Below are 115,343 nucleotides of genomic sequence, written 5' to 3' on the forward strand. Positions count from 1 at the left end.
TACCCCGAACTGCTGGCGATGGCCGGAATACAGATCAGGCAACCCGGACGCTGCTGACCGGTCCTGCCCACCTGACCGGCAAGGCAATTGAAATCCTCGCCGCCGGATCGATACCGCCACGGGCGTCCACGCCCATCCTGGCTCAAACACGAAATACCCTCGCCTGAACGCTGCAGCCGAAAACAAACCCGTTTCCCTTAAATGCACGGACTGCATAATGGCTCAGCCGCCGCGCCATCACAAAAACAGAGCCACGGAGCCGGTGCTGAGCAGTCAACGCAAGCCTTCTGGATTTCGATTTTTTCAAGTTATTTCCACAGGTGCCGATATAATCTTCGATTTATTATACCCTGAGGAAAAAATGGAAACTGCCCACATCTACCATCGACTGCTCGATTCGTCGCTTTTGGCCAAATTTTATAAAAACAGCGCCACGGCCGAGGATCGCTTCCTGCGTCTCGTGTTCACCCTTTTTTTGCTGCCGGGCATACTTCTCCTGACCCTGTTTGGCTGTCTTAACGCCCTGAACGGCGCCACCGTGGAAAGCGGCCTCAACTTCGGCGCCGCCCTGTTTTTTTCCGGCCTGCTCTATTCCCAGCGATACGTCCAGCGCGCCGTCCACCTGTGCCGGATCAGCCTTCTGGCGCTGGCTGTGCTGTTTTACTACATATCCATGGTGGGCGGAGCATCCGGCTTCAAGGTCCTGTGGATATATCTGTTCCCCCTGGCCGTATTTTTCATACTGGGAAACCGGGAAGGACTGGCATGGTCCCTGTCCTTTTTCGCGGGGTTGGTTTTCCTGTTGTCCGATCTGAATACCCAGATCCCGGCGTACCGGTATCCCGATGATTTTCGTCTGCGCATCCACTGGGTGTACCTGACCATCGTCGTCATGATGTTCATGTACGAGAATGTACGGCGGTTTTATCAGGAAGGCCTGCATCAAAAACAGCGCCAGCTGATCGATGAGAAGCAAAAGCTGGCGGAAGCCAATGCCACCATCATGGCGACAACCCATCACATCCGCGAACGCGAGGCCACGCTCAACAGCATTTTCCGGGCTGCTCCGGCAGGCATCTGCCTGGTTAAAAACGGGGTTATCGAAAAGGTGAACGCCCAATTGTCCCGTATGCTCGGATATCGGGAAGAAGCGATGGTATCCCGGTCCATGGCAACCCTGTTTACGGATGCCGATGCACATGCCCGGTTCGAGCGAGACCTGCATCCAATGGACCACCGAAGCGGAATCGCGCGCATCGAATGCGCCTGGCAGCACAGCAGCGGCAAGGCGCTGACCGTTCTTGCCTGCGCCACGCGGGTGGATGCCTCCCGACCGGAAGACGGGATGATCATCGTTTCCCTGGATATGACGGAACGTAAAAATGCGGAACGGGAATTGCGCCGGTCCGAAGAAAAATACCGTCTGCTGGTAGACAATGCCCACGACGGCATCTTCATTGTCCAGGATGAACAGATCCGTTTTGCCAACCCCAGGGCGCAAACCTATTTTGGCTTCGACGACAATGCATCCCTCAACGCACCGCTCATCGATTTCATCCACCCCCAGGATCGTGACATGGTCATGACCCGCCACCGAAAACGGATTGCCGGTCAGGACGCCCCAAACCAGTATGCCTTCAGGATCGTCAATACCCACGCCCAAACCCTCTGGCTGGAACTGAATGCGGTCCACATCGACTGGAACGACCGGCCGGCCGTCATCTGCTTCTGCCACGACCTCACCCAGACCAAAAGCCTGGAAAACCAGCTGATGCAGGCGCAGAAAATGCAAGCCATCGGCACCCTGGCCGGCGGGATCGCCCACGACTTCAACAATATGTTGCAGGCGATTATCGGCTATACGGAGATCTCCATGAAAGCCGCACCGGACGATGAGATGCTCTGCCGTCGACTCAGCCGGGTACTGGAAGCCGGCAACCGTGCACGCGAACTCATCGGTCAGATTCTGACCTTCAGCCGACAGCAGAAAGAAGAACAGCGGCCGGTGACCATCAGTTCCATCGTCAAAGAGGTGCTGAAACTGATACGGGTTTCCACCCCATCTACCATTGTGTTCGTCGAGGCCATCGACGATGATGCCGGAACCGTAATGGCGGACCCCACCCGGATCCACCAGTTGGTAATGAACCTGTGCACCAACGCCGCCCAGGCGATGAAAGCCACCGGCGGCAAGCTGGCCGTAACCTTGAAGCCCTTCCAGGTGGACGATTCGTTGAAACGAAAAGATATCGATCTTCTGCCGGGGGCCTACGTGCAATTGAAGATCAGCGATACCGGCTGTGGTATGGACTCCCGGACAGTAGCGCGGATCTTCGAACCCTATTTCAGCACCAAGAAACGCGGAGAGGGTACCGGTCTCGGGTTGGCTGTGGTACACGGCATCGTCAAGAATCTGAACGGCTCCATCGTGGTCTATAGCGAGCCGAATGAAGGATCCACGTTCAATGTGTTCATCCCCCGTGTCGATGCCGGGACCGTTGACATGCTTTCGCAGGCCACGGCATGCCCCGGTGGTTCCGAAACCATCCTGCTGGTGGATGATGAGGAAATCGTCATGGATATCAGTCGGGAGATTCTGGAAAGCCTGGGTTATACGGTCGTTGGGCGGGTCAGCAGCATTGAGGCCTATAACGCCTTTTGCGCATCTCCTGAAAGGTTCGACGCGGTGGTGACCGATTACACCATGCCGGAGATGACAGGTGTGGCGCTGGCGAAAGCAATCAATGCGCTGCGCAGCGACATTCCCATTGTAATGTGTACGGGGTTCAGTGCAGCATTGACCGGATCGAAGCTCCAGGGTGCCGGTATAGACACCCTGCTCAACAAGCCGGTCCTGACGCATGAACTGGCCGCGGCCCTGAGATCGCTTCTGGATCGTCAGAAAGAATGGTCTTTTTAACCCTTCCTGCATTGCCGAGGAAGTCAAAAACAGAGCAACCCCTTGACAAGAATAGGAATCTCTGCAAACGTGTAAAAGTCTTAGCGTCCACCCAATCCCCCAGCGACCAGAGGAGTCAGCAACCATGAAAGTGATCGTCTATCTGCTTGGCTTCGGGCATATCGCCATCTGTTCTTTCTTGATCCTCTATACCCGGGAAACCGTCGATGCGATCAAAGGCTGGTTTCATACTTACCCACTAAAATACCTGTCAGCACTCCCGGCAGTGTTTGGGATCCTGTTCCTGATATCTGCATCTGCAACCACTCATCCCTGGGTATTCCGGATAATCGCCCTGCTTGCCCTTGGCGAAGCCGTCGTGGCCTTCACCGACCCGCAAAAAGTCTATAGCCGGCTGCTGGACTGGTATTTTGGGAACGTATCGGATCAGACGAACCGACTGTTCGGAATCATCGGCATCGTCTTTGGAACCGTAATTCTGACGTGGATATAACCGAATGGAGATCAATTCATGGCACTGACAAAAAAAGACATCGTAGATCGGATGCAGGCCGAACTCGGCTTTCTCAGGAACAAATCCGTCGAAATCACAGAATCCCTTCTTGAACTCATCAAGGCCTCCCTGGAATCCGGTGATGATGTCCTTGTTTCAGGCTTCGGAAAATTCTGCGTGAAAGAAAAAAAAGAGCGGAAAGGTCGGAATCCGGCCACCGGTGAAGATCTGATGCTGAAACCAAGGCGGGTGGTGACCTTCAAGTGGTCGGGAAAGTTGCGGGAAAAGGTGGACGGGAAATGAATACCGTACCCAATAACCGTCGATATCCCCGCCACATGGCTCTATTCAGCTCCAAATATACAGTTAAAGAAGGAACATTTCGGGATTTGATCAAAGATATTGGTGCCGGCGGTGTCTTTGTCAGCACCAGGCGGAAGATCAATCAGGGACGGCCCATTAACCTGCAATTCCCGATTTTTGCGTTCAAAAAAAGGTTCAGCCTGATGGGTAAAGTGGTGCGCTGCAATACTACGGGCTTTGCGGTGATGTTCAATGAACCCATTGACGAGAAGCTTTTCAACAAAGATGACCGGGGGCCGAAATGTGCGGAAGATTCGTTGGTTTCCGAAGACTTGAAGAATTGATTAAATACTTCCCCATCGACGTGGCCAACGTCGATGTTACGCCCAACTACAACGTCGCTCCCACCCAAGAAATCCTTGCCATGACCCGGCATGACGAACAGAACCACCTGGAGAAACTTCATTGGGGCCTGGTCCCGTTCTGGGCCAACGATGCGACCCATGGCAGCAGGATGATTAACGCACGGTCTGAAACCCTGTCAACCAAACCCAGCTTTCGCACGGCATTCAAGTGGCGAAGGTGCTTGATCCTCGCCGATGGCTTTTACGAGTGGAAGAGGGAAAAGGGACAAAATCAGCCAATGTTCCTTTCGTTGCCCGATGGTCGCCCATTCGCATTTGCAGGCCTGTGGGAAACCTGGAATGACAGGGGAAAAGAGACAACCCCCTATCGCTCCGGCACGATCCTTACCCGAGAAGCCAGTAGATCTGTCATGCCGATACACAACCGGATGCCGGTCATCCTCAAACCGGAAGCCTTCGGTCCTTGGCTCGATCGGAACAACCAGGATATCCGGTTACTCCAGGATATCATCAAGAACCGAGTCTATACCAAACTCAAAAGCGTTCCCGTGTCCAAACAGGTCAATTCGATAAAAAACAATAGACCAGGCAACATACGGCCCTTGGAACCAGGCGCCAAAGCATAGGATGGTTTATCGCAACATTGGGGTTCGGCCCCTTTTATCTCAATGCCGACGATTTGACTTGAGTTATTCGCTTACGGGCTGCATTCGCATCTGCATTGGGCAATCGCCGAAGTGCCCCTGTTCGTAAATACGGTGACGCACCGAGATTGCCGAGACGCCCGGATCGCAGGGCGAAAGAAGCGACAATAGCTGAAAACAGGTGGCCGATATGACAGGCATTATTATACGATATCTGATCTTTGTTCCTATCCTGTTGTTCTACGGGGAGCAGGTCTGACCCGTCCATAAGGGCCTCGGGAATCTAAAGGTCCTTTGCCTGATGAGTGTCGCCATGGCGATCACCCTGCCATTTCGAATTTATCTGTTTCGCCGACATTGCCGGTCATTAAGAACCTCCTCTGCCAATACCGAAAGCAGCGTCCTTTCGATTCCGCTTTACGAATTTTATTCCGATGTCGCCATTTGGGCTGTCAACACAACCATCGTGCTGAGCTATCTTGGATATAAGGCCGTCAACTTTCAAATCCATTTGGTAGACGCCCTGAAATATGGTTTCGCTGTTTTTTTTGGATTCATGGTAACGGGTCTGATTGTCGGAATGATCAGCTTTCTGGAAATGGAAAAAGAGTTGATCGAATTACTCGTCCGACAACCGATGCCCATCAAAAAACAGCCGGCTCAAGGCTCATCGATGTTTAAAAAATTCAATCTCCTGCTTATTTCGATCATTGTGATCTTGTCGGTAGTCACCGCCTATGTACTGTTTAATAACCTGGTCGCTTTAACAGAAAAGAATCGTCCATTTTCCTTGACCGATATCTACTATCTGTTCTCAAAAATGCTGGCCATCAGCATCGTTCTCCTGGGGTCCGGGGTCTCGATCGTCAATCGTATCGCCCGAAACACCAAACTGCTTTTTAATCTTCAACTCAATGTCCTCAAGAAAGTGCAGCATGGCGACTATGCCTCGCGAATTCCCATCGTGAGCAGCGATGAATTCAGCGTTATTGCCTACCAGACCAATCAAATGATCGAAGGTTTAAAGGAACGGGAATTCATTCGTGATACGTTCGGACGATATGTAACCGAGGAAGTCAGAGATCTGATTTTGTCTCGAAAAATCCCCTTAAACGGTGAAGTGAGGACCGTCACCATTTTGTTTAGCGATATTCGCAACTTTTCGACCTATTCGGAATCCAGACACCCTCGGGAGGTGATCGCTAAAATCAACGCGTACTTTGCAGAAATGACCGAAGTCATTCATAAAAACGGTGGCATTGTGCTCGAATACCTCGGTGATGGGATTGAAGCCGTATTTGGTGCCCCATCAACGGTCCAGAATCATAGTGAACGTGCCATTCAATCCGCTTTGGAAATGAGAATCAAATTAATGTCGTTAAATCAATATTGGGAAGAAAAAAACGATACCCCCTTGAAGCACGGAATCGGAATCCATACCGGAGAGGTGGTTGCAGGCATTGTCGGCCCGCCGTCGAGGCTCTCCTATAAAATGATTGGGGATACGGTCAATCTTGCCGCAAGAATACAGGAATTAACCAAAACATTTGACTCAGACATACTAATCAGCGGAAATACATATCAATCGCTGAACAATCAGTTTAATACCCGATGTTTCGGAACGGTAACCGTCAGAGGGAAGAAGATTGAAACAGATATCTATGGGGTCTTGTAGAAAAACCGTTTTATCATTCCATCTATACCCTTATCCGTCCTGACCTATGCTTGACAATATGGTATCATCACCTTTCAGAATCCTGCCATATTTTTGATGAGTTGTAGCATCAACGGAACCTGTGCAACCTTTTTCCGTGTGATAGCAAATTGAAAGTCAATAAATCCTCGAAAAAGGCCAACCACCCGATATAGTGGTCGGCCATTATTTTTGCCCATGCGGTATATAATAGCAGCTATTCCAAGTTTGAATGTTTGTGGGATCTCCCATATGTCAAAAAAAAACCGACCGTGACATAGTAAAAACCTATTCCTTGAAGCAGACCGTGGCCAAGCTGCGACGCTTGGCCAGTTGCCTGGAGCCGGACAAACCGTTTACGATCCAGGTGGCCGGCGAACGGATTCGCGCACCGCCCAAGGCGGTCTTCAATGTCGAGCACGAACGGGAAGGTCGGGAAGAAGAACTCGAGTTTCAGTCCAAATGGACCAACTGACCTCCAGCACGAATCATTGTGTGAACGCTGACCCCGGACGATTACGCATCGAGCCAACCGTCCCCATGGCATTCAAACACAACGTAGGTTGACTACCCTAATAATCGAGGGGCGATTTTGGGGCTCCCGAAATAGGGAATCGTCGACACGCCGTTATCCCAAGCAGGTTGGGACAAGAGAAGATGCGCCCCCAGATAGCAGGTCTTCATGTAGACTTTCAAACCATGTTTTTGGCAAGGCCAGAGGGAGGAATCTGTATGATCCATACCGCGACGACCGATAACGCAGTCCAAAATCATTGTCTGGAAGTCTACAATACTTTGCGGATGCCCCTCACCGCTTGATTGATGCGCATATTGTTTTCGATAAGGGCGAAACGAACAAAATCGTCACCGTATTCACCGAAGCCAAGACCCGGAGACACGGCCACCTGGGCCTCGCGGATCAGAAACTTGGAAAACTCAACGGATCCCATCTTGCGGTACTGCTCGGGGATCCTGGCCCAGACGAACATGGTGCCCTTGGGGCTTTCTATCTCCCAACCGACCCGGGACAGGCCCGATATCAGGGCGTCGCGTCGGGATTGATAGGTATCGCGAATTTCGGCCACGCAGTCCTGCGGGCCATTTAGGGCAATGATGGATGCAATCTGGATAGGCTGAAAAATACCGTAATCCAGGTAGCTCTTGATCCGTTTCAATGCGAAGATGGTTTCTGGGTTTCCCACGCAAAAGCCCACCCGCCATCCGGCCATGGAGTAGCTTTTGGACATGGAAAAAAATTCCACGCCCACATCCTTGGCTCCCTTGGCCTGAAGAAAACTGGGGGCCTGGTATCCGTCATAGGTCAGATCGGCATATGCAAAATCATGGATTACCATGATGTCGTTGGCCTTGGCGAAATCCACCACCCGCTGGAAGAAATCCAGGTCCACCACCTCGGTGGTGGGGTTGTGGGGATAGCTGAGCACCAGCACCTTGGGCCGGGGCCAGGTCTGCTTGGTGGCCTGGATCAGGTTTTCAAAAAAATCCTGATCGGGCCCTGCCGGGATTCCCCGAACGTCGCCGCCGGAGATAATGGAAGAGTAGGGATGGATGGGATAGGTGGGGTTAGGGGCAAACACCACATCGCCAGGCCGGATGGTCACCAGGATCAGGTGGGACATCCCCTCCTTCACACCGATGGTGACAATAGCCTCATTATCCGGATCGATGTCCACATCATAGCGGCGCTTGTACCAGTCGCTGATGGCCATGCGCAGCTTGGTAATGCCCATGGATGCCGAATAACGATGGTTCCGGGGATTCTGGGACGCTTCGGTGAGTTTGTCCACAATGTGCTGAGGCGTACCGATATCCGGATTGCCCATGCCCAGGTCGATGATGTCTTCTCCGGCGCGCCGAGCTTCCATCTTGATCTGGTTGACGGTGGCAAACACATAGGGTGGCAAACGGTCCAACCGGGCAAATCGGGTCATGATTCATTCCTTTTTTTTCAACTGCCTGTTAGAAAGTACCTGAATTTAGAGGATAAGTATAATAGTCGGCCGAAATTGTCAAAAAATTATTGGCGGTATCGGCAGGGGTTCGGCAGAGAAGGCCATGCGCCTTTCGCACCCTAATGGACCTGGAACCCGTTGTGCCGGTTTCCAGGGACTTTACCCCGTTGGCATCTTCTGATTGGGTTTGACTTTTCGGCGGGTTCAGATTAGCTTTACGGGTGTTTTTCAACCAGCCGAATATACGCCAGGAGTGCTTGAATGAAGAAAAAGCTGACCTACGCCGATGCCGGCGTCGACATCGACAAGGCGGACCGCCTCGTCGATACGATAAAAAAAATTGCCAGGAAAACCCGAAGAACCGGTGTCATGGGTGAGATCGGCGGATTCGGCGGTTTGTTCTCTCTGAATACCGCCAACATGGAAAACCCCGTACTGGTCAGTTCCACGGACGGGGTGGGCACCAAACTGAAGATCGCATTCCTCATGAACCGCCACGACACAGTGGGCATCGACCTGGTGGCCATGTGCGTGAACGATATTGCTGTGCAGGGTGCAAGACCCCTGTTTTTCCTGGACTACCTGGCCACGGGAAAGCTGAAGACCGGGACAGTCACCGACATTATCAAGGGCGTCGGCGAGGGTTGCATCCAGGCCAATTGCGCACTCATCGGCGGAGAAACCGCCGAAATGCCTGGTTTTTACCAAGACAACGAATACGATCTGGCCGGTTTTGCGGTAGGTATCGTAGACAACAGCAAAATCGTCGACGGCTCTGAAATCCGACCCGGCCACCAGATCGTCGGCATCGCCTCAAACGGGCTGCACAGCAATGGCTATTCGCTGGTACGCAAAATCTGCTTCGACGTGCTGGGACTGAAGGTGGACAGCCATGTTCCGGAACTGGGTGAAACCTTGGGAGAAGCGTTGATCACCCCGACCCGGATTTACTCGGAAACCATCCAGTCGCTGGTCAGGGATCTGCCCATCCAGGGGCTGGCGCACATCACCGGCGGCGGTATCATGGACAATATCATCCGGGTCATTCCCCAGGCCTGCGGCATCGCCATAAAAAAAGGCTCCTGGGACATCCCGCCCATCTTTCCGTTTTTGCAGGAAGCGGGCAATGTGGATGAAAAGGAGATGATGCGCACCTTCAATAACGGGGTCGGGCTGGTAGCGGTGGTTCCCGAAGAAAACGTTCAGGAGGTTCTCAACCGCCTGACCGGCAGCGGTGAAACAGCCTGGGCCATCGGCGAAGTGACCAAAACCCGTAAGAACGCCCGGACCCGGGTGCAGTTGGTATAAAGCCCGAGGACGGAAGCCGGAAATCGGGTTTCCGACATCAGACCGCATTTGATGGGAGTATCCATGTTAAAAAAAATCATAGCGTCCATCTCCCGTCTGTTCGAATGGATCGCCGAGGGCCAGAAAAAGCATCCGGTCTGCAATACCTGAGCACCCGGCGCGCGACGCTCCGGTTCGGAGCAATACAGGCGGAAGAAAGATCAGCGATAGCCCATCAACGACTGACATAACCGCTTAAGCCGGAACAGCCGGTCCAGATGGCCGCCGTTTCGGTTTTTTTATTGAAAGCCGGCTATCGGCAACGATGAATCGATCAGGAAAACGACCATGATTGTGCTTGGCATAGAATCATCCTGCGACGAAACGGCAGCCGCCCTAGTGCGCGACGGACACCAGGTACTCTCTTCGGTTGTTGCCTCCCAGGTGGCCGTCCACCACCCATACGGCGGCGTGGTGCCGGAATTGGCCTCCCGAAAACACATCGAAGCCATCGTTCCCGTTGTCACCGGCGCCGTTGCCAAGGCAGGCCTCACGGCAGACCAAATCGACGGCGTGGCTGTCACCCAGGGCCCCGGTCTGGTCGGGTCGCTGCTGGTCGGTTTCTCCTTTGCCAAGGGCTTTGCCTACGGACATGGAATCCCATGGATCGGCGTAGATCATCTGGAGGGACATATCAATTCCGTGTTCCTTGAACCGGAGCCGCCCCCCTTCCCCTTCGTGGCGCTGCTGGTCTCCGGGGGTCACACCAGCATCTACCATGTCACCTCCCACCGAAAGTTTCACCCCATGGGGCAGACCCGGGATGACGCGGCCGGTGAAGCCTACGACAAAGTGGCCAAGATGCTGGAATTGGGCTATCCCGGGGGGGGGGTGATCGATCGACTGGCAGCCCAGGGCGATCCGGACAAGGTTTTTTTCACCCGGCCGTTTCTCGACAAAGACCGGTTCGATTTTTCCTTCAGTGGCATCAAGTCTGCGGTCAGCCGGTATATCCAGACCCACCCGGAAACTTACCGGGATGATCAGGCCCACATCGCCGCGGGCTTTCAGGCCGCAGTGGTCGAGGTGCTGTCATACAAGATCATCCAGGCGGCAAGGGAAAAAGGCTGCCGCCATCTGGCCGTGGTGGGAGGTGTGGCGGCCAACCGGGGGCTGCGGCAAACCGTCACCCGGGATGCGGACGAAGCCGGCATGACCGTTCACATCCCGTCCATCGACCTGTGCGGCGACAACGCCGCCATGGTCGCTGCGGTAGGCTATTACCGGCTTAATGCCGGCGAACGTTCCGTCATGGAGGACGATGTCTACTCGCGGGCGAAATTCAGACCGATCAGCGGATAGAGGAAAATGTTGAATTCGTTGAACCTGTCGACCATCGGTATCTACTAAAAAAATCCTCTGTCCGGCTTCAGGCATCCGTCCCTTGTCTTCGAGCCTCGACATCCCGATCCCCTACCCTTAAAATATCGACTCCCAGGCCCCGCTCAGGTATCCCCGTTTCAACCGCAGAATCCGTTCCACCGACTGCCGTCCCCTCTGCCGGAGATCCTTGTTGTCGGTGAGGGACTTGCGAATTTTCTCGCAGGCCGTTTGGATATCCGGGCCTTTGTGGCAGATCAGGGCGATGTCAACATCGGCGCTCAGGATCTGGCTGATGGCGGTGTCGATATCGTGGCTGGGTTTAATGGCTCCCATGTCCAGGTCATCGGTCATCACGACCCCGTTGTATCCCATCTTTCGCCGCAGCAGGTCTGCCGTAATGGCCGGGCTCAGGCTGGCCGGCCACACCGGATCGATGCCGGTGTAACGGATATGCGAGAGCATAATGCCGGCTACGTTTCCCCGGATGGCGGATTCGAAAGGGATCAGATCGAAATCGGTCAGCATCTTTGGATCGATCTCAAGGTCCGGCAGGGCCAGGTGACTGTCCAGGACGGTGCGTCCGATGCCGGGAAAATGCTTGGCCACCGCCATGATCCCGCGCCGTTGGAGATGGTCGATCACCGTCATTCCCATTTTTGCGACCCAATCCGGATCACCGCCGAAGACGCGGCCGGCCATGATGCTGTTGCCCCCTTCCGGGGCGACGTCCAATACCGGCGCCATATTCATGTTGATCCCCAAAGGTTTGAGTTCCATGGCCGTTATCCGGGCAAAGTGGGCCGCGTCCTCGGGATGCCGCATGGCCGGATTTCCCGGAAACTGGGTAAAGGGCGGTTTGAGCCGGGCCACCGCCCCCCCCTCCTGATCGATGGCAATGAACAGCGGCGGCAATCCATACCTGCCGGCGCATTCCTGGCAGTCACGGCACAACTGTCGGATCTGCTCCGGGGTGTCCAGGTTGCGGGAAAAAAGAATCAGGCCTCCCACCTTCAGGGTACCAATGAGGACTTCCAAGTCATCGTTAAAGTCGGTTCCGTCGAAGCCCACCATCAGGCGCTGGCCGGCCATAAATTCATTTTCGGATGGATGCATGGTTCTCTTTTCCAGAATCCTTGGCTTCTTTAAAAAAGCCAGTAATAAACCACCCCGACCACCACCAGGCTGACTACACGCAGCCCCTGGCCGAGAAGCAGCAGCTGGAAACCCATGGCCGGTGAGAAGATTCCCATGTACCGGGGCAGCTGGTGGCGCAACGCGCGGATGGGAAAAGCCACGATGTTTCCCGCCAGCAGGGCGATCACGGTTTGCTTGATGGTCAATACACCGGCTTCCATCAGGGCACCGGCAGCAGCGAAACCGGAAGTGAATTCAGCGGCAAAGCTTAAGATAATCACCGACAGCGATTCCACCGGCAGCACGCGGGTGACCACGAAACGGGCTATCCACTGCCGGGCCGCATCAAACCCACCCATAGCGTTGATCATGAAAACCAGGGTATAGATAGGCACTACATATACGGCGATACGGACTATCCGTCCGGGCAGACGTTTTTTTATCACCTGAAAAACATCCTTTTCCGCCCGCCCCGTTTCCAGTGGTTTGTGCGTCCGGCTACCCGTATCTTGCGAGACGCTATCCGATTGGCAGAACGAGCGTCCGTATAGCATCACCAGCACAGTCCTGACCACCAGGGCGATAAAGGTAAGTAAAAAGTAAAGCGCCCCGGCCCACCCGGTAAGGGGAATGACAATAAAAAAGGTAGTCGGCAGGTGGAGGAAATAGGCCGGAATTTGGTTCATGAGGTTGCCCAAAAACAATTGCCGGCGGGTAATCCTCTCATCCTTGAAAAACTCCCACAGCATGGCGTTGGCAGCCACACCGGAAAAGAAAGATGTCGTGAAAGCAGCCGAACAGCGATCCCCCAGATTGCTGAAACGGAACAGCGGAGCCGCCACCACGGCCAGTTTCCGGGTCCACCCGGTGGCCTCGATGGTCTGCCCCACCACCAGCCCCAGGGTAATAAAAACGAGCAGGCGCCCCAGGGGCCATAGCAACCGTACAGCCAGCCGCCCGATGGTCAGCGTCTCCAGGTTCAGCCATCCCCAGCCGACGACCAGAATGGATAGAGCCGCGGAAACTGCCAGGGCCTTATAGGGCAGCCGGGACTCATTATTCTTCATGGTCGTGGTTTTTCTTGGCAAGGATCAGGGTCCAGTATCCCGGCTTGCGCTGCTTCAATGTTTTGATATCTTCAATCACTTCTTCGTTGGTCAGGCAGCAGTTGGCCACCGCCACACTGTTTTCAAGCATGTGCTTTTCTTCCAGAGCATCCGTGATATCTCCGGCGTTGCGATAGGCCTTCATAAAAACCACGTTATCCACAATTTCAGAGAACTGGCGCAGGCGTTGCCCTCCCTCCACGCCGGACAACACCAGCAGAGACTCCTCACCCTCCACCAGGGGGCGGTTCACCCGGGCGGCGGCAGCCTGATAGGCAGTAATGCCGGGAACGGTGACCACCGGCGCTCCGGGCGCCAGTGCCATCACATGCTTCAGCACATATCCGTAAGTGGCGTAGGTCAGCGAGTCTCCCAAGGTGAGAAACGCCACATCGCGGCCCCTTTCCAGTTCGTTGATGATGGTACGCGCATGAGCTTGCCAGCAGGCCTCTTTTTCGGCCTGATCCTTGGTCATGGGAAAGGGCAGCAAACGAACGTCGCTGTTTTCGGGGAGATGCGGAGCGGCAATCGTGACCGCCTGGCTGTGGGCATTTTTCGTGGAGGATGCCGCGAAGACTACATCAACCCGCTTGAGGATCTTGACTGATTTGAGGGGGATCAGATCCGGATCACCGGGCCCCACGCCGATGCCGTAAAGCGTTCCGTATGTCAACGTATTCATGGTGTCGCCTGTTCTAAAAAGGTTGTCAGACTGAAGTCGTTCAGCGCTGGTATGGGGTGCAATGGCTGCATCGCCGGTTTGAGAAAACCAGTTCCGGCCTATTGCTCCTCACCGGCCAGGACGATCAGCGCATTGACCACGGCTGCAGCCACATTGGAGCCGCCTTTGCGACCCACATTGGTAATATAGGGAACATCGCAATCCAGCAGCAGGGCTTTGGATTCGGCGGCATTGACGAACCCCACCGGCAGCCCCACCACCAGGGCTGGCCGCACCTTACCCTGGTCCATGAGCTCGATCAGCCGCAGCAGGGCCGTGGGAGCGTTGCCCACCACGCAGATGCCGCCGTCAAGATCCGGTGCGGCTATGTCTACGGCCGTCCTGGCCCTTGTCATTCCTTTCCTCTCGGCCATCTCGGCCACCCGTTCATCAGTCATATAGCAAGCGACCGTGGCGCCGAACGGCGTCAGGTCCCGCTGGCGGATACCTGCCCGCGCCATATTGGTATCGGTGATGATAGGGCATCCTTGACGAATCGCAGCCACGCCGGAGGAAATGGCCTGCGGATGCAGGCGGATCATCTCCTGCCATTCAAAATCAGCGCTGGTATGGATCACCCGGCGTACCACCGACCACTGATCGGGTGAGAAGTCGTGGACGCCGGCTTCGCTGTCGATGATCTGAAAACTCAATCGTTCGATCTCATGCGGTTTCATGAACGGTTCCTTTATCTTTTTTTATTTTCGGCAGCCCACCGGCCGCATGCGAACACGAAATGCCTGGCTGCTTGCGGGCAGCTTCCGAAATGCAGGTGTACATAACTGCCTAGGGTCTGGTGGGCCACAAAACCTTCGGCTGCCTTGTCCATACCGGCCCGGTCAGTCATCCGATAGGCCCCGGTCCCATCCACAGTTCCACCGGTGATGGTGGAATAGTGAAATTCATGTCCCCGCATGATCTGTCCGACCGGTCCCAGCACCGTTGCCTGCGTCTGAGCGATTTCCCGGTATCCCAAGGCCTTGAGCCGACCGAGCATACGGGTGGCAAAGGGCAGGCAACCGGTCATGGAAAAGGCGTTGCCCGCGGTGTCACCCATCTCCCGGCACAGGTACATGAATCCGCCACACTCGCCGTATATGGGCATATTCATCCGGCTCAAGTGCCGGATTTCCTGCCGCAACGAACGGTTATCGGCCAGGGTTCCTGCGTGCAGCTCCGGATAACCTCCGCCGAAATAAAGCCCATCCAGGCCTTCCGGCAGCCGGCTGTCCGACAGGGGTGAAAAATAAACCAGACGGGCACCATTCGCTTCCATCAACTCGAGGTTGTCCGGATAATAGAAGCAGAAGGCGGCATCCCGGGCCACGCCGATGCGCACATCAGTCAATTTCACCGCGTTTGAGGGTATAGCCGCCCTCCCCTGACAATCAATCTCCGGGAGTATCCGAATCAATTGATCGAGATTTATCTGACTCTCAATCACCCCGGCCAGACGACTGCGAGGTTCATCAGAAAGATCGTGATCCTCACGGGTTACCAGCCCCAAATGCCGCTCGGGAATGGCGATGGCCGCATCGCGCATCAGGCCGCCCAGCACCGGCATGCGCACGTGGCCGTCCATGGCCTCTTTCAGGTAACCCAGATGGCGGTCGCTGCCCAGGTGATTGAACATCACTCCGGCAAAGGACAGCGCATCATCAAAGCCTTCAAATCCCTGCACCAGGGCGGCGGCGCTGCGGGCCATGGAACGCGCGCCCACCACCAGCACCACCGGCAGGCCCAGCCATTTGGCCATCTGGGCGGTGGATCCGGCTTCGCTGCGCCCGTCGTAGCCGTCATACAGACCCATCACTCCCTCCACCACGGCGATATCGGCGTCGAGGGTGTGCCTGGCAAAGGTCTCCAGGTTGTAGGCCTTGGAGAGCATCCAGCCGTCCAGATTGCGACTGACCCGTCCGGCAACCCGGCTGTGGTGACCGGGATCGATGAAATCCGGCCCCACCTTGAAAGGCGCAACGGTGTATCCCCTGGCGGCGAGCGCAGCCATCAAACCGAGGGTAATGGTGGTTTTGCCTGACCCGCTGTGGGTACCGGCGATGACGATACCTTTAATAACAGCCTCCCTTTCGATCCTCATTAATAGGCTTCAGCCGCCCATGCCGGCAGAGGCCAGTATGTTCCGCCCCGCCGAACAATATACACCCGGATAGAGCAGACAGCCGATTCGGTAAATCCCTTTCAACAGTCCCAGGGTAGGGCGAGAAACGATCATTTCGTCCACCTGGAACACCTGCCCTGTTTTGATGGCCTTGATGGCGCCAAATCCCGGCTCAGCCATAATGGTCTCCACGGAGGTCTGGTTCATGGCACCTTGCTGGGAGAGGAAAACATCAATATCGGCGGCATGGGAGAGCAGCCGCTCCTTTCCATATACGGCAATGTTGTTGTTTGTCCGCACCGGCGCGTCGGCGGCCACATTGATGCCGCCCGCGGTTTCCAGGGCAAAAATGGCCATGGCCCGGGGCGTAAACGTTTTCATTTTGCGGTGGATGGCCTCGAAGTAGACCCGCTGGTGGTTTTCCACCTGCGCGGACAACCGTTTGAAGTCAAGCACCGCCATCTTAAAAGAACGATGCATGCCGTCGGCTTGCGCTTCTCTTCCGCTGAGCTGTCCCAACAGGCGCCAGTAATCTTCCAGCTGTTCCACGGTGGTGGGCTGCACAGACACCACCTGTATCCCGCTTTGCTTCAGACGTTCCACCAACCGAGGGTACCCGCGGTCGATCATGGGACGGATCAGCACCAGGTCCGGACGGGCAGCCAGAAACCGCTCCGGGTCGTCATGATAGGAAAAAATCGGCTTTCCCTCGGCTCCGGGCAGGTGGGCCGACTGACCATCGATGCCAAGAAGCTGGGCGGCCGCACCCATCGCCAGCAAGTTTTCCGTATGCGCACCGTAAAGGGAAATGATGCGCCCATAGGGGGCGTTTTGCCGCACGTCTTCATCCATCTGGAAATCAGCGGCAAGGCCTGCGCTCCCCCAAAACAGGCATGCGATCAACACGCTGCAAATGAAGGTTTTCCCTTTCAATGCTTCCATTCCTAAATCCATGAAATCCCCAATCAGAATCTTTTATATCGGACTTGCAGCCGTCCGGTAAAATCGTCAACCGCCACCCGGGCATGAACGTCAAATACCTCTTTCAGATTCTGCGGGGTAAACACCTCTGCCGTAGGGCCGGCAGCCACCACCCGGCCCGCTTTAACCATGACGATGTCCTGGCTGTAGGCCGATGCCAGATTCAGATCCTGAAACACGGCAATCACCGTCCGCTGTTCCATCTGGACCAGACCGGCCACATGATCCAGCAGCGTCAGGGTATGGCGGACGTCCAGGTTGGCCGTAGCTTCGTCCAGGACCAGCACCGGGGTATCCTGGGCCAGTGCCCGGGCAAAAATCACCCGCTGGCGCTCGCCCCCGCTCAGCGACGTGATAGGGCGATCTTTTAATGAAACCACATCGCAATCAGCCATGGTCCGGGCCACCCGATCCACATCTTCCGAGGAGGGCGAGCCGAATCGGGACGTATGGGGGTATCGCCCCATAAAAACCACCTCTTCGACGGTAAAGGGGAAATTGATGCCGTAATCCTGGGGCACCAGCGCGATCTGCCTGGCCAGTGCCCGTTTGCCGTATTCGTCCAGAGGCCTGTCCGCATATTGGATGTAGCCTTGATGGGGCTTGATATGCCGGCAGATCAGGTCCAGCAGTGTGGTCTTGCCGCAGCCGTTGGGGCCGATGATTCCGGTGAAACGGCTGGTAGGCAGGTCCAGGTCCAAACCCTCGAAAATGATTTTGCCCGGATGGGCGAAACCGATGCCGCAAAGTGAAAACCCCACGGTTAGAACCCCTTTCCACCGGTCTGGCGTTTGCGAAACAGGTAGCAGAAAAAGGGACCGCCGATCAGCGCCGTAAGCACGCCGATGGGTATTTCATGGGGCAGTACGGCCCGGGTTACCGTATCGGCGCACAGGAGCAGGATCGCCCCACTGAAAAGGGACAGGGGCAGCAGGCGACGGTTGTCCGGCCCGACCAGGGCACGCATCATGTGAGGAACCAGCAGCCCCACAAAACCGATGATTCCCGAAACGGACACGCAGGCCGCCGCCACCAGCGAGGCCGTAACGAGCAGGATCCATGGGACCCGGCGGGCGTCCACACCCAGCGATGCGGCCGCCCGTCGCCCCAGACACAACAGGTTCAGATCGCGGGCGTAAAAGACGAAAACCAATAGTCCGATAAAAAGAAAGGCGCTGGACAGGCCCGCATCGGTCCAGGTTTTCGAAGCAAAACTACCCATGAGCCAGAAGATGATCACCGACACCTGTTCATCGGCCACGAATTTCAGGAAGCTGATGCCGGCGGAAAGGATGGCCGCCACGATGATGCCCGAAAGGATCAGGTTGTTGGCATTGGCGCCGCCTGCAGACGAGGAGAGGTAGACGACCAGCATCAACGTGGTGGTCGCACCGATAAACGCGCACACCGGCACACTGTAGATACCTGCCGCGGTCACGTTCAGCAGCAGGGCCAGGGCGGCACCAAAGGCGGCACCGGCAGAGACCCCTAAAGTGTATGGATCTGCCAGGGGATTGAGCAGGATGCCCTGAAAAACCACGCCGCACATGGCCAGCCCGCCGCCTACGGCGGCGGCAGTGAGGATGCGCGGCAGACGAACCTCCATGACAATGACCCGGGTCAATTCGTCCACGTCGGCGATCAGTCCCGCGTTTCCCGTCAGGCTGCCGCTCACCACCCGCAGCACATCCGCCCAGGCGATCTTCATATATCCCATACCGGCCGACAGGCTGACGGTCATCAGCAATGCCAGGACCAACAAGCCGGCAATGAGAAAGCTGTGGTCCTGCAAGCGATGGGGAGAAGTATTGGACGAGACAGTAAACATGGTCGTTTTAGCTTTTATCGGATTCTTTCCCCCAGCGCCCGGTTCATAGAACGCAATGGGATGGTCTTTTTTTTACATTGGTCCTATTTCAACGCGATGCCGGCATCACTGGCCGCATCCTTGATATGGGACACGAAGATGTCCGCAAAGGCATCGTTGGATCCTAATCCTTCGAGCACCGGCATCACTTCGAAACCCGCCTGGGCGAGCACACTTTTCCAGGAGTCCGCCTCATTGCCAGCCATATCGTTCATGGCATGGTCGCCGGCGACAATCATAAAGGGCTTAAGGACCACTTTCCCCTTTTTGAAAGCATTCAGGCAGACGGACACCTGATCGACCCCCGGGAATCCCTCCACCACACCCACACAGGTGACGACATCCGGATACATCTGTTGCATCTGATGGGCGAATTCTGCATAGATGCCCGTGGACCAATGTTCATTGCCGTGGCCCATGTAGACCAGCATGGCGCCTTCCTCTCGCGCCAGACGCACGTCACCCTCCAGAAGGGTAACGGCTTTTTCCAGATCGCGATGATAATCGTAATCGGCCCCCGGCCGCCCCAGGGCCGGACGTCCCATCACCAGTCTGCCGAAAGGCTGCCACTTGGCCTTCATGGTGCGGATGCCGCTCAACGCATTGACATACTGTTCTAAATCATAGGACTGTTCCATGTAAAACATATGGGTGGGCTGGACGATGATGTCCTTATAGCCCGACTCCAGGAGGTCGCCGATGGTGGCGACGACGTTTTTCACATAAAGCACCTCTTTGGGGATGCCCTGCTCCAGCCATTTTTGCGCGTCCACCTGTCGTTTCTGCCACACCGAACGGATAATGTTGGAGGTAAAGGTTATTTTTACAGGCGTGTCGGGAAAGGCATGTTCCACCCGTTTTTTAATATTGATGATCGATCCGACAGCCTCGGGTACGGTGGTCCCGAAACTGGCCAGGACAATGGCCGCACCCTCCCGGGCAGCGGCGCCACCGCCACCGGCCCAAACCGGAAAGGGCGCCCAGTGGACAGCCAGCATATTGATCAGCACAACGAAGACAACACGCTTGAACATTATCTTTCTCCTTTCAACCCTTTATCTTTCATGACGGTCCAACCAAGGGTCCGCTGCCTGTGAGCTGAACGTGCGCTACCTGCCGGCCTACAGGCAACCGCCGGCCAAATCGAGTTCCAAAACAAAAACCCTTCAAACCTGTCCGTCGGTTTGAAGGGTTGCACCCAGTTTACTTGGCCCTCAATATGTGAATGGCCGAGAACGCTTTTCCAAGAAGAGTTCTCCGGCACCCGTGCAAGGCAGGTCTTCTGGCTTCCCTGATCCGTTGAGCGCCTTCCCACACCGGGGTCCCGGAACAGTGGCTTATGGCTCAGCAGACTCCCTTCGATCAGTTGAAAGGGACAGGGGTTACAGCGGCGGGACCGCTCCCGGTTTTCACGGGATTCCCTATTAAGCGAAACGCACCTTTACCTCCGCTTGTAGGTTAAATGCTTTGCCCTGTCAATGCCCAAAACCTTCACCATCAAAAGGCCCCTTTGCTGCAAAGCAATGCGGCATGCCCGGCCAGGGTTGCCCGTGGATCGGATTGCGTGGAGGCCGAGTTGGAAAAAGGTCATCCCGTGGTTGAAAACAGCACAATAATAATGGTATGTCTTACGGTTAGAAATTCAGTCAAACGGAAGGTACCCCTGAATGGGAATTTTAAAAAAAAATCATGTGGCCTCCGGCTCTTTCAAGGTCGGCAACACGCAGCTTCAGCTGCTTCAGGCGTTTTTAGGTACCTGCGTCGGTGTGGCCGTGTTCGATGCGAATGCCGGTGTCGGGGGACTGATCCACCTGCTGCTGCCGGAACCGGTCAGTTCCTGGAGCGTGGATCAGCCTGAAAAATATGCCACCACCAGTATGCCCTTGTTTTTGAAGCAGTTGTTCGATCAGGGCGCCACCCGTGAGAACATGCAGGCGGTTATTGCCGGCGGCGCCCTGGTGGGCCCATTGACCCCCCGGGACATGAGCCTGGATATCGGTGGCAGAACCGCGGAGAAAGCGTTGGAGGCACTGGAGGCAGAGGGCATTGCCGTGGTGCGGTCGGAAACCGGCGGTTTTTTTACCTGCTGCATTGAACTGGACATGCAGCGCTGGCAATGCCGCATCCGGCCGGCAGGATTCGACGCGGCAGATAGGAATGCCGACGAATCACCACCGGCACGTCCAGACGTCCAACAAGCCATCGAATCCATACGGCCCATTCCCCAGGTGGCCCTGAAGGTACTGCGGATCATTAAGGACGGATCTTACCCTATCGATAAATTGGCCGAAGAGGTGAAAAAAGACCAGGTCATCAGCGCCAGGACCCTTCAGTTGTGCAATTCGGCAATGTTCACTAAACGCCGCGACGTGGTATCCCTGGATCATGCGCTGGTGTTCCTCGGCCAGGAACTGTTCATCAGGCTGGTCATCTCCGCAGCCGTGCAAAGCTACTACAGCCAGAGCGGCAATGGTTATAGCCTGTGCAAGGGAGGCCTGTACCACCATGCCATCGGGACGGCCATGATCGCGGAAAAGATTGCCGGCATGACGAACAAGGCCATCCCAGGCGTCGCATACACGGCGGGGCTTCTTCACGATATCGGCAAGGTGGTGCTGGACCAGTATATCGCCGGTGTCTACCCGATGCTCTATCGCGAATTTCAGGACCGTCAGTCCGAAATCATCGAGGTGGAGACCCGGGTTCTGGGCATGGATCACACCCGTGCTGGCGAATTACTGGCAAGAAAATGGTCACTGCCCGCCCCCCTTACCGATGCGATCCGATTCCACCACCGGCCAGAGGAGAGCAGAAACAACAACCCCCTGACCACCATCGTCTATCTGGCGGATCTACTCATGTCCAGATTCCACCCGGGCCTCGAACTGGAACGCATGGGCACAGACCACCTGACCGACCAAATGGCGAAATTAGATCTGTCCCCCGGTCAGTTCTGTGATCTCGTAGACCTGATTCCGGGAAAAGTCTTCGAACCGGCCATGGAAACGACGGAAACCCCTATCGATGGATGAAACCAAACAGGCCCAGTTGAAACAGCTCCCCGGCGTTGACCGCATTCTCGAATATGGAGCGGAGGGAGGGCATTTCGACCCGATCCCCAAATCGGTATTGATTCCGGCCATCCGCGCTTCCATCGATGCCCTGCGGACCCAGATTCTAAAATCGGAAATTCCGCCGGACAGCAGTTGTTTTTCACGCAGCGTCCTAGTACGAGAGGTAAAGATGCGGGCCGGTCGTATCATGGCCCTGAAGTTGAAACGCACCGTCAACGCCACCGGCGTCGTGGTTCACACCAACCTGGGCCGCTCCCTGCTTTCCCCGGCGGTGATGGCGCACTTGACCGCCATCTCCAGTCGCTATTCCAATTTGGAATTTGACCTCGAAGCCGGGCGACGCGGCTCCCGCTACAGCGCCGTGGAAGATATCCTCTGCGAGTTGAGCGGAGCCCGCGCAGCCATGGTCGTTAACAACAATGCCGCAGCCGTTCTCTTATGCCTGGATACCCTGGCCACCGGCCGCGAAGTGATTGTTTCCCGCGGAGAACTGGTGGAAATCGGCGGGGCATTCCGAATTCCGGAGGTCATGGCCAAAAGCGGCGCCATTTTAAAAGAGGTCGGGGCTACCAACCGAACCCATCCCCGGGACTACGAGAACGCCATCGGCGAACAGACGGGTTTGCTGCTCAAGGCCCACACCAGCAACTATAGCATCGTGGGATTCACTGCCGCCGTCTCCCTGCCCGACCTGGTGTCGATCGGTAGACGCCATGGTATCCCTGTCATGGAAGACCTGGGAAGCGGCACCTTGGTGGACCTTTCCAAATACGGCCTGACCAGGGAACCCACCGTCCAGGAATCCCTGGCCGCCGGTGTGGATGTAGTCACCTTCAGCGGGGATAAGCTGCTGGGCGGCCCCCAGGCAGGTGTCATCCTGGGCGGCAAGCCGCACATCGATCGGATCAAAGCCAACCCGCTGACCCGGGCCTTGCGCATCGACAAAATGACCCTCGCCGCGCTTGAAGCCACCTTGCAGCTCTATCGCGACGAGCAGCAGGCAGTCCACCAGATCCCCACCCTGAGAATGCTCACCTTGCCGCTGACCGTCATCCAGGGACGGGCTGCAGAATTAAAATCCCGTCTTGAGCGGGTGTCCGACGCACGGCTCACGGTGGAACTGCTTGATTTTTCCTCAAAGGCCGGAGGCGGTTCGCTGCCGATGCTGGACCTGCCCAGTCGCTGCCTGGGTATTGCCGTAGACGGAATTTCCGCCAATGCCATTGAACGGTGGATGCGCAACAGCCATCCACCCATTATCGGCAGAATCGAAAATGGCCGGTTCATCATGGACCCTCGGACCCTGCAGGAAGAAGAGCTGGATATTATTGAAAAGGCATTTGCAGACATGCTGGCCGACGGCACCCAGGGAAGGTGAATGGATGGCAAGACACTCCTCGGATCTGTTTAAAAATAGAAGCACGACACAAGAATTCCTCTTTTCCCCTTCCGATGGCATCATTGATGTCGGCGATACACAAAATGCATTGACCAGCCGCGACAACGCCGCTGCCCCCCACCCCAATGCCCACTTTTCCGACATGCTGGACCGGCAGGGGTTGATTCATGCCATCGATACCCACATGGCATCCGCTTCCTCGCTGTGCGCTATCGCCGTCAGAATTGACTGGGCGGCCGGGGTAAAAGTGGACAACGCAAAAGAAACAGGCATTCCGGAAGATGGAGTGATATCCATTGCCACACTCTGCCGGGCGCATAAGGGAACCTGGGCAAGGATCGCTTCTGATCGATTCACCTGCGTGTTTCCTCATCACACGGCTGGTGACGGTCAAGTGATGGCCCGAGAGCTGTTAGACGCTTTCCCCGACGCGAAAATCCCGCCATTTACCATCGGCGTCGCCGCTTACCCAACCCTGAACTACACTCGCACTCAAATTGTCGAAAATGCGGAAAAAGCACTCGAACATGCCGGTTTTTTCGGCCCCGGCACCATTACCGTCTTCGATGCGGTGAGCCTGAACATCAGCGGGGACCGCCACTATCAGGCAGGAGACATCGCCGGTGCCATGGAAGAATACAAAAACGGATTGCTGCTCGATCCGGCAGACGTTAACCTGCATAACAGCCTGGGGGTATGCCATGGCGTATTAAAGGACTACAACCATGCCTTGTCCGCTTTTGAATATGCGATATGGCTGGCCCCGGAAGAAGTGATGCCCATCTACAACAAAGGCTATATCCTTCTGCTCACAGGAAAACGGAAAGAGGCGCTGACATGCTTCATAGAAGCCGATGCCTGCGAGCCCAACGTTTTCGAAGTGATCTTTCACATCGGTCAGACATATATTGAAATGGGTGCAACCGATAAAGCCAGACCTTACCTGGAGGCCGCCACCCTTGCCAACAGCCGATCCGGCCCTGCATTTAAAAGCCTCGGGGCCTGTCTGGACAAACTGGGGTTGACCAAAGAAGCCATCCAGGCATACAAAAGCGCTGTAAAAATTAACCCGGGCGATGCGGAATCGCTCTCGCTTCTGGGTCGGCTCTATACCGAGCGGCGGGAAAGCCTGGATGTGGCTTCGGTGCTGTGCGAACAAAGTGTCCGACTATCCCCGGACAACGGGCTATTCAGGCACCGTCTGGGCCACATTTATTTGAACCAGGGAAGGTTGGACCATGCGCTGGCCGAGTTTGAACTGGCCGCAGCCTTAGGCCATGAGAGCCAGCCGCAGATCGAAGAGACCCAGGACCGCATGATGGCATCCAAGGCCTCCTGAGAGGATCGTCGAAACACCGCCTCTGCGGAATGCCTGATGATTTTATCAAACTTGACTGCTGGCGGTTGTTAAGGGAACTTCTATGCTTATTTTAAATGGTCTTCAGGATCAACGGGATGCAATAGCAGGCGCATTGCCCGCTACCCGAAATTGAGAAAAGCGTATGGGCAAGCCAAGCCATGCGGTTCAATCAAAGCGCTTACGATCCTAAGCGCTTTACGGGTAGGATTAACCGTGGTTTTTTGCCGATAGACTTCAATGAAAATTCTTCACAATCATGAACAAGGAGTAAACGTTCCATGCCCATCTATGAGTACCACTGCAACGGATGCGGTCACAATTTCGAGTACCTGGTGCTGGGCGGCAGTGAGCCGGACCGGTGCCCCGCCTGTAATACCGGCGAGGTCTGCCGCCTCATGTCCACCTGCGGATTCGTCAGCAAAGGCAGCGGCGGCCAGACCGTGAGCACGTCGGCCTCATCCTCGTCATGCACCGGGTGCAGCGCATCCAGCTGTGCCGGCTGCGGCCACTGATGGCCGGCAGCACCATCGTCATCGGCACCCGGGGCAGCCAGTTGGCCCTGTGGCAGGCCAACTGGGTCAAAGATGCCATCCGCAGCTGCCAGCCGGATCTCACCGTCGAACTGACCGTCATCAAAACCAAGGGAGACAAAATCCTCGACGTCCCGTTGGCAAAAGTGGGCGGGAAGGGATTGTTCGTCAAGGAAATTGAAGAGGCCCTGCTGGAGGGGCGCATCGATCTGGCGGTACACAGCATGAAAGACATGCCCGCCGATATCCCCGACGGTCTGTGTATCGGTGCGATCCCCCAGCGGGAAGAACCCCGCGACGTCCTGATCACCCGAAACCGGTTGCCCCTGGAACAGCTGAAGCTCGGAGCCCGGGTGGGTACCAGCAGCCTGCGCCGTTCCGCCCAGTTGCTTCACGCGCGCCCAGACATTTCCATCGTGCCCTTACGGGGAAACCTGGATACCCGCCTGAAAAAGCTGGAAAGCGAGTCGCTGGATGCCATCGTGCTGGCGGCTGCCGGTGTTCGCCGTCTGGGACTGGCCGATCGTATCACCCAGATCCTGGATGAATCGGTCATGCTGCCCGCAGTCGGCCAGGGGGCCCTGTGCATCGAGATCAGGAAAAATGACTCGCGCATTGCACCGGTGGTGGCGCTCCTGGACGATGTGCCTACCCGTCAGGTGGTAATGGGTGAGCGGGCGTTTTTAAAGCGGCTGGAAGGTGGCTGCCAGGTTCCCATCGCCGGCCACGGACATATCGACGAAAAAGGATACACCCTCACCGGCCTGGTCTGCGATGTGGATGGATCCCATCAAATTAAACAGTCACGAACCGGCCCCGAAAACCGAAGCGAACAGATCGGCCTGGAGCTGGCCGGAACGCTGCTGGCTATGGGTGCCGGAGAAATTCTGGAAAGACTGAACGCCGATGCGCAGTAATAACAAAACCGGAAAAGTGTTTCTGGTGGGGGCAGGCCCCGGCGACCCGGGTTTGATCACGGTCAAGGGGGTCAATTGCATTGCCAAGGCAAATGTGGTGGTCTACGACTATCTGGCATCGCCGGCCCTGCTGGCCCATGCCAACCCCGATGCGGAAATGATCTACGTGGGGAAAAAAGGAGGCGATCACACCCTGCCCCAGGATGGCATCAACGCCCTGATCGTGGAGAAGGCCAAACAGGGAAGCGTGGTAGCCCGACTCAAAGGGGGTGACCCTTTTATTTTCGGCCGTGGCGGTGAAGAGGTGGAAGTCCTCATCGCCGCAGGCATCCCGTTTGAGGTCGTTCCGGGCGTCACGGCCGCCATCGGCGCATCAGCCTATGCAGGCATTCCGCTGACCCACCGGGACTACACATCCGATGTGGCTTTCGTCACCGGCCACGAGGACCCCACCAAAGCCGAATCCAGTGTCGACTGGAAGGCGCTGGCCACCGGCATCGGCACGCTGGTTTTCTTCATGGGAGTCAAAAACCTGCCGACCATCGCCGCCAAGCTGATGGGCAACGGCCGATCGGTAGACACGCCGGTGGCGGTAATCCGCTGGGGGACCACACCCAAACAGAAAACCGTTACCGGAACCTTGGGCACGATCGTGGATGAGACCCAAAAAGCCGGCATCAAAGCCCCGGCCATCATCATCGTCGGCGGTGTGGTTAACCTGCGAAAAACCATGCAATGGTTTGAAAACCGACCGCTGATGGGCCGACGCATCGTGGTCACCCGAGCCCGGGAGCAAGCCAGCGAACTGGTTCACCAGTTGACGGAATATGGTGCCGAATGCATCCAGTGCCCAACCATTCAGGTGGTGCCACCACCGGAATGGGCAGAGATGGACAGGGCTATCGAAACGTTAGGCCGGTATAACTGGATTGTATTCACCAGCGTCAACGGTGTGGATTATTTTTTCCGGCGCCTGTTTGAAAATGGGCTGGACGTGCGGGCCCTGGGACACATTAAAACTGCCACCATCGGCCCTGCCACGGCGGACCGGCTCAGAACCTGGGGATTGAATAGCGACATCATCCCGGAAAGCTACCGTGCCGAATCCGTAGTGGAGGCATTTTCCGCAACGCCGATAACGGGCAGCACGATTCTGCTGCCACGTGCCAGGGAAGCGCGCAGCGTACTTCCCGTGGAGTTGCGCCGCATGGGCGCAACGGTGGATGAAGTGACGGCCTATGAAACCATACACGTGGAAAACGGCGCAACCGAATTGATCGCCCGCCTGGAGGCCGGAACCATCGACATGGTTACCTTTACCAGTTCGTCTACCGTGAAGAACTTCTGCCGGTTGCTGCCATCGGACCAAGCCCGCCGGCTGATGGCGGATGTCACGGTGGCCAGCATCGGTCCCATCACCTCCCAGACGGCCCGGGATATGGGTCTTTCGGTAAACCTGGAAGCGACAATGTACACGATTGACGGCCTGATACAGGCCATTTTGGAAAACTATTGATTGTGCACTGCGCGCCCCCCGGCCGGCAGCCAGTGGGGTCGGAAAACGGTAACGGGAAATAACATGGATAAATGCATACCCCTTGTCGACGAGCTGGTCGATCGTGAAAAACGCCATTTGAACTACCTTCGGATTTCCATCACCGACCGTTGCAACCTCAGGTGCCTGTACTGTGTGCCTGAGGGCCGCATCCCCAAATTGGGCCATGAGGACATTCTCAGCTATGAAGAAATCCTGCGTCTGGTAAGGATCGGCATCAAACTCGGTATCCGCAAAGTGCGTATCACCGGGGGAGAGCCCCTGGTCAGAAAAGGAGTGCTTGATTTATTGGGCGAGCTGACCCGCATCAGGGAATTAGAAGATGTTTCGATGACCACCAACGGAGTTCTCTTGGCAGCCAACGCCCAGCGCATATTCGATGCCGGCATTCACCGCATCAACGTCAGCCTGGATTCACTGAATCCGGAAAAGTATGCCCAGATCACCGGCTACCACCAGTTCGATCGGGTCTGGGAGGCAATCCAGCTGGTCCGGGAAATTGGATTTTCCCCCATCAAGATCAATGTTGTGGCCATGCGGGGCATCAATGATGACGAAATCCTCGACTTTGGAAGACTTTCTCTGGACTATCCGTTCCACATCCGGTTTATCGAATACATGCCCATCGGCAACAGCCGGACCAGTAGCCGGGAACAGATTATGACACCGGAAATTCAGGAAACCATTACCGCGCTGGGAACGCTGATCCCCGTGGACAGCGGCAACAATGATGGACCTGCCCGGCGCTACCGCATAGCGGGAGCACAGGGAGAAATCGGATTCATCAGCGCCCTGAGCCACCATTTCTGTAGCCGCTGCAACCGCCTGCGGCTCACGGCTGACGGGAAGCTCCGCGCCTGCCTGCTGTCCGATCGCCACGAATCCCTCAAGGATCTGTTAAGAATGGGTGGATCGGATAAGCAGCTGGCTGAAATTTTCCGGACCGCGGTACGACATAAAGCGGCAAAACACCAGCTTTGCCCGAATGGTGTAACAACCGTCAAAGGCCAGATGCAGGGTATCGGTGGCTGACCGGCCACAACCCCTTGATGGTTTCCCACTCTTTTTCATTCCCTCGTCCACCTAACGCCAATCCCTATATAACCCCTTGCATCAAAAGGGAATTTATGATAGTCGTTTCTGTGGATGAGTGCAGGAAAATGCAACCTGCCCACCCAGGCACCTTGGTTCTGAACAGTAATTCATCTGTTTTTCTTGCACTGATCTGGTACGTCGATACTGAGGCTCAACCATGGAACGGGCAAAACTTCACACGGATGTTGAACAAACAGACACAGCAGTCAGTTCCAACGAAAAACGCCTCATATCAGCCAACCCCGCCCCAACGCCTAAGGAAGAAGCCGTTTGCTCGTCCAAAAAGATCAGCATGGGCCACCTGATCAACAAGCTGAACTATCTAAACTTTCTCGACAAACCCCTTTACGTTAATTATCGCCACAAGCACTACCACCGAATCCTGTCCATCAAGGCCAAACCGCAACCCTGCCAGGACAACCGGCTGACCTGCCTGTGGCAGCAGGAGGCCGGAACCATTGTCGACCAACCGGATTGTTTTTGTTTCCAAAACATTCTCATACCCGACGGCAATCGGTTTCTGGTGGCTGAACCGGACGTAGTGGAAATAAACAGACAAGCCATCCGTTTCATTTTGCCGGAAACCTGTAGCGCTGAAGATGCCAGAAGCACCAGGCGCCATTCGTGCCGAAGCATTAACGTATACGTGACCCAGAACGGAGCCCTGTTTTACGGATCGATGATCGATTTTTCCGCCTTCTCCTTCCGCGTCAAGGTCCAGACCACATCCCCTCAGACCTTCGACTGGATGAATACCGACATGGCCGTGAATGTCATCATCTTCGACGGCAGCAAAACACTCTATTCCGGGGAATGCCGAATCGGCAAACAAACCCACGGCCATAAAAATCAAGACTGGATCTTAACACCAGTTAGAAGGCATATCCGGCGATTTAGGCCAAAGGAGTTTAGAAGCACCCGTCAGCAAATGGTCCCCCTACCCACAATCAGTTTCGTTCATCCCTTCTCTAAAAAACGCGTCCAACTGGAGGTGCGTGATCTGTCCGGATCAGGCCTGGCTGTCCGGGAAGAAGTAAAGCATGCGGTGTTGCTGCCGGGGTTGATCATCCCGAACCTTCAAATTTGCTTTGGTGACGGAGCCCATGTGACTTGCGCCGCCCAGGTGGTTTATAGCCAACAGATTGAAGATAGGGGAGAAACAGGGCTGCTTCGCTGTGGGATTGCCATTCTAGATATGCCCGCAGATGAGCATATCAAAGTGCTTTCTCTCATTCAACAGACCAGTGACAAGAATGCCTACATCTGCCGTAGAGTCAACCTGGATGACCTGTGGAATTTTTTCTTTGAAACCGGATTCATTTACCCCCAAAAATATGAATTTATCGAGAAAAACAAAGCCCGTATCAAAGAAACCTATAAAAAGCTGTACACTGAAAGTCCAAATATCGCCAGGCACTTCATCCATCAGCGCAACGGATTGATTTTAGCACACATGTCCATGGTTCGCTTTTACGAAAAATCGTGGCTGATGCATCACCTCGCAGCCATTCGATCATCAAACCACCGCGGTGGCCTGGCAGTATTTAACCAAATCGGCAGTTTCATCAATGACTCACACCGGCTCAACTCCATAAAAATGAGTTATGCATTCTGCTACTACCGGCCGGAAAACAAATTTCCTAATCATGTGTTTGGTGGTGCGGCAAAAAACATTCTGAATCCAAAAAAATGCTCCATTGACCAATTTGCCTACTTCCATTTTCGGAGAAATGGACAAGGTGACTGCCCGTTGCCCGGAGGTTGGCACATCGAATCCGCTACAGACAACGACCTTCGTGATCTTGAGTGCCATTATGAGGAACAATCCGGTGGCTTGATGATTGATGCCTTGGACTTAGGTGCCAACAATCATGATATGACGGCAACGGAAGCAGAGTTTTCGAAAATCGGGCTGCTCCGATCCCGCCACCTTTTTTCGCTCAAAATGTTAGACGAGCTAAAGGCATTGATAATAATCAACATTGCAGATATCGGTCTGAATATGTCCGATCTAACCAACTCCGTAAAAATCATCATCCTGAAACACGAGAACCTGAAATATCAAATCATTCGGTCCAGTTTGTTAAATCTATTCGGCGGACTTCAGATAGACGAAATGCCAGTCCTTATTTACCCTGAGCAAAGTGCAGCGGCAATGGAAATCCCCACTGAAAAGAAATACAATCTGTGGATTTTTGACCTCAATCATACAGATGATTATTTCAGATATTTAAAACGTTTATTGAAATTTTATAAGCATTAAAGGGTGAATATGCGATCATCGCCGAACCCCAATAAAGCAAATTTCACTGAAGATAGCGCCTTGTATAACAGCAGGGGACTTAATGTCTGGATAAGGCTGTTGAAGGAGAAATATAGCTATGTGAATACCGACGAGGTATTGCAGTATGCAGGAATGGAACCGTACGAAATTGCCGACCAAGGTCACTGGTTTACGCAGTCTCAGATTGATCGTTTTTATGAAAAGGTAGCACAACTTACCGGAAATAAAAATATTGCAAGAGAAGCAGGTCGGTTTGCGGCATCGCCCTCATTAGTCCCGGCACTAGGTCAATTTATTTTTGGTCAATTAGGACCGGGAAAAGTCTACCAGATCATCGGCCATGCATCAGAAAATTATGCGAGATCATCTAATTATCAAACGACAAGTATTTCATCCAATAAGGTAGAAATAACGGTAACGCCAAAACCAGGGGTAACCGAAAAACCATATCAATGTGAGAATAGGACGGGTCTATTCGAAGCAATTGCAATGGGTTTTACCAATAAACTTCCTAAAATTGAACATCCCCAATGCATTTTTAAAGGCGATTCCGCTTGTAAATATATAATATCATGGGAGATGTCCAGATCCGAAGTCTTCCGGGCCTTTCGGAATTACCTCACCTTGTTTCTGATTTCTGTTTGCATTCTATTGGCTTTTTTCAAACCTGAGGAGACCATTTCCTTTTTTCTTCCCTTTTCCCTATTTACAATTTTGATTTTAGGAAGCGTCCACCTGCTGATTGAGAAAAGAGAGCTTAAAACAAGTTTAAACATCCTCAGCGATTCAGCCGACCGGCTAATTGAGGAAACACAAATCAACTACAATAACACTCTATTAACCAACGAAATTGGACAGATCATTAGTAAATATACCAACATCAAAGATGTGATGGAAACAGTAGTCCGTCTGTTTGAAAAGCGCTTGGACTATGACCGTGGATTCATTCTGCTTGCCAATGAGAACAAGTCACTCTTAGAATTTCGTGCGGGATTCGGATATGACCAAAAAAAACTTGATTTCATAAAAAAATCCGCATTCCATTTGAATAAAGCGGGATCAAAAGGTGTTTTTGTCGTTTCTTTTCACGAGCAAAAACCCTTTCTAATTAACGATATCGAAGAAATCAGCCCGAACCTCTCTAGAAGAAGTCTGGCGTTTGCCCATCAGATGGGCACCCAATCTTTTATCTGTTGCCCCATTATCTGCGATGGGCAGTCTATCGGCATACTTGCCGTGGACAATTTGCGGACCAAACGGCCGCTTGTTCAAAGCGATCTAAGCCTTCTCATGGGCATTGCGTCAGTGATCGGCATCAGCATACGCAACGCGGATCTGTTGGAAGCCCGACAACGACAGTTTGGTTCCATTCTCCAGGTGCTGGCGGCAAGCATCGACGCCCGAGATCCCCTAACCGCCGGCCATTCAGCCAAGGTCACCGAATATGCGCTGGGGATTTGTGACGAACTGAACTTATCAAACAATTACAGAGAGATGATACGTGTTGCGTCCCTCCTTCATGATTACGGTAAAATCGGCGTCCCCGATTCAATATTGAAAAAACCGGGGCGTCTGACCAAAGAAGAGTACGAAAAGGTAAAGACGCACGCCCAGAAAACGCAAAGCATATTAGAGCAAATCAACTTCGAAGGCATATTCAGTCAGGTTCCGGAAATTGCCGGCTCCCATCATGAGAAGATGGACGGAAGTGGGTATCCCAATGGCCTTATCGGAGAAGAAATTCCACTGGGGGCGAGAATCATTGCCGTAGCAGATTTTTTCGAGGCTGTCACCGCTAAACGCCATTACCGGGATCCGCTTCCCATGAGCTATGCGTTTCGCTTATTGGAAAAGGGACGCGGCGTTCACTTCGACGAAAAGGTCGTCGATGCCTTTGTCCAGTACTATGAGAGGGAAGTACTTCAAACCGAATCAATTGAGGATGGAAAAATAATTCGAATGAAATGGGTTTCCTGAAACGACGTTCATATCCAATCAGAACCTATCTGCGTTAAGCTGCGAAGAAAATTATCACGGCAATGATGTTATCAATTTAAAACCGGGTTTCGACCCCATCCGCAAGCAGCAGGAAGTACACTCACCGTTAGCCATCACACAGTTCGAACACCTCGACAGCAGATTACCGGTGTATAGATGAACCTTCGCGGATCGGCAAATGACGATTTAAATTCTGCATAGAATCCGTCATACCCATCTTCGTATTCTTCAAATCCATACCCGCAATTTTTGGCAGCCACTTCCACCTTCTTTGTCCAATCGTAATCCTGAACATGATCCAATTCACCAAATATAAGGTGGTGTGCATTCATAGTGACGTCGATGAATTGATAATCCAGGTCGTAAAGCATGGAGTAAAGCTTGATACCCATATGGGGATCAAAATCAGCATCACTTCCCAGTTTGGCCATGATCGAATTAATGACCTTTTTTAATCTGGATGGAATGCCATATTGATTCAAGCAGTTATGGTCTAAATCAATCAGGCACAGGATACCCCCGGGTTTGACGATGCGGGTTATATTGCTGACGATATCGAATGACCGCGACCGATAATATTCGAGAACAAAACGAATCAGAACAAAATCAAATGTACCAAGGTCATCCAGTGGATCCAAAATATTCCTGCATTTAAAGGATATACCTGAACCACCATAATGATCTGCGGCATGTTGAATACGATCTGAAGAGTTATCGATGCCCACAACGGTTCCGTTCGGGCTAGCCATACGATGGAGCAGCGCCGTGATCATCCCGGGGCCACATCCCACATCCGCTACCCGCATACCAGGCTTTATACCGGCCCAACGAGCCTGAGCGGTTATGCTGTCAGGATCTGTCTTCATCTCAAGGCGATGGGTTTCATCACCATTTTCCATGAGATATTTGAATACATTATCACCGCTTCCCACATTTCCTGTCGAATCCATGGCGACTTTTATTCCCGAGAAAGAATCGAAACCGAAAAAAAGGCAATTTGAAATGCCAAATCGATGCGATTTCATGCATTACAAAGTGTTAAGAGCAATTAACCCCACCCCCACAGCAAGCTATGGCGGAACTTTTCTGAAAGGATCTTATTAATCAACGATTGACTCATTGCAGCCACCTCATGCAACGGTGAATAGGCTCACTGTCGCGGTTCATCTAACACCACCCTATAAAATAGTCAACGTGGCGATGGTTCGGCAAATTCGCTGTTTCATTGAAACCTTTTCAGGATCGCAACGTTGCCGTCAGCCGTAAGGGATGCATCAGTAATTCAAGTGCAGAAACGATATCCGCACAGACGATGTCTGCCGCATTCAGACTTGCCATGGAAGCCCCTTCCCCTAAAATAACGGCGATACCCAGGGCGGATGCCGCCAGCATCAGCGCATCGTTGCGGCCGTTGCCGATGCTGGCCGTCCGATCCCCCCCCAACCGGTTGACGAAGTTGGCTTTGGCCTGGTCCTGACGCCCGGCTTCCAACACGGTCAGACGGCAGTTGACACCGTCAAGACCGTCGGCTGCCTTGCCGAAGGTATCGGCAGTGACCACATGAATCACCAACTCCGCGGCAAGGGCATTGAGAGCACTTTTGACACCGGGAAGCAGCAGACCGTCCACGGCCAGGGTGCCGTTATAGTCCAACACCAGATGATCGAGGGTCAGTGTTCCAAAACCGGGAATCTGTGTGGATAGCATGTCGTTCTCCTATTTTTAACAGGGTCATCGCAATTGCCTGAAAAGGCCTGTCGGCCTATTTGATAAAATATGGCTGACCGGCATCGAAAATCGCTTTTGATTGATGATCATTGGTTAACCCATCTTTATTGAAGCCTTCCTGCGGCAGGCGGGGGGAAATGTGATCGCTGTCGCGGTTCAAGGCCGCACCTGTGATTTGGACAAGTGCAAACCCGAAACCGGAAGGTGGTTCAAGGTGACGCCGGCGATCACCAGGATGGCACCCACCAGAAGCGAGACTGTCAACGGCTCCTTTAGGATAATGTGGGCCAGACATATGGCGCTGATGGGCACAAAATTGATAAACAGGCTGGCCCGGGACGGTCCGATCACCCGGATACCCTCATAGTACCAAACAAACCCCAGCACCGTGCCAAACAATCCGAGATAGGCCAAATTGCCCCAATCCGCCAGGGAATAGCCCGGCGCCGCCGCAGGCATTCCTTCCATGCAGGCTGGAATCAGCAGCGCCAGCACCCCAACAGCCGCTGAATGCGATACCGATGCTAAAGGGGAGAGGTCTCGCATCACACGCTTTCCAATCAGCGAATAGGCCGACCAACTGAGCACGCACCCAAAAATAAGCAGGTCTCCTATCCCGATTCCGCCTGCAAACAGAGCCAACGGGTATCCGCCGGAGATGGCGACAACTGCCCCGGTAATGGAAATCAGAATACCGAGAACCTTGATCGGGGAAAGGTGTTCTCTAAAAAAAAGGGCCGCGAAAACAGAAATAATAATCGGGTTGTTGGCAATAATGATGGATGCCCGACCGGCGGTTATAAATTTCAATCCATTGAAGAAAAGAACATTATAGGCAAACACGCCGGTCAATCCCAGCAGCGCCACGGGCAGAATCTGTTGCCTTTCCAGCCTGGGGATTTTTCCTTCCCGGCGCACAACAAGGACATAGAGACACACTGCAGCAAAAAGAAATCGAAAAAAGGCGGCGGAAAATGGAGGTACGGAATCGGCCAGCATTCTGCCTGAAATAAAGGTTCCCCCCCAGAAAATGGCAGTCAACAGCAATTTAAAGTAGGTCATCAACATCCGGTTTGGGCTCATATTTTTCAAGACTTGACATTCAGGCTGAAAAAGGGTTTTGAATTCTTGGACTAAAGTCCCCATTTTCAGGTGCCGATAGAAATTTTACCAAGAGATTGTTGTATCTGTTTTCAGGTCAAATCACCAGAAATTTGTGCCCTCACAGCTGATGTTTCATGAGATGCTGGGGTGAAATCAGACGACCGATAGGAAAAAGATGATGAGCGAAAAACCATTGGAACCGAACGGGTCGGACAAAGACGAGGACCTGGTTGATTTTATCCTCAACCTGCCGCTATTTGAATTCCTGGAAAGAGAAGAACTCCATGAGGTAGCTGCACGGATGGATTTTAAGGACCTTGATCCCGGGGAAGTCCTGTTCAATGAATGGGACAAAGCGGATTTCGTCTGTTTCGTAGAAAGCGGCGAACTGGATGTGACCAAAAAAACCGGCCCCCACAGCAGCGACGTGATGGCCACGCTGAGACGTGGCCGATCCATCGGGGAGATGTCCATCATTAACAATTTTCCGAGGTCGTCGACAGTTATCGCCCGATCAAAGGTCAGGCTGGCGGTTTTTCAACGTGCTGCCTTCGACGATATTTTGTCGAAAAAGGTAAATCTTGGCGTCAACATTTTAAAAGGGCTGGCAAACCTGCTCAGCATCAACCTGAAGAAAGCCTCCAGCCGTTTGGCTGACAACATGCTTCCCATGGGATGAAAACGGCCCTTCTCACCGGCGTTCGTCGATGAGAAGGGCCGCTAAAGGGTTTCGCGGAGATTAGTTACCCGATGCCATTTCCGCCTTGTCTTCCAGCATGCGTATCTTGCTCGCGGGGACAATCCCCTTTTCCACCAGGATATCGCCGATCCCGGCCCAGCGCAGCTCATCCACTTTTAAAATCGTCTCCGGTCGTTTGCTCATCAGGCTGTAAAAAGTGTATTTAAGAGTCAGTTCCTCCTTGGGCAGAATAGAAAAGGTTTTCTCATAATAAATGAAGTGATGTGCCAGCACATAGTATCCGGCGGCGGCAATAAGACCGATGATGATGTATTTTTTAATCTGTCCCCACATAAACAGACCTCCTGAAGATTGCGTTTTTTATTAGTCGGCTGTCGTCAGCAAAAGAGGGTAAACCTGACAAGAAAAAATCATGGTGGCCCTTAAAAAAACGGCGACCCGTTGAACACCGGTCGCCGTTTCTATACTGATTGGTGCCGGAGGACGGAATCGAACCGTCACGACCTTGCGATCGGTGGATTTTGAGTCCACTTTGTCCCCGATTTTTATGGCTGAATTTTCAAGCACTTAGCAAAACCCCATTGGCCATTTCTGTCTTTTTTCTGCCATCGGGCTTCGGTATTCGGTTCAAAATTTCGCGTTTCCGGTCCGAATCGGCGCTGTCCGCATACCACATGGGCATGCTGTAATCCTTCCAGTTTCCCAGGACCCGGAGCGTTTCGACATCCCCGCCATTTTGAAGGAACATGCTGGCCCAGGTTCGCCGCAGGATGTGCCATGCTTTTCGTGGCGGCAACGCTATCCCTGCTTTCTCGGCGGCATTTTTGAAAACGGCCGGAATGCCGGTTTTGTAAGGCTTGCCGTTTTTATGGCTGAAAACGAACGGGCAGTTCCTGTCCTGCTTCAGGATCAACTCAATCGCCCGGTCGCTCAGTTCGATATCGACGGTATTACCATTTTTCGGATCAACAATCCACGCTTTTCCTTCCTCTGGCTTGACATCATCCCACTGGAGGCCGGTTATCTCGGATATGCGCCAGCCGGTGTTATAGCAGAATTCGACCATGTCGCGTTTCACAGAATGGGGGATCTGCTCCATGATCGCATGGACCTGGCCAGGTGACAGCGATCCGGGCTTCTTGCCTTTTTTCACCCTGAACCGGTCCACCTTCAAAAAAGGGTTCTCTCCGTTATATTTTTTCCATGCCCTGGCTTTTTCAAAGACCTGGCTGCCAAGGCTCAACCATTTATCAACGGTATTTTTTGACCGATCCTTGGCCATCTGCCGCTTGAACTTTTCCACAAGAAAGGGCGTGATATCGGACATCAACCGGCCCTTAAAAAAATCTTTCAGCCTTACGGATCGGAACCGGTCTGTTCTTGAGTCCTTGTTATCGGCTGACCAGTTTTTCAGGTATAGATCGACCATGTCATTAAAAAGAATTGCGGCCCCTCTGCTCCGGATGCCGTAGGCCTTGTTAATGGCGCCCCTGGCGGCATCGGCAAGCTCGATGCTGCGCTTTTCAAAAGCATCGGCTTCATTGGTGCAACCCTTTAGTATTTTCCTGATCCGCTGGCCGGTCTGGGGATGCACATAGTCTATGCCGTAAGAAATGCCATTTTTTCCTTTAACCGTAAAAATTCCGTTATATTTTTTCCGCTTTGCCATTACACCTCCTTATGCATTACTTCTAAGGTTCGAACTCATTGTAGCTGCGTTGCCTGTTGAAAATCTGCGGTGGTACTGAATATCGTTCATCGCCAAGACGACTCGAATAATTATCCGTAAATACGGATAAGCACCAAAATCGGTGTCAAACCCGGCTCTTTTTGGCATTCTGCAAAAGCATCAATCCGCACCCTTAAACAGAGGAAATCTAAATAAGCGTTGATTAATCAGTGAGATATGGTAGAAAAATCAATTAGGCTATGAAACACTGTCTTGTTTTATACAATCACTTCAAAAACCATTCCGTTTATTCATCGTATTACGATGAATAAACTAGGTTCGGCTATCCTTTATTTTGTGGAAATCTATGCCAGTAGTATGGACACATAACAAAGATAATTTTTTCTTAGAAAGACCAGATCTTGCTACCCCACTTTGGCGATACATGAGTATTTCAAAATTCCTAGCAATGCTTGTGAATAGCGGAATATATATGTCCAGATTGGACCGACTCGGTGATAAATATGAAGGTTGGGTACCAAATTTGTCATATAAAGGCGGTTTTTTTAAAAAACATTTCGAAGACCGTGATCAAGAACTTAGGAAGATAAGCCCCAAAGAAAGAAAGTGCTACTATGTAAGTTGCTGGCATTCAAACGAAGAACAATCAGACGCTATGTGGAAACTATACACAAATGGAAATGAGGGTGTGGCAATTAGGACAACTACCAAAAGCCTTCATAATTCTTTAAAAGATACACCTAAAAAGTTAGCGCATTACAAAGTTATCTACTCAAACTCAGATAGGGAACCAACACATGGCGGTTCAATGTTACGTGCATGCTTGACAAAAAGGTTGCCTTTTGAACATGAAAAGGAAACAAGAATTGTTTGGTATAATGATAAAAAGACTTCGAATTCACGACGAAATATAAGCATGAAAACAGAAGGCTTCTACGTTAAATGCGATTTGGAAATCCTTATTGAACAGGTATTCATCGCACCAACTGAAAAACCATGGCTAGCACCATTAGTCGAGGATTTACTTAATAAATACAGTATCAAAGCAGAGGTTATTCAATCTGGTTTAAGCATTGAGCCACCAGCTTGAGCTATATGAATATACTACAATCAAACAATTACGCCGAACAAACGCATTAAGTCGGATTTGGCAAAAAGCTCGCCAAACCGCTTATGCAGGCCGTTACCACCACAAATTTTCAAAGAGCAATGAAGACGAATTAAAACTCGGCTTTTTTCATTTTAACAGGTTACAAACTACCCAGGAGTAAACACTTGTTGAATAGACGGCCCAGGCAAACCACCTAGGCCGCCCCATTCTTTTAAATTGAACAAGTTTTATTCGCCCAGCTTTTCCGAATCTTTAAGAACACCTTCCTCACGTGCAAAGGCTTCGATATCGTCAACGGTCTGTACAAGGTTTCCCTGGTTATTCGTAATCAAATATTCGCCCATATTTTCCATATATGGACCCTTTGGATTCTTTTTAATCAAAAGGCCTTGCTCTTCCAACTTTCTTTTAATTCTTTTTACCAATGCGTTTTCCGAAACAAGTTTTTTCATTCTTTAATCTCCTTTTTTCCATTAATATAATGACTCGCTCTAACTGTTCTATGGACTACAAAGTTATGAAAGTTTCATGCATCATGGATAATTTTCGGAATCACATATTTTCCGTCTTTTTTCTTTATCAAACCTGATTCAGCAAAATAATCCATGAGGCTATGCAAAAGTTCTTCATCACTTTGACAATCATCAGGATTGTTTTCCCGATATGTATCAAGCATGTCTTTTAACATTGCCGCCCAATGCTCCTTCGATTCATGATCCTTCATTTTCTTTTTCATTTTTCCCTCAACAGTTATCTGGTTAATTATTGTTTATCGTCCGCTCTTTCCGGCACTGGAAACTCTTCCTCGTCGTATCGTTTCAAAGCCAAATTAAGAGGCAATAGCAGTGCAGCAAATTCACCATAAAGTTTTTTTTCAGTAGCAAAATTTGAATCTTCCCCTTCAGAAGCGGTTAGCAGAACAAAATAAAGCCCTTCAGAATATCCTTTCATATTCGCTATTTTTATGCTGGCATCGGCACTATTATCCCACATAATCGCACCTCCTTTGTCGTCCAGCTATCGTCCTTTTCCCTTTGAATTGAATAACGCTGTTCGAAAAAGCAGTGTCGGCCTGTCTCAATAGTTCACCGACCTGGACGACAATCTCCGAAACTGGTTTCTCAGGCCGGTTTTTTTCATGCCGGGTGAGAAGGCTTGCCACCGTCCCCTTGAACCGTTCGGAATACCCACGTTCCAACTCGACATAAACCCTGTTAAGCGTTTCTGCCTCCACCGGGCAGCTGGTGAAAGCGGACAACGTCCCCACGATGTCCATGGCCTCCAGGAAGCCCAGGGCGCGACCATTGCGGCTGATCGTTTTCACATTCTCGGTAAACGGATCGATGGGACGGGAAAATAAGGCGTGATTGTTGTGCATGACGAACCTCCTGTTGATGTAAGGTGATCCGCCCTTTTCGCTGCCAAACAAAAAAGGCGGCACATACGCGGTTGGCAGACCGGTCCAACAGGAAACCGGCGGACCTTGCGGTCCCCGCGCATGCACCGCCAATTGATTCATAGTACGGAAACAGAAAAAGCGCCATACTATGAAATTGGGCGCTCATGCGCCTGCTGGTATTTCCGGCTGCCAAACCGGGTAACGGAATTTACCGTTACGAATATCAGCATAAAATATGCAAAATTGTCTGTCAAGCAACAGTTCACGCCTCAACACCTCTTTAGCTGCCTAACACTAATCACACGAGGGGGATCCGAAGCATGGCAAACTATATGTATGCGGTGACAATGATCGACGGTCTGAACGCCTCTGGAGCGTATTAAATGTCATATTTGGCTTACCGGTTTAACCTTCAGCCGGGCCTTCCGGTCTTTTTTTGTTGACCGCTCTGCCGATACCAAGCTTGTGATAGGCCTCAATTTCAAGTGGCAAAGAAGAATCAAGGTTAAATCCTCGGGGATTGCATGGCTGGTTGCAGAGATTTTGAACGTACAGCCACCACTTGAAAAAAATTTCCCGGATATCGCAATCAATCTGGCCATTATGCATCTGAAAGAATTCAGGCTTGTTCAGCTTGGCCAGCTTTGACTTGATATTTTCAACCTCGGTTGTGATGGCAGAAAGCTGTTTTTCGCGTTCTTCGTCGGAAATACCGTCTTCAAGGCCTTCGAGGTCGTTTAAAGCATCCTCGATATCATCCCAGGTAACCGGGGCCAGGACCCTTTGCATAATTGGATTTGAACCGGTTTCCAGCCTGGCAAAAGGATTTTTGCTCCGTTCAGTAGCGCGAAGAAAACGTTGTAAATGGTTTTTACGCCTGGCCCGGTAATCGTCGAAGCTTTTTTTCAGGCGAGCCCTGAAAGCTTCTTTGTTTGAATGGGTCTGCCTCAGCTGTTTTTGGGCCTCTCCCAGCTGCTTGAATTGTTTGTGAAGGCTTTGACACTTGAGAAAATCATCGACCCATTTATAATCTTTCAACTCACTATAAAAGGGAATCATTTGCTTCGAAAACGGGTCCATTTGATAATGACTTGATTTCATTTTTAAAAACCTATCCGTTTGAAAGAAAATAATATTTATGAAAAACTATCTCCTGCCGCTGTTCGCCTCTTCGATGTACTTGCGATGGGCCTCCGGATATTTTTTCATGATCTGTTGTATTGCCTCGGTTTTCGTGCATTTGAAATGGTGTTGATAATCATCCACCAGGGCCAAAAAATCATTCTGGTTGTTTTCCATTTGAGTTTCTCCTGTTTTTTTTATGGCCAAAAAGACCGGTTTTAACTGGTTGACGCTGCTTTCGGTTCTGATGGTTTCTTGTTCACTGATTTTGCCTGTGCTCGCCAATTCTACGGCAGCACCAAGGTCACCGACATAATCTGCAAGGCCAGCGTCAACAGCCTGTTTGCCGATGAAAATTTGAGCGTCCCCCATTTTGCTTTCGACTGTCTGTTTTATCACCCCCCGGTTTCTGGAAATGTCCGTCAGCATCACATCGTGAATGTACGCCAATTGGGACTTGATTATATTTCTGGCCTCTCGTGAAAGCGGCTCTGCGCTGTTTCCGACCGTTTTGTATTTCCCGGCTGCAATAAAGGTCCTTTTAAGGCCAGCCTTTTCGTCAGCTTTTGACCAATCATGGTGGACCATCAAAACACCGATTCCCCCCACCTGTGCCGTTCTCTCTACAACAATCTTGTCTGCCGCGCTGCCGATCCAGTACGCCGCCGATGCCATCGATCCGTTCCCGAAGGCGATTACCGGTTTTTTTTGCCGTGCCTGGAAAATTCTTTTGGAAAGCGAGTCAATCCCTGAAACCGTTCCCCCTGGAGAGTCGATGTCCAATACGATGGCCTTGACCTCGGATGAATTGATGGCCTCTGAAAAGTTTTTTTCCAGATCGATGATGGACGCTCCACCAAACAGGATGGAAAGAAAGCTGGTCTGCTTTGACAACGGCCCGTAAACCGGAATAATGGCGATCTTATTTTTGATTTGAGGCGGGTTGTTCTTGGTTGAAATTTCAGAGGAGGCCAGCGCTTTTGCAGTTTTTAAATCGGGAAGGTAAGAAAATAGCGACTCCAGGTAGGTTTGAGAAACTCCCCACATGGCGCCGGTGGTGAAATCGGAATAATCCATGTCAACATTCTCCGTTTAAGGTGTGCCCGGCCAGAGTGAAAGGAGTAAAGACCCTGGCCGGGCTTTTCCCGATCCGTCCGCCCAAAAACGGATCGAACACGTCTTGCACATCCAAAATACGAGAATGACGGCAACATGAAAAGTAAACCTGACATCACCTGGCACAACCTGACGCAGTTTTTAGGCATGATCTGAATTATAATTATATGTTCCGTGGGACAGGTCGTATTTCTCGATTTCCAGCCGGATCAGCAAATCAACGCTTGTTACGGTAACTCGCTTGCACCCCCGGATCTTGACCGCCTCAAGTTCCCGATTCTCGATTAAACGATGAACTGTCCGGACAGAGCAGTTCAGGGCCTCGGCGGTTTCTCCGATGGTGAGTAATTTCTTCATTTAGAATTCCAAAGGAATCACGGTTTCACTCGCATACACACGTGGGGCGCGGCATTTCCGGCCAGGAAGTGGGCCTTACAACTGTTTTTCCATTTTTCTAAAAATAATTTGAGAATTCCGGCCAAATGTCTCAAATTATTTAGCAAAAATCTCTGAACGGAATGAAAATTCCGTTTTTCCTTCCAAATGAAAATTTTAAGTGGACGGGCCGACTGAGCCTTTTTGCACCGTATTAGGAAAAGGCCCAGGAAGGACCCGCGACGCCTGAAAAACCTCAATCCATCTCAACCAGCTCATAGTCGCGGCCCAATCCATGCGGACAATGTGCAACACGATGTCCTAAATAATCCAGTGGGTTATCCACGATTCGACCGGCTCCATGAATATGGCGCTTGCCACACCAAGGACAGCGTGGAACGATCCACTGCCTTATGGTTCTGGACTCCTTGAGGTAGCAATAGGCAGTCCTGACATTCCGTTCTGTTTCCGCTTTCATTTTGCACCTATCTGTTTGTAATTATTATAGATGTCCAGCACGTCCACTTTGAGTTTGCAGTCTGTCAGCTGTAACCATCCGTATTTATTACAGATGTCCAGCACGTCCAGATGTCCAGAGGTTTTTTGAAAATTCTTTATAAAGCTTGTAATCCATTTTTTGATCTCTCCCCGTGTGTTATTATAATATATGAATATTTCTAGTGGACATGTGGACTTGTGGACATATAACGTAAAATCAACATCTTATGTTGTGTCAAAAGTGGACCCAAGCTGGACGCAAAGTGGACGCAAATCCCAGCTTAAAAAGGCACCTGATCATCATCGTCCCAATTAATTTTGTATTTCAGTTTTGCTTCGAATTGCTCACGGCAGGTCGTCAGCGGTGGCAGCCGCCAGGTTCGAAACCGCTTTCCTCCAAAGGCAAAGGCTTTCCTTGGCCCTCCATAGACATCAACCATTTCCTGCAAGCGCCGCTGTAACTGCGCGTGTGAGAGTCTGCGATTGCGCACGTTGATTTTATCGCAAAATCTTTCATAAAGAAGATAGAGCCCATCACGGGATATTAAATTTGGCCAGCCCTCGGAAGGCCTTTCTTCCGAAGGGTCCGGTAAATCTCCCTCCTGTAAACAATGAAACCAGAACTGTTGTTCCGGCTGCATAGTTTCGAGGACTTGATTTAAATATTCTAAAGTTCTAGGGGCAAATCGCAAATTGCTTGTAACCTTGCGAGCCAGAAGAAATTTGGCCAAATCTGCCACGCCACCGTTTTCCATCTCGTGGTAAAGCTTTTTCCAATACTTGGTGTCGCCAACACGTTTATCGGATACCAAGGAGACCGTGAATCGGCGCTCTTCAAATCCGGCAGGAATTATCCAAATATTGTTACTGGCAAATATAAAATTGCAGTGGTTTCGGATCTCGAAAGGATCAACGAACTTGTTTTCAACTAAAATTGTATCTTCGGTTACAAACCCTTTTAATATACCCTCAGCTTTTTTATCGCCGCCGTAGACAGCTTCATCAATAAAAACCAAAATGCCATATTTTAAGTGGCCGTTAAATCGACCGGTAATCTGATTTTGATGAACAATGTGGATAAAATGAATTCCAAATAATTCTCCTAAAAATTTAACAAGCGTGCCTTTCCCGCAACCTTGAACCCCGCGCATTACAAAAGCTGTCCCTGGGCGTCTTCTCCCCTTGTGCTGATAGAGCCAGGCCACCCAATCGATAAGCCATTCGTAAATCTCCTCATTTCCGCTGCAAATAACGTCCTTTATAAATTCAAGAAAAAGCTCGCAGGTTCCAGGGCCGAAAGTTAATGTGGCTGGCTTGTACATGTTGAAGAGCCTGCTTGTCTTATTTGCAGGATCGAATGTGATCCCATCGTATTCGCGACGCCAGGGAGATTTTAACCATATATCCGCCAAGGTGGCGAATGTAGGCTTTCCTTTCGTATAACCAACAATGATACTCTTATTCTCATAACGAAAACGGAAGTCTTGTCTATTCAGGAGTGAGAAGTCCGGCCTCTCCGTAATAGGGTTTTTATGTTCGAATATTACTTGAAACTTGCCCCCCACCATACATGTCCCGTGGTCCCTATTCAGCGTGCGAACGACCGCCGCCCGTGCCGCGCGGATCTGTTCTTGATCCGGTTCATCGATCTTACGGTAATCCTTGAGCAGTTGTTCATCAGAGATAGGCTTTTCGGTTTCCAGTTCATTGGGACGATTCGTCATAGCAGGCGTGTAAACTTCATTGCATTGGGAAATGGCGCGTTCAATGGTGGCCTGGCCATAGGTGCGACCATCGCTGTGGTGTTTTCGGTCCCATTTCTCCCGATACAAGCCGGATGATTTGAAAACGGCGTCCATGAGACCGGCATTCCTGCCGTACCAAAAAGCCAAATATCCGCATAAGGCCTGATCGGCTTCGGATTGTGAAGGATAACCGGAATAGTCACCGCTGAGGAGTCTTTGAATCTTGCCACCACTGGCCGATTGCAGCATGTGTTGCATGATTTGGCTATCATCGGAAAAGGATAGGCTCCGGGCTTTGGTGGGTTTAGGCTGAACAGTCGCTTTGCCAAATACGCTTGCATGCGCTTCGGTGAGCTGCTGCTGTCTGGATTGAATGTTTTTTGGAGTGCCTTCGAGGTGGTGCCCAGTTATCGTCAGAAACCGCCCGGATTCATAAAATTCAAACGGTCCCTTTTTGCGGCCAGATTTAGGAAGGCTGCCTAAAACGAACAACCTTAGACCTGTGCCGCTGGGACTTATTTCGGTGTAGGTATTTAGCGAACAAACAATATCTTTGACTTTTTTAGGTAACTTCTCAAGCTCTAACTTCTCACCCGGCTTTATTACTTCATCAATATCAATTCCGGCAATTGGATCTTTTTCAGTTAAGACAAATCCAATCCCGTCAAAGTTGCCCTTCGATTCTTGATAAGCTCGGAAAGCCGTTTCAAAATCAGTCCAGTCATGAGGATTGTTCACACGGGCTTTTCGGCCTGAACTGGCGACATATGGGACCTTGGTCCATTTCTCTTCCCTTAATACTGCTTTCCAGGCAACCAATTGAATATAGCTCTTCAAATCGCCAGGAATATTTTCCGGAATAACCTGAAGAAAATTGGGTGTTTTCAAACAGTAGAGTCCTTCCCAGGTAAAGAATCAAACCAGCGGTAAACCCTTTCAAGATCGAAGAAAAGCCGCTTGCCTACTTTCTTGTATGGCAACGGGTAATCACGCCTCCTAATCAGTTTTCGAATTTGGTTTTCACTGAAAGGAAAATGCGGATTTTCAACCAATCCTCGGATGTCTACGATCTGCCTTGCCATCTATTCGCACCTCAAAACAGCTATCTCGTCGCCAGATCGCGAGCAACGTCGTAAATCCGCCATCGAGGTCTGCCACCTCCTCCGATTGGCGGAAGGGTAAAACGGCTTGAGGACTTGTTGTAGATACTTGTTGTCGCGATATCGTAAACGGTTCCGATATCCTCGGGAGAAAGCAAAATTTTATCGGGGAATTTTTCCTTTAACGTGTCCAAGATCTCCTGGTAAAGATTTTCGTTCATAGAAACACCTCTTAGAAAATGTTGTGATTTGGTTATTGAAAAAGAATTAGGTCGAAACTCTGTAGGTATATTACGTGTGGTTTCCGAAGATTTTGGTTAAACGGGGTATAAATTAGGGATTAACAAGGGGGGAAATGGGGTATTAAAGGGGCTTGACAGCTTTTTTTAACAATCGAGGATTATAGCGCCCCATCGTGTGAAAATATGCCCGAAAATTTCTGCCTTTTTTCTGCCATTGGAGTGGCAAAAAACGGCAAATTATGGCCAAAAACGGCCAAAATGAGGGTAAAAAAAAGGGACCCGCCGATTAAGCTAAGTCCCTGATTTCTTTATGGTGCCGGAGGACGGAATCGAACCGTCACGACCTTGCGATCGGTGGATTTTGAGTCCACTGCGTCTACCAATTTCACCACTCCGGCATGGGTTCGGTTATATAGGGAAAACCCAGAAGATTGTCAATCAAATTGCGCTATCCCTTTCTCAGAACGTCATCGATCGCCCGCCGGGGCACCACCCCTTCCCGGACTACCTCGACAGGCCAACAGGTCACGTCCACAATGGTAGAACCGGAACCGCCGGCAAGAGGGCCGGCATCCAAAACCATGTCCACCTGACGACGGATTTCAGGGTCAAGGTCCGTCACACTAGCCACAGCCGGCAAGCCAGACAGGTTGGCGCTGGTCCCGGTGATGGGACCGCCGAAACCCTCCACAAGCGCCTTGGCCACCGGATGGGCCGGCATGCGTACGCCTATTTTTCCCGTTCCGCCGGTAAGGTGCCCCGGCACCCGGTCCCCGGCCTTAAAAATGAATGTGATTCCGCCAGGCCACAATCCCAACAAAAGGTCGGCATAATCGGGAACCGTTCCCACCACTTTAGCCATATCGTGAATGCCGGACAACAGCAACAGCAACGGTTTGTGGGCCGGCCGGCGCTTGATGGCAAACACCCGGCGGACGGCCTCGGAACAGAACGCGTCGGCTCCGAGGCCGTAAAGCCCGGAGGTGGGAAATACCAGTACCCCCTTTTGTCCAAGAATGTCCGTCGCCGTCCGGATATCATTCGGATCGGGATCGACTGAATCGATGAGGACGACGTTAGCGGTATTCCCTAAGTGTCTCAGCCTTTTTTTCAACCTGGTCGGCCATTTCCTTTTTAAATTCCTCCAATTGGGCAGCCAGCAAATCATCGGATGCCGCCATAATCTGAACAGCCAGTATGGCCGCGTTTTTCGCCCCCGGCTTTCCGATGGACACAGTGGCCACAGGGATTCCCGGTGGCATCTGCACCGTGGAAAGCAACGCGTCAATCCCCTGGAGGCAGGAAGAGTCGATGGGGACACCGATCACCGGAAGGGTGGTGTGAGCCGCCAGCACACCGGCCAGATGGGCGGCATGGCCGGCACCTGCGATGATGGCTTTTAACCCCCGCTGCCTGGCAGAAGCAGCATAGGCAGCAGCCCGCTGTGGGCTGCGGTGAGCCGAAGCCACGGTCATCTCGATGGGAATTTGGAATCTTTTGAATATCCCCAGGGCCGATTCCATCACCTTAAGATCCGAATCACTGCCCATGACGATGCCCACACGGGGTACCGCCTGCATCCGCACCAACGCCTTTTTACCAATGTCAGAGCGGTAGTGGACATCCTTCCAGTTGACCTTGGCTACTGCCTGGTAGGCTTTTTTAATGGCCAGTTCCACCGTATCGCCCAGGGCCGTAACCCCCAGCACACGACCACCATCGGAGAGGATCTTCTTTCCGTCCAAACGGGTCCCCGCATGAAAGACCACCACGTCCCGCATGCGATTGGCGGCGTCGATGCCGGTGATCTCTAGCCCCTTCTTGTATTTTCCCGGATAATTCCCGGAAGCCATGACCACGCAGACCGATGCCCGGGGGTCGATCTCCAGGCGGCAGGTATCCAGCCGCTCGTCGATGATGGCCTCGATTACCGGAATGATGTCGTTTTGCAAACGGACCAGCAGGGGCTGGGCCTCCGGATCGCCGAACCGGCCATTGAATTCCAGCACTTTGATCGTGTCCCGGTCGATCATCAGGCCGGCATACAAAACGCCTTTGTAAGGGCAGCCCTCGGCAGCCATGCCCTTGACCATGGGGATCATCACTTCGTTCATGATTCGCCGGTGAAGATACCCATCCACCACCGGTGCGGGCGAATAGGCCCCCATGCCGCCGGTATTGAGCCCCTTATCATCATCGAAAACAGGCTTGTGATCCTGCGAAGACGGCAGCGGCAACACGGTTTTTCCGTCGGTGAATGCCAAGAAAGAGGCCTCTTCACCAACCAGGCACTCTTCCACCACCACTTGGTCACCGGCTTTGCCGAATTCACGGTCCACCATAATCTGTTTCAGGGCATCCATGGCCATTTTTTCGGTGTTGCAGACAATAACTCCTTTTCCGGCGGCCAGGCCGTCCGCTTTGACTACCAGAGGCGCCCCCATCTTTTTCACGTAGGCCTGCGCCGGAGCGAAGCGGGAAAAGGTCTGCCCTTTGGCTGTCGGGATGCCGTATTTTTCCATGATTGCCTTGGCAAAGGACTTGCTGGATTCAATCCGGGCCGCTTTCTGGCTGGCTCCGAAAATTCGCATCCCCGCCTCTTCGAACTGGTCGACGATGCCTTTGGACAGGGGATCTTCCGGACCGACAACGGTGAGATCGATCTTCTCATCCCGGGCAAACGCCAACAGTTTGTCGATTTCGGCAGCACCGATGGGGACACAACTGGCCAGTTTATCAATACCTGCATTTCCGGGGGCACAATAAATCTTTTTCACAAGTGGACTCTGGGCAATTTTCCAAACCAGGGCGTGCTCTCTTCCGCCGCCGCCGACAACCAACACGTTCATAAGATTCCTCCCTCTTTTCTGGGCCAGCGGAAATGCCGCGGACGCTTGTGATGAAGCTTGGCTACCCCCGTGTCGTCTGACGACGCCGGACCTCGATTCCCAGTTCGATGAGGCGGTCAAGCAGTTGACCGAAAGACAGACCGGCGGCTTGCGCCGACTGCGGGAAAAGGCTGGTGGCGGTCATTCCGGGGATGGTGTTTGTTTCCAAAACAAAGCAGGTACCGTCTTTTAGAATCATATCGGTTCGGCTGTAGCCTTGGCAGTATAGGGCCGTGTGGGCGGATAGGGCACATGCCTGCGCCTTTTGGGTCAGTTGCGCGTCAATGCGCGCCGGGCAAATCTCCTGGGTGGCGCCGGGCTGATATTTGGCCTCGTAATCAAAAAATTCGTGGTCTTTCCCCGGAATAATCTCGATGAGCGGCAGCGCTTCAAGATCCTGGTTGCCCAACACCCCGCAAGTGATCTCCGTGCCGGTGATATAGGCTTCGATCATGGCAGTGGTGCCAAATTCCAATGCTTTTTCCACCGCAGCGGCCAGCGTTGCTTCGGCACGGACGATGGACATTCCCACGCTGGATCCGGTTTCCACCGGCTTGACCACCAGCGGGAGTCCCAGTTGGGAAACGATACGGCTCCCGTCAATTGATTCTCCTCGCCGCACGACTACATAAGGCGGGACGGCCAAACCGGCTCTCTCGTATAGATGCTTGGACAGCAGCTTGTTCATGGAGACTGCGCTGCCCAGTACACCGGCTCCCTGATAAGGAATATCCAACAGATCCAGCAATCCCTGAACCGTCCCGTCCTCGCCATAGGGCCCGTGCAGGATGATCAGCGCGCAGTCAATTCTTCCGGCATCAGACACCAGCCGAGGGATGTCCGTTTTGGGATCGTAAGTCAGAATGTCGTACCTGGTCTTGTCCAGGGCATCATATACCTGTTTGCCGCTGTTGAGGGATACTTCTCTCTCCGACGAGATGCCACCGGAGATCAAGGCGATGGTTTTCTTTTTCATAATAACGCGTCTCTTTTGCGATTTAAAGATTGAGAACCGGTATGCCGCCAATGCGTCCCTGACGGGAAGCCCAGTTGCCTGCAACCTCCTTCAGGTCCTTAAAACGGCGGCTTCAACGGTTTAAGATGCGGCGTTGGTCGGCAGGCATGGTTAACCGTTCAACAGTTGTCGTTTGGCCTTGTTGAACTCGTCGACAGTAATAAGATCTTTTTCAAGCAGACGTGCCAGTTCCGAAAGTTCCGTTACGCCCCGCCTGCGGGAGGCATCCGGGTCTTCCAGGCGAGGAATGTCGATGGCTGCATTCTGCCCTATAGCCGGCGATGGTGACGACTGGCCCAGTTTGACGGTGGCCATTCCGCCCAGAAGGCTCACCTCCACGGATCGCCCGTTGAACATGGGATTTCTTAACATCTCACCCAGGGATCTGCCTTCGGCCCGCATCCGCCTGATAAAATAAAATCCGGAAAAGCCGATCAGTGCAATTCCACCGAGAAAAATCCAGAGCATATAGTTGACCACGCCCCGGAAAAAAAGAACCAGGATCGCCACGCCGGCGATAAGGAGCACATGAAGTGCCAGAATGAAGTAGGCGAGCAGCACACTCCTGACCAGGCCGTCGTCCTCTTTTTTTTTACCGAACATGATTGCACCCGATCATACTTTATCGGCGCCGAGGCGTTCAACCACCTCGCCGTAATAGCGCTGGGGGATGTCGAAAGCCGCGTTGCCGTCTCTCAAGGCATTCAGTTTCAGGATCAGGAAATTGAGTTTTTTAAGGGTTCGATACTTTTGCACCGTGTCGGTCATGCCAGCCAGCAGATCTTCGGTTGTGCGGATTTCTTTGCGCAATTGCACCTCCGGTGGCAAACAGTCTGCATTTTTCAGAACCTTGTAGGCCATACGCAGATCCTCGGGGATATGCCGGTCATCCTCAAGGGGAAGGGGTTGGCCGGTACCAGGAAGATTCTCGAAAGCACCTTCTTGCTGGGCCTTTTTTATTCTGGACTCAATCAGTTTTTCGAAGCCGGGAAACATCCGATCGATCTCACAGGGCGCTGTGGCCGGGTTAACCATCCCGTCATGGGACAGGGCAGTAATGACTATATTATACCGCCCCGTTCGATTTCAAGGACTAATCTGCCCAGAGACAGGACTATTGCGTTAAATTGGCGGTGGGGATCACGAACTGAGCAGACTGCCGGTCAGGCTTTCGACGTACTGGCGCGCCTTTGCGGTCGCAGCGTCCAAGGTGTCCGGGGTCAGGGCCACCAGGGACCGGCTGTTTTCATCCAGTTCCTGGCAGGAAGCCATACCGCCTCCCCCCACCCCTGCCTGGATGGTAAAATAGTCCGCCAGATGCACGATATGGGATAGCTGGTGGTCGCCTGCAGACGAAGGCTGGTGGTGGTGTCGAATACCAAAGGATATGGATCGCGGCAGACTCCAGTTCTCACAAAGGATGGCCGCAATGACGGCATGATCAAACCCCAAGATATCGCGTTCCGCATCCTGAACGGTCTTTTCCGGTTGAGTGGCGAAGTAGTGGTCGAACAAAACTTTCCGCTCGCGGACATAAGGGTCAAGGATGATTTTCCCCACATCGTGAAGCAGCCCTGCCATATATGCGCTGTCGGGAGCGTCGGACCCTATAGCGGCGGCAATTTCACCGGCCGTGCAGGCCACCGCAATGGAATGGCGCCACATGTCGCCGGCATTGAGCCCATATCCATCCATGGCTTTTCCCAACACCCCACCCGCGCTCATGGCTGTAATCAATTCAGCCAACCGCCTGGTCCCGAACAGGGCAGAGGCGTGCTGGATGGTGGCGACTTTCCCTCGAAATCCGTAGTAAGCGGAATTGGCCACCTTGAGAATGCCGGTCACCATGGCGGGATCGATTTCGATTATTTTTGACAGTTGGGCGGGACTGGTTCCCGGGTGTTTGATCATCTGCTGGACTTTGAGCATCACCTCCGGCATGGCCGGCAGGGACGAGGTATTGGAGATGATCTTGCGGATCAGTTCCCGGCCGGAGATAAACACCGGTGCAGGAGAATCATTAACAGACGGGCCAACCGACGTTCCCATTGATTTGAATAGTTCAGGGGACCCTGTGTTCATCGCGGCATTGAGCCGGGCCATCTCTTTGTTGGCCGCATCCAATCGGGCCACCATCTTCTCGATGATTTTGTCCTTGAACTTCTCTCGGATCTCCGGAGAGAGCTGTTCGAACAGCACCCGATCCAGCTTCAGAGCAATTACTGATTCTCTGGCGACAACATTGGCAGTGCGCCGGGTGTCGGTTAAAAAGGCCATCTCCCCGAAGATATCCCCGGCCTTTAGAACGGCTAAAATGGTTCCGCCGGCACCTTCCGTGATGTTGACCGTGCCGGTCAGAATGATAAACAGGCTCTGGTCGCTGCGGCCTTGGCGGATGAGCATTTCTCCTGGATGGTATACCCTGAAATGGGCATCGTCCGACACCATCTGCCGCTTCTCTTCAGCGGTGAACGAGTTAAAAAATCCGAGCCGATTGACTATCGGCAGTATTTCTACAGGCGTGCCCACAATAGGTTCCTTTGCCCCGGAGAGCAACCAGCGGTTTTTTCCAATTGATTCACCGCATCGTTTTTCATTTCAACACACACTTTTTCAATGCCGTCCGTATTACCGTATTATCGGCCGGTTACTGGATTTCATAAGCCCCATTCGCAAATCCGGTTCCAGCATCCGGTTGCCGCCTTCGCGACAACCGATAGAAGCATCTTTTTATACGAATATTCAGGATAAATTACCAACCGCCCTCCCTGCCGCCCATGCACCATATTCAGCAAAAGGAAAAGGCCGCTTGATCCTATGCAAGGAATATGTCATTGAACATCATCCTTATGGATCGACCACTAAAAATAGGGACAACGGGAGGAAGGTATGGATCAGGTTTTGGGGAACAGGAAGAAACGCCGATTTGCCGTCAAGAATCTGACCCTATCCATTAACGGAAAAACCTACCGCATATTCAATATCAACGAATACGGAGTGGGTTTTTTAATCGACTCGCCGGAAGAGATTGAAATCGGTACCGAAATCAAACCCATGACCGTAAATGGCAATATACCTGTGCAGGTAGCCGGTATCCCCCGGCACATTTCCCAGTTCAACCCGCCCGGCAAGCGTCTCTTCTTCAAATCAGGGTGGGTCTGCGGAACGGAATTCACCACCCGGCATGATCTTGGCGGTTCAAAACTGTTCCAGGATTTCATCGCTGAGAATATTGACAACGAAGTCGATGAAACGGAAAAATAATCCGAATCATGCCCGGGTCGCAGTAACCGCAGCGGCGATGTGATCCATGATCGGATCCGTTTACGCTCAGTCTCTTCCAAAAAACCCCACCCCCTTTCAGTGTCGGTCGCCAAAACAGAAGCCAAGGGCCTGATTCAGGACGACGATGGGAGACAGACAACTTCACCGGCTCTGACCTGCTCATTATTTCCTTGCAGCGCAAACAGATGGTAAAAGATTACCGACACAAACGCAAAAGAGGCCCGGAACCCTTATTTGTACCCCAATGCTACAAGCCCCCAGTTCAGAAACCCAAAAATCAGCATCAAAAAGGAGAGCCCTCCCATCAGCCATGCCAGCGTTTCGATATCCGGCTTGCCTTTCTTTCGGCCCCAGCTAAACAGTGCATACCAGCCAAAAAAATACAAGCCGATCGCAATTGCTTTCCACATATCGTATCTCCTTTTGGAAGGTCCGTTTGTTCAAAGCCATACTGACTCGACGTTGCATCACAGCCCGCCATAAGAGCAGGCTATCAGAGACCCCTTCCCTGTGCAAACAGCGAAGGCATCCTCAATTGGTATAAGGAATGGGTGCAAGACAAGCGATATTCACCTTCAGGAACACCATAAAAAAACCCATTGATTGTGACATCAATGGGTTAGGTGCATGTTGGTGGCGATGCAGGGACTTGAACCCCGGACTCTGCGGATATGAGCCGCATGCTCTAACCAGCTGAGCTACATCGCCAGTATTCTTTTTCGTACCCAAAAAAGAACAGCGGACTATTAACAGCTCAAAAACGGTTAGTCAAGCCGAAAACCGAACGGGTTACTTGAGGGAAGTCGATCCGGTCACCTCGATGGTAAATTCCTCAAGATCTTCGGGAAGGCCTGAAAATACGACCATGAAGGGAATGGATTGTCCCGGTTCAATCTTCACGTTGCTACGGTTGTCGCCTAATCGATTGACGAGTCTCTCCTTGATTTTATCCCACTCCAGGTTGGCCAGTTCAAGGTCGGACATGACATTGCCGCAGTAGACCTTCTCCGTATTAACCGGGACTTTACCGGTAGAAAAGATCTTGCCCTCCAGGGTGATCATGCCGCGGTTTTCCGCATAGCCGTTTTTCACCTTACCTGAAACCACAAAGAGTTTTCCGACACTGGCATTGTCGATAAACTTGCTGTTGATGTCGTAGGTGGTCAATTTCAGGTTGCCCGGGTCTTGAACCTTCGGTTTCAGATAGTCGCTGAGGAAGGGAATATCGATCCCGTTCTGGTTCAGCAGATAATAGGTTCCGTAACCGCCACCGCCGAGAATCGCAAGAATCAGCAGGAACACCAGGGATTTGCTCATCCCCTTTTTTGCCGGTTTGGGCCTGCTGGCCGGCGCTGCGGTTTCAGCGGGTTGGGGTTTTACCGCTCTGGCTTTTTCAGCCGATGGCGGCACCGGGAGGGCGACGGTTTCTTCCAGGCCCTCATCTTCCAAGGTCTGTTCCGCCTTGCTGCCCTCTTCGACTTCGAATTCCAGATCCATGTCCAAAGATTCGCGGAGTCGGTGAGCCGTATCACCAGCAGATTCTGGCGGGCCACTATCCTCAAAATCAGACAGATCGAAATCCAGGTCGTTATCGATGGCCACGGTTTCGGTCGGTTTCCCCAGCGCCTCACCTTCGCCTAAATCCAGGTCCAGTTCCTGATCTTCCAGCGTGTCATCGACCGCATCGGTGTCGACATCGTCAATAACCTGCTCGAGATCGGACAGATCAAGGTCGTCATCCATCACCACCTGGTCGTCATCGCCGGATTCGGACATCCACTTTTCCGTCTCGAGGCTCGCTTCGATGTCCAGATCAAGATCCTGCTCCGGCATACTGCTGAATTTGGCATCTTTTGGTTCTGGTTCTTCAAGCATCTTCTCGATTTCTGACAGGTCAATCTCCTGATCGCCATCATCGATGTCAAGGGTCTCAACCTTGCCGTCACCATCCAGATTAAATTCCAAATCTTCCAGGGTTTCGGCGCCCGGCGCATCGGTGGCATCTGCCGCACCCATGGGCGCGTCCTCATCCATATCGAGGGCCAGTTCTTGTTCCTCACCTTCATCGACAACCATGGTGACAGAATCGGCCTTGCTCGCCTCGTCGTCCTTAAGCAGGCCCTCGAGGCTGGAAAGGTCCAAATCATCTTCAAGCGCTGGCGATTCTTCAGCCGGCTCCATTTCCCCGGTGCCCACGTCGTCCAGATCCAAAGTCAGATCAAGATCGTCATCCACATCAGCAATGTCTGTCTGCGCCGCTGACGAAGCTTTGGCCATGTCGGCATCTGTTTCCAGATCAAAATCCAGGGAGAGCTCATCCAGCGGCGGTTCGCCCGATTTCGGAGCGACTGCATCAGCCTGAGGCGCATGGACATCCGGTTCCATATCCAGGGTAAGATTCAGGTCATCAAGATCGTCCAACGTTTCTGGCATCCCATCGTCTGCTGAAGCTGCCGATTTTGCGGCCTCATCCAGTTCCAAAGAAAAATCGCTATCCAGATCCAGCGAGTCGTCATCCAGGTTGGCGATCACGGTGGCGGTACCTTCCGAATCACCGTCGGTCTCGGTCAAAAGGTCCAGATCCAAATCATCCTTGTCCAGATCGGCGATGACCGTCTCCTCCACCTCAGGCAGTCCGTCAAGGGATAGGTTCAAATCATCATCCAGGTCGGCAATAACGGTGGCCGCACCGTCTTCATCGGTATGATCAGGAGAAAAGTCCATATCCAAATCGTCATCGTCCAGACTGGCGATGATGGTTGCGCCACTCTCATCGGCAATATCGGATTCAAGTGCCAGATCCGGCTCAGAGTCAGATTCAAAGGAAATATCCGCCAGGTCATCATCCAGGGCACCACTTACCGCATCTTCAATTTCGGTGACCGACTCTCCGTCTTCCGTTTCGTCATCCAGGGCGAAATCAAGGTCGGCGCCTTCGGCAAAGAGCGCACCGGTTTCCTCGTCAAGAACATCCGTCTCGGGCGTATGCGAATCGACGGTATCCGCGGCAGCCGGGGTGTCGATTCCGGCCGATGCCATGGCGGAAGCTGCCCCCAGACCGGGTTCGAGGCCTGCTTGGGTTTCCGGTGAAGCATCGGGTTCAACGTATTCGGCTGGCGGTTCGGGGGTTGGTGCCTGCTGCGGAAAGGCGGTGAACACTTTGGAGCAGACCGAACACCTGACCTTTGAACCAGTGGCTTTGAGCATCTTGCCATCAAGATTGAAACTGGTGTTGCACGCTTCACAGGTGATAATCATAGCACCCCTCACTGACTAAAGTTTCATATGGTATATTTCTGGCAGATTTCTGTAATCTTCTGCATAGTCCAAGCCATACCCCACGAGAAAGCCATTTTCCACGGTTGTGCACGCGTAGTCGACCTTAATCGCCGCCTTTCGCCGCTCGCTTTTATCGATCATGGCGCAAACCTTGATGCTGCGGGGACCATAACGTTTAAGGTGGTTAATGAGATAGGCCAGCGTCAGGCCGGTATCGACGATGTCTTCAACCACTAGCACATCTTTGCCGCGGATATCAACGTCAATGTCTTTCTTCATCACGATGTTCTCCGATGATACTGTATCGGCACCGTAGCTGGAAGCTTGAAGAAAATCGATTTTAACCTTTTCCAGTTTCAACTCGCGGGCCAGATCGGCTAGAAAAAGGAACGCCCCCTTGAGCACGCCAATCAGCACTAATTCCCGGCCCTGATAGTCTGTGGTAATGGTTTCTGCAATTCTGAGTATCTGGCGCTGGATCTCATGTTTTTTGATAACAGGAATAAATTCAGGCATATCGGGTCTTTACTGCTCGTCAGGCAACTGGCAGACATTAAGAAATTTAAAAACAGAAAAAACATGGGCCATGGGAGCTATTGGTTTGATGCGGATGTTGCCAATGAAGGTTGAGAAAATAAAAATATCCGTTTATCGGCAACCATGAAACACCAATTCCATGCCGCCAGTTCAGCGAAAAAGTAACCTAATGGGGGTTAGTTGTCAATGAATTTAATTTGTTACATGCCGGTGGCGGCCAGCTTTTTGACGAGTTTTTTCTGTTCGGGAGTCAGTTCTTTGGCAATATCCACCGAAACGGTGACATACAGGTCGCCCTTTGAACTTCCCGTCATCTTGGGAAGCCCGTGCCCGGCCAGGCGCATCCGGGTTTTATGACGGGTTCCCGGAGGAATTTTAAGGCTCAATTCTCCCCCTTCGAGGGTGGGTATCCCCACCTGGGTACCCAGAAGGGACTCACTGAGCCGAATGGTAATGGTGGTATGGAGGTCATATTCTTCGGCCGTGAACAGCGGGTCTGCGGTAACACGGGATTTGATAAACAGGTCACCGGAAGGACCGCCGTATCCGCTTTGCTCGCCCTTTCCCGCCAACCTAAGTTTTTTGCCGGTGATCATTCCCGGAGGTATCTTGACAGTGATATTTTCGCTGCGGCCCTGATGCTGAAAGGTTACCGCCTTGCTGGTTCCACTGGCCACCTCCTGCAGCGTCAGGGGCAATTCGTAAACCAGATCCGCCCCCTTGATCGGCGCCTGGCGCCGCTGGTGTCCGCCGAACGGGCCGCCGCCGCCAAAAGAAAACCGCCTCCCCTGCCCCCCAAAACCGAATTCTTTGAGAATATCTCCCAGATCCACATTTCTGAAAATATCCTCCTGAGAATAGCGCTGGTGAAAGCCGGTGGAACCAAAAGTATCGTACTGCTGGCGCTTTTCCTTGTCGCTGAGCACCGCGTAAGCCTCGCTGACCTCCTTGAACATCTCTTCAGCGCGCTTGTCGCCTTTGGAATGGTCCGGATGGTATTTCATAGCCAGCTTGCGGTAGGCCTTTTTGATCTCGGCATCCGTGGCGGTTTTGGAAACGCCCAACACCTGGTAGTAATCCTTTTCGGCCATAATTGATCTTGCTCCCTGCGATGGTTTGCATGAGCGCGTTACCTTATTATGGAGTTGCACTCACTTTATTAAATTGAAAAAATAAGGTGTAAGTATTTTAATGTCAATCCGTTGAGTCCATTATTGCCCGGATGTTTTGAGTCGATCCAGCCGTAGCCGGTGCCGGTCGTCGAAAAGCCGGCTCGAACCGGTCCAGACCGCGATCAGCGCCCCGAAACCGGTTCCGGCGGAGATGATGAACATGATCAGGATCTGATACTTGACCGCTTCAAACGGCGGGTTTCCTGCCAAAATCTGGCCGGTCATCATGCCGGGTAGGCTCACCAGGCCGGCAGCAGCCATTGAATTAATGGTAGGGATCATGGCGCTGCGGGCACTGGCCCGGCGGATCTCGCCGATCGCCTCGGACCAGGTACAGCCCAACATCAGCCGCCCTTCGATGGTGCTGCGCCGCTCCCAGGCCGACTCCGTCAATCGGTCAAGACCCAGGGCGATACCGGTCATGGTGTTTCCCAGCATCATTCCCAGCAGCGGGATGGCATACTGCGGTGTATACCAAGGGTCGACATTAATAATCGCCACCAGGGCAAAGGTGGTGATGGCAAAAGAGGAAACGAACATGGATACCGCCCCCATGCCGAACCCCCACCAACCGACAAAACGACGCTTCTGGCGGGCCATCACCTCACGGGCGGCGGCCACCAGCATCACCGCGGCCATGGATGCCATCAAAAGCGGATGAATCGATGCAAAAACCACCTTCAGGACCAATCCCACCAGACACAGTTGCACGGTGGTTCGAAGGGCGGCCACAATGATCTGGCCGGCCAAACCCAGTCCCATGCGACGGCTGACCAGGGCCAGGGCGATTACCAGCAGAGCGGCAAGGGAAAGATCCGTCGGGGTCAGAAAGATGGTCTCCGGTGTCACGGCAACCCTCCAGCCACACTGAGGCGGCCGCCCTTCATCGCATAAAACCGGTTGGCCACCCGATACAACTGTGCTCTCTGATGGCCGACCCACACAACCGCGGCACCCGTCTCCTCGCGGTAAGATCGAATCAGTTCCTCGACTTTTGTGGAATTTTCTTCATCCAGGTTGGCCGTGGGTTCGTCCAGCAGCAGCAACCGAGGTCGATTTTCCAGAAGACGCAGCAGGGCCAGGCGCTGGCGCTCCCCGCTGGAAAGCCGTGAGACCGGCCAGGTCAGAATGCATCTATCAAACCCGAGTGTGCCAAGTCTGAGTGCATCGGTCTGCGAAAAATGTTCGCCTACCGTATCGGACCACCACGCACTTTCAGCCGGCAGGAGGGCCACCTGCCGCCGCCAGGCAGGTGCGGAAATCAGCGCCTGCTCCGTGCCATCAAGAGATATCGTTCCGCGGTGGGGCTCCATGTCGGCGATGGCCCGCAAAAAAAGACTTTTACCCGAACCCGATGGACCGGAAAGGCCCACACATTCGCCGCTTTCGATATCAAGGCGGATTGGACCGACATCGTGAATCAAAAGATTCTCCACCTGCAATCGGGGGACTAACGGCTTTTCCATAGGCGTAGATGTACCATGAGGACGGAAATGGCAGCGGGAGTCATGCCCTCGATGCGGGAGGCCTGCCCCAGGGACGCCGGGCGGACCGCAGCCAGTTTTTCCTTGAGTTCGCTGGAAAGGCCGTGAACGGTATTAAAATCCAGCCCTTCGGGAAGTTTAATCTGCTCCAGATGTCTGAACTTGTCGATCTCCTGAAGCTGACGCTGGATGTACCCCTCGTATTTGATCTCGATCTCCACCTGCCGGGTCACTCGCTCTGCCGGAGATGTTTCGGCCGGAGACAGGGTGGCAACCGCGTCGTAATCCAGTTCGGCTCGCTTCAACAACTGAACCAGATGGATGCCGTTGTCGATGGGGGGTGTGCCCCGCTGCTCCAGGTAGGCATTGACCGCCGGCAGCGGTTTGATCACCGTCTGTTTGATGCGTTGAATTTCCGCCTGAATCTGGGCTTTTCGCTCACGATTGGCTTTCACCGTATCGGCACTCAGCAATCCGAGTTCGTGACCGATCTCCGTCAGCCGCAGATCGGCGTTGTCCTCCCTGAGCATGAGCCGGTATTCGGCCCTCGACGTAAACATGCGGTAAGGCTCGCGCGTGCCCCGCGTAACCAGATCGTCTACCATCACAGCGATGTATGCCTGGCTGCGATCCAGGATAAACGGCGGTCGTTTCTGCACCCTGCAGGCGGCGTTGATGCCGGCCCACATGCCCTGGGCCGCCGCCTCTTCGTACCCCGAGGTGCCGTTGATCTGGCCGGCCAGATACAGGCCTTTGACCCGTTTGGTCTCCAGGGTGGAACGCAACTGAATCGGATTGATGAAGTCGTACTCGATGGCGTAGGCCGGACGCATGATTTCCGCCTCTGCCAAGCCGGGGACGCGTCTGACCACCTGGACCTGGACGTCTATGGGCAGGCTGTTGCCCAGGCCAGAGGCGTATATCTCCCGGGTATCCAGTCCCTCGGGCTCGAGGATGATCTGGTGGCGGTCCCGCTCCGGAAAACGAACGATCTTGTCTTCAAAGGAAGGACAATAGCGCGCCGGCACGCCTTTGATGATGCCGCTGTGCAGAGCCGAAAGGTGCAGGTTTTCACGTACCAGTTGGTGGACCTGCTGGTTGGTGTGCCCGATATAGCTTGGAATCTGGGGCAGCCGCTCCGGCTGGCCCGAAAAAGAGAAGAGGCGGGCGGGATCCTCAAGCGGCTGCTCCTCGAACTGGGAAAAATCGATGCTGGCCCTGTCCAGCCGTGGGGGGGTGCCGGTTTTCATGCGACCCAGGGAAAAACCCAGTTCCTTGAGGTGATTGGGCAGGCTGTAGGCGGCAAATTCCCCGGCCCGGCCAGCCTGCATGGTTTTGAAGCCGATGTGCACCAGCCCGGAAAGAAAAGTGCCGGTGGCCAGCACCACGCACGGTGCTTGAAAACCAAAGCCGGTATGGTCTTCCACCCCGCAGACCCGGTCTCCCTCGACAATCAGGCGCTCCACCAGGGCCTGCTTCAGGTCCAGGTGGGTCTGTCCTTCAAGCACCGCCTTCATGGCCGTATGGTAGCGGCCCTTATCGTTCTGGGTCCGGGTGGACTGCACCGCCGGTCCCTTTTTGGTATTCAGGGTCTTGTACTGGATCGCCGTTTGATCGGCAATTTTGGCCATCTCTCCGCCCAGCGCATCGATCTCTTTGACCAGTTGCCCCTTGGCCATGCCGCCGATAGAGGGGCTGCACGGCATGGCGGCAATCTTGTCCAGGTCGAGGGCCAGCAGCAATACGCGGCAACCCATGCGGGCGGCCGCCAGGGCACCCTCGCAGCCGGCATGTCCGCCGCCCACAATGATCACATCGTATTGTTTCTGATAGATCGGCATCTGTTTTCACTGCCTGAAAAAATAATAACCCACGGATTGCCAGTGCCCATCCGAAAATGGTAGATTTTGGCTCAGGCCAAAGCGACAGCGAAATTGATGGCGCAACCGTCCTGGCGACAGCCTGGGGTGCAGCGCTGCGTGGGAGATAGCGCTGAAGCTTCACTACGTGCTCAATACAGCGAGAACGCAGGCCCGGGCCAAAAGAGGCCGTTTCCGGATGGGCACTATATAATTGCCGTGATAATTAGGTCAAGGACAGGATCAGCATGCACAAGAAACCATACCGGGACCTGAACACCTATTTTCGATCCCTGTTTGGCTGCCGGGTCCATAAGGTCACCGTCGATGCCGGGTTGAACTGCCCCAATCGCGACGGCACCCTTTCAACCGGCGGATGCATCTATTGCAATGCCAGGGGATCCGGAACCGGTGCGCATCGGCAGGGGGTATCGATCACCCGGCAGATCGAACGCAGCAAGGAAAGAATCGCCCGCCGTTTCAAAACAGACAAAATTATAGCCTATTTCCAGTCCTTCACCAACACTTACGCCCCCGCAGCGCGTTTGAAAGCGCTCTACGATGAAGCCTTGGCGGTAGACGGGGTGGTGGGCCTGGCCATCGGCACCCGACCGGACTGCGTGGACGCCGCGGTGTTGAACCTGTTGGAAAACTACGCGAAAGACCATCTCATCTGGGTCGAATATGGCCTGCAGAGCGCCCATGACCGGACCCTTTCCCTGATCAATCGGGGCCACGATTTTGCCTGTTTCCAGAACGCAGTAGTCGCGACCCGCAACCGCGGCATCAACATCTGCGCCCATGTGATCCTGGGGCTTCCCGGCGAATCGCGGCAGGATATGCTGGCAACCGCCGACGCCGTCGCCGCCTTGGGCATAGAGGGGGTCAAACTCCACCTGCTCTATGTGGTGCAGGGAACCGCCATGGAAACTCTTTACCGGTGTGGGGGTTACCGCTGTCTGGAGCAGCGGGAGTATGCCGAACGGGTTTGCGAATTCATTGAAAGGCTTCCGGAGACGACGATCATCCAGCGCCTCACCGGCGACCCGCACCCCACAGAACTGGTGGCACCGGCCTGGTCCCTGAAAAAAAAAGAGACCCTGGACCTGATCCACCGCATCTTCGCTGAAACGAATACCTGGCAGGGCAAATTGTTCAACCCACCGGCTGCCGACTGACGCATTCCTGTGCGTCGTTTTTCAACGGCAACAACCTCGGTTTAGATCTTATCCACCGCCATTGATTTTTTTCTTGACAGAATTAAACGTTTGTTTTAATCAATTGTTTAATTCGTTTGTTTTTATTTTCTGAACCACCGTAATACAACCCGTTATTCCAGAAAGTCGACTGTCCGCCATGGCCAACTTGCCCCTTGAAAAGCCAGTAAAAGAAAAGATCCTCGACGCCGCCGGCGATGTCTTCGGCCGGATGGGCTACAAGGCGGCCACGATCCGGGAAATCTGCCGGGCAGCCGGCGTGAACGTGGCATCCATCAACTACTACTTCGGCGGAAAGGAAGAACTTTACCGGACCGCGGTCACGGATCTGATTTCACAGAGCTTTGCGCGCTACCCCGTCGACGAAAAGGTTAACGCCCGATCTTCTCCGCGGGACCGGCTGCAGGCCTTTGTCCGCGGAGTTTTAAGGCGCCTGCTGTCACCCGGCGGGCTTTCCGGTTACCCGGGCAAGGGCCAGCTGGTCGCCCGGGAACTGGCCGACCCTTCTCCTTTTATGGACGACATGGTGGACGAATTCATCCGGCCCACCGCCGCCGTTCTCGGCGTCATCGTTTCGGAATTGCTGGGGCCGCGGGCAACTGGTCAGGATATCATGCGCTGCCAGATCAGCATTATCGGCCAGTGTTTTCACTACGCCATGGCCCGCCCCATCGTCAACCGGTTATTCGTCATGGATTTTTCAGACGATTCCACCATCGATGAATTGGCCGATCATATCGCGCGCTTTTCTCTGGCCGGTATTTTATCGGTCCGCAATCGCAACCTGAATCAAAACGATCAAAATCTCAATTCCATGCCGATGGAAGGAGAAGACCCATGAAAAAACGGCTGCGCATCCTCGTACCGGTAGCGGCGGTTGTCCTGGCCATCATCCTGTGGAAAACGTTTTTTAAAGAAAACGGCAACGATGGCAAAATCCTTTTATCCGGCAACATCGACGTCACCCAGGTGGATCTGGCCTTCAAGATTCCCGGCCGCCTCAGCCTGAGGCTGGTGGACGAGGGCGATCGGGTCACCGACAAACAGCGCCTGGCGGTTCTGGATGACACGGACCAGCAGCTTCAGCTTAAAAAGGCCACCGCCGAAGCCGACTTCGCATCCTCAGTTTTGGCCGAACTGCTGGCCGGCAGCCGCCCCGAAGAAATCGAGCGCGCCCGCGCCCGCGTCCGCCAGGCCCGCTTTGTCCTCAACGAACTGAAAAACGGCAGCCGGGTGCAGGAGATCGCCGAGACCGAAGCGGAGCTTTCTCGGGCCATGGCAGACGAACGTACCGCCAACAGCCAATTGGAGCTGGCTCGGGCCGACTTTGACCGCTACGAAGCCGTATTCCGGGAAGGCGGCATCAGCCGTCAGACTTACGACACCACTCGGACGCGTCTGGTTTCGGCCCAAAACGCCGCCGACGCTGCCGCATCCCAGCGACAGGTTGCCATGCAGCGGTTAAGCCTGCGGCGCGAGGGCAGCCGACGGGAGCAAATCAGTCAGGCCCGTTCGGCCCTGGCCCAGGCCGAGGCCGACTATGCCTTGATCAAGGCCGGCCCTCGTCAGGAAGCCATCGACCAGGCGCGGGCGAAAGAATCTGCGGCCCAGGCCGGACTGGCCGTTGCCCGTCAGCAACTGGCCGAGACCGGACTCTTCTCCCCCTTCGACGGCGTTGTGCTCAGCACCTCGGCCGAACCCGGCACTTACCTGAACCCCGGCAGCGCCGTTCTGACCGTCGGCAACATCCAGGGCGTTTGGCTGCGCGCCTTCGTATCCGAAAACGACCTCGGACAAATCAGGCTGGAACAGTCGGCCGAAATTTCCGTGGATGCATACCCAAAACGTCGCTGGAAGGGTCGGGTCAGCTACATAAGCAGCGCCGCGGAATTCACCCCCCGGTCGGTCCAGACCGCCGATGAGCGGACCAACCTGGTCTACCGCCTCAAAATCCAACTTGACAATCCGGACGGCGTCCTCAAACCGGGCATGCCCGCCGATGCTGTCATCGAGGCCGCCCCGTGAATGCTTGCACCGGAGAAACCGCCATCCTGGCAGAGGACCTGACCCGGTCCTTCGGCGGCCTGTCTGCCGTGGACGGCCTGTCGCTTTGCGTGAACAAGGGCGAAATTTACGGTTTGGTTGGGCCGGACGGTGCCGGTAAAACCACAACTTTACGCATGCTGGCCGGACTCCTGGACCCTTCCGGCGGACGGATCCGGGTGGCCGGATGCGACCTGCCGGGTCAAAGCGGCAAGGTCAAAACGCACCTGGCCTACATGAGCCAGCGCTTCGGCCTGTACCCGGACCTGACGGTGGATGAAAACATTCATTTTTATGCGGATTTGTATGGAATGGCCCGTCAGGCGCGCGAAGCGCGCCTGGAAGAACTCCTCGATTTTTCCAACATGCGGCCCTTCCGTAAACGGCAGGCCAGCAAACTCTCCGGGGGCATGAAGCAAAAGCTGCAACTGACCTGCGCCCTGATTCATACCCCCGAGGTGCTCTTGCTGGACGAACCCACCAACGGCGTGGACCCGGTCAGCCGCCGGGATTTTTGGCGTATTCTCTACCGCATGCTCAAAGGCGGGGTGGCCATTTTGGTCACCACGGCCTATCTGGACGAAGCCGAACGCTGCAACCGCATCGGATTGATGGACCAGGGACGGCTGTTGATCCAAGGCAGTCCCGAAACCGTTCGGCAGTCCCTTCCAATGAATATCCTGGCCGTGCGCTGCGGCCAGTCCCGGCTGGCCAGCCGGATGCTGCGCCGGAATTTGACCGGCGCCGTCAGCGTGAACCTTTTCGGCGACAGCGTCCACATCGTTTGCCGGGACCCGGACAAATTTATCCAGGATACACGCCGCGTATTGAGCGATGCCAATATTTCGGTTCAGGAAATCAGCCGGATTCCTCCCAGTCTTGAAGACGTTTTCGTCAACACGATTACGGCCACCCAGCCACGCGACACCCCGCCGCCAGAGGAAACCACGGCCCCCCATTCGCCCGAAGCGACCCCCGGCGCCCAGGCGGTTCAGGTTCAGGATCTGACCCGCCGGTTTGGCGATTTCATCGCCGTTGACCACATCAACCTCACCGTAGCGACCGGTGAAATATTTGGGTTTCTGGGCCCCAACGGCGCCGGTAAAAGCACCACCATCCGCATGCTCTGCGGCCTGCTCAGCCCTTCCGACGGGGGCGGGCAGGTGGCCGGATGCGACCTTGTCGGCCAGGCGGAAGCCATCAAGCAGCGCATCGGCTACATGAGCCAAAAGTTCTCTCTTTACGATGACCTCACCGTTGCCGAAAATATCAATTTTTACGGCGGGATATATGGTTTGTCCGGCCGGCGCATGGCCGAGCGCCGCGCCTGGGCGGTCCGCATGGCCGGTCTGGAAGGGCGCGAAACTCAGGCCACCCGGCTGCTGGCCGGCGGGTGGAAGCAGCGTCTGGCCCTGGCCTGTGCAATCCTGCACCGGCCGCCCATCGTTTTCCTCGACGAACCCACCAGCGGCGTGGACCCCTTGAGCCGACGCCGGTTCTGGGACCTGATTTACGACATGGCCGCCCGGGGCAGAACCGTTTTCATCACCACCCACTACATGGAAGAGGCCGAATACTGCGACCGGGTGGCCATGATCTACCGAGGGCGGATGATTGCCCTGGGCACCCCCCGGGAATTAAAAAACCGCCTGGTCGAGGAAACCATCCTCGATCTCCGCTGCCCGGAACCCCAGGACCTCATGGATGCGCTGTCGGCCATAGACGGCATCCAGGATGTAGCCCTGTTCGGCGCCGGGCTGCACCTGAAGGTGGACAACGCCGACATCGCCCAGCAGCGCATCCGCCGGCTGACCGACAGACTCGGCCTGTCGAACGTGACGATGGCGCGCATCGACCCCAACATGGAAGATGTCTTTGTCTCCCTCATCGAGAAAGAGAATCGCGACCATGCAAAAGAAAAGTGACCTCAAAACCGGGCCTACGGGCAGCCGCCGAAGGCAGTGCCGATGAAGCTGCAGCGTTTCATCGCCGTGGCCCGCAAGGAATTCATCCACGTGGTTCGCGACTGGCGCAGCCTGGTACTGGCCATTGCCATTCCCATGCTCCTCATCGCCCTGTTCGGATATGCTCTGACCATGGACCTCAAGCATGTTCCCACCGCTCTCTGGGATCAATCCCGAACGGCCCAGAGCCGAGAGCTGATCAGCCTGTTCGACGGTTCGGCCTATTTCTCCGTCGACCACTACACACAGGGCTACGGGGATCTGGCCGACATGCTCGATGCCGGCACGGTCATGGTCGCTCTGGTGATCCCGGCCGATTTCGCCGCCCGCACCCGGGCCGGCCAACCGGTAGAAATACAGGCCCTGATCGACGGTTCCGATGCCAACAACGCGACCCTGGCCGTGGGCTATATCACCGCCATCGGCCAAATTTACAACAGCCGGCTGCAGGTCGCAGCAGGTGTCCATCCGGGCGTTGCAGGACAAGTGACCCTGGAACCGCGGGTATGGTACAACGCGGATATGGAAAGCCGCAACGTCATCATCCCCGGCATCATCGCCCTGGTGATGGTGGTCATCGCCGCCATGCTCACCAGCGTCACCATGGCCCGCGAGTGGGAAACCGGCACCATGGAACAACTCATCAGCACCCCCATCCGGGTTCCCGAACTGGTCCTTGGCAAGGTGGTGCCCTATTTTGTGATCGGTCTGGCCGACGTGGCCATCGCCGTGGCCATGGGCCGCTGGATCTTCGACGTGCCTCTGCGGGGCAGCGCAGGCCTGCTGTTTCTGTCCGCATCTATTTTTCTCACCGGCGCCCTGTTCCTAGGCCTGCTGCTCAGCATCGTTCTCAAGACCCAGGTGCTGGCCAATCAGATCGCCCTGTTTACCGGATACCTGCCCACACTGCTCCTTTCCGGATTCGTTTTCGGCATCTACAACATGCCGGCGGCCATTCAGGCCATCACCTTCATCGTTCCGGCGCGCTATTTCATCGCCTTGCTGCGCGGCATTTTTTTAAAGGGCATCGGCCTGGAGGTCCTCGGCCTCAACGCCGCCCTGCTGACGGTCTATGCCGCGGTGATGGTATTTCTCGCCCATCGCAAGATGAGACTGAAACTGGAAGGATAAAGCATGATTTTGCGCATTCGACAGATGCTCTACAAGGAATTTTTGCAGATGTTCCGGGATGTGCGCATGCGCCTGGTGGTGCTGGTCATGCCCCTGGTCCAGATGACGGTGCTGGCGTTTGCCCTGACCACGGACGTGAAAGACATCCGCACGGCGGTGGTAGACCCGGACAACAGCCCGCAAAGTCGTCAGTTGGTGGCCGAGTTCGCCGGCGGCAATTATTTCGAGATCACCCGCCGCCTGGCCACCGATACGCTCGTTCAAAGGTTGCTTGACAGCGGCCGGGTGCGGGCGGTTATCCGCATTCCGCAACATTTTTCGGGTGATGTCCGGTCGGGTAAAGCTGCAACCGTGCAACTGCTGGTAGACGGAACCATGAGCAACGATGCAGCCGTAACCCTCAATTACGCCAGTCAGGCTGTGGCCCATTTCAACCAGCGGATGTTCGAGGAACGGGCCGGCGGTGCCGCTGCGCTGTCCAGCCCCGTTGGTATCCGCACACGTGCCTGGTACAATCCCAACCTGGAAAGCAAGTACTACTTCGTCCCCGGCCTGATCGCCGTCATGCTGATCCTGATCGGACTGGTGCTGGCCTCCATGGCCATCGTCCGGGAAAAAGAGATCGGCACCATCGAGCAGGTGATGGTTACGCCGATCCACCGGGTGGAGTTCATCCTGGGGAAAACCCTGCCATTTCTGGCAACCGGCATGGTCACCATGACCCTGATGTTCCTGATTGCCCGCGCGGTCTTCGGCATCCGCATCCAGGGAAGCGTGCCCTTGCTCTACGCGGCGGCCACGATATACATCCTGGGAAATCTGGGCCTGGCCCTGCTGGTGAGCGTCACCGCCCGAACCCAGCAGCAGGCCCTGCTCACGGCTTTTTTCATCCTTGTGCCCGCCATTCTGCTGAGCGGATTCATTTTCCCCATCCGTAACATGCCGGAAATCATCCAGTGGTTCACCGTGTTCAATCCCATGCGCTGGTTCCTGCAGATCCTTCACGGCATCGTGATCAAAGGGGTGGGGGTCCGCATCCTGTGGCTGCCCATCGGAGCCCTGGCGGCCCTGGCGGCCTGTTTTCTCACACTGGCCGTGGCGCGATTCAGAAAAACATTGGAATAATGTCCCATTTCAGGAGAAAACAATGCAACGGTTAGCGATCATCATCTATATGGTACTGGTCAGCGTCAACCTCTGCGCTGCCGCGCCGCTGACCATCGACGCCGCCGTCCAGGAAGCGCTGGTGAAAAACCCTTTGATCCATCAGGGGCAGGCCTATCGGCAGGCGGCAGACTTCGCCGAACGGGAGGCCCGTGCGAATTATCTTCCCCGGTTCTCGGCGGCATACAATTATCAGAGCCTGGCCGAAGCGCCATTTGTCAACATCAACGGAAACCAGGCGATCACCAACAGCCGCGACCAGCACCACTGGGAGGTGGCCCTGACCCAGCCCCTTTTCTCCGGCTTCGCTATCAGCGCCCGTCATCGTCTGGCCGAGCTGGGGCTGGAGACACGGGAACTGGAGCTGCAGCAGACGCGACAGGCCGTCATCCTCCAGGTCAAGCAGTGCTGTTTCGATCTGCTCATGGCGGAAAAGCGCCTCGCGGTGGCCGAAAGCAGCGCGGCAGCATTGGCGGCCCATGCGGCCGATGTGCAAAAATTCCATGAAAACGGGCTGGTGCCTTTTAATGATCTGCTCAAATCACGGGTGGCCCGGGCCGATGCCGACCAGCAGCAGCACCGGGCGCAGGCCAGCGTTAAACAGGTTCGCACAGCCCTGTGCCTGCTGATCGGCAGAAAATACAACAGCGACATCGAGATCGAAGACATGGACCCGTCGCCCCCCGTCACCGACGATTTGGATGCCCAGGTTGATCAAGCCTTGCGAGCCAGGCCTGAAATTGCCGTAATCGAGCAGTCCCTTCAGTTGAAGGAAAACGAACGCCTTCTGGCCAAAAGCGACTATTACCCGCGTATCGACCTTATGGGCAAATACCAGCAAGACGGGGACGATCTGGGGGCCACATCCAATGACTATTCCAACCAATACAATGCCAGCCTGGGCGTTCAGGCCCGCTGGACCTTTTTCGAATTCGGAAAAACGCGCGCCGCTTCCGCCAGAGTCAATGCCGAGCAGCGAGCGCTGGCGCAAGCGCTGGAAAAAATCCGGGACGATATTAGGCTCCAGGTGGTTCAGGCCCGCCTCGATCTGGATGTGGCCGCTCAAAATATAAATACCGCGCAAACCGCCTTGAACCAGGCCCGGGAGCATTGGCGCATCACCAACCTGCTCTACCTCCAGCAGTTAGCCACCTCCACCGAGGTGCTCGATGCCCGCAGTTACCTCAACGGTGCGGAAAGCGCCTATCTGGAGGCACGCTATGGGTACGAAACCGCCCTGGCGCAATTGGAATGGGCCATGGGCAAACCGAAGCCGGAGGTCTGAAGTCGGCGGACAGCGCCGCAGCCGACCCTACCCGCGTGCGATCAAAAAAGGAACTCGTTTCCGCTCCCGTCCTGACCTTCACCCGTCGATTCGTCATGATGGCTTGGATCGTTTGAAAACAGAACCGCAGATGGTCCAATGTCCGATATCGAAGGAAGGGATCACTTCGTGATGGCTATATTAAAAATAGCCAGACCTCGAGCCCGAAACCAGAATCCAACGAGCAGCGGGTATTGACGCAAGGGTCCGGGGGGTAGTAATGTCGAGCCCTTCAAACCAACGGTGAATCAGCGAAAGCGAATGGATATGAAAGATTTTCTCTACTGGTGGCAGCATCTGCCGGAACACATGGATCCGGTGATTTTCCAGATCGGCAGTTTTCGGCTGCAGTATTACGGGCTCATGTACATCGTGGCCTTTGCCACCACGTACCTGCTGGCCAGCTATCGAATCCGGCGGGAAGACCGATTCAAGATCGACAACGAACAACTCCAGAGCCTCTTGACGGCCATGATTATAGGATTGATCGTCGGTGCCCGTCTGGGATATGTGCTTTTCTACAACTTCTCTTACTATCTGCAGCGCCCCCTTGAAATTATCCTGCCTTTCGAATTCTCCGGCGGTATTCACTTTACCGGCATCACCGGCATGTCCTATCACGGCGGGCTGATCGGTGTGGTTGTGGCGGCGGTAATTTTCGTGCGCAAAAACCACATGGAATTTTTACGCATGGCCGATCTTATCGTACCCTGCATTCCGCTGGGTTATACCTTCGGCCGGCTGGGCAACTTCATCAATGGCGAGCTTTACGGGCGGGTGACCACACTTCCCATCGGCATGTTTTTCCCCATCGCTCCGGGTCCCGGACGACGGCACCCCTCCCAGTTGTATGAGGCCTTTTTCGAAGGCATCGTCCTGTTTTTGGTCTTGTGGTCGATCAAAGGCCGGATCCGCACCCCGGGGGTCATGCTGGGCCTCTACCTCATCGGGTACGGACTGGTAAGGTTCTTTATCGAATATGCGCGCCAGCCCGATGCCCAACTCGGTTTTGTCTTTATGTCCTTTTCCATGGGCCAGATGCTCTGCGCGGCCATGATGCTGGCGGGCGGGATGCTGATTGTGGTTCTGAAAACCACGTTGAAAAAATAAATCGGTATCGCCAACTATGGCAAAGTAACCTCAAGGACCCGGCCCCGGGACGTAAAGGAAATCCCCTGCTGGGTTTTGGTGCTGATCATCACCGACTCGATCAGCGGCTCCGCCACCGGTTGGTCCGACTGCCAGCGGACGATGAATTTTGCCCCCGATCCCCCGCTTTTATCCGATTCGGGCACCACGTAGCGCCGCGTGGCCATGGCGTTGAGGGTCAGGGTCGTGTCCTGATAGTGCTTCAGAAACGCTCCTTCGGAATCGTAATAATCCACAGCTGTTAATTTGATTTCATGCTTCAGGTCCGTGTTGCGGATGCTCAGGGTGGCAGCCAGGTAAAACGGCTGCTCCCGGTCACCGCTGTAAATGTGTGAATAGACCGGTACATAAACGGTCTGCCCCTTGAAAAGCCGCATATCCGCACCCGCCGGAACAATCGTGAAACAGACGCCGGCGGTCAGCAGGGTTAACACGGTCAACATGCGGGTAATGCTATCGAATTTGGACATCGAACGCCCTCCTTTCAATATGGATAGGCAAGTTGTGCGGGATGGGGTTTAAACGTTCTGTTTCTCCGTATGGTCCAACAACCATGGGGCAAATCAATTGGGCATCGGCGATGACCGATGAAAGCATACTTTCAAACCCTCGATCCCAGCATTCCCGATCCGCCCATTCATCTCATTTTTTCGTCTTTTCCTTCAATGCCCGCCAGTTCGCCAGCCGAACGGCAATCATCTTCTCATACCCCCGTTCCGTCGGAAAATAAAACCGCTCGCCGGCAATGGCATCAGGCAGGTAGTCCTGTACAACGTAACCGTCTTTAAAATCATGGGCATAGCGGTACCCGTTGCCATAGCCCAAATCCTTCATTAAGCCGGTAGGTGCATTGCGGATATGCAGGGGAACAGGCAGCGCGCCTTTTGCCCTGACCGTCTGCTTCGCCGCGTTCCAGGCCTTGTAGACACTGTTGCTCTTTGGCGCCGTGGCCAGATAGACGGCAGCCTGGGCCAGCGCCAGATCCCCTTCCGGGTGCCCCAGAAAGCGAAAGGAGTCCATGGCCCCCAAGGCCAGGCGCAGGGCAAACGGATCGGCATTGCCGACATCCTCGGAGGCGAATCGCACCATACGTCGGGCCACATACAGGGCGTCTTCCCCGGCCTCCAGCATGCGGGCGAGCCAATACAGGGCCGCATCGGGATCGCTGCCCCGCAAGCTCTTGTGAAAGGCGGAGATGAGGTTGTAATGCTCATCACCGCCTTTGTCGTATAGTAAGGCCTTTTTCTGCAGCGCGCTTTCCACCTGCGGCAAGCCGATCGCCCGTCGGCTGCCCCTTTCGGGCGGGGATTCGGCCAAAATCAAAGTGCTGGCCACCTCCAGACTGTTAAGGGCGTTGCGCGCATCCCCCGAAGCGATCTGAATCAAGTACGCCCGGGCATCGTCGGTCAGGATTAGATCCAGATTGCCCAGCCCGTCCGTCTTATCTTTCATGGCCCGATCAAGCACGCGGCCAATGGCCTCTTCATCCAGCAAACTGAGGGTAACGACCCGGCAGCGGGACAACAGCGGCGAAATCACCTCGAAGGACGGATTCTCCGTGGTGGCGCCGATGAGGGTGATCAGCCCGGATTCCACATGGTGGAGGAAGGCATCCTGCTGGGCCTTGTTAAACCGATGGATTTCATCCACGAACAGGATGGTTCGCTTTCGCCGGAACTGCCGTTGTTTGTTGGCCTCGTCGATGACTTCACGGATCTGTTTGACACCGGCAAGCACCGCCGAAAAATGAATGAAATGCGATTGGGTTTCGCCTGCAATGATCCGAGCCAGGGTGGTTTTCCCGCAACCGGGCGGCCCCCACAGGATCATGGAAAAAATCCGGTCGTTTTCGATGGCATGGCGGATCAATGAGCCCGGCCCCGTAACCGCATCCTGGCCGAACAAGTCTGCCAGGCGGCGCGGACGCATACGCTCGGCCAGGGGCCGCTGAAAATCGGTGGATTCTGCAGACTGATAATCGAAAAGGTCCATCTTTATCGTTTAGTCAGGCGCTTGCTGGACTTTTTTTTTCGTTTGAGGGGTGTGGACTTCTTGTTTAAAAAAGCCGGATTCTTTCCGGTGCGCTGTTTCAACAGCAGGCGAACCGGCGTCTTGTCCAGGGAGAACACCTCTCTGATCTGGTTCACCAGGTAGCGCTGGTAAGAAAAATGCACCCCGTCCGGGAAATTCACAAAACTGACAAAAGTGGGCGGTCGGGTTGACACCTGGGTGGCATAGTAGAATTTGAGCCGCGTATTTTTGTGCATCGGGGGTTGGGTGCGTGTCAGGGCCTGGTCCATGGCCTTGTTCAACCTCCCGGTAGTGATCCGGGCAGAATACTGGGCGTAAACCTCATCCACAAGCGGAAAGATTCGTTGAACCCGCTGCCCGGTTTTAGCCGAAACCGTCGTCACCGGTGCAAAATTCAGGAACTTGGCGTCCATGCGCAGATTTTCCGTTAACCGTTTCAGGGCATTGCCGTCCCGGTTGTCCACCCGGTCCCATTTGTTCAGCAGAAAAATCGCCCCGCATCCGCGGTCGTAGGCGTAGCCGGCCACATGGACATCCTGATCGGAGATGCCCTGCTCGGCATCGATAACAATCAGGGCCACATCGCACCGTTCCAGACTGCGCAGGGCCTTGATGATCGAAAATTTTTCCAGACGCAAGGACACCTTTCCCTTTCTGCGAATTCCCGCGGTGTCCACCAGCACGTAATTCTGATTTCCCCGGGTAAAGACGGAGTCGATGGAATCCCGGGTGGTGCCGGCGACCTCGCTGACGACCAGCCGATCCTCACCTAAAATGGCGTTGATCAGGGAGGATTTGCCGGCATTGGGTTTTCCTACCACCCCAATACGGATGGAATCGAACCGTTCTTCCTCATCCGTCATTTCGGCAAACCCGGCCGTCAATTCATCCATGAAATCAGCGACCCCGTATCCGTGCTCGGCCGATACCGGGAACAGGGTATCGATGCCCAGGCTGTAAAAATCGGACAGGGCTTTTTCCTGCCCTTCACCGTCGATCTTGTTGACCACATAGAACACGGGTTTGTCTGCGGTTCGCAGGATGTTGATCAGGTCGAAATCAAAGGGAGAAAGCCCCCCTTTTCCATCAAGTATGAGGACAATGACATCGGCGTCAGCGATGGCCTGTTCCACCTGCTGGCGGATGTGCGGAGCAAATGCATCGTCATCCCCTTCGGCAAATCCGCCGGTGTCCACTAGGGTAAAGGCTTTATCGTTCCAGCGGGCATCACCGAAATTCCGGTCCCGGGTCACGCCGGGAAGATTATCCACAATGGCATCCCGGGAGCGGGTGATCCGGTTGAAAAAAGTGGATTTACCCACATTGGGTCTGCCGACAAGGGCAACGATGGGTTTCATGGATATTATCCGATCCGAATATCTGGGTTGTGTCCGTTAGTTTATCATACAGGATCAGCCTTGGGGCAGCTTTGGAAGCGGTATATCCCAGGAGGGAATCCTGTGTCAAACGTCCAATCACCAATACCGTCAAGTACCCTGGAATTTAAAGCCAAAGTGGTTTCAACGCATATAAATTTAGTGTATGGTCAACCTCGTTTGATCATTCTCGATCAGCGACCGGACACTACACCGAAAGAAATATCAAGCGCTTCGAAAGGAGGCTCGTATGCCGGACCTGGCCTATGTTAACGGAGAAATCATGCCCATTGAAAAAGCGGTCGTGCCCATCGAAGACCGGGGCTACCAGTTCGGCGACGGGGTCTATGAGTTTATCGCCAGCTATGATGGACACCTGTTCATGCTGGAGGAACATCTGGATCGGCTGGAGCGATCCATGCGGGAAATAGCCTTCGATCCGATCTCCCGCGCCGACATCAGAAAAGCCATCCTGGATCTGTTCAACCGTTCCGGCTACCAGCGGGCGGGCATCTACATTCAGATTTCAAGAGGCGTCGCTCCCCGCAACCATGCCATCACCCCGGATATGCCCCCCCAGATCATCATGACCATCCGTCCGGTCAAGGAAATACCGGAAGAAAAACGGAAAAAGGGAGCGACCGTTATCACCGTTCAAGATATCCGCTGGGGCCGGTGCGACATCAAAACCGTGCAACTGCTGGCCAACAGCCTGGCCAAACAGAAATCGCTGGATGCAGGCTGCGACGATGCCATCTTCGTCTCGGACCAGGGAATCGTCCGCGAAGGAACCAGTTCAAATCTGTTCATCGTATCCGGCGGCCGGCTGGCCACCCATCCTCTGACAGACAACATCCTTCCGGGCATTACCCGCATGGTGGTAATTAATGTCTCCAGGAACGCGGGCCTGGATGTTGAGGAATCGTTTTTCGGAACCGACGCGTTATATGGAGCCGATGAGGTTTTTCTGACCGGAACCGTCACCGAGTTGCTCCCGGTTGTGCGGATCGACGGAAAATCCATTGGCGACGGCAAGGTGGGGAAGACAACCCGCCAACTCTACGATCTTTTGCGGAAACAGGCCCAGACCGGCGGCGCTGCATAAAATAGCAGCCATTCTTTATTCAAGAGTATTCAGGCCAGCATGCGCCCGTTCCAGGTGGCCGTCCGCCCCCAGCTGTTCAAACAGGGCAATGCTCTGTTTGAACAGCGGCACGGCCAGACGGTTTCTTTTTTTGGCCAGATAGAGCCGTCCCAGATCGAGAGAAGCCTGGCCTTTGATCCCTAATGCATTGATCTGTTCTGCGATCCTTATGGCCACTTTGAAATGGTGTTCCGCATGCTTTGCCGCCCGTGGAAGATGAACCACGAAAAACGGCAGATTATTTACCACCGTTGAAAAGTCCAAATCGCCTTCGCGCAAGGCAATCCGCAGGTAGATGCTGCCCAGTAGGTAATGGAATGTCTGGGCGTGGTAAAATTTTCCGTCGGCCATGTACTGCTTGGCGTGCCGGTTGATGGCCTTCACCCCGAAACCGATATTCCCCTTGGCCACGGCAACGACGCTGGACAGGGCATCTGCCGATGTTCCGATGTACTCATATCCTGATGCCTTGCAAAACGTAATGATCGCATTAAGATTTTCCTCCGCCGGGGAGACCTCACCCAGGGAAAGATGAGAATATGCCATTAGAAACCGGGCATTGAAAGCGTAAAGAGGGTCCGCCGAACTGTCGATGGCAAGGGTGCATTTTTCGATGGCGCCCCGGTAATCCCCGGCCGCAAAGCATCCCATGCCGTGGGCCAGGTACCCTTCGGAGATGCTGTTTACATCCCCGGCGTTTTCCCCGTAAAACAGCAGGCGATCTCCCAGTTTATGACATTGACGGCAATCCCCCTTGAACCATTGGGCAATGGCCGTTCCGGTGAGAACGAACCGGACCAGGTCCTGGTCCATCTCAAAAGACCATGAGGGATCTTCGGATTCGAAAAAATGAGATGCCTCTTCGGCTTTGGCGGAGAAAACCAAGGCCTCGTCAAGACGGCCGAGGTCGGTGCAGGTCCATATCAAACATGCGCAAGAGTATGCGATCACCTTGTAATTTCTTATCTGTTCGCCGATGGACAAGGATTCCATCAGACAGTCCCTGGAAAGAGTGAGATGTTCACGCCGTTGATAAGCCCAGCCCAGACAGGCGAGGTACATCCCCTTTAAATGAAGATCAGGGCTGTTCATCGCCGCCGATTCATGCCGCTTCATCAAATTCAACGCATCTTCGAAGCGCCCGCGCAGGTTAAAGACAAAAAACCATTCCAGCAGCAGTTCCACTGTACGGCGGGACGCATCCTCGGCCAATCGGTCCCCGTCCAACAGCATGTGGTACGCCTTTTCAAAGTAATTATGGGATTCGGTCACGGCATATTTTTTCAATCCCTTACGTCCCGACTGCTTCAGATAGGTCACGGCCTTGTGAAAGGAATGTCCGTTGCTGAAATGGTACGCCAGGATTTCGCACAGGGCATCGATGCGTTCCGGGTTCTGGCTTTCCAGAACCTGGGCGATCTTCTCATGCAGATCCCTTCGCTGTCGCTTCAGCAGACTTTTGTAGGCTACTTCCTGAACCAGCGAGTGTTTGAATTGGCATAACCGTTCACCGGGATCTTCGCTTTCCAGGATCAGACCCATTGATTTAAGGATGGCGAGATTTTTATCGACGCGTTCGGGGTCGGAAGAAATCTGTTTCAATACAGCCGGGGCAAACCGTCTGCCAATGACTGAAGCCTCCTGCACGATCCGCTTGGCGGCATCACCCAACCGATCCAGCCTGGCGGCTATTACCGCAGCGACACTGGACGAGAAAACCGCTTCTCCGATAGCACCGGAAACCTCCCAGGTTGCACCTCTTTTTTTCAAAGTTCCCGTGTCGACCAGCGAATTGATAACCTCTTCGAGAAAAAATGGATTTCCTCCCAGCTGGTCGGAGATGAATGCTGACAGCAGGGGTGGCACATGCTCGGACTGAAGCAGGGATTTGGCTAGTTCTTTGCTCTTTTCAGGTGGAAGGTCTTTGAGCTGAATACACCGGCTCTGATAATAGGGGTTGATAATCTGGCGATGGTTGAAGGCCAGTTGACCAGGGCGGTAGCTGATCAGAAAAAAAACGGGAAGATCCGCCTCGTTTAGCAGGTTTCGTAACAGATCCACCGTAGATGGATCCGCCCAATGCAAGTCTTCGATGCAGATAACCGTCAGCCCGGTCCGGGACTGGCTGCGGATCATGGCTACCAGCACCTGCTTCAGCTTAATTTTCCAGGATTCCGGCGAAATTTGCAGGGACTTGTCATTGGACAGGGTGAATAGCCGCTCGATGATCTGATAAATCGCTTTGTCATCATCACGAGTGGTCCTGAGTTCAATGGCCAGCTTTTTCCGAACCACTTCCTGTGAATCGTCGTCACGCAGATCGACCGCACGACCCAATAAGTCGATGAGGGGAAAATAGGGAATCCCCTGCGTGTAGGCATAGGCGTTTCCCTGAAGCCATTGGTGGTGGCGCCGGGCCAACGTTTTTTTAAATTCCGAGATTAAGCGGCTTTTCCCGGTCCCGGCATCACCCTCTAAAAAGACACAGGTTCCCCTTCCCTCTGCCACCACTGACAGGCAAGCATGCAGGTCTTTCATTTGGGTCCTGCGTCCGATGAGCCTGGCCCGCAAGCCCTGGACCCGCCTGATCTTGTCTGGCTTCTTCACCGTGCTGAGGACGCGATAGGCATCAATGGTTTCCGTCCTGTGCCGACCTGTCTTGTATTTGCATTTCTCGAAGAAAAAGAAACCTGACGTGGAAGGCATGGTGCACATTCCCACGAGAATTTCTCCGGAAATCGCCAGGTTGGTCAGCAACGATGCCCGGTTCACCGGTTCGCCGGTGATGCCGTGCCGTCCGGTCCTCAGATCGGTTTTCCCTGTCACCACCAAGCCCGTGGCAATTCCCGAATGCATCGCCAGGGGCCCTTCCAACCGCCCTCGGAATCGACCGGTCATCCTTGCCACGGTGTCATGAATATCGACAGCTGCGCGAATCGCCCGTACCGGATCATCCTCATGGGTGCGCGGTATCCCGAAAACAGCCAACACTTCATCCCCGATAATCCGGTCAATGTAACCTTCATATCGGATAATGATGCCGACGATTTCCTTGAATACGAGGTTCATCATCTCGCGAACATCTTCAGGGTCCAGGCGTTCACACAGGGCAGAGTATCCGGAAAGGTCCGAAAAAAGCACCGTCACCAGTTTTCGTTCGCTGCTGTTCCCGTATTCCTCTTGCCCGGCGGCAGGCGGGTGGGAAATGGGGTGGGCCGGATCTGCTGAAAAGCCTGAAGGAAACGGAGATGTTGGGATTGACGCCAAAGGATGCCCGCACGCGGTGCAAAATTTGCTGAAAGGCCGGTTAACCATCCGGCAGGTGCCACAGCGTCGGTCAAGCGGACAACCGCATACGGGGCAGCTGACGGCATCGATAGCGACTTTATTCTGGCATTCAGGGCACTTCATGGGAGGCAGCCACAATTATGAGAATAGAAATCGACATGCAACAGCAGACTCAACTCTCCCTATCCGCAGACGGCAACGCTGTTAATCGGCGCCGATAGGGCAATGATCGTCAACAACCACTCGCTGAACCCTCCGGGAGACGCCGCAGGTCATTTCATAGGGAATCGATCCAATGGCTTCGGCCACATCAAGGACCTGTATCCGGCCGTTTTCAGCGTCTCCCCAGATTAGGACATCGTCGCCCACCGTTACTGGGTCGTCACCCACATCCACCATGATCTGGTCCATGGTAATGGTCCCCACCACCGGGTAATACCGGCCGCCGATCATCACCTGGAATCTGCCGGTCAGATGGCGCCGAACCCCGTCTGCATAGCCAACCGGAAGCACGGCAATGGTGGTTTCCCGTTCGGTTTTCCAGCGCCTTCCGTAGCTCACATTATGGCCGGCAGGCAGTCGCCGTAAATGGGTGACAGCCGTCTTGAACGTCATGACCTGTCTCAGGGGGATCGATCGCGAGGTTTCCGATGACGGGTAATGACCGTAAAGCATGATCCCGGAACGACAGGCGGTAAAGTAGCTGTCCGGCATGTCCAGTACTGCCCCGCTGTTGGCCATGTGAATCATGGGCGGAAGTGCGCCTTTGTTTTCCAACCGTTTGATCAGAACATTAAAACGATTCAATTGTTCCCGGGCATAGGTTTTATCCGTCTCGTCGGAGGTGGCGAAATGGCTGTACAAACCCTCCCAGACGCAGCACCGCGAGCGTCGCAGATGGTCGAAGAATTCCGGTTCCTGCTCTGGCAGCACCCCCACCCGCCCCATGCCGGTTTCCACGTTGACATGCACGTGGACCGGTTGGTTTCCTGTCACCCGTTCTATCCAGTTGATGTCTTCCACCCCGAAAAGGGTAATCCGAAAACCCGCCCGGAGGGCCTCAGGAATCTGGTCAGGGAAAAGTCGGCCGAAAATGAGAATAGGAACATGGATGCCACTATCACGAAGCTCCATGGCTTCCCGGTACTGGGCTACGGCAAGGAAATCCGCCCCTTCATCGACCAGGCATCGCGATACGGAAATGGCGCCGTGGCCGTATGCGTCGGCCTTGACCACGGGAATCAGTCGGGCCGGAGCTATTTTTTTTCTAATTTCACAAAAGTTGAATCGCAGGCGATCTAAATGGATCCGGGCGCAGGTTAGCGGGTTCATGGCCATTTCCCGAGAAGGCGATTGGTGGTGTCGGCGGTTCAATGCAGAATCTGGCTTAAAAACAGCTTGGTACGATCATTCTGGGGATTGTCGAAGAACTCCGTGGGCGTATTCTGTTCGACGATCTTACCGTAGTCCATGAACAACACCCGGTGGGCAACACTCTTGGCAAATCCCATCTCGTGGGTCACCACCAGCATGGTCATGCCTTCCCGTGCCAGTTCGATCATAACGTCCAGGACCTCTTTGATCATCTCCGGATCCAGGGCCGAGGTGGGCTCATCGAAGAGCATGACGTTGGGTTTCATGCATAGACTGCGCGCAATGGCAACGCGCTGCTGCTGCCCGCCGGAGAGCTGCCCTGGATATTTTTTGGCCTGCTCGGCAATATGCACTTTTTCCAGGTATGCCATCGCATCCTCTTCAGCCTCTTTTTTAGGTGTCTTGCGCACCCAGATCGGACCCAGGGTAAGATTTTCCAAAATGGTAAGATGGGGAAAGAGGTTGAAATGCTGAAACACCATGCCCACCTCGGCCCGGATCTTCTCGACGTTCTTGATATCGTTGGTCAACTCGATGCCGTCGACGATGATCCGACCACGCTGATGCTCCTCCAACCGGTTGATGCAGCGGATGAGGGTCGATTTTCCCGATCCGGAAGGACCGCAGATAACGATCCGCTCTTTCTTTTGCACGGTCAGGTTGATGTCCTGCAGGACATGGAATTCGCCGAACCATTTGTGCATCTCTTTGATCTCGATAATGGCTTCGCCGGTCGGCTGCAGATGGTTGTCAGGTTTCTCTTCGCTCATGGAAATCTCTTCAGGTTTTGTTGTGCGCATTTTTTGAACCTGTTGTTCAATCGGGACATGATCCGCGCTGAATCCAGCACCAACGCGCCATCGGTTAAAACCCCCTATCCAGCTCTTTTTCCAGGCGTCTGCTGTAGCTGGACATGAAATAACAGCAGCCAAAATAGATCAAGGCCACAAAAATGTAGGCCTCGGAAGAAAAGGCCATCCAGGTGGGATTCGACAGGACGGACTGCGTCGTCTTGAGCAGATCGTACAGGGCGATGATCACCACCAGGGAGGTATCTTTCAAAGCCGAGATAAGCTGGCTGACCGTCGGTGGGATCACGATTTTCAGGGCCTGGGGCAGAATCACCAGCCGCATGGTCTGGTAATAGTTGAGCCCCAGTGATTCGGCAGCCTCATACTGGCCCTTGGCCATCCCCTGCAACCCGCCCCGCACGACTTCCGCAATATAAGCGGCGGTAAACATTATGATGGCCACCTGCGCCCGTAGTATTACGTTAACGGTAACGCCCTCGGGCAAAAACAGCGGGAAAACGATGGACGACATAAATAGCAGGGTAATCAGCGGTACACCCCGGATCATTTCGATATAAACGATGCACAGGACTTTTATCGCCTTCATGCGCGAGGCGCGCCCCAGCGCCAGGACAACGCCCAGCGGATAGGCGGCCGCCAGCCCGAAGACCGACAGCAGCAGGGTCAACGGGAGCCCACCCCACTGCGTACTTTCAACCGCAGCCAACCCCAAAATCCCGCCCTTCATAAGAAGGCCCATGATTATAAGGCCGGCGCCCCAGGCATAGGCCAATGATTTTTTCCAATGGTCCCTGTTCCGGCTGTAAAACAGCAGGCCGATCAGAAGAACCATGGCCACCAGAGGCCGCCACTGCGATTCGTAGGGGAAAAAACCGAAAATAATGAATCGAATGTTGGCTGGAATGATCGACCAGCAGGCGCCGTCAGCACCCTTGCAGGCTTCACCGCTTGAAAGCCACTGGCTGTCGATAAAGGCCCAGCGGATAAAAGCGGGAACGATCTTGCTCAACGTGTAAAGGGTGAACAACGTCAGAACCGAGTTAAACCAGTTGTTGAACAGGTTGGCCCGCATCCATCCAAGGGCCCCCACGCTCGTGGCCGGCGGTTTGATCACTTCTTTGATCGGCTTGATATTTGTTCCAGCCATGGGTTTAAAAATACTGTCCCCTGATAAGGCGAGGGGTTGAAGCCGTCCCTATCGATTGTCGGTTCAAATTAAAATAAAGGCCGCTTTCCATACCATATACAAGGAAATTTCACCTTTCCACCAAGGCCATTTTTTTGTTGTACCAGTTCATGAAGGCCGATGTCAGTAGACTCAACGTAAGATAGACGATCATCATCAGGGCCACGCCTTCGATAGCCTGACCGGTCTGATTGATTGTGGTACCGGCTACGGACACGAAGTCCGGGTAACCGATCGCAACCGCCAGTGAGCTGTTCTTGGTCAGGTTCAACATCTGACTGGTCATGGGAGGTATGATGACGCGCAGGGCTTGCGGTAAAATAACCAGATTCAGTACCTGGCTCGGTCGGAGGCCGAGCGACTTAGCCGCTTCGGTCTGCCCTTTGCTGACCGACTGAATGCCGGCACGGACGACTTCGGCCACAAAGGCCGCTGTATAAAAAATCAACCCCAGCAACAGGGCCGTAAATTCGGGACTGATATTGGCTCCCCCTATAAAATTGAAGCCTCTCAGAACAGGCACATTCATGGCGGTCGGGGCACCGCCGGCGACCCAAGTCGCCAGGGGCAGCCCGATCACAAGCGCCAGGGATGCGCGAAAGACCGGAAAAGGCTGGCCCGTGCGCGCCTGTCTCTGTCTTGCCCACCGCCGCAGGAAATAGACAACGACACAGGCAACAATTACCGAGATGCCCATATATTTGTATACCGGATGCGTCTCCGGCACGGCAAACACCAGGCCGCGATTACTCAAGAATACTCCCATGATCGGATGCATGGCCTGCCGGGGTGATGGCAGGACATTGTAGAAAAACGCATACCAGAAAAAAAGCTGTAAAAGTACCGGTATGTCCTGAAACACTTCGATATAGGCGGCCGCCAGCTTCGAAACCAGCCAGTTGGAAGAGAGTCGGGCGATCCCGATCAAGGTGCCGAGTATGACCGTAATGATGATCCCGACAAACGAGACGATCAGCGTATTTAAAAAGCCGACCACCAGGGCACGGCCATAGGTGTCGGCTGCAGAATAGCTGAGGGCCGATTCACCGATTTCAAAGGCTGCTTCTTTCTCCAAAAATCCGAAACCGGTAGCGATCGACTGTTTTTCAACATTGGTCAGCGTATTGGAAATCAGATAATAGGCCACCAGTCCGACCATCAGAAGCGTTACAATCTGAAACAGGAGTGAGCGCTTTTTAGGGTCGTTGTAAAAGGGGACCGCTGCCGGTGGGGCGATCCTCTGAATCTTGTCTTGTTTTGGCTGCATAGGGCTGTTGCACAGGAAAGACGTCTGTCAGGCCGATGAATGGAAGGTCGGGCGACCCGACAGACGCTTGATTAGGTGTCCCAATGAATCAAGCCGCCCGCCGGCTGACAAGATGACGCAACGGGCGACGCGTCCGGTCCGTACTTACTTGAACGGTGGCGAATACATCAACCCACCATTGGTCCATAACGCGTTCAAGCCGCGTTCGATGCCCAGCGGTGTGTTGACGCCCACATTTCTTTCAAAGACTTCACCGTAATTGCCGACCTGCTTGACGATGTTGTAGGCCCATTTTTCATCCAGGCCGAGGGCCTTTCCGTTGCCTTCGGTCACACCCAGAAATCGCATGATCTTAGGATCTTCGCTTTTGAGCATGTCATCAACATTTTTAGAGGTAATACCGAGTTCCTCGGCCTCGATCATGGCCAACACACTCCAGTTGACAATATCCTTCCATTGGTTGTCACCGTGCCGCACGGCCGGTGCCAGGGGTTCCTTGGAGATGATTTCCGGCAAAATGATATAATCCTGGGGATTGGGAGCGACTGCGCGCGTACCGGCCAATTGGGAAGCATCCGAGGTCAGGCAGTCACATCGACCGGCAAAAAAAGTCTTGGCCAGTTCCGCCGTATTTTCGATGACCACGGGTTTCATTTTCATGCCATTGGCCCGAAAGTAATCAGCCACATTGAGTTCGGTGGTGGTACCCGGCAAAACGCAAACCGATGCGCCGTCAAGCTGTTTGGCGCTTTTGAGACCCAGCTTCTTGGGAACCAGAAAGCCTTGGCCGTCGTAGTAGTTGACTTGCGCGAAATCAAGGCCCAGATCGGTGTCGCGACTCAGGGTCACGGTGCAGTTGCGGGTCAACACATCAATTTCACCGGATTGCAGCGCCGTGAAGCGGGTTTTTGCTGTCAAGGGCGTATATTTAACCTTTTCGGCATCACCGAAAACCGCGGCCGCAATAGCCCTGGCCGTATCTACATCCAGACCTTGCCAAACACCCTTTTCATCCGGTTTTCCGAAACCGAAAAGATCTCCGTTAACCCCCGCTTGAATATAGCCCTTGGCAAGGACGTTTTCCAACGTCTTGCCAATCGGCGCAGCAGCTTTTTCAAGCTCGGCCACTTTCTTTTCAAGTTCTGAAACTTTGCTTTCAGCATCAGCTGCTTTTTTTTCCATTTCGCTGACTTTGCCAGAATCACCACATGCCATGAAACAAACGAAGCAAACCAGCGAGAGAACAACAAAAAGCCTTAAATTTTTCATTTTCCGCACCCTCCACACAGTTAGAGTTAATCTTGACATAGATCTGATACAATCCATCGAAATTTAGTATTAAGCGTTGCCAAGGTAGTGACAACGCATAGAAGCAAGTAGAATATCAGGGCAAGATTGGACATGGATACCATGGAAGCTCATGTTTTGGCAAGCGTATTAACCGGTTACGTTAACGATAAAAACGATATTGTTTTCAAATAAGTCCTCGGTATACGATGACCTGCATTGACAAAGATCTTAACGTCATGTAGGCAACAGGTACGTTTTCTTCCAAATTTCAGGTTTTCATAAGGAGGGGGCATGGTTCTAAAGAGGGTGAAGGTGGGTTTTAAAGTGACGATTCTTTTGCTGGTGGCCACGTTAAGTTGTTCATGTGCCAAAAAATCCTATATTGATGTGGACTATCGCCTGCCTTCCGCTGCAGACACTTTGGCGGGACGAACCGTTTTTGTTGAAACCCGTGACCTTCGAAGTGACACAGAGATTTTCAACAAAAGCGCCAAAGAAAAATTCAAGGACTTTACCGGACTGTTTTCCCTTTCATTGGAAATGCCGGGCGACCAGCAGAAAATATTGGGGGCCTACCCGCTGCCGAGGCTGTTCGAGACAGCGCTTAAGCAGCGGCTGCAAAAGATAGGTGTGGGAGTGACCGGTGAGCCTTCATCAGGTGTGCCGGTGTTTCAGATAAACATCAATCAGTTCCACATTGATCTGGTCGGCCAGAAATGGATGGCAGACATCAGCTATGAAGCCAGCCTGACTCAGGACACGCAGCTGGTGGCGCGGGAGGTGGTTACCGGGAGTGCGGAACGGCTGAAAGTGATGGGCAGTGGTGGTGCAGAAAAAGTGATCGGCGAGATATTCACGGAAATGATCAACCGGCTGAATATCGAAAGGTTATTTCAGCAGGCCAAACTATAGCCGATCGTCAGTCGATGCCGTAAAGTTTCATCTTACTCAACAGAGAGGGGTGGCTGATCTCAAGCATATTGGCCGCATGAGTACGATTTCCGCCGGTTGCGGCAAGCGCCTTGCGGATCATTTTGTCTTCCAACTCTGATTTGGCGGCTTTCAAAGAGAACCCCTCATAGCTGCTACCCTGTAAATCTGGATTCGTCGTCCCTGCCTTTCCAAAAACAAAATTTTCAAATTCCAATGTGGTTCCATCTGCAAGGACGATGGCCCGCTCGATCGCATTTTCCAATTCGCGTATGTTCCCGGGCCAGTCGTGTCGCATCAACGCAGCCATGGCAGCGGAAGAGATATTTTTGATACCGCTGCCAAGGGTTTCGTTAAAGCGGGTAATGAAGAACTGGCACAGCAAGGGAATGTCTTCCGGCCTGTGGCGAAGAGGCGGCAAGGCAATGGGGACCACATTGAGACGATAAAACAGATCTTCCCTGAAATGTCCCGACGCCATTTCCCTTTCAAGGTCCTTTGATGTAGCCGCAACCACGCGTACATTAACGGCCTTGGACTTGCCCCCGCCAACCGGTCGGATTTCGCTCTCCTGAAGCACCCGGAGGAGTTTGGGTTGCAGGGAAACCGGTATATCGCCAATCTCATCAAGAAACAGGGTTCCCTCTTCCGCAACTTCGAAAAGTCCTTTCTTATCCCTATCTGCACCGGTAAACGCACCTTTGACATGCCCGAACAGCTCGCTTTCCAGGAGGTTCTCGGGTATGGATGCACAGTTTACCGGAACCATGGGACCGGACCGTCGGTCGCTCTCCCGATGAATTCCCTGGGCAACCAGTTCTTTGCCGGTACCGCTCTCACCGGTGATCAGCACCGTGCTGTCAAATCGGGCCACTTTCAAAGCCATCGAAAAAACGGCTTGGATGGCTGGGCTCCTGCCTACCATATTTCCGAATGAGAGACTGCCGCCGACTCGTCGGATTCGTTCTTTGAGTTCAATGTTTTCTTTTTTTAGTCGCTCCCGTTCTTCCGCTTTTTTGATGGTCAGGCGAATTTCTTCATTTTTGAACGGCTTTGAAATAAAATCGTAAGCACCCAGTTTCATGGCCTCAATAGCCATGTCGATGCTGCCATAGGCTGACATCATGATTACGGTAGCTGAAAGCAGACGTTCGCGCCCTGCCTTTAGAAATTCCATGCCGTTCATTTGCGGCATTTTCACATCGCAAAGTATGAAATCAAATTGTTGGCTGGTGATTGCGGCAAGTCCTTCGGCGCCATCTTTAGCCGTGCAAATTGCATAACCGTAGCGGGTTAGCATGGTTTTCAGCATATGGCGCATGTTTTCTTCATCATCGATGATCAGGATTTTTTTTTGTTTTTCACTGTTTTCCATGACAACCTATATATCTATTAAGACTGCTTCATTCACATGGCTTTGCCAACGGTAATATCACCTCAAAGGAAGCACCCATCTCTTCTCTGTTGGAGACAGTTATATGGCCGCCAAGTTTTTCAACGATCATGAATGAGACACTGAGGCCTAACCCCGTCCCTTTCCCGGGTGGCTTGGTGGTAAAAAAAGGATCAAAAACATGGGGCAAATTTTCGGGAGGGATACCGGGTCCGTTATCTTGGATGGTCACAGTGATAAAATTTCCTTCAGGGACACCGGGCAGGTCGGAATCACCGATGGTGGGTTCGGTAATAATCTTAACCCTTGAATTGCTGGAAAGGCCTGAATTGACGGCATCGACAGCATTAAGCAGAATATTTAAAAACACCTGTCGGAGCCGATCAGGATCTGCAAAAACAAGATCATCAGTGGCGTCCAGATTTGATTCAAACACAATAGCATTGGCTGCCGGTTGATAGTTAAACACCAAAATCAAGTCTTGAAGCAGCTGATGAATAGACACCGGCTTTGATTCACCGGCGGAAGATCTGGACATATCAAGCAACTGCCGGATGATATTGTTGATACGCGTGATTTCCTTTTCGGATCTGACGATAAAATCATTTCGCTCGGCTGATGTCAAATCTGCCTGCTTCAGTAAATCCAGATAACCCAGGACAATTCCGATGGGATTCCCGATTTCGTGGGCAATGCCAGAAGTCAGGCGTCCCACCGTCGCCAACTTTTCGGCTCGAATGACATCATTCTGCGCCTTTTTGAGTTCAAGATTGGCAGCTTTGAGAGACCCGATGGTTTCCTTCAGCACAAGCTTGTCGTCGGAAATGCGATGCAACATTTTATTCAGAGAAGAAGAAAGGACAGAGAACTCGTTGTCCTCCTTTCGAACCGAAAAGAACAAGGTGTCTTCATCCTGATATGTTTCTGCGCGTTTGGCCAGCCTTTTCAGCGGTCTGAAATAAATCCTGGTAAGCTGCCGGTTGCCGAACAAAGCAAAAAAGAAGCTGTTGATAAACACAAAAATGAAAGCGATTTTCTGTATCCTGCGAAAGTCCTGATAAATACTTGCCAGAGAACTTTTTAATCCTCCTGCAGCAACGGTTTTGCCCTCCGCTTGGACTGGATAGGTAATGATTACCGATTCATGCTGCAAAAAAAGCAAGCCAATAGTTACTCCTGTTTTTTGGGTGGTCGCCAAACCTGTTTTAAGGGTCTGGTAAACCGCTGCATCGAGCGTGTTGGCCGGGTCGTACGGATAGTCGTTCAGATCTGCCCCGGACGCCTTAACAAAAAGGAAACGGTCGCCCTTGTCAAATAAGATGTTCTCTATCCCCGGGCTTGAATTATTATGGGTGTAAGGAACCATCCGTTTGTTTTCACAAGCAATAATCAAAGATGATCTTTTTTGTTCAATAGACCTTGAAATGGTCCTCTCAAGGAAAATGAATAGTACCAAGACATCGATAAATAACATGGATAAGAAAAACAATATCCAGAATTGGATGAAAACCCGATTTTTAATACCCCGGAAACCCATATTGAGCCATAGACTTGAAAGGATTCATTTTTTTCAATGGATCGGTCAATAAATGGTAGAGGGATATTAACACAGAACAAATAAATGCGGAAGATCTTAAAATTTTCAGGGGGGTTACAACGACACAGCCCGCTCCCATAAGGCTCTGGGAGCGGGCTGGTATGAAGAAGGTTTTCGGCGGCGTCCTACTCTCCCACACAGCTTCCCGTGCAGTACCATCGGCGCTGAAGAGCTTAACTTCCGTGTTCGGGATGGGAACGGGTGTTGCCTCTTCGCCATCGCCACCGAAAAATCGTTTATGCAAACGTCGGCGCAATTTGGAATGTCGAATTCGTTCTTAATTATTTATGTCAGTTATTTTGTGGCCAAGCCTCACGACCGATTAGTACCAGTAAGCTTAGCACATTACTGCGCTTACACACCTGGCCTATCAACCTCGTAGTCTTCGAGGAGTCTTCAGTTAAGCATGTTTCCATGCTTAAGGGATATCTAATCTTGAGGTGGGCTTCCCGCTTAGATGCTTTCAGCGGTTATCCTTTCCGAACTTAGCTACCCAGCCATGCCGCTGGCGCGACAACTGGAACACCATTGGTTCGTCCATTCCGGTCCTCTCGTACTAGGAACAGATCCTCTCAAATATCCTGCGCCCACGAAAGATAGGGACCAAACTGTCTCACGACGTTTTAAACCCAGCTCACGTACCACTTTAATCGGCGAACAGCCGAACCCTTGGGACCTGCTCCAGCCCCAGGATGTGATGAGCCGACATCGAGGTGCCAAACCGCATCGTCGATGTGAACTCTTGGATGCGATAAGCCTGTTATCCCCGGCGTACCTTTTATCCGTTGAGCGACGGCCCTTCCATTCGGGACCGCCGGATCACTAAGACCTACTTTCGTACCTGCTCGAAATGTCTCTCTCGCAGTCAAGCTCCCTTATGCCTTTACACTCCACGGCTGGTTTCCAATCAGCCTGAGGGAACCTTCGCGCGCCTCCGTTACTCTTTGGGAGGCGACCGCCCCAGTCAAACTACCCACCAGACACTGTCCTTCGCCCGGATAACGGGTCGAGGTTAGAACTCTAAAATAGCAAGGGTGGTATTTCAAGGGTGGCTCCACCGAAACTGGCGTTCCGGTTTCAAAGCCTCCCACCTATCCTACACATACTATTCCAAAATTCAATGTCAAGCTGTAGTAAAGGTGCCGGGGTCTTTCCGTCTTTTCGCGGGTAGACGGCATCTTCACCGCCAATACAATTTCACTGAGTCCCTGGTTGAGACAGTGCGGAAGTCGTTACGCCATTCGTGCAGGTCGGAACTTACCCGACAAGGAATTTCGCTACCTTAGGACCGTTATAGTTACGGCCGCCGTTTACTGGGGCTTCGGTTCAAAGCTTCGGGTTACCCCTAACAAATCCCCTTAACCTTCCAGCACCGGGCAGGCGTCAGACCCTATACATCGTCTTGCGACTTAGCAGAGTCCTATGTTTTTAGTAAACAGTCGCTACCGCCATTTCTCTGCGGCCCCCGTCGGCTCCGCATGTAAAACGCTTCACCTAATGAGGGCACACCTTCTCCCGAAGTTACGGTGTTATTTTGCCGAGTTCCTTAACCAGGGTTCTCTCAAGCGCCTTGGGATTTTCTCCCCACCTACCTGTGTCGGTTTGCGGTACGATCACCTGCTTGTCTCGCTAGAGGCTTTTCTTGGCAGCATGGGATCAATCACTTTATGAGGCAAAGCCTCTCGTCATCACCTCTCGGCATTTAAATAAAAGGACGGATTTGCCTGCCCTTTCAGCCTACTGGCTTAAACCACCACTTCCAATCGGTGGATGACCTACCCTTCTGCGTCCCCCCATCACTCAAACGACAAACTGGTGGTACAGGAATATTAACCTGTTTTCCATTACCTACGCCTTTCGGCCTCGGCTTAGGGATCGACTAACCCTGAGCAGATTAGCTTTACTCAGGAAACCTTAGGTTTTCGGCGAGCGGGTTTTTCACCCGCTTTATCGTTACTCATGTCAGCATGGTCTCTTGTGTACAGTCCAGCCGTCCTTACGGTCGACCTTCAACCCGTACACAATGCTCCCCTACCGATGATTCGAAGAATCATCCCGCAGCTTCGGTAAAATGCTTGAGCCCCGTTACATTTTCGGCGCAGACTCACTCGACCAGTGAGCTATTACGCTTTCTTTAAAGGATGGCTGCTTCTAAGCCAACCTCCTGGTTGTCTGTGCATTTCCACATCCTTTCCCACTTAGCACTTATTTAGGGACCTTAGCTGGCGATCTGGGCTGTTTCCCTCTCGACCACGGAACTTAGCTCCCGTAGTCTGACTCCTGCGATAGCAGTTAACGGTATTCGGAGTTTGGTTAGGTTTGGTAATCTGGTAGGACCCCTAGCCCATCCAGTGCTCTACCCCCGTTACTGATTGACGCAAGGCTATACCTAAATATATTTCGGGGAGAACCAGCTATTTCCAAGTTTGTTTGGCCTTTCACCCCTATCCACAGCTCATCCGAGCATTTTTCAACATACAACGGTTCGGGCCTTCACGAGATTTTACTCTCGCTTCACCCTGGCCATGGATAGATCACTTGGTTTCGGGTCTACTCCACGCAACTCAATCGCCCTGTTAAGACTCGCTTTCGCTACGGCTACACCTATCGGCTTAACCTTGCTACGTAAAGTAACTCGCTGACTCATTATGCAAAAGGCACGCAGTCACACGGAACAAGGCACAAGACCATGTTCATCGTGCTCCCACTGCTTGTAGGCAAACGGTTTCAGGTACTATTTCACTCCCCTCACCGGGGTACTTTTCACCTTTCCCTCACGGTACTGGTTCACTATCGGTCGTCAAGTAGTATTTAGCCTTGGGAGATGGTCCTCCCGGATTCCCACAGGGTTTCTCGTGTCCCGTGGTACTCAGGTGCCGTCTGTGCCACTTTCGATTTCGGATACGGGGCTATCACCCTCTATGGCCAGGTTTTCCAACCTGCTCTCCTATCTAATCATGGATCACGTGATGACGGTCCTACAACCCCACACGCCCCGAAGGGTGCGTGGTTTGGGCTGGTTCCCGTTCGCTCGCCGCTACTTAGGAAATCACTATTGTTTTCTCTTCCTAGGGTTACTAAGATGTTTCAGTTCACCCCGTTAGCCTCAACAGCCTATGTATTCAGCTGAAGATGTCGCGACACTACCCGCGACAGGTTTCCCCATTCAGAAATCTCCGGATCAAAACTTGTTTAGCAGCTCCCCGAAGCTTATCGCAGCTTTCCACGTCTTTCATCGCCTCTTGACGCCTAGGCATCCACCGTTTGCCCTTAATAGCTTGGCCACAAAATATCTGACACAAATATTAAGAACCTAATTTTTTAATTCGACATCCAAATTGTCAAAGAACAAAAAAAACCAATCATGCAGCGCTTTTCTGGTGGAGGTGAACGGGTTCGAACCGATGACCTCCTGCGTGCAAGGCAGGCGCTCTCCCAGCTGAGCTACACCCCCGAAAAAGCGGCCCTCAAAATGGTGGGCCTGGATGGATTTGAACCATCGACCTCACGCTTATCAGGCGTGCGCTCTAACCAAGCTGAGCTACAGGCCCTCGCACAATCCTTCGAGCCTATCTGCATTTCTGGTAAATTAAAAGAGCACATCTTGATCTCTCAAAACTAAATAGTGACCGGCAAAGTTGGACCTTGTTGTATCTTTCTAAAAGATAGGTCATCCTTAGAAAGGAGGTGATCCAGCCGCTGGTTCCCCAACGGCTACCTTGTTACGACTTCACCCTAATTATCAGCCATACCTTAGGCGCCTGCATCCCCGAAAGGTTAGCCCGACGACTTCTGGTACAACCAACTCTCATGGTGTGACGGGCGGTGTGTACAAGGCCCGGGAACGTATTCACCGCGGCATGCTGATCCGCGATTACTAGCGATTCCAGCTTCATGGAGTCGAGTTGCAGACTCCAATCCGAACTTGGGACTGCTTTTTGGGATTGGCTTACCCTCGCGGGTTCGCGACCCTTTGTACAGCCCATTGTAGCACGTGTGTAGCCCTGGACATAAAGGCCATGAGGACTTGACGTCATCCCCACCTTCCTCCCCGTTGACCGGGGCAGTATCTTTAGAGTCCCCAACTGAATGATGGTAACTAAAGACAAGGGTTGCGCTCGTTGCGGGACTTAACCCAACATCTCACGACACGAGCTGACGACAGCCATGCAGCACCTGTCTCCGGGCTCCCCGAAGGGCACTCCAGTCTTTCGATAGGATTCCCGGGATGTCAAATCCAGGTAAGGTTCTTCGCGTTGCGTCGAATTAAACCACATGCTCCACCGCTTGTGCGGGCCCCCGTCAATTCCTTTGAGTTTTAACCTTGCGGCCGTACTCCCCAGGCGGTTCACTTAATGCGTTAACTGCGGCACAGCAGGGGTCAATACCCGCTACACCTAGTGAACAACGTTTACTGCGTGGACTACCAGGGTATCTAATCCTGTTTGCTACCCACGCCTTCGCACCTCAGCGTCAGTATTGGTCCAGGAAGTCGCCTTCGCCACCGGTGTTCCTCCTGATATCTACGAATTTCACCTCTACACCAGGAATTCCACTTCCCTCTCCCATACTCAAGCCTGGCAGTATCAAATGCACTTCCGGGGTTAAGCCCCGGGCTTTCACATCTGACTTACCAGGCCGCCTACGTGCTCTTTACGCCCAATGATTCCGAATAACGCTTGCACCCCCCGTATTACCGCGGCTGCTGGCACGGAGTTAGCCGGTGCTTCCTTCAGTGGTACCGTCAGTGCAATATGGTATTGGCATACTGCAGGTTCTTCCCACTTGACAGAGCTTTACGACCCGAAAGCCTTCATCACTCACGCGGCGTTGCTGCGTCAGGGTTTCCCCCATTGCGCAAAATTCCTCACTGCTGCCTCCCGTAGGAGTCTGGACCGTGTGTCAGTTCCAGTGTGGCTGATCATCCTCTCAGACCAGCTAACCATCGAAGCCTTGGTAGGCCTTTACCCCACCAACAAGCTAATGGTACGCGGGCTCATCTTCAAACAGTAGCTTACATGTAGAGGCCACCCTTGATCCAAAAACCCGAAGATTAATGGATGTTATTCGGTATTAGCGTCGCTTTCGCAACGTTATCCCCAATTCGAAGGTAGATTACCCACGCGTTACTCACCCGTGCGCCACTTTACTTACCCTAGCAAGCTAGGGTGTTCTCGTACGACTTGCATGTGTTAAGCACGCCGCCAGCGTTCATTCTGAGCCAGGATCAAACTCTCCAATTAAACTATTTAACGTTACTTGCGTAACAAATTGACTTAAAGAGACCCAACTCTTAAAACCTGTCACTATTTAGTTTTCAAAGATCAAAAATGTCGCCTTTCATCGGCTGACGAAAAGCTTAAATATACCATCCAAACACTCGCTGTCAACAATTAAAATTTAATTTCGAGTTGACGGAAAACGTGGATTGAATTGGCATTGCCACCTTCTTCGCTGTTAACGACACAGCCCGCTCCCATAAGGCTCTGGGAGCGGGCTGGTATGAAGAAGGTTTTCGGCGGCGTCCTACTCTCCCACACAGCTTCCCGTGCAGTACCATCGGCGCTGAAGAGCTTAACTTCCGTGTTCGGGATGGGAACGGGTGTTGCCTCTTCGCCATCGCCACCGAAAAATCGTTTATGCAAACGTCGGCGCAATTTGGAATGTCGAATTCGTTCTTAATTATTTATGTCAGTTATTTTGTGGCCAAGCCTCACGACCGATTAGTACCAGTAAGCTTAGCACATTACTGCGCTTACACACCTGGCCTATCAACCTCGTAGTCTTCGAGGAGTCTTCAGTTAAGCATGTTTCCATGCTTAAGGGATATCTAATCTTGAGGTGGGCTTCCCGCTTAGATGCTTTCAGCGGTTATCCTTTCCGAACTTAGCTACCCAGCCATGCCGCTGGCGCGACAACTGGAACACCATTGGTTCGTCCATTCCGGTCCTCTCGTACTAGGAACAGATCCTCTCAAATATCCTGCGCCCACGAAAGATAGGGACCAAACTGTCTCACGACGTTTTAAACCCAGCTCACGTACCACTTTAATCGGCGAACAGCCGAACCCTTGGGACCTGCTCCAGCCCCAGGATGTGATGAGCCGACATCGAGGTGCCAAACCGCATCGTCGATGTGAACTCTTGGATGCGATAAGCCTGTTATCCCCGGCGTACCTTTTATCCGTTGAGCGACGGCCCTTCCATTCGGGACCGCCGGATCACTAAGACCTACTTTCGTACCTGCTCGAAATGTCTCTCTCGCAGTCAAGCTCCCTTATGCCTTTACACTCCACGGCTGGTTTCCAATCAGCCTGAGGGAACCTTCGCGCGCCTCCGTTACTCTTTGGGAGGCGACCGCCCCAGTCAAACTACCCACCAGACACTGTCCTTCGCCCGGATAACGGGTCGAGGTTAGAACTCTAAAATAGCAAGGGTGGTATTTCAAGGGTGGCTCCACCGAAACTGGCGTTCCGGTTTCAAAGCCTCCCACCTATCCTACACATACTATTCCAAAATTCAATGTCAAGCTGTAGTAAAGGTGCCGGGGTCTTTCCGTCTTTTCGCGGGTAGACGGCATCTTCACCGCCAATACAATTTCACTGAGTCCCTGGTTGAGACAGTGCGGAAGTCGTTACGCCATTCGTGCAGGTCGGAACTTACCCGACAAGGAATTTCGCTACCTTAGGACCGTTATAGTTACGGCCGCCGTTTACTGGGGCTTCGGTTCAAAGCTTCGGGTTACCCCTAACAAATCCCCTTAACCTTCCAGCACCGGGCAGGCGTCAGACCCTATACATCGTCTTGCGACTTAGCAGAGTCCTATGTTTTTAGTAAACAGTCGCTACCGCCATTTCTCTGCGGCCCCCGTCGGCTCCGCATGTAAAACGCTTCACCTAATGAGGGCACACCTTCTCCCGAAGTTACGGTGTTATTTTGCCGAGTTCCTTAACCAGGGTTCTCTCAAGCGCCTTGGGATTTTCTCCCCACCTACCTGTGTCGGTTTGCGGTACGATCACCTGCTTGTCTCGCTAGAGGCTTTTCTTGGCAGCATGGGATCAATCACTTTATGAGGCAAAGCCTCTCGTCATCACCTCTCGGCATTTAAATAAAAGGACGGATTTGCCTGCCCTTTCAGCCTACTGGCTTAAACCACCACTTCCAATCGGTGGATGACCTACCCTTCTGCGTCCCCCCATCACTCAAACGACAAACTGGTGGTACAGGAATATTAACCTGTTTTCCATTACCTACGCCTTTCGGCCTCGGCTTAGGGATCGACTAACCCTGAGCAGATTAGCTTTACTCAGGAAACCTTAGGTTTTCGGCGAGCGGGTTTTTCACCCGCTTTATCGTTACTCATGTCAGCATGGTCTCTTGTGTACAGTCCAGCCGTCCTTACGGTCGACCTTCAACCCGTACACAATGCTCCCCTACCGATGATTCGAAGAATCATCCCGCAGCTTCGGTAAAATGCTTGAGCCCCGTTACATTTTCGGCGCAGACTCACTCGACCAGTGAGCTATTACGCTTTCTTTAAAGGATGGCTGCTTCTAAGCCAACCTCCTGGTTGTCTGTGCATTTCCACATCCTTTCCCACTTAGCACTTATTTAGGGACCTTAGCTGGCGATCTGGGCTGTTTCCCTCTCGACCACGGAACTTAGCTCCCGTAGTCTGACTCCTGCGATAGCAGTTAACGGTATTCGGAGTTTGGTTAGGTTTGGTAATCTGGTAGGACCCCTAGCCCATCCAGTGCTCTACCCCCGTTACTGATTGACGCAAGGCTATACCTAAATATATTTCGGGGAGAACCAGCTATTTCCAAGTTTGTTTGGCCTTTCACCCCTATCCACAGCTCATCCGAGCATTTTTCAACATACAACGGTTCGGGCCTTCACGAGATTTTACTCTCGCTTCACCCTGGCCATGGATAGATCACTTGGTTTCGGGTCTACTCCACGCAACTCAATCGCCCTGTTAAGACTCGCTTTCGCTACGGCTACACCTATCGGCTTAACCTTGCTACGTAAAGTAACTCGCTGACTCATTATGCAAAAGGCACGCAGTCACACGGAACAAGGCACAAGACCATGTTCATCGTGCTCCCACTGCTTGTAGGCAAACGGTTTCAGGTACTATTTCACTCCCCTCACCGGGGTACTTTTCACCTTTCCCTCACGGTACTGGTTCACTATCGGTCGTCAAGTAGTATTTAGCCTTGGGAGATGGTCCTCCCGGATTCCCACAGGGTTTCTCGTGTCCCGTGGTACTCAGGTGCCGTCTGTGCCACTTTCGATTTCGGATACGGGGCTATCACCCTCTATGGCCAGGTTTTCCAACCTGCTCTCCTATCTAATCATGGATCACGTGATGACGGTCCTACAACCCCACACGCCCCGAAGGGTGCGTGGTTTGGGCTGGTTCCCGTTCGCTCGCCGCTACTTAGGAAATCACTATTGTTTTCTCTTCCTAGGGTTACTAAGATGTTTCAGTTCACCCCGTTAGCCTCAACAGCCTATGTATTCAGCTGAAGATGTCGCGACACTACCCGCGACAGGTTTCCCCATTCAGAAATCTCCGGATCAAAACTTGTTTAGCAGCTCCCCGAAGCTTATCGCAGCTTTCCACGTCTTTCATCGCCTCTTGACGCCTAGGCATCCACCGTTTGCCCTTAATAGCTTGGCCACAAAATATCTGACACAAATATTAAGAACCTAATTTTTTAATTCGACATCCAAATTGTCAAAGAACAAAAAAAACCAATCATGCAGCGCTTTTCTGGTGGAGGTGAACGGGTTCGAACCGATGACCTCCTGCGTGCAAGGCAGGCGCTCTCCCAGCTGAGCTACACCCCCGAAAAAGCGGCCCTCAAAATGGTGGGCCTGGATGGATTTGAACCATCGACCTCACGCTTATCAGGCGTGCGCTCTAACCAAGCTGAGCTACAGGCCCTCGCACAATCCTTCGAGCCTATCTGCATTTCTGGTAAATTAAAAGAGCACATCTTGATCTCTCAAAACTAAATAGTGACCGGCAAAGTTGGACCTTGTTGTATCTTTCTAAAAGATAGGTCATCCTTAGAAAGGAGGTGATCCAGCCGCTGGTTCCCCAACGGCTACCTTGTTACGACTTCACCCTAATTATCAGCCATACCTTAGGCGCCTGCATCCCCGAAAGGTTAGCCCGACGACTTCTGGTACAACCAACTCTCATGGTGTGACGGGCGGTGTGTACAAGGCCCGGGAACGTATTCACCGCGGCATGCTGATCCGCGATTACTAGCGATTCCAGCTTCATGGAGTCGAGTTGCAGACTCCAATCCGAACTTGGGACTGCTTTTTGGGATTGGCTTACCCTCGCGGGTTCGCGACCCTTTGTACAGCCCATTGTAGCACGTGTGTAGCCCTGGACATAAAGGCCATGAGGACTTGACGTCATCCCCACCTTCCTCCCCGTTGACCGGGGCAGTATCTTTAGAGTCCCCAACTGAATGATGGTAACTAAAGACAAGGGTTGCGCTCGTTGCGGGACTTAACCCAACATCTCACGACACGAGCTGACGACAGCCATGCAGCACCTGTCTCCGGGCTCCCCGAAGGGCACTCCAGTCTTTCGATAGGATTCCCGGGATGTCAAATCCAGGTAAGGTTCTTCGCGTTGCGTCGAATTAAACCACATGCTCCACCGCTTGTGCGGGCCCCCGTCAATTCCTTTGAGTTTTAACCTTGCGGCCGTACTCCCCAGGCGGTTCACTTAATGCGTTAACTGCGGCACAGCAGGGGTCAATACCCGCTACACCTAGTGAACAACGTTTACTGCGTGGACTACCAGGGTATCTAATCCTGTTTGCTACCCACGCCTTCGCACCTCAGCGTCAGTATTGGTCCAGGAAGTCGCCTTCGCCACCGGTGTTCCTCCTGATATCTACGAATTTCACCTCTACACCAGGAATTCCACTTCCCTCTCCCATACTCAAGCCTGGCAGTATCAAATGCACTTCCGGGGTTAAGCCCCGGGCTTTCACATCTGACTTACCAGGCCGCCTACGTGCTCTTTACGCCCAATGATTCCGAATAACGCTTGCACCCCCCGTATTACCGCGGCTGCTGGCACGGAGTTAGCCGGTGCTTCCTTCAGTGGTACCGTCAGTGCAATATGGTATTGGCATACTGCAGGTTCTTCCCACTTGACAGAGCTTTACGACCCGAAAGCCTTCATCACTCACGCGGCGTTGCTGCGTCAGGGTTTCCCCCATTGCGCAAAATTCCTCACTGCTGCCTCCCGTAGGAGTCTGGACCGTGTGTCAGTTCCAGTGTGGCTGATCATCCTCTCAGACCAGCTAACCATCGAAGCCTTGGTAGGCCTTTACCCCACCAACAAGCTAATGGTACGCGGGCTCATCTTCAAACAGTAGCTTACATGTAGAGGCCACCCTTGATCCAAAAACCCGAAGATTAATGGATGTTATTCGGTATTAGCGTCGCTTTCGCAACGTTATCCCCAATTCGAAGGTAGATTACCCACGCGTTACTCACCCGTGCGCCACTTTACTTACCCTAGCAAGCTAGGGTGTTCTCGTACGACTTGCATGTGTTAAGCACGCCGCCAGCGTTCATTCTGAGCCAGGATCAAACTCTCCAATTAAACTATTTAACGTTACTTGCGTAACAAATTGACTTAAAGAGACCCAACTCTTAAAACCTGTCACTATTTAGTTTTCAAAGATCAAAAATGTCGCCTTTCATCGGCTGACGAAAAGCTTAAATATACCATCCAAACACTCGCTGTCAACAATTAAAATTTAATTTCGAGTTGACGGATCACATTTTTGAAGCTGTCTGAAAAAGTTTCCTAAGACGTCCGTCATGGGCGCTGCCGGAGCCTGTTCAAACGGCATATTTTTAGAGATCGCTAAAGGATGGTATCACTTCCTAAATCGTGAAAAACGAAGCGCTATCTACACGGCCCTGATTCTGTTGTCAACGCTTATTTTAACTTTTAATTCGGATCTTGAAGAAATGCTTTTTCCCGGCCCTCAACATTATTTGCATGTCATTGATATCGTTACGGGTTACCATTTCATCAAAGCGTTCTATGCGTCGACCATTCACGTAACCGCCGCCCTGCTGAATCAACCGTCTGGCCGCTCCGGAAGAGTCGGTCAAGCCAACGCTGTGGAACAACTTGAAACAGGGAATGCCCCCTTTAAATTCATCCAGCCGCATCTCTATTTGGGGAACCGTTTCGTCATCTGACGGGTCATGGTCCCTCGGAATGGTACTGGACGGCAACAGGGCATCGGAAAACCGTCTTTCACCGAACATCGACGTGGCAGATTGGTATGCCTTCAACGCTTCTTCGTCGCCATGGGCCAACCGGGTCGCCTCATAGGCGAGGATCGATTTGGCTGCATTCAGATCCACCCCCTCAAGGGTGGCAACAGACCGAATTTCTTCCATGGGTAGAAAGGTGAACAGGGCCAAGAAACGCTCCACATCCCGATCATCCGTATTCACCCAGAACTGGAAATAATCGTAAGGGGAAGTTCGTTCGGGATCGAGCCAGACAGCCCCCGCTGCAGTCTTGCCCATCTTGGCGCCACCGGCAGTGGTGATCAATGGGAAGGTGATACCAAAAGCACTTTTTCCCTCTACACGGCGAATCAGATCAATGCCGGCTACGATGTTTCCCCACTGATCGCTTCCCCCCATCTGCAGACAGCAATCATAACCCTTTCGCAGTTCTAGGAAATCGTAGGCCTGAAGAACCATGTAGTTAAACTCTATGAAACTCAGTCCCTCGTCTGAATCCAGACGCATCTTATAACTTTCCGCCTTAATCATGCGATTGACGGAAAAATGCCGGCCGATATCCCTTAAGAAAGGGATATATTCCAGTTTGGTCAGCCAGTCCGCATTGTTGACCATAATGGCCTTGTTGCCTGAAAAATCTATAAACCGGGACAGTTGTTTTTTAAGACCACCAACATTGTCCTCTACATCTTTTACCGTGAGGAGTTTCCGCATCTCGGTTTTGCCGCTGGGATCTCCCACAAGACCGGTGCCACCGCCGACCAAGGCGATAGGCCGGTGTCCATTTCGCTGCATATGGGCCAAAGACATGATAGGAACCAAACTCCCCACGTGAAGGCTTGATGCCGTCGGGTCAAAACCGATGTAACAGGTCACCTGCTTCAAACTAAGATAGTCGCGCAATTCATCATCGTGAGTTGTCTGTTCGATAAATCCGCGCGCACTAAGTATATCCAGAACGTTTTCCATTTCACAGCACCCTTTGTCTATTAGCGCATACAGGGCCAAACGCCGTTCTATTTGTTGGCGTATTCAACCGAACGCGTCTCCCGGATGACCGTCACCTTGATTTGTCCGGGGAAGGTCAGCGATTCTTCTATTTTTTTGGCAATATCACGACTCAACAACACTGATTCTTCATCCGACACTTTATCACTTTTAACAATCACACGAATCTCCCGACCCGCCTGGATAGCATAGGTGTTTGCGACCCCCTGGAACCCATTGGCAATGCCTTCAAGATCCTCGATCCGTCTGATATAATTTTCAAGCAATTCCTTTCTGGCACCGGGCCGAGCACCGGAAAGTCCGTCTGCCGCCTGAACTAATAATGCGTAAACAGATGATGGGGGGATATCTTCGTGGTGGGCACCGATGGCATGTACGACACCAGGTGTTTCACCAAATTTTTTGGCCAGCTTCGATCCGATCACCGCATGGGGGCCCTCAACTTCATGGTCGATGGCCTTACCGATGTCGTGAAGCAGCCCCATGCGCCGGGCAACTTTCTCTTTTAGCCCCAGTTCAGCAGCCATAATACCACACATCACTCCCACCTCTACCGAATGTTGAAGCACATTCTGGGCGTAGCTGGTGCGGTATTTCAAACGTCCCAGGTATTTAATCAGTTCGGGATGAATACCGTGGACGCCCAGATCAAAAGCGGCCTGTTCGCCGGCTTCCTTAATCGCTGTATCAACCTCTTGACCCGCCTTTTTTACCACATCTTCAATTCGGGCAGGGTGAATTCGACCGTCTGAAATCAGCTTGATCAGAGATAAACGGGCAATTTCCCGACGGACCGGATTGAATCCGGAGAGGATAACCGCCTCCGGTGTATCGTCAATGATCAGATCAATGCCCGTAGCGGCTTCGATGGCTCGAATATTCCTGCCTTCACGACCGATGATTCGCCCTTTCATTTCATCACCGGGCAACTGAACCACCGATACGGTCCGTTCGGCAACAAAATCGCCGGCATAACGCTGGATGGCTGTAGCAATTATTTTTTTGGCCTTTTTGTCCGCCTCCTCCTTGGCTTCATTTTCGATCCGTTTGATCAGTTTGGCGCCTTCGTAGCGTGCTTCATTTTCCATGGCACGAATAAGGAGTTCTTTGGCCTGATCAGCGGTCAATGTCGAAATCTTTTCCAATTGCAATTTCTGCTCTGTTAACAGTGCATTGTATTTTTCTTCCTTGAGACCAAGGGCTTTATCTCGTTCAGAAAGGATCTGTTCATTTTCGGCTATTTCTTTCTCCCGCTGTTCAAAAAGTTCAGTCTTGCGGTCAATATTTTCTTCTTTTTGAATCAAGCGATGCTCTGCCTTTTTTAATTCTGAACGGGTTTCCTTTGCTTCGGATTCGAAATCACTTTTCATTTTGAAAAGGAGGTCTTTGGCTTCAATGCCCGCCTCCTTGATCAAGCTGTCGGCTGTGCTTTTGGCAGATATGACGATTTTTTCTGCTTCGTTTTCTGCATCTTTTAGTTTTTTTGATCCCAGCGCGCCTTTGAGCAGGAGTGCCGCCACACAGCCGATAACCGCCGATCCTGCAGCAATAATAATGGTATATATGTCCATGCGAATCTCCGAGTGCTAAACAGTATATATATGTAAAGGCTCATCACCTGACAACCAGTTGATGCCCATGTTACCCTCAAAGGATAGGATACGAAATATGCAGGCAAGCCACGCCAATGCGGAAGGGAGGAAAGGAAGGCGAAAAGCGGAAGTGGAACCCCCACCATTGTGCCGTGTTGGCAGGTCTTTGATCCAATGGATCAGGTGGGTACCTTGTAGTTTCTTTAGGCTTTTCTGTACATGCAGAACTTGCTCACCAAAACTAGTAAAGGTTCCCGATTAGTGAGTGTTGGGTCAAAGTTCACTTTCCAATCACGAACACGGCAGGGGTTGATTCAATACGCCTTTTTCTATCACGGTTACAGAAAAAGTGCTTAACGTCAGTCATCGTTTTTGTATTTACAAGGGATCACTTCAATTTCAATCCCCGATTTAGAACGTTAAGAAATCGCTTTTTCCAGTTCACTGAGAACCACTGCAGATTTTTTGGTCATACGGGTAAAAAATTGGTGGTAAAGTTCTTCGCGTTTATAATGTTCGCTGGCGATATTCAGCCCCGTTAGGACTAAAATCGTTTCTCTATCGACATTAACCGGCTTGCCGTCAAACTGAGACTGAACCTTCTGGACGGCATCCTCAAAGAGTGCTGCAACCTTTTTTGCATCGGGCACACCGGATTCTGTCTGAAAGGTAAATTTTCGACCAAATATTTGCAGTGTAACCGTCTTTTCCAATTAGCGTCCGTTCCTAGTAAATCCCACAGGTCGGCTTTCTATTCCTCTGCAATCCCTTCTAATCTTCCTATTAAGCTGTCAATTTTTCTTCTGACAAGGGCCGTCAATTCCTCATGTTTTTTTTCGGCCTCGGCTTTTTCCTGTATCAAATTTTCAAGTTGTCCAAGTCGGTTGTTCAGATCTTCATTTTCTTTCTGAAGCTGCTTTCGAGCCTGAACGACATGTTCTACTTTTTGTTCAATAAGTTCGAATTGTTGAAGTATTGCTTCTATATCCAACATATTAGTTTCATCCTTTTGTATTTCAATATAACCAGCCAACGGTTTTTAAGTCAAGTGAATTCGCCCGGCTCAAATCCTGCCGAGAGGGATTGAATGGGACGATATGTGCTATTTGAAAATTATTTTTTGCATGGGAAATCAGGTTTTCAACCTGACGGAAAAGGGGTAAACCGAATCCGGTTTACCCCTTTTTTCTTTTAAACCTGCCACTAATTTTGCCCGCAACGCATCGACCCAATGATTCCCGGTCGCTACAAAGGTGTCAGCGTGTCTGGGCGAGTTGGATCCGACTGATGGCACGCAATAGCGCTCCCTTGGCGCGGAGAAAATCGATATCTTTTTCTCTGGCCTGGGCCTGGAGGCGCTTTTCAGCACGCTCCATTGCCGCCTTTGCCCTTTCGATGTCGATATCCTTGCGTCGTTCAGCTGATTCGGCAAGGACCGTCACCCGGTCCGGTAAGGCCTCAGCAAACCCGCTACTGATAAATACAAACCGCTCTCGGCCACTTTCGTCCTTATATTTCAAGGCGCCGGTTTTCAGTGTCGTCAGAAAGGGGGTATGACCGGTAAGCACACCAAACTCGCCCAACGAACCGGGAGCCATAACAATTTGTGCACCTTCACTGACAACAGACTTTTCTGGAGTAACCACTTCGAGTCTTATGTTTTCAGCCATTTATTACCTCTTTCTCTCCATTAAGCCTCGGCCATTTCCTTAGCCGCTTCAAGGACTTCTTCGATACCGCCTTTCATGTAAAAGGCCTGCTCGGGAATGCTGTCGTGCACACCTTCACAGATCTCTTTAAACGCACGGACCGTGTCTTCGACCTTGACATATTTACCGGCTTTGCCGGTAAAGGTTTCAGCAACATGGAACGGCTGGGAGAGGAAACGCTGGATCTTGCGGGCACGCTGTACGGTAAGTTTGTCTTCATCGGAGAGCTCTTCCATGCCAAGGATGGCAATGATGTCCTGCAGTTCCTTGTATTTCTGCAACATGTTCTGCACTTGACGGGACACCAGATAATGATCTTCACCGATGACCATGGGGTCAAGGATTCTCGAAGTCGAGTCCAGGGGATCCACCGCAGGATAAATACCCAATTCGGCGATCTGACGTGACAGCACCACGGTTCCGTCGAGGTGGGCAAAAGTGGTGGCAGGCGCCGGGTCAGTCAAGTCATCAGCAGGCACGTAAACGCACTGCACGGCGGTAATCGAGCCTTTGTCCGTGGAGGTGATGCGCTCCTGCAGGCCACCAAGGTCGACGGCCAGCGTGGGTTGATAACCCACCGCGGAGGGCATACGACCCAGAAGCGCCGACACCTCGGAACCCGCCTGGGTGAAACGGAAGATATTGTCGATGAAGATCAGCACGTCCTGGCCTTCCTTGTCCCGAAAGTATTCCGCGCAGGTCAAGGCAGAAAGGGCAACTCGGGCACGGGCTCCAGGCGGTTCGGTCATCTGGCCGTATACCAGCGCCGCTTTGGGAAGAACCCCGGACTCCTTCATTTCATGGTACAGGTCGTTGCCTTCACGGGTGCGCTCACCCACGCCGGCAAATACGGAAATACCACCATGCTGCATGGCGATATTGTTGACCATCTCCATCATAATAACGGTCTTGCCGACACCAGCCCCGCCAAACATTCCCATTTTCCCCCCACGGGGAAAGGGAACCAACAGGTCGATGACCTTGACGCCGGTTTCAAGTACGCGTACTTCTGTATCCTGCTCGGTGAAAAGCGGTGCCGGGCGGTGGATCGGCATCATCTTTTCCTGGCTGACCGGTCCCAGGCCATCCACCGGGCGTCCGACGACGTTGAGCACACGACCCAGGCTGGCTTCGCCCACGGGCATCATAATGGGAGCACCGGTATCTTTTACCGCCATACCACGCACCAGACCATCGGTAACGTCCATGGCGATGGTGCGCACTACGTTGTCGCCGAGATGCTGGGCAACCTCGACAACCAGGTTGTCTTCTTCGTCATTAATGGTTGGGTTGGTGATCAACAGCGCAGTGAGGATATTCGGCAACTGCCCCTGTTCGAACTCAACGTCTACGACAGGTCCCATAACCTGTGTGATTTTGCCTATATTCTGTGCCATTTACAGCCTCCTAAAATGTGTTTTACCCCTTGAGGGCCTCGGCGCCGCCGACAATATCCATCAGATCCGCAGTAATGCTTGCCTGTCGGGCTTTGTTGTAAGCGAGGGTCAAATTGTCGATCATATCGTTGCACGCCTTGGTGGCGTTATCCATGGCGGTCATCCGGGCGGCGTGTTCGCTGGTGGATGTTTCCAGCAACGCCCGGAAAATTTGAACATATACGTTGCGCGGCAGCAGATCGCCGAGAAGTTCTTCCGGCGAGGGTTCGCAGATGTGTTCCGCCTGGTATTCCGCAGGCTTGTCTTCTTTCGTATCATCTTTTTCGATGGGCGGAATGGGCAGCAATTTCTGAATCACCGGCAGTTGCTTGGCCATACTCACGAATTCTGAATAAATGATATAGACTTCGTCGTATTGACCGTCCAGAAAACCGTCCACCAGTTTTTTACCGGCGGTCGAGGCAAGGTTGAATCCAAATTTGCTGCCGACGACACCCAGATGCGCATCGACGATTTTATTGCCGTTTTTGCGGCACCAATCCCGTCCCTTCTTGCCGAAGCAGGTGAAGGAATAGTCGGCATTATTAATTGGATTGTCTTTGATGTGTCTTTTAGCTCGATCAGTGAGGTTGATGTTAAAACCGCCGCATAATCCCCGGTCCGACGTGCACAAGACCACATGGATCTTTTTGACGTTTTCTTTGGGAATCAGCAGCGGGCTGGCTTCATCACCGGCCTTTTCCGCCAGGCTGCCAAGGACTTCAGAAAATTTTTCAGCATAGGGACGAAATCCGTCCATCGCCCCCTGCGCACCGCGCAACCGCGAGGTTGCTACCATGTTCATGGCCTTGGTGATCTGCTTGGTCTTCTTGACACCCTGGATTTTTAACTGGACTTCCTTTAACGTTGGCATAAAGTTTACGTCCTTATCGCATGTGGGCTGAGTTCAGCAGTTTTTCCAAAAGCCTTATTTAATGGTGTCTTTGAATTCTTCGTTATATGCCTCGAGGGCGGTCTTGAGCAGCCCTTCGATCTCTTCGGTGATATCCTGGGCCTCTTCCAGTTTGGAAAAAATCTGAGGATAGCGCTCTTCGACGAAAGGATAGAGACCGGCTTCATACTTGGCAACGACGTCGGTGGGGAACTTGTCCAAGTACCCGCGTGTCGCCGCGTATAGGATGGTTACCTGCTTTTCGTGTGAGAGGGGCTTGTACTGGGGCTGTTTAAGCACCTGTATCAGACGCGCCCCACGGGTAAGCTGCCGCTGCGTGGCGGCATCCAGGTCGCTGCCGAAGGCGGCAAAGGCCTCCAGTTCACGGAACTGGGCCATATCCAGGCGCAGGGTACCGGCCACTTTCTTCATGGCCTTGGTCTGGGCGGCACCACCGACACGGGAAACCGACAGACCGACGTTGATGGCCGGACGAACACCGGCGAAAAACAGCGCCGGTTCCAGGTATATCTGACCATCGGTAATGGAAATTACGTTGGTCGGAATATAGGCGGAAACGTCGCCGGCCTGGGTTTCGATGATCGGCAGGGCCGTCAGGGAACCGGCACCAAGTTCGTCGCTGAGTTTGGCGGAACGTTCCAACAGTCTGGAGTGGTTGTAAAAAATATCTCCGGGATAGGCTTCCCGTCCCGGTGGCCGTCTGAGCAGCAGGGAGACCTGCCGGTAAGCAGCAGCCTGCTTGGAGAGGTCGTCGTAAATGATCAGGGCATGCTGGCCTTTATCCCGAAAATATTCACCCATGGCACATCCGGCGTATGGCGCCAGGTACTGCAGGGTCGCCGGGTCGGAGGCGCAGGCGGCGACGATGGTGGTGTACTCCATGGCCCCTTCTCTTTCGAGAACAGCGGCCACCTGGGCAACAGTTGACTTTTTCTGGCCGCAGGCCACGTAAATACAGAATACATCTGTATTTTTTTGGGCCAAAATGGCATCGACAGCCACAGCGGTCTTGCCGATCTGGCGGTCGCCGATAATCAACTCACGCTGCCCCTTGCCCACCGGAGTCATGGCGTCAACCGCCTTGAGGCCGGTGTAGCATGGTTCGTGAACCGATTTTCTGGCGATAACACCGGGGGCCACCATTTCCACGCGGCGATAATCCGGTGTGTCGATGGCGCCCTTGCCGTCGATGGGTTCGCCCACGCCGGACACCACGCGGCCGAGCACCGCTTCACCCACGGGCACCTGGGCGATTTTGCCGGTCCGTTTGACCATGTCACCCTCTTTGATGCCGGTGTCCTCGCCCATGATGGCGATACCGACATTGTCCTCTTCCAGGTTGAGCACCAGACCGAGAATGCCGCCGGGGAACTCCACCAATTCGAGTGCCATGACTTTTTCCAGGCCGTATACCCGGGCAATGCCATCGCCCACCGAAAGAACGACACCGGTTTCGCTCAGTTCGATCTTCTTGTCATAATCCGTAATCTGCTCTTTGATAATCTGACTTATTTCTTCAGCTCTTAGTTCCATTAGACACTCTCACCCCTTTTTAAAGATTCTCTCATATTGAGCAATTGAGTCCTCACACTGCCATCCAAGACCAGATCGCCGATGCGGGTCACAATGCCGCCGATCAGTTCAGGATCCTGCTCAACCTCCAGAATGATATCCTTACCCGTCCGTTTGGACAGGGCTGACCGAATTTTATCAACGGTTTCGGATGAAAGCTCCGTGGCCGAAACCAGGCTGGCCCGGGCGACGCCTTTGAGTTCATCGGCAAACTTTTGAAAAAAGTCATTGATGTTGCTCAAAAACCCGATCCGCCCCTTGTCGAATAGAAAAAGGAGAAATGTGGTCATGGCCCGGGAGAGGTTCAGATTATCCATGACACTCGTCAGGACCTTTTTGCGACCGTCCGCATTGTAGAGCGGATTAACCAGCACCTGCTGAAGGCTCTTTTCCTGCTCGATCAGATTTGCGAAAGCGCCCAGTTCTTCCCGGTACGTGTCGGTTTTCCCATCCTCTTTACCGATCAGCAGGAGCGCTTTAGCGTATCGCCTTGCAATCGCCAGATTCTTCACTATGCCACCACCTTCGCTAAATATTCATCCACCAGTTTTTCCTGATCGTCCGAATTGATCTTTTCCTTGATGATCGCCTCGGCCTTTGCCAGGGCCTTTTCCACGATTACCGCCTTGAGTTCAGCCTTGGCCTGCAAGAATTCGTGCTCAATATTCTTGGTGGCCTGTTCTTTCAGCTTCTCGGCGGCGCTTTCGGCTTCCTTCAGAATTCTGGCCTTGGCGTCTTCACCCTGCTTCACGTATTCGGCAAGCATGGTTTCGGCTTCTTTGTCCAGTTCAGCCATTTTGGCATCGTATTCGGCCAGTTTGGCTTCCGCCGCCTTTTTCTTCCCCTCAAGTTCCGCCAGTTGCTCTTTGATGCCCTGAATGCGTCCACCCAATGCCTGGGAGACCGGCTTTTTGAGAACCAGGAAGAGGCCGATTGCCAGCACTGCAAAATTCATCACCCGATAGGTATCTGTTGCCACCCATCCCTTGGCGCCCTCTCCACTGTGTTCGCCACCAGTTGTCGCAAAAGCAACGGCGCTTCCAAACAAAAGAAGCGCGGCCACGGCCAGTGGAAACATCCACTGAGCGCTGCGGCAACGCTTCTTTCTAAAAATTGGAACTTTCATTAAGCAGCCCTCCCCAGTATTTTTTGTCCGATCGCATCCGCAAATGCGTCAATTTCTTGTTCAAGCGCGGCCTTGACGGTGCCCATCTCCTGAGTGATTTTTTCCTTGACGGTCTTGAGTTCGGCCTGGGCGGATTCGTTGATCTTGCCAATAATCACTTTTTCCTCTTCCGCGGCAGCCTCCATCAGCGCTTCCTTTTCCTTCTGGCCGGCGGCCCGAGCCTGACGGATACCATCGACATATGCGTCTTCTTTTGATTTGACCTGCTGGGCGGAGCCGTCAATATCGGCCTGCATACCGACCATTTTTTCTTTTCGCTCCAACAGGATTTTTCGAATCGGTTTGTATAGCACCATGTTCAAAATCCAAATCAACAGTAAAAAATTCGCAATCTGCAAGACTATGGATCCATCGACGCTTACCATCTAAGAGCCTCCATTGAAGTAGGATTAAATATTCCTAAAAAACAATATATTGTCTATAAATGATGTGACTTACGAAAGGTGCGAACTCCGGCGGTCTATACCATCAGCATCGCTGAAATGTCAAAGGTTTTTTAAAAATTAATCTGTCATCCGGATTTCTTTTCCTCCCGTGTTGTTTCCATTGTTTTTTTTTCAACCGGCAGGGGTTCAGGTTTGGCCATGCTGCAGTTTCCGTTAAAAAAGACACCCGTTTCAATAGAAATCACCGGAGCCTGGATATCCCCGGTAATTTTAGCCGGCGGATAGACGTCGATACGCTCGGAAGCCTGGATATGCCCGTTGACGGTTCCTTTGACAATGGCTGTTCCCACCCGTATCTGGGCCTCCACCACCGCGCGTTCGCCAATGATCAATGTACCCTTTTCCGAAAAGATTTTTCCATTGACCGCGCCATCCAGTCGGATCGTATCTTTAAATGCCAGGCTCCCCTCAATGGTAGTCCCGATACCCAGCAGTGTAGAGATATGATCGGCATTCTCTTTTTTTTTCATCGCCTCCCCCTGTCTACGATTGAATAACACTGTTTTCCATCCCCCGACCCAGTAAAGCGCCTGTTGCGGCTATTCAAATTTGAACCGGCGCATGCTCACATTCATGAGCAGGCCGATGCCCATCATCATGGTGATGATCGACGAACCGCCATAGCTCACAAAAGGCAGTGTCACTCCCACCACCGGCATGAGTCCCATGACCATCCCGATGTTGATGATTACCTGCCAGGCAATCATAGTTGTCACCCCAACGGACAGGATCGTTCCGAAGGGATCCCGGCAACGGCCGGCAATGCTCAGCCCCCAGGCTATGATAATCAAAAACAGAATGACCACGGACAAGGAACCCATCAAACCCCACTCTTCGGCCAGGACCGAAAAAATGAAATCGGTGTGCTGTTCCGGAAGGAAGGATAGCGCGTTTTGGGTCCCCTTCAAAAAGCCTTTGCCGGTAAGCATCCCCGATCCGATGGCAATTTTCGATTGGATGATATGATAGCCGGCCCCCAGCGGATCCCGGTCAGGATTCAAAAATGTCAAAATTCGCTGCTTCTGGTAGCCGCGCAAAAAAAACCAGACCAGCGGGACAAGCAGGGTGAAGGTGGCGACCAACCAACTGAACGTCCTTCGCTCGATTTTTGCAAAAAGGGTCATGGCACCGGCAATGAGCGCAATCACCATGGCCGTGCCCAGATCCGGCTGGCGGACGATCAGGGCAAAGGGAACCGCCGTGAGAAAAGCCGGAACCATCAGGTCACGCAGGGTGAGTCCGTCGGTGTTGATAAGCTTGGCAAAGTAGCGGGCCAGGACGATGATAACGGCGACCTTGGCCATTTCGGAGGGCTGGATGGAAAAGGGTCCTATGGAAAGCCAGCGCCGGGACCCGCCCACGTATTTGCCGAAAAACAGTACTGCCGCCAAGGAGCCAACGGATGCCAGGTAGATCAAGTTGGCAAACCGCTCGAACTGCTTGTAGTCAAACAAAAAACAGAAAACCATGACCCCTATGCCGCCCCCGTACCAGATCAACTGCTTTCTAAACAACAGGAAATCCGGCTCAATGGCCCCGGCGGATACGGCGCTGTAAAGCACCACCAGCCCCATGGCCCCGATGGAAAGGGTGAGCACCAGCAACCCCCAGTCAAAGCATTGCAGCAATCGTCTATCGAACATGGTTCAATCTCCTTCGGCGGATGATGCCGGTGCGACAGCCAATGGCGCATCGGATTTAGGCTGTCCCCCGGAGAGATAAAACCGGATCATTTCGGCAGCCACCGGCGCAGCCGCACTGGATCCATGCTCTCCGTGCTCGACGATCACCGCCACGGCAATCCTCGGGGCCTCCCGGGGTGCATAGGCCACAAACCAGGCATGGTCCTTGATCGGCTCGCCTTCACCTCCGCCATCACCTTCATCCTCCCGCCGTCCCACGACCTGGGCGGTCCCGGTCTTTCCGCACATGGCCACACCGTCCAACCGACTGCCCCAGGCCGTCCCGTGCCGATCGTTGACGGCTTTGAACAGTCCCTCTCTCACCAGCCGCAAATTTTTTTCGCTGACCGGCAACCGCCCGACGACCTCTGGGATGCTCTCGTAAACCGTCTGTCCATCCGCGGTCCGGATGGTTTTGACAATCTTGGGGCGATAGCGTGTCCCCCCGTTGCCGACGGCAGCAGCTACCAAAGCCATCTGCAGGGGGGTAACCAGGTTGAATCCCTGTCCGATCGCCACCGACAGCGTCTCTCCCTTCTGCCATGAAACGCCCAACCGGTTTTTCTTCCACTGGGCGGTGGGAATCAGGCCGCCTGATTCGTGATCCAGATCCACGCCGGTGGGCTCTCCCAAACCAAAAGCCCTAGCGTACCATGCCAGGCGGTCTACGCCTAGCTCCAGTCCCACCTGATAAAAAAAGACATCGCAGGATTCGGTCAAACCTTTCAAGATATCCACTTCCCCATGTCCCCACTTCTTCCAGCACCGATAGGTACGGTTGCCGAACTTGAGAAACCCGGGACAGAAAAACGAGGTATTCACGTCGATAACGCCCTCTTCGAGTCCGGCGGCGGCGACGATGATCTTGTAGGTGGACGCCGGGGGATATTCAGCCTGGATGGCCTTGTTTTCCAGGGGATGTGAGGGATCCGATATCAACGCGTTCCAGGTGTCATGAGACATACCGGAAATGAAGGCATTCTGGTCGAATGAGGGGCTGGAGGCCATGGCCAGTATCTGGCCGGTGGACGGATCCACCGCCACGGCCGCTCCCGCCTTGTCGGTTAGCAACTGTTCCGCCGTCAGCTGCAGGGACTGGTCGATGGACAAAACGATATTGTGCCCAGGGATGGCATCCACGGTGCTGAGCACCCGAACCACCTGACCGGTGGCGTTGACCTCCACCTGCTGGCCGCCACGCTTGCCGCGAAGCCAGTGTTCCCTGGCCCGTTCGATGCCATATTTGCCTATGAAATCTCCGCTTTTACAGTCGCTGTAAATCTTGTTCTTCAGTTCCTCGACACTGATCTCGCCCATATATCCCAGGAGATGAGCCGAACTGGGGCTGAAGACATAATCCCTTCGTGGAGAAACGTTGACCAGGATGCCGGGCAAGTCCCAGCGGTTCACCTCGATGGCGGCCAGTGCTTCCCGACCGATATCGGGCTTGAGCAACACGGGTTTATAGGCACGTGTCCCCTTGGCTTTTTCCAGGTTCTCCCACAACTGCGCTTCGTCGATGTTCGCGTATCGGGATAACTTTTCGATGGTCCGCTCCAGCGGATTGGCGTCTTTGACGATGATGCTCAAATCATAGGCAGGCCGGTTATCCGCCATCAGGCGGTTATGGGTATCGTAAATCAGCCCACGGGGGGCATCGACGCTTTTCAACCGAATGCTGTTGATTTCCGACAACCGCCGAAGCTCTCCGCCTTCGATCACCTGAAGGTACAACAGCCGGGCAATCAGCACCACAAATACGGCGATGACCACGGTCAGGGCTGCGCTGAGTCGCTTACTGAACCAGTCGCTATCCACATTGTCCAGATAGTTGGTCAAGGCGTCCTCGAGGGTCCTCTTTCCGCATAAAAGGATTTTCTTGCCCGATCGACGGCTCTTTGTCCACGCATGAAAAACAGCATCAGAAAAGGACCGGTCACCGCCCCCCACAGTACCTGCTTGGAAACAACGGGAAACATCGATTCCACCGGCCAGGACGCCGACGCCAAAACCACCGCGGAGAAGGCCACCACCAAGCTCTCGAAAACAACACCCCCGGTGACCAGGAGCGGCAGCAGAATCACGTTGCCCACTTGCAGGTACTGGATGGCCCAGCGCACGCCCACGTACATCCACAGATAGGCGGACAGGTAAACG

The 115,343-nt window shown here is 53.1% G+C and carries 97 protein-coding genes, 6 tRNA genes, 6 rRNA genes, 1 other RNA gene and 1 riboswitch (2 of these 111 cut by a window edge); of the genes, 32 read left to right on the top strand and 78 right to left on the bottom strand.

What is annotated here, in order from left to right:
• From ACHZBS_RS01400 to ACHZBS_RS01435, 8 genes are all read left to right on the top strand, one after another.
• Window positions 1-57, top strand: partial view of a hypothetical protein gene (locus ACHZBS_RS01400; RefSeq protein WP_319404751.1) — the final stretch only. Its footprint begins 789 nt before the window's first position; only the last 57 of its 846 coding nucleotides appear in the window; its start codon lies off the left edge, out of view; it ends in the stop codon at window positions 55-57.
• 304 nt (window positions 58-361) lie between these two features.
• Window positions 362-2,920 (top strand): PAS domain S-box protein, encoded by a 2,559-nt coding sequence (locus ACHZBS_RS01405; RefSeq protein WP_319404752.1) that lies wholly within the window; start codon window positions 362-364, stop codon window positions 2,918-2,920.
• Window positions 2,921-3,044: 124 nt separating this feature from the next.
• Window positions 3,045-3,413, top strand: coding sequence for a hypothetical protein (locus tag ACHZBS_RS01410; protein WP_319404753.1), 369 nt, complete (start codon window positions 3,045-3,047; stop codon window positions 3,411-3,413).
• 18 nt (window positions 3,414-3,431) lie between these two features.
• The gene (locus ACHZBS_RS01415; RefSeq protein WP_319404754.1) at window positions 3,432-3,716 is read left to right on the top strand and encodes an integration host factor subunit alpha; all 285 of its coding nucleotides are present in this window, start codon (window positions 3,432-3,434) and stop codon (window positions 3,714-3,716) included.
• Window positions 3,713-4,060, top strand: coding sequence for a PilZ domain-containing protein (locus ACHZBS_RS01420; protein ID WP_319404755.1), 348 nt, complete (start codon window positions 3,713-3,715; stop codon window positions 4,058-4,060). Before ACHZBS_RS01415 ends, ACHZBS_RS01420 begins: the two co-directional genes overlap by 4 nt.
• Window positions 4,057-4,707 carry an SOS response-associated peptidase gene (locus tag ACHZBS_RS01425; protein WP_319404756.1) on the top strand — a complete coding sequence of 217 codons (651 nt, stop codon included), beginning with the start codon at window positions 4,057-4,059 and terminating at the stop codon, window positions 4,705-4,707. Before ACHZBS_RS01420 ends, ACHZBS_RS01425 begins: the two co-directional genes overlap by 4 nt.
• A 331-nt stretch (window positions 4,708-5,038) precedes the next feature.
• Window positions 5,039-6,400, top strand: a complete 1,362-nt coding sequence (locus tag ACHZBS_RS01430) for an adenylate/guanylate cyclase domain-containing protein (RefSeq protein ID WP_319404757.1) — start codon at window positions 5,039-5,041, stop codon at window positions 6,398-6,400.
• Window positions 6,401-6,650: 250 nt separating this feature from the next.
• Entirely contained in the window at window positions 6,651-6,893 is a 243-nt protein-coding gene (locus ACHZBS_RS01435) for an amphi-Trp domain-containing protein (RefSeq protein ID WP_319404758.1), read from the top strand.
• 310 nt (window positions 6,894-7,203) lie between these two features.
• Here ACHZBS_RS01435 and ACHZBS_RS01440 read toward each other — a convergent pair whose 3' ends face one another.
• Window positions 7,204-8,370 carry an aminotransferase class I/II-fold pyridoxal phosphate-dependent enzyme gene (locus tag ACHZBS_RS01440; protein ID WP_319404759.1) on the bottom strand — a complete coding sequence of 389 codons (1,167 nt, stop codon included), beginning with the start codon at window positions 8,368-8,370 and terminating at the stop codon, window positions 7,204-7,206.
• A 282-nt stretch (window positions 8,371-8,652) separates the two neighbouring features.
• Between ACHZBS_RS01440 and purM the strand changes: the two genes are divergently transcribed.
• Entirely contained in the window at window positions 8,653-9,699 is a 1,047-nt protein-coding gene (purM, locus tag ACHZBS_RS01445; RefSeq protein ID WP_319404760.1) for a phosphoribosylformylglycinamidine cyclo-ligase, read from the top strand.
• Between the two features lie 327 nt (window positions 9,700-10,026).
• Window positions 10,027-11,040, top strand: a complete 1,014-nt coding sequence (tsaD, locus tag ACHZBS_RS01450; protein ID WP_319404761.1) for a tRNA (adenosine(37)-N6)-threonylcarbamoyltransferase complex transferase subunit TsaD — start codon at window positions 10,027-10,029, stop codon at window positions 11,038-11,040.
• Window positions 11,041-11,157: 117 nt separating this feature from the next.
• On the opposite strand, the gene ACHZBS_RS01455 is transcribed toward tsaD, so the two are convergent.
• The 9 genes from ACHZBS_RS01455 to ACHZBS_RS01495 form a co-directional block, all read right to left on the bottom strand.
• Complete coding sequence (locus ACHZBS_RS01455) at window positions 11,158-12,174, bottom strand: glycoside hydrolase family 3 N-terminal domain-containing protein (RefSeq protein ID WP_319404762.1); 1,017 nt, start codon at window positions 12,172-12,174, stop codon at window positions 11,158-11,160.
• 29 nt (window positions 12,175-12,203) lie between these two features.
• Window positions 12,204-13,262, bottom strand: coding sequence for a nucleoside recognition protein (locus tag ACHZBS_RS01460; protein ID WP_319404763.1), 1,059 nt, complete (start codon window positions 13,260-13,262; stop codon window positions 12,204-12,206).
• Window positions 13,252-13,983, bottom strand: coding sequence for a precorrin-2 C(20)-methyltransferase (cobI, locus tag ACHZBS_RS01465; RefSeq protein WP_319404764.1), 732 nt, complete (start codon window positions 13,981-13,983; stop codon window positions 13,252-13,254). Before cobI ends, ACHZBS_RS01460 begins: the two co-directional genes overlap by 11 nt.
• Before the next feature lie 98 nt (window positions 13,984-14,081).
• On the bottom strand, window positions 14,082-14,699 hold the full coding sequence (locus ACHZBS_RS01470; protein ID WP_319404765.1) for a precorrin-8X methylmutase: 618 nt from the start codon (window positions 14,697-14,699) through the stop codon (window positions 14,082-14,084).
• Between the two features lie 11 nt (window positions 14,700-14,710).
• Window positions 14,711-16,120, bottom strand: a complete 1,410-nt coding sequence (locus ACHZBS_RS01475) for a cobyrinate a,c-diamide synthase (RefSeq protein ID WP_319404766.1) — start codon at window positions 16,118-16,120, stop codon at window positions 14,711-14,713.
• Window positions 16,121-16,129: 9 nt separating this feature from the next.
• The gene (locus tag ACHZBS_RS01480) at window positions 16,130-17,095 is read right to left on the bottom strand and encodes an ABC transporter substrate-binding protein (protein ID WP_394707958.1); all 966 of its coding nucleotides are present in this window, start codon (window positions 17,093-17,095) and stop codon (window positions 16,130-16,132) included.
• Between the two features lie 11 nt (window positions 17,096-17,106).
• Window positions 17,107-17,883 carry an ABC transporter ATP-binding protein gene (locus tag ACHZBS_RS01485; protein ID WP_319404768.1) on the bottom strand — a complete coding sequence of 259 codons (777 nt, stop codon included), beginning with the start codon at window positions 17,881-17,883 and terminating at the stop codon, window positions 17,107-17,109.
• A gap of 2 nt (window positions 17,884-17,885) precedes the next feature.
• Entirely contained in the window at window positions 17,886-18,950 is a 1,065-nt protein-coding gene (locus ACHZBS_RS01490) for an iron ABC transporter permease (protein ID WP_319404769.1), read from the bottom strand.
• 83 nt (window positions 18,951-19,033) lie between these two features.
• Complete coding sequence (locus tag ACHZBS_RS01495) at window positions 19,034-20,023, bottom strand: sirohydrochlorin cobaltochelatase (RefSeq protein WP_319404770.1); 990 nt, start codon at window positions 20,021-20,023, stop codon at window positions 19,034-19,036.
• A 220-nt stretch (window positions 20,024-20,243) separates the two neighbouring features.
• Window positions 20,244-20,447, bottom strand: a riboswitch (cobalamin riboswitch).
• A 209-nt stretch (window positions 20,448-20,656) separates the two neighbouring features.
• Between ACHZBS_RS01495 and ACHZBS_RS01500 the strand changes: the two genes are divergently transcribed.
• The 7 genes from ACHZBS_RS01500 to moaA all read left to right on the top strand — a co-directional run bounded on the left by ACHZBS_RS01500 (window position 20,657) and on the right by moaA (window position 28,856).
• Window positions 20,657-22,021, top strand: a complete 1,365-nt coding sequence (locus tag ACHZBS_RS01500; protein ID WP_319404771.1) for an HDOD domain-containing protein — start codon at window positions 20,657-20,659, stop codon at window positions 22,019-22,021.
• A complete protein-coding gene (gene selA / locus ACHZBS_RS01505; protein ID WP_319404772.1) occupies window positions 22,014-23,441 on the top strand; it encodes an L-seryl-tRNA(Sec) selenium transferase in 1,428 nt (475 codons plus the stop codon). The genes ACHZBS_RS01500 and selA overlap by 8 nt, the downstream gene beginning before the upstream one ends.
• A gap of 4 nt (window positions 23,442-23,445) precedes the next feature.
• Window positions 23,446-24,801: a tetratricopeptide repeat protein gene (locus ACHZBS_RS01510; protein ID WP_319404773.1), complete on the top strand. Its 1,356-nt coding sequence runs from the start codon at window positions 23,446-23,448 to the stop codon at window positions 24,799-24,801.
• Between the two features lie 299 nt (window positions 24,802-25,100).
• A complete protein-coding gene (locus ACHZBS_RS01515) occupies window positions 25,101-25,334 on the top strand; it encodes a zinc ribbon domain-containing protein (protein ID WP_319404774.1) in 234 nt (77 codons plus the stop codon).
• Complete coding sequence (gene hemC, locus ACHZBS_RS01520; RefSeq protein WP_319404775.1) at window positions 25,289-26,269, top strand: hydroxymethylbilane synthase; 981 nt, start codon at window positions 25,289-25,291, stop codon at window positions 26,267-26,269. The genes ACHZBS_RS01515 and hemC overlap by 46 nt, the downstream gene beginning before the upstream one ends.
• Window positions 26,259-27,785 (top strand): uroporphyrinogen-III C-methyltransferase, encoded by a 1,527-nt coding sequence (cobA, locus tag ACHZBS_RS01525; protein ID WP_319404776.1) that lies wholly within the window; start codon window positions 26,259-26,261, stop codon window positions 27,783-27,785. The genes hemC and cobA overlap by 11 nt, the downstream gene beginning before the upstream one ends.
• Window positions 27,786-27,848: 63 nt before the next feature.
• Window positions 27,849-28,856 (top strand): GTP 3',8-cyclase MoaA, encoded by a 1,008-nt coding sequence (gene moaA / locus ACHZBS_RS01530; RefSeq protein ID WP_319404777.1) that lies wholly within the window; start codon window positions 27,849-27,851, stop codon window positions 28,854-28,856.
• A 385-nt stretch (window positions 28,857-29,241) separates the two neighbouring features.
• Here the strand turns inward: moaA and ACHZBS_RS01535 are convergent, their stop codons facing one another.
• Entirely contained in the window at window positions 29,242-29,541 is a 300-nt protein-coding gene (locus tag ACHZBS_RS01535; protein WP_319404778.1) for a hypothetical protein, read from the bottom strand.
• Window positions 29,542-29,565: 24 nt separating this feature from the next.
• On the opposite strand from ACHZBS_RS01535, the gene ACHZBS_RS01540 reads away from it, so the two are divergent.
• Both ACHZBS_RS01540 and ACHZBS_RS01545 read left to right on the top strand, forming a co-directional pair.
• A complete protein-coding gene (locus ACHZBS_RS01540) occupies window positions 29,566-31,182 on the top strand; it encodes a PilZ domain-containing protein (protein WP_319404779.1) in 1,617 nt (538 codons plus the stop codon).
• A 99-nt stretch (window positions 31,183-31,281) separates the two neighbouring features.
• Window positions 31,282-33,180 carry an HD domain-containing phosphohydrolase gene (locus ACHZBS_RS01545; protein ID WP_319404780.1) on the top strand — a complete coding sequence of 633 codons (1,899 nt, stop codon included), beginning with the start codon at window positions 31,282-31,284 and terminating at the stop codon, window positions 33,178-33,180.
• Between the two features lie 134 nt (window positions 33,181-33,314).
• Here the strand turns inward: ACHZBS_RS01545 and ACHZBS_RS01550 are convergent, their stop codons facing one another.
• From ACHZBS_RS01550 to ACHZBS_RS01565, 4 genes are all read right to left on the bottom strand, one after another.
• Window positions 33,315-34,151: a class I SAM-dependent methyltransferase gene (locus ACHZBS_RS01550; protein ID WP_319404781.1), complete on the bottom strand. Its 837-nt coding sequence runs from the start codon at window positions 34,149-34,151 to the stop codon at window positions 33,315-33,317.
• A 286-nt stretch (window positions 34,152-34,437) separates the two neighbouring features.
• The gene (locus ACHZBS_RS01555) at window positions 34,438-34,908 is read right to left on the bottom strand and encodes an ATPase P (protein WP_319404782.1); all 471 of its coding nucleotides are present in this window, start codon (window positions 34,906-34,908) and stop codon (window positions 34,438-34,440) included.
• Window positions 34,909-34,963: 55 nt separating this feature from the next.
• A complete protein-coding gene (locus ACHZBS_RS01560; RefSeq protein WP_319404783.1) occupies window positions 34,964-35,089 on the bottom strand; it encodes a hypothetical protein in 126 nt (41 codons plus the stop codon).
• Window positions 35,086-35,991 (bottom strand): DMT family transporter, encoded by a 906-nt coding sequence (locus tag ACHZBS_RS01565; RefSeq protein ID WP_319404784.1) that lies wholly within the window; start codon window positions 35,989-35,991, stop codon window positions 35,086-35,088. Before ACHZBS_RS01565 ends, ACHZBS_RS01560 begins: the two co-directional genes overlap by 4 nt.
• Before the next feature lie 220 nt (window positions 35,992-36,211).
• Here ACHZBS_RS01565 and ACHZBS_RS01570 point away from each other — a divergent pair, with 220 nt between their 5' ends.
• A complete protein-coding gene (locus ACHZBS_RS01570) occupies window positions 36,212-36,712 on the top strand; it encodes a cyclic nucleotide-binding domain-containing protein (RefSeq protein ID WP_319404785.1) in 501 nt (166 codons plus the stop codon).
• 60 nt (window positions 36,713-36,772) lie between these two features.
• Here the strand turns inward: ACHZBS_RS01570 and ACHZBS_RS01575 are convergent, their stop codons facing one another.
• A complete protein-coding gene (locus tag ACHZBS_RS01575; protein ID WP_319404786.1) occupies window positions 36,773-37,066 on the bottom strand; it encodes a hypothetical protein in 294 nt (97 codons plus the stop codon).
• Window positions 37,067-37,292: 226 nt separating this feature from the next.
• Entirely contained in the window at window positions 37,293-38,402 is a 1,110-nt protein-coding gene (locus ACHZBS_RS01580) for a site-specific integrase (protein ID WP_319404787.1), read from the bottom strand.
• Between the two features lie 367 nt (window positions 38,403-38,769).
• Between ACHZBS_RS01580 and ACHZBS_RS01585 the strand changes: the two genes are divergently transcribed.
• The gene (locus tag ACHZBS_RS01585) at window positions 38,770-39,513 is read left to right on the top strand and encodes a DUF2971 domain-containing protein (protein ID WP_319404788.1); all 744 of its coding nucleotides are present in this window, start codon (window positions 38,770-38,772) and stop codon (window positions 39,511-39,513) included.
• A 248-nt stretch (window positions 39,514-39,761) separates the two neighbouring features.
• Here the strand turns inward: ACHZBS_RS01585 and ACHZBS_RS01590 are convergent, their stop codons facing one another.
• From ACHZBS_RS01590 to ACHZBS_RS01665, 16 genes are all read right to left on the bottom strand, one after another.
• Complete coding sequence (locus ACHZBS_RS01590; protein WP_319404789.1) at window positions 39,762-39,986, bottom strand: hypothetical protein; 225 nt, start codon at window positions 39,984-39,986, stop codon at window positions 39,762-39,764.
• Between the two features lie 74 nt (window positions 39,987-40,060).
• The gene (locus ACHZBS_RS01595; protein ID WP_319404790.1) at window positions 40,061-40,270 is read right to left on the bottom strand and encodes a hypothetical protein; all 210 of its coding nucleotides are present in this window, start codon (window positions 40,268-40,270) and stop codon (window positions 40,061-40,063) included.
• A gap of 26 nt (window positions 40,271-40,296) precedes the next feature.
• Window positions 40,297-40,527, bottom strand: coding sequence for a hypothetical protein (locus tag ACHZBS_RS01600; protein WP_319404791.1), 231 nt, complete (start codon window positions 40,525-40,527; stop codon window positions 40,297-40,299).
• Window positions 40,517-40,912 (bottom strand): hypothetical protein, encoded by a 396-nt coding sequence (locus ACHZBS_RS01605; RefSeq protein ID WP_319404792.1) that lies wholly within the window; start codon window positions 40,910-40,912, stop codon window positions 40,517-40,519. Before ACHZBS_RS01605 ends, ACHZBS_RS01600 begins: the two co-directional genes overlap by 11 nt.
• A 426-nt stretch (window positions 40,913-41,338) precedes the next feature.
• Window positions 41,339-41,722, bottom strand: coding sequence for a hypothetical protein (locus tag ACHZBS_RS01610; protein ID WP_319404793.1), 384 nt, complete (start codon window positions 41,720-41,722; stop codon window positions 41,339-41,341).
• Between the two features lie 357 nt (window positions 41,723-42,079).
• Entirely contained in the window at window positions 42,080-43,132 is a 1,053-nt protein-coding gene (locus tag ACHZBS_RS01615; protein ID WP_319404794.1) for a S49 family peptidase, read from the bottom strand.
• Window positions 43,133-43,312: 180 nt separating this feature from the next.
• Window positions 43,313-43,528: a helix-turn-helix domain-containing protein gene (locus ACHZBS_RS01620; protein WP_319404795.1), complete on the bottom strand. Its 216-nt coding sequence runs from the start codon at window positions 43,526-43,528 to the stop codon at window positions 43,313-43,315.
• A 797-nt stretch (window positions 43,529-44,325) separates the two neighbouring features.
• Window positions 44,326-46,677 (bottom strand): DUF5906 domain-containing protein, encoded by a 2,352-nt coding sequence (locus ACHZBS_RS01625; RefSeq protein WP_319404796.1) that lies wholly within the window; start codon window positions 46,675-46,677, stop codon window positions 44,326-44,328.
• A 214-nt stretch (window positions 46,678-46,891) separates the two neighbouring features.
• Complete coding sequence (locus ACHZBS_RS01630; protein ID WP_319404797.1) at window positions 46,892-47,110, bottom strand: hypothetical protein; 219 nt, start codon at window positions 47,108-47,110, stop codon at window positions 46,892-46,894.
• A 332-nt stretch (window positions 47,111-47,442) separates the two neighbouring features.
• A tRNA-Leu gene (locus ACHZBS_RS01635) sits at window positions 47,443-47,529 on the bottom strand.
• 50 nt (window positions 47,530-47,579) lie between these two features.
• Entirely contained in the window at window positions 47,580-48,245 is a 666-nt protein-coding gene (locus tag ACHZBS_RS01640) for an L-threonylcarbamoyladenylate synthase (RefSeq protein WP_319404798.1), read from the bottom strand.
• The gene (gene purD / locus ACHZBS_RS01645; protein WP_319404799.1) at window positions 48,208-49,980 is read right to left on the bottom strand and encodes a phosphoribosylamine--glycine ligase; all 1,773 of its coding nucleotides are present in this window, start codon (window positions 49,978-49,980) and stop codon (window positions 48,208-48,210) included. The genes ACHZBS_RS01640 and purD overlap by 38 nt, the downstream gene beginning before the upstream one ends.
• A 61-nt stretch (window positions 49,981-50,041) precedes the next feature.
• The gene (locus ACHZBS_RS01650; protein ID WP_319404800.1) at window positions 50,042-50,995 is read right to left on the bottom strand and encodes a D-alanine--D-alanine ligase; all 954 of its coding nucleotides are present in this window, start codon (window positions 50,993-50,995) and stop codon (window positions 50,042-50,044) included.
• Window positions 50,996-51,145: 150 nt separating this feature from the next.
• A complete protein-coding gene (locus ACHZBS_RS01655; protein WP_319404801.1) occupies window positions 51,146-51,637 on the bottom strand; it encodes an SHOCT domain-containing protein in 492 nt (163 codons plus the stop codon).
• 12 nt (window positions 51,638-51,649) lie between these two features.
• Window positions 51,650-52,069, bottom strand: a complete 420-nt coding sequence (locus ACHZBS_RS01660; RefSeq protein ID WP_319404802.1) for a DnaJ family domain-containing protein — start codon at window positions 52,067-52,069, stop codon at window positions 51,650-51,652.
• A gap of 105 nt (window positions 52,070-52,174) precedes the next feature.
• Complete coding sequence (locus tag ACHZBS_RS01665; protein ID WP_319404803.1) at window positions 52,175-53,563, bottom strand: HDOD domain-containing protein; 1,389 nt, start codon at window positions 53,561-53,563, stop codon at window positions 52,175-52,177.
• Between the two features lie 360 nt (window positions 53,564-53,923).
• Here ACHZBS_RS01665 and ACHZBS_RS01670 point away from each other — a divergent pair, with 360 nt between their 5' ends.
• Entirely contained in the window at window positions 53,924-54,298 is a 375-nt protein-coding gene (locus ACHZBS_RS01670) for a hypothetical protein (protein ID WP_319404804.1), read from the top strand.
• 251 nt (window positions 54,299-54,549) lie between these two features.
• Here the strand turns inward: ACHZBS_RS01670 and ACHZBS_RS01675 are convergent, their stop codons facing one another.
• The 8 genes from ACHZBS_RS01675 to mnmG form a co-directional block, all read right to left on the bottom strand.
• Complete coding sequence (locus ACHZBS_RS01675) at window positions 54,550-54,729, bottom strand: hypothetical protein (protein WP_319404805.1); 180 nt, start codon at window positions 54,727-54,729, stop codon at window positions 54,550-54,552.
• A gap of 221 nt (window positions 54,730-54,950) precedes the next feature.
• Window positions 54,951-55,027: transfer RNA gene (locus ACHZBS_RS01680), tRNA-Met, on the bottom strand.
• Window positions 55,028-55,108: 81 nt separating this feature from the next.
• Window positions 55,109-57,577, bottom strand: a complete 2,469-nt coding sequence (locus ACHZBS_RS01685; protein ID WP_319404806.1) for a zinc-ribbon domain-containing protein — start codon at window positions 57,575-57,577, stop codon at window positions 55,109-55,111.
• Window positions 57,578-57,592: 15 nt separating this feature from the next.
• The gene (hpt, locus tag ACHZBS_RS01690) at window positions 57,593-58,114 is read right to left on the bottom strand and encodes a hypoxanthine phosphoribosyltransferase (protein WP_319404807.1); all 522 of its coding nucleotides are present in this window, start codon (window positions 58,112-58,114) and stop codon (window positions 57,593-57,595) included.
• A 221-nt stretch (window positions 58,115-58,335) separates the two neighbouring features.
• On the bottom strand, window positions 58,336-59,226 hold the full coding sequence (locus tag ACHZBS_RS01695; protein ID WP_319404808.1) for a DnaJ C-terminal domain-containing protein: 891 nt from the start codon (window positions 59,224-59,226) through the stop codon (window positions 58,336-58,338).
• Window positions 59,227-59,346: 120 nt separating this feature from the next.
• Window positions 59,347-60,156 (bottom strand): ABC transporter permease, encoded by an 810-nt coding sequence (locus ACHZBS_RS01700; protein ID WP_319404809.1) that lies wholly within the window; start codon window positions 60,154-60,156, stop codon window positions 59,347-59,349.
• Entirely contained in the window at window positions 60,153-60,731 is a 579-nt protein-coding gene (locus ACHZBS_RS01705) for an ATP-binding cassette domain-containing protein (protein WP_319404810.1), read from the bottom strand. Before ACHZBS_RS01705 ends, ACHZBS_RS01700 begins: the two co-directional genes overlap by 4 nt.
• Before the next feature lie 26 nt (window positions 60,732-60,757).
• Window positions 60,758-62,632: a tRNA uridine-5-carboxymethylaminomethyl(34) synthesis enzyme MnmG gene (gene mnmG, locus ACHZBS_RS01710; protein ID WP_319404811.1), complete on the bottom strand. Its 1,875-nt coding sequence runs from the start codon at window positions 62,630-62,632 to the stop codon at window positions 60,758-60,760.
• Window positions 62,633-62,898: 266 nt separating this feature from the next.
• Between mnmG and ACHZBS_RS01715 the strand changes: the two genes are divergently transcribed.
• From ACHZBS_RS01715 to lgt, 8 genes are all read left to right on the top strand, one after another.
• Window positions 62,899-63,828 (top strand): TIGR01212 family radical SAM protein, encoded by a 930-nt coding sequence (locus ACHZBS_RS01715; protein ID WP_319404812.1) that lies wholly within the window; start codon window positions 62,899-62,901, stop codon window positions 63,826-63,828.
• 178 nt (window positions 63,829-64,006) lie between these two features.
• On the top strand, window positions 64,007-64,708 hold the full coding sequence (locus ACHZBS_RS01720; protein WP_319404813.1) for a CerR family C-terminal domain-containing protein: 702 nt from the start codon (window positions 64,007-64,009) through the stop codon (window positions 64,706-64,708).
• Window positions 64,705-65,892: an efflux RND transporter periplasmic adaptor subunit gene (locus ACHZBS_RS01725; RefSeq protein ID WP_319404814.1), complete on the top strand. Its 1,188-nt coding sequence runs from the start codon at window positions 64,705-64,707 to the stop codon at window positions 65,890-65,892. The genes ACHZBS_RS01720 and ACHZBS_RS01725 overlap by 4 nt, the downstream gene beginning before the upstream one ends.
• Window positions 65,889-67,835: an ATP-binding cassette domain-containing protein gene (locus tag ACHZBS_RS01730; protein ID WP_319404815.1), complete on the top strand. Its 1,947-nt coding sequence runs from the start codon at window positions 65,889-65,891 to the stop codon at window positions 67,833-67,835. The genes ACHZBS_RS01725 and ACHZBS_RS01730 overlap by 4 nt, the downstream gene beginning before the upstream one ends.
• Window positions 67,836-67,877: 42 nt before the next feature.
• Window positions 67,878-69,005, top strand: coding sequence for an ABC transporter permease (locus tag ACHZBS_RS01735; protein WP_319404816.1), 1,128 nt, complete (start codon window positions 67,878-67,880; stop codon window positions 69,003-69,005).
• 3 nt (window positions 69,006-69,008) lie between these two features.
• Window positions 69,009-70,130 carry an ABC transporter permease gene (locus tag ACHZBS_RS01740; protein ID WP_319404817.1) on the top strand — a complete coding sequence of 374 codons (1,122 nt, stop codon included), beginning with the start codon at window positions 69,009-69,011 and terminating at the stop codon, window positions 70,128-70,130.
• Between the two features lie 22 nt (window positions 70,131-70,152).
• A complete protein-coding gene (locus tag ACHZBS_RS01745) occupies window positions 70,153-71,454 on the top strand; it encodes a TolC family protein (protein ID WP_319404818.1) in 1,302 nt (433 codons plus the stop codon).
• Between the two features lie 300 nt (window positions 71,455-71,754).
• Window positions 71,755-72,603, top strand: a complete 849-nt coding sequence (gene lgt, locus ACHZBS_RS01750) for a prolipoprotein diacylglyceryl transferase (RefSeq protein ID WP_319404819.1) — start codon at window positions 71,755-71,757, stop codon at window positions 72,601-72,603.
• A 14-nt stretch (window positions 72,604-72,617) separates the two neighbouring features.
• Here the strand turns inward: lgt and ACHZBS_RS01755 are convergent, their stop codons facing one another.
• The 3 genes from ACHZBS_RS01755 to der form a co-directional block, all read right to left on the bottom strand.
• On the bottom strand, window positions 72,618-73,112 hold the full coding sequence (locus ACHZBS_RS01755; RefSeq protein ID WP_319404820.1) for a DUF3124 domain-containing protein: 495 nt from the start codon (window positions 73,110-73,112) through the stop codon (window positions 72,618-72,620).
• A 172-nt stretch (window positions 73,113-73,284) separates the two neighbouring features.
• Complete coding sequence (locus tag ACHZBS_RS01760) at window positions 73,285-74,634, bottom strand: replication-associated recombination protein A (protein WP_319404821.1); 1,350 nt, start codon at window positions 74,632-74,634, stop codon at window positions 73,285-73,287.
• Window positions 74,635-74,636: 2 nt separating this feature from the next.
• The gene (der, locus tag ACHZBS_RS01765) at window positions 74,637-76,031 is read right to left on the bottom strand and encodes a ribosome biogenesis GTPase Der (protein WP_319404822.1); all 1,395 of its coding nucleotides are present in this window, start codon (window positions 76,029-76,031) and stop codon (window positions 74,637-74,639) included.
• 268 nt (window positions 76,032-76,299) lie between these two features.
• Here der and dat point away from each other — a divergent pair, with 268 nt between their 5' ends.
• Entirely contained in the window at window positions 76,300-77,154 is an 855-nt protein-coding gene (dat, locus tag ACHZBS_RS01770; protein ID WP_319404823.1) for a D-amino-acid transaminase, read from the top strand.
• Window positions 77,155-77,169: 15 nt separating this feature from the next.
• Here dat and ACHZBS_RS01775 read toward each other — a convergent pair whose 3' ends face one another.
• The 6 genes from ACHZBS_RS01775 to ACHZBS_RS01800 form a co-directional block, all read right to left on the bottom strand.
• Window positions 77,170-80,460, bottom strand: a complete 3,291-nt coding sequence (locus ACHZBS_RS01775) for an AAA family ATPase (RefSeq protein ID WP_319404824.1) — start codon at window positions 80,458-80,460, stop codon at window positions 77,170-77,172.
• Window positions 80,461-80,685: 225 nt separating this feature from the next.
• A complete protein-coding gene (gene alr / locus ACHZBS_RS01780; RefSeq protein WP_319404825.1) occupies window positions 80,686-81,813 on the bottom strand; it encodes an alanine racemase in 1,128 nt (375 codons plus the stop codon).
• 38 nt (window positions 81,814-81,851) lie between these two features.
• Window positions 81,852-82,577, bottom strand: coding sequence for an amino acid ABC transporter ATP-binding protein (locus ACHZBS_RS01785; RefSeq protein ID WP_394708031.1), 726 nt, complete (start codon window positions 82,575-82,577; stop codon window positions 81,852-81,854).
• A 142-nt stretch (window positions 82,578-82,719) separates the two neighbouring features.
• Complete coding sequence (locus ACHZBS_RS01790) at window positions 82,720-83,814, bottom strand: amino acid ABC transporter permease (RefSeq protein ID WP_319404827.1); 1,095 nt, start codon at window positions 83,812-83,814, stop codon at window positions 82,720-82,722.
• Window positions 83,815-83,923: 109 nt separating this feature from the next.
• Entirely contained in the window at window positions 83,924-85,120 is a 1,197-nt protein-coding gene (locus ACHZBS_RS01795) for an amino acid ABC transporter permease (RefSeq protein ID WP_319404828.1), read from the bottom strand.
• 144 nt (window positions 85,121-85,264) lie between these two features.
• Window positions 85,265-86,302 (bottom strand): amino acid ABC transporter substrate-binding protein, encoded by a 1,038-nt coding sequence (locus ACHZBS_RS01800; protein WP_319404829.1) that lies wholly within the window; start codon window positions 86,300-86,302, stop codon window positions 85,265-85,267.
• Window positions 86,303-86,701: 399 nt separating this feature from the next.
• Between ACHZBS_RS01800 and ACHZBS_RS01805 the strand changes: the two genes are divergently transcribed.
• Entirely contained in the window at window positions 86,702-87,322 is a 621-nt protein-coding gene (locus ACHZBS_RS01805) for a hypothetical protein (RefSeq protein ID WP_319404830.1), read from the top strand.
• A 7-nt stretch (window positions 87,323-87,329) separates the two neighbouring features.
• Here the strand turns inward: ACHZBS_RS01805 and ACHZBS_RS01810 are convergent, their stop codons facing one another.
• The 28 genes from ACHZBS_RS01810 to ACHZBS_RS01945 form a co-directional block, all read right to left on the bottom strand.
• Window positions 87,330-88,715 (bottom strand): sigma-54 dependent transcriptional regulator, encoded by a 1,386-nt coding sequence (locus tag ACHZBS_RS01810; protein ID WP_319404831.1) that lies wholly within the window; start codon window positions 88,713-88,715, stop codon window positions 87,330-87,332.
• Window positions 88,716-88,743: 28 nt separating this feature from the next.
• Window positions 88,744-90,207, bottom strand: a complete 1,464-nt coding sequence (locus ACHZBS_RS01815; RefSeq protein ID WP_319404832.1) for an ATP-binding protein — start codon at window positions 90,205-90,207, stop codon at window positions 88,744-88,746.
• A gap of 235 nt (window positions 90,208-90,442) precedes the next feature.
• Window positions 90,443-90,559: ribosomal RNA gene (gene rrf, locus ACHZBS_RS01820) — 5S ribosomal RNA — on the bottom strand.
• A gap of 72 nt (window positions 90,560-90,631) precedes the next feature.
• Window positions 90,632-93,614: ribosomal RNA gene (locus ACHZBS_RS01825) — 23S ribosomal RNA — on the bottom strand.
• A gap of 94 nt (window positions 93,615-93,708) precedes the next feature.
• Window positions 93,709-93,784 (bottom strand) — tRNA-Ala (locus tag ACHZBS_RS01830).
• Between the two features lie 19 nt (window positions 93,785-93,803).
• Window positions 93,804-93,881, bottom strand: a tRNA-Ile gene (locus ACHZBS_RS01835).
• A 129-nt stretch (window positions 93,882-94,010) separates the two neighbouring features.
• A 16S ribosomal RNA gene (locus ACHZBS_RS01840) occupies window positions 94,011-95,573 on the bottom strand.
• Between the two features lie 270 nt (window positions 95,574-95,843).
• Window positions 95,844-95,960, bottom strand: a 5S ribosomal RNA gene (rrf, locus tag ACHZBS_RS01845).
• Window positions 95,961-96,032: 72 nt separating this feature from the next.
• A 23S ribosomal RNA gene (locus ACHZBS_RS01850) occupies window positions 96,033-99,015 on the bottom strand.
• 94 nt (window positions 99,016-99,109) lie between these two features.
• Window positions 99,110-99,185: transfer RNA gene (locus ACHZBS_RS01855), tRNA-Ala, on the bottom strand.
• A gap of 19 nt (window positions 99,186-99,204) precedes the next feature.
• Window positions 99,205-99,282 (bottom strand) — tRNA-Ile (locus ACHZBS_RS01860).
• A 129-nt stretch (window positions 99,283-99,411) separates the two neighbouring features.
• Window positions 99,412-100,974, bottom strand: a 16S ribosomal RNA gene (locus ACHZBS_RS01865).
• The 16S, 23S and 5S rRNA genes sit together here with 4 tRNA genes alongside, the layout of an rRNA operon.
• Window positions 100,975-101,321: 347 nt before the next feature.
• Window positions 101,322-102,611, bottom strand: a complete 1,290-nt coding sequence (tyrS, locus tag ACHZBS_RS01870) for a tyrosine--tRNA ligase (protein WP_319404833.1) — start codon at window positions 102,609-102,611, stop codon at window positions 101,322-101,324.
• Window positions 102,612-102,658: 47 nt separating this feature from the next.
• The gene (rny, locus tag ACHZBS_RS01875; RefSeq protein ID WP_319404834.1) at window positions 102,659-104,221 is read right to left on the bottom strand and encodes a ribonuclease Y; all 1,563 of its coding nucleotides are present in this window, start codon (window positions 104,219-104,221) and stop codon (window positions 102,659-102,661) included.
• 153 nt (window positions 104,222-104,374) lie between these two features.
• A non-coding RNA gene (ssrS, locus tag ACHZBS_RS01880) (6S RNA) lies at window positions 104,375-104,554 on the bottom strand.
• 107 nt (window positions 104,555-104,661) lie between these two features.
• A complete protein-coding gene (locus tag ACHZBS_RS01885) occupies window positions 104,662-104,955 on the bottom strand; it encodes a cell division protein ZapA (protein WP_319404835.1) in 294 nt (97 codons plus the stop codon).
• A 38-nt stretch (window positions 104,956-104,993) separates the two neighbouring features.
• Window positions 104,994-105,236: a hypothetical protein gene (locus ACHZBS_RS01890; protein WP_319404836.1), complete on the bottom strand. Its 243-nt coding sequence runs from the start codon at window positions 105,234-105,236 to the stop codon at window positions 104,994-104,996.
• A gap of 262 nt (window positions 105,237-105,498) precedes the next feature.
• Window positions 105,499-105,912: a F0F1 ATP synthase subunit epsilon gene (locus ACHZBS_RS01895; protein WP_319404837.1), complete on the bottom strand. Its 414-nt coding sequence runs from the start codon at window positions 105,910-105,912 to the stop codon at window positions 105,499-105,501.
• A gap of 20 nt (window positions 105,913-105,932) precedes the next feature.
• Window positions 105,933-107,348: a F0F1 ATP synthase subunit beta gene (gene atpD / locus ACHZBS_RS01900; RefSeq protein WP_319404838.1), complete on the bottom strand. Its 1,416-nt coding sequence runs from the start codon at window positions 107,346-107,348 to the stop codon at window positions 105,933-105,935.
• Between the two features lie 22 nt (window positions 107,349-107,370).
• The gene (atpG, locus tag ACHZBS_RS01905; protein WP_319404839.1) at window positions 107,371-108,261 is read right to left on the bottom strand and encodes an ATP synthase F1 subunit gamma; all 891 of its coding nucleotides are present in this window, start codon (window positions 108,259-108,261) and stop codon (window positions 107,371-107,373) included.
• 54 nt (window positions 108,262-108,315) lie between these two features.
• On the bottom strand, window positions 108,316-109,833 hold the full coding sequence (gene atpA / locus ACHZBS_RS01910; protein WP_319404840.1) for a F0F1 ATP synthase subunit alpha: 1,518 nt from the start codon (window positions 109,831-109,833) through the stop codon (window positions 108,316-108,318).
• Window positions 109,833-110,384 carry an ATP synthase F1 subunit delta gene (gene atpH / locus ACHZBS_RS01915; protein WP_319404841.1) on the bottom strand — a complete coding sequence of 184 codons (552 nt, stop codon included), beginning with the start codon at window positions 110,382-110,384 and terminating at the stop codon, window positions 109,833-109,835. The genes atpA and atpH overlap by 1 nt, the downstream gene beginning before the upstream one ends.
• Window positions 110,384-110,998: an ATP synthase F0 subunit B gene (locus ACHZBS_RS01920; RefSeq protein ID WP_319404842.1), complete on the bottom strand. Its 615-nt coding sequence runs from the start codon at window positions 110,996-110,998 to the stop codon at window positions 110,384-110,386. The genes atpH and ACHZBS_RS01920 overlap by 1 nt, the downstream gene beginning before the upstream one ends.
• Complete coding sequence (locus ACHZBS_RS01925; RefSeq protein ID WP_319404843.1) at window positions 110,998-111,423, bottom strand: ATPase; 426 nt, start codon at window positions 111,421-111,423, stop codon at window positions 110,998-111,000. The genes ACHZBS_RS01920 and ACHZBS_RS01925 overlap by 1 nt, the downstream gene beginning before the upstream one ends.
• A 146-nt stretch (window positions 111,424-111,569) precedes the next feature.
• Window positions 111,570-111,974, bottom strand: a complete 405-nt coding sequence (locus ACHZBS_RS01930; protein ID WP_319404844.1) for a polymer-forming cytoskeletal protein — start codon at window positions 111,972-111,974, stop codon at window positions 111,570-111,572.
• Window positions 111,975-112,043: 69 nt separating this feature from the next.
• On the bottom strand, window positions 112,044-113,147 hold the full coding sequence (gene rodA, locus ACHZBS_RS01935) for a rod shape-determining protein RodA (RefSeq protein WP_319404845.1): 1,104 nt from the start codon (window positions 113,145-113,147) through the stop codon (window positions 112,044-112,046).
• A 3-nt stretch (window positions 113,148-113,150) separates the two neighbouring features.
• Entirely contained in the window at window positions 113,151-115,025 is a 1,875-nt protein-coding gene (gene mrdA / locus ACHZBS_RS01940; RefSeq protein ID WP_319404846.1) for a penicillin-binding protein 2, read from the bottom strand.
• Window positions 115,022-115,343, bottom strand: the 3' portion of a protein-coding gene (locus tag ACHZBS_RS01945; protein ID WP_319404847.1) for a hypothetical protein. Its footprint extends 206 nt past the window's final position; 322 of the gene's 528 nt are visible here — the last part of the coding sequence; its start codon lies off the right edge, out of view — the gene reads right to left on this strand; it ends in the stop codon at window positions 115,022-115,024. Before ACHZBS_RS01945 ends, mrdA begins: the two co-directional genes overlap by 4 nt.

This window comes from uncultured Desulfosarcina sp., assembly GCF_963664155.2.
In the GTDB taxonomy this organism is placed as follows: domain Bacteria; phylum Desulfobacterota; class Desulfobacteria; order Desulfobacterales; family Desulfosarcinaceae; genus Desulfosarcina.

Bases quoted from the DNA above. Each gene is read 5' to 3' on its own strand.
- ACHZBS_RS01570 (WP_319404785.1), top strand. From the start codon at position 36,212: ATGAGCGAAAAACCATTGGAACCGAACGGGTCGGACAAAGACGAGGAC.
- ACHZBS_RS01495 (WP_319404770.1), bottom strand. From the start codon at position 20,023: ATGTTCAAGCGTGTTGTCTTCGTTGTGCTGATCAATATGCTGGCTGTC.
- ACHZBS_RS01605 (WP_319404792.1), bottom strand. From the start codon at position 40,912: ATGCACAACAATCACGCCTTATTTTCCCGTCCCATCGATCCGTTTACC.
- ACHZBS_RS01655 (WP_319404801.1), bottom strand. From the start codon at position 51,637: ATGTTCGGTAAAAAAAAAGAGGACGACGGCCTGGTCAGGAGTGTGCTG.
- ACHZBS_RS01920 (WP_319404842.1), bottom strand. From the start codon at position 110,998: ATGAAAGTTCCAATTTTTAGAAAGAAGCGTTGCCGCAGCGCTCAGTGG.
- ACHZBS_RS01490 (WP_319404769.1), bottom strand. From the start codon at position 18,950: ATGTTTACTGTCTCGTCCAATACTTCTCCCCATCGCTTGCAGGACCAC.
- rny (WP_319404834.1), bottom strand. From the start codon at position 104,221: ATGGACATATATACCATTATTATTGCTGCAGGATCGGCGGTTATCGGC.
- ACHZBS_RS01415 (WP_319404754.1), top strand. From the start codon at position 3,432: ATGGCACTGACAAAAAAAGACATCGTAGATCGGATGCAGGCCGAACTC.
- ACHZBS_RS01610 (WP_319404793.1), bottom strand. From the start codon at position 41,722: ATGCAAAGGGTCCTGGCCCCGGTTACCTGGGATGATATCGAGGATGCT.
- ACHZBS_RS01410 (WP_319404753.1), top strand. From the start codon at position 3,045: ATGAAAGTGATCGTCTATCTGCTTGGCTTCGGGCATATCGCCATCTGT.
- ACHZBS_RS01800 (WP_319404829.1), bottom strand. From the start codon at position 86,302: ATGGAAAAAAAAGCAGCTGATGCTGAAAGCAAAGTTTCAGAACTTGAA.
- selA (WP_319404772.1), top strand. From the start codon at position 22,014: ATGGATGAAACCAAACAGGCCCAGTTGAAACAGCTCCCCGGCGTTGAC.
- ACHZBS_RS01790 (WP_319404827.1), bottom strand. From the start codon at position 83,814: ATGGCTGGAACAAATATCAAGCCGATCAAAGAAGTGATCAAACCGCCG.
- der (WP_319404822.1), bottom strand. From the start codon at position 76,031: ATGAAACCCATCGTTGCCCTTGTCGGCAGACCCAATGTGGGTAAATCC.
- ACHZBS_RS01670 (WP_319404804.1), top strand. From the start codon at position 53,924: ATGGATCAGGTTTTGGGGAACAGGAAGAAACGCCGATTTGCCGTCAAG.
- ACHZBS_RS01555 (WP_319404782.1), bottom strand. From the start codon at position 34,908: ATGCTATCCACACAGATTCCCGGTTTTGGAACACTGACCCTCGATCAT.
- ACHZBS_RS01585 (WP_319404788.1), top strand. From the start codon at position 38,770: ATGCCAGTAGTATGGACACATAACAAAGATAATTTTTTCTTAGAAAGA.
- ACHZBS_RS01405 (WP_319404752.1), top strand. From the start codon at position 362: ATGGAAACTGCCCACATCTACCATCGACTGCTCGATTCGTCGCTTTTG.
- ACHZBS_RS01890 (WP_319404836.1), bottom strand. From the start codon at position 105,236: ATGTTGGATATAGAAGCAATACTTCAACAATTCGAACTTATTGAACAA.
- ACHZBS_RS01515 (WP_319404774.1), top strand. From the start codon at position 25,101: ATGCCCATCTATGAGTACCACTGCAACGGATGCGGTCACAATTTCGAG.
- atpD (WP_319404838.1), bottom strand. From the start codon at position 107,348: ATGGCACAGAATATAGGCAAAATCACACAGGTTATGGGACCTGTCGTA.
- tyrS (WP_319404833.1), bottom strand. From the start codon at position 102,611: ATGGAAAACGTTCTGGATATACTTAGTGCGCGCGGATTTATCGAACAG.
- ACHZBS_RS01615 (WP_319404794.1), bottom strand. From the start codon at position 43,132: ATGGATTATTCCGATTTCACCACCGGCGCCATGTGGGGAGTTTCTCAA.
- rodA (WP_319404845.1), bottom strand. From the start codon at position 113,147: ATGTTCGATAGACGATTGCTGCAATGCTTTGACTGGGGGTTGCTGGTG.
- purD (WP_319404799.1), bottom strand. From the start codon at position 49,980: ATGAACGTGTTGGTTGTCGGCGGCGGCGGAAGAGAGCACGCCCTGGTT.
- ACHZBS_RS01740 (WP_319404817.1), top strand. From the start codon at position 69,009: ATGATTTTGCGCATTCGACAGATGCTCTACAAGGAATTTTTGCAGATG.
- ACHZBS_RS01455 (WP_319404762.1), bottom strand. From the start codon at position 12,174: ATGCATCCATCCGAAAATGAATTTATGGCCGGCCAGCGCCTGATGGTG.
- ACHZBS_RS01810 (WP_319404831.1), bottom strand. From the start codon at position 88,715: ATGGAAAACAGTGAAAAACAAAAAAAAATCCTGATCATCGATGATGAA.
- mnmG (WP_319404811.1), bottom strand. From the start codon at position 62,632: ATGCCGATCTATCAGAAACAATACGATGTGATCATTGTGGGCGGCGGA.
- cobI (WP_319404764.1), bottom strand. From the start codon at position 13,983: ATGAATACGTTGACATACGGAACGCTTTACGGCATCGGCGTGGGGCCC.
- alr (WP_319404825.1), bottom strand. From the start codon at position 81,813: ATGAACCCGCTAACCTGCGCCCGGATCCATTTAGATCGCCTGCGATTC.
- tsaD (WP_319404761.1), top strand. From the start codon at position 10,027: ATGATTGTGCTTGGCATAGAATCATCCTGCGACGAAACGGCAGCCGCC.
- ACHZBS_RS01745 (WP_319404818.1), top strand. From the start codon at position 70,153: ATGCAACGGTTAGCGATCATCATCTATATGGTACTGGTCAGCGTCAAC.
- ACHZBS_RS01725 (WP_319404814.1), top strand. From the start codon at position 64,705: ATGAAAAAACGGCTGCGCATCCTCGTACCGGTAGCGGCGGTTGTCCTG.
- ACHZBS_RS01650 (WP_319404800.1), bottom strand. From the start codon at position 50,995: ATGAAAAAGAAAACCATCGCCTTGATCTCCGGTGGCATCTCGTCGGAG.
- ACHZBS_RS01815 (WP_319404832.1), bottom strand. From the start codon at position 90,207: ATGTTATTTATCGATGTCTTGGTACTATTCATTTTCCTTGAGAGGACC.
- ACHZBS_RS01580 (WP_319404787.1), bottom strand. From the start codon at position 38,402: ATGGCAAAGCGGAAAAAATATAACGGAATTTTTACGGTTAAAGGAAAA.
- ACHZBS_RS01510 (WP_319404773.1), top strand. From the start codon at position 23,446: ATGGCAAGACACTCCTCGGATCTGTTTAAAAATAGAAGCACGACACAA.
- ACHZBS_RS01715 (WP_319404812.1), top strand. From the start codon at position 62,899: ATGCACAAGAAACCATACCGGGACCTGAACACCTATTTTCGATCCCTG.
- ACHZBS_RS01675 (WP_319404805.1), bottom strand. From the start codon at position 54,729: ATGTGGAAAGCAATTGCGATCGGCTTGTATTTTTTTGGCTGGTATGCA.
- atpA (WP_319404840.1), bottom strand. From the start codon at position 109,833: ATGGAACTAAGAGCTGAAGAAATAAGTCAGATTATCAAAGAGCAGATT.
- ACHZBS_RS01590 (WP_319404789.1), bottom strand. From the start codon at position 39,986: ATGAAAAAACTTGTTTCGGAAAACGCATTGGTAAAAAGAATTAAAAGA.
- purM (WP_319404760.1), top strand. From the start codon at position 8,653: ATGAAGAAAAAGCTGACCTACGCCGATGCCGGCGTCGACATCGACAAG.
- ACHZBS_RS01720 (WP_319404813.1), top strand. From the start codon at position 64,007: ATGGCCAACTTGCCCCTTGAAAAGCCAGTAAAAGAAAAGATCCTCGAC.
- ACHZBS_RS01565 (WP_319404784.1), bottom strand. From the start codon at position 35,991: ATGACCTACTTTAAATTGCTGTTGACTGCCATTTTCTGGGGGGGAACC.
- ACHZBS_RS01685 (WP_319404806.1), bottom strand. From the start codon at position 57,577: ATGATTATCACCTGTGAAGCGTGCAACACCAGTTTCAATCTTGATGGC.
- ACHZBS_RS01630 (WP_319404797.1), bottom strand. From the start codon at position 47,110: ATGAACGAAAATCTTTACCAGGAGATCTTGGACACGTTAAAGGAAAAA.
- atpG (WP_319404839.1), bottom strand. From the start codon at position 108,261: ATGCCAACGTTAAAGGAAGTCCAGTTAAAAATCCAGGGTGTCAAGAAG.
- ACHZBS_RS01925 (WP_319404843.1), bottom strand. From the start codon at position 111,423: ATGGTAAGCGTCGATGGATCCATAGTCTTGCAGATTGCGAATTTTTTA.
- ACHZBS_RS01575 (WP_319404786.1), bottom strand. From the start codon at position 37,066: ATGTGGGGACAGATTAAAAAATACATCATCATCGGTCTTATTGCCGCC.
- ACHZBS_RS01660 (WP_319404802.1), bottom strand. From the start codon at position 52,069: ATGGTTAACCCGGCCACAGCGCCCTGTGAGATCGATCGGATGTTTCCC.
- ACHZBS_RS01600 (WP_319404791.1), bottom strand. From the start codon at position 40,527: ATGTGGGATAATAGTGCCGATGCCAGCATAAAAATAGCGAATATGAAA.
- ACHZBS_RS01620 (WP_319404795.1), bottom strand. From the start codon at position 43,528: ATGAAGAAATTACTCACCATCGGAGAAACCGCCGAGGCCCTGAACTGC.
- cobA (WP_319404776.1), top strand. From the start codon at position 26,259: ATGCGCAGTAATAACAAAACCGGAAAAGTGTTTCTGGTGGGGGCAGGC.
- ACHZBS_RS01755 (WP_319404820.1), bottom strand. From the start codon at position 73,112: ATGTCCAAATTCGATAGCATTACCCGCATGTTGACCGTGTTAACCCTG.
- ACHZBS_RS01430 (WP_319404757.1), top strand. From the start codon at position 5,039: ATGGCGATCACCCTGCCATTTCGAATTTATCTGTTTCGCCGACATTGC.
- ACHZBS_RS01895 (WP_319404837.1), bottom strand. From the start codon at position 105,912: ATGGCTGAAAACATAAGACTCGAAGTGGTTACTCCAGAAAAGTCTGTT.
- ACHZBS_RS01595 (WP_319404790.1), bottom strand. From the start codon at position 40,270: ATGAAAAAGAAAATGAAGGATCATGAATCGAAGGAGCATTGGGCGGCA.
- ACHZBS_RS01480 (WP_394707958.1), bottom strand. From the start codon at position 17,095: ATGGATTTAGGAATGGAAGCATTGAAAGGGAAAACCTTCATTTGCAGC.
- ACHZBS_RS01500 (WP_319404771.1), top strand. From the start codon at position 20,657: ATGGGAATTTTAAAAAAAAATCATGTGGCCTCCGGCTCTTTCAAGGTC.
- ACHZBS_RS01930 (WP_319404844.1), bottom strand. From the start codon at position 111,974: ATGAAAAAAAAAGAGAATGCCGATCATATCTCTACACTGCTGGGTATC.
- ACHZBS_RS01460 (WP_319404763.1), bottom strand. From the start codon at position 13,262: ATGAAGAATAATGAGTCCCGGCTGCCCTATAAGGCCCTGGCAGTTTCC.
- ACHZBS_RS01795 (WP_319404828.1), bottom strand. From the start codon at position 85,120: ATGCAGCCAAAACAAGACAAGATTCAGAGGATCGCCCCACCGGCAGCG.
- ACHZBS_RS01420 (WP_319404755.1), top strand. From the start codon at position 3,713: ATGAATACCGTACCCAATAACCGTCGATATCCCCGCCACATGGCTCTA.
- hpt (WP_319404807.1), bottom strand. From the start codon at position 58,114: ATGCCTGAATTTATTCCTGTTATCAAAAAACATGAGATCCAGCGCCAG.
- ACHZBS_RS01435 (WP_319404758.1), top strand. From the start codon at position 6,651: ATGTTTGTGGGATCTCCCATATGTCAAAAAAAAACCGACCGTGACATA.
- ACHZBS_RS01470 (WP_319404765.1), bottom strand. From the start codon at position 14,699: ATGAAACCGCATGAGATCGAACGATTGAGTTTTCAGATCATCGACAGC.
- ACHZBS_RS01760 (WP_319404821.1), bottom strand. From the start codon at position 74,634: ATGGACCTTTTCGATTATCAGTCTGCAGAATCCACCGATTTTCAGCGG.
- ACHZBS_RS01550 (WP_319404781.1), bottom strand. From the start codon at position 34,151: ATGGATTCGACAGGAAATGTGGGAAGCGGTGATAATGTATTCAAATAT.
- ACHZBS_RS01475 (WP_319404766.1), bottom strand. From the start codon at position 16,120: ATGAGGATCGAAAGGGAGGCTGTTATTAAAGGTATCGTCATCGCCGGT.
- ACHZBS_RS01735 (WP_319404816.1), top strand. From the start codon at position 67,878: ATGAAGCTGCAGCGTTTCATCGCCGTGGCCCGCAAGGAATTCATCCAC.
- ACHZBS_RS01805 (WP_319404830.1), top strand. From the start codon at position 86,702: ATGGTTCTAAAGAGGGTGAAGGTGGGTTTTAAAGTGACGATTCTTTTG.
- ACHZBS_RS01695 (WP_319404808.1), bottom strand. From the start codon at position 59,226: ATGGCCGAAAAGGATTACTACCAGGTGTTGGGCGTTTCCAAAACCGCC.
- ACHZBS_RS01440 (WP_319404759.1), bottom strand. From the start codon at position 8,370: ATGACCCGATTTGCCCGGTTGGACCGTTTGCCACCCTATGTGTTTGCC.
- lgt (WP_319404819.1), top strand. From the start codon at position 71,755: ATGGATATGAAAGATTTTCTCTACTGGTGGCAGCATCTGCCGGAACAC.
- ACHZBS_RS01535 (WP_319404778.1), bottom strand. From the start codon at position 29,541: ATGGCGCCTGGTGCTTCTGGCATCTTCAGCGCTACAGGTTTCCGGCAA.
- hemC (WP_319404775.1), top strand. From the start codon at position 25,289: ATGCACCGGGTGCAGCGCATCCAGCTGTGCCGGCTGCGGCCACTGATG.
- dat (WP_319404823.1), top strand. From the start codon at position 76,300: ATGCCGGACCTGGCCTATGTTAACGGAGAAATCATGCCCATTGAAAAA.
- moaA (WP_319404777.1), top strand. From the start codon at position 27,849: ATGGATAAATGCATACCCCTTGTCGACGAGCTGGTCGATCGTGAAAAA.